The following is a 101,081-nucleotide window of genomic DNA, read 5'->3' as shown; positions in this document are numbered from 1 at the left end:
CCGTCGGCGCCGCGCCGGTCCAGGCCGGCAGCGCGCGCGCCGCCGCGGCGGCCACGTGTTCGCAGGTGCAGCAGTACGGCGTCACCTTCACTCTTGACCGCGCGTACCCGTGCGGCCAGTTCGCCAACGGCGACTATTGGGTCACCCCGGTCGATGGCAGCGCGGGCAAGGTCAAGGTGACCTCGATCAGCCCGGCCTTCGCCGGCGGCCATAACGGCTTCGAGGTCAATCCGTCCCGGATCGACCGCCACGGCTTCGACAAGGACGCCGGCGGTTACGACGCCACGCGCGTGCCGGCGCTGCCGTATTCGGCCGCGCCCAATCAGTCCATCGTCAAGGCGGTTTCGCTCGCCGGCAACGACAAGACCGCGCTGCAGACCGCGGTGGTGCTGACGGTGTTGAGCGCGGTTCCGCCCGGCGGCGGCCGCGATGTGTTCCGTCCGCCGTACTTCGGCCGCACCAAGCCGCTGTATCCGGTCAGCCGCCTGCGCATGGACCGGTTGCCGGCGTTGACCGGCCTGCCGGACATGCCGAGCCTGCGTTCGCTGTCCGATCGCTTCGCCCGGGTGCAGCTGGATCATCAGCTGGGCTGGCAGGCCGATCAGATCCACCCGACGCTCAACATGCCCGACTACGGCGCGGCGATCGCGATGGACACCTCGGTGGCCTCGCTGCGCCTGATGATCGACGGCGATCCGCTGGAACGCCGGCAGCTGGCGATCAATCTGGTCCAGTACGGCATCGACCTCGACGCCGCCATGCAGGGCGGGCTGCACTTCAACGCCGACGGCGGCCACCGCCACGGCCGCAAGCTGGTGCTGGCGATGTCGGCGCTGCTGCTCGACGACGCGGCGCTGAGCAAGCGCGTGCGCGATTTCCAGGGCGGGACATATCAGGAGGACGATCAGCTGTCGGTCGGCGCAGGTTCCGGCGTCGTGCTGTTCGGCAGCCCGTGTTCGGCGGAGGACTACTGGGAAAACCAGATCCACGGCACCAATTCGCGCGATTGCCGCGACCCCTACGGCTATATCGACGGCGGCCAGCAACCGGGCGACTACTACCAGTTCTGCTGCACGGCCAAGGCCTACAAGGCCACCGCGCTGGCGCTGCGGCTGCTGCCGGCCTTGCGCTGCATCTGGACCGACGACCGCATCCTGCACTACGCCGACCGCTGGGTGCAGCACGGCGTGTGGACCCAGCCCGATCCCTATCAGCCGCGCGGCAACGGCGCGGCCGATAACAATCCGGCCGACGGAACCGGACGCTGGCCGGCCGCGCACGGCACCGGCCGCGACGGCGGCTATTACGCCAACGCCTTCGCCGATGCGATGTGGGCCGCCTACCGTCCACAGGCCAGCGACACCTACACCTGTCCCTGATCGCGGCGCCGTTGCGCCGGCGCCGTCCCGGGCTCGCTGCATGAGTGCAGCGACGCCCGCCGGCCCGGCGCAGCGACGGCCGCGCGGCCTCCGCATCGCGGCGGCCGCGTGTGCGGGCTTTGGCGGCTGGCCATCGCCCGTCTTGCAGCGCCGCCGCATCCGGCGGCACTCGCCGGCTGCGCAATGAGCGCGCCGGCCATCGTCGGCCCGTCGCTGTTCACCTCGCTCAAAGCCTTCGCCGGCGCGGACTCGCGTGTTTTCGCCAGCACAGCGCCTGCGCCCCCGAGCCGCCATCGCCCGCGCGCACCGACAGCGAGCGCGCCGTCGCAGACGCGCCGATATGCAACCGGCGTGCAACACTTGTGACATACCGTGCCGCCACGCGGAACAGTCCGCCACGCTGCCATCGGCCCTGCGCGAGCCGAACGCATTGCACCTCAGCGCCAGCCAAGGATTTCCCACGATGTATCTGCATGAAGTACGCCTGCCGCCGCGCAGCCGCGTTGACGACTCCCGCCGGCTGCTGGCGCTTTCGCGCAGGAGCGTGCTGGCCCGGGCCTGCGCCGGCCTGTTGCTGGTCTGCGCCGCGACCGCCGCCTCGGCCCAGCAGGACGCCGCACCGGCTCCGGCCGCCGCCGCCGCTCCGGCCGCGCACGAATCGGCGACTTCGCTCGACGCGGTCACCGTGACCGCCGAGCGCCGCGAGCAGAACCTGCAGGACGTGCCGGTCTCGGTCGGCGTCATGCAGGGCGACGCGATGCGCGCGCTGACCGCCGGCGGCGACGATACGTTGCTGGCCCTGTCCGGCCGCGTTCCCAGCCTGTACGCGGAAACCACCACCGGACGCATCTTCCCGCGCTTCTACATCCGCGGCCTGGGCAATATCGATTTCTACCTCGGCGCCTCGCAGCCGGTGTCGATCATCCAGGACGATGTCGTGCTTGAGCACGTCGTGCTGAAATCCAATCCGGTCTTCGACCTGGATCAGGTCGAAGTGCTGCGCGGCCCGCAGGGCTCGCTGTTCGGCCGCAACACCACCGCCGGCATCATCAAGTTCGACAGCATCAAGCCGAGCCAGGACTACAGCGGCCGCATGCAGGCCAGCTACGGCAGCTACAACACCGTGTCCTTCGACGGCGGCATCGGCGGCCCGATCAACGACATCCTGTCGTTCCGCGTGTCGGCGCTGTACCAGCACCGCGACGACTGGGTCGACAACACCTTCACCGGCCCCAGCGCCGACGGCACGGTCACGCCGAAGAAGGACGCGATGGGCGGCTTCGACGACCGCAATCTGCGCGTGCAACTGCTGCTGACGCCGAGCGAGAATTTCTCGGTACTGGCCTCGGCGCACGCGCGCGACTACGCCGGCACCTCGACGCTGTTCCTGCGCAACGCCATCGTCAAGGGCTCCAACAAAGTCGATGTGCCGCGCGACAAGGTCGCCTTTGACGAAGCTGGCAACAACCCGCAGGCGTACAAGACCTACGGCGGCTCGGTCAAGGCCACGTACAACTTCGGCGAAGCCTCGCTGACCTCGATCAGCGCCTACGAAACCACCTCCGGCTACAGCCGCGGCGACACCGACGGCGGCGCCGCGGCCAACTTCCCGGTGCGTGGCGTGCCGAACGGCTTCGGCCAGTCGATGGGGCAGGTCCGCGACCTTGACCAGTTCACGCAGGAATTCCGCCTGGCCAGCGAAGGCGACGACGCCCTGCAATGGCAGGTCGGCGCGTTCTATTTCGACGGCCGCGACACCACCGATTTCTATCAGCGCGCCTGGTTCCTCAAGGGCGCGGCGCGCAATCCGAACAACTGGGTGCGTCTGCGCAACAGCAATACCTCGTGGGCGGCGTTCGGCCAGCTCAGCTACAAGGTCACCGATGCGCTGACCCTGACCGCCGGCCTGCGCGAGACCAAGGACAGCAAGCGCACGCGCCTGCTCAAGACCGCCGACACCGTCGCCGGCGTGTCTACCTACACCGGTCGCCGCGATGTGCGCATGTCCGACACCCAGCCCAGCTGGGACCTGAGCGCGATGTACGAAATCAACCCGAACCTCAGCGTCTACGCCAAGGTCGCGCGCGGCTTCCGCGGCCCGACCATCCAGGGCCGCTCGGCGGTGTTCAACGCCGACTTCACCACCGCCGATTCGGAAACCATCCTGTCGTGGGAAGCGGGCATCAAGAGCAGCCTGTTCGACAACCGCCTGCGCTTGAACGTCACCGGCTTCACCTACACCGTCGATGACATCCAGCTCAACGGCAACGATTCCAACGGCAACGGCGTGCTGTTCAACGCCGACAAGGCGCGCGCCTACGGCGTCGAGGCCGACCTGGACTGGCGCCCGATCCCGAACCTGTCGCTGACCGCTGGCGTGAGCCTGCTGCGCAGCAAGATCGAGGACAGCCGCGTCTACGCCCAGGTGTGCGCGCTCAACGGCACGGTGGTGTGCACCGTCAACGATCCGACCATCAAGGTTGGCGCGAACACCTTCGCGCAGATCAACGGCAACCCGCTGCCCAACGCGCCCAAGTACAGCGTCAACCTGGGCGCGCGCTACGACATCCCGGTCAGCGACAGCGGCGCCTTGTTCGTCTCCACCGACTGGAACAAGCAGGGCTACACCAGCTTCGTGCTGTACGACTCGACCGAATTCAACGCCAGCGGCAACTTCGAGGGCGGGCTGAAGGTGGGTTACACCGGCGGTTACGGCGCGTACGAAGTCGCCTTGTTCGCGCGCAACATCACCAACGAGAAGAACCTCAAGGGCGTGATCGAGAACTACATGGCCGCGGTCTACAACGAGCCGCGCGTGGTCGGCGTGTCGCTCAACCTCAACTGGCACTGATCCGGGCCGCAGCGGCCTGGCACCGGCAACGCCGATGAAGTCCTCATCGGCGTTGCCGCTTCAATCGCGCGGTTGCAGGAAGCGCAAGATCCGCGCGTTGACCTCATCGGGCTGCGCCATCGCCGCGACGTGATCGGCGTCGGGAACGATCGCCGTTTCCAGCGCGGGCATGCGCCTGCGCGCCAAGCGCGTCATCGCCGCCGGTTCGTACAGCCGCTCCGCGTCGCCGATCAGCAACAAGGCCGGCGCGCGGATCGCGCGCAGTTCGCGCCGGCTCAGCACCGCCGGATTGATGACGCCGACCGCGGAGAACGCCGGCATCATCGTTGTCGCCATCAACGCGGCCCACAGCGTGTCGCGCGGCGGCCGCACGCCCAGGTCGGTCATGCTCGGCGCGCGCTTGCTGCCGCTCAGGCGGCGCCAGAGTTTGACCAGCGGCCGCTTGATCCGCGCCGAGTAAGTGAGCTTCCAGAATTGCGAAGCGAAGCTGCCGACCGGGCTGATCATCGCCACGCGCTCGACCCGCTGCGGCGTCAGGGAGGCCTGATTCAAGGCCAGAAATCCGCCGAACGAACAACCGACGATCGATACGCGCGACAGGCCCAGGCCATCGAGCACCTCGCCTAGCCAGTCGGCGTATTCGCGGCGATCGCGCAGGCGTCGATGCGACCAGCTCTTGCCCGGCTGCCCGATCACATCGATCGCGTAGGTGCGGTAGTGCGCGCTCAGCCCGGCGACGTTGAGGCGCCAGGCGGTGGCGGTGCCGGCGAAGCTGGGCAGCAGCACCAGCGGCGGCGCATCGGCCGGGCCGCTGACGATCACATGCGTCGAGCCCCAACGGCTCGGGATATCGCGCTGCTCGCAGACGATCGGCCACTCGCGCACGGCCGCGTCGTAAGCGGCCAGATAGCGGTCGCGGGCGTCGTCGTTCTTGAACGTGGGCAAGGCGTCCGGCGGACGCGAGGGCGTGCTTTGAGCGGAGGTGTCGAAGTCGTTCATGGGTCGCCCGTGCCTGCTGAGAGGACGATGCAACTATATGAATTTCCTGGAATTATAAAAGTCTTGAAGCAAATTCCGCCGGCCCCATATCTATAACGAGAGGGGACGACTCGATTGCCGGCGACGCAGCCGCCGGGGCCTCAGGTCGGCGACGGCACCGCGCCCAGCGGCGCGCGCTTGCTGCCCAGGCGCTGGATGATCCGCTTGCCCATGCGGATGCCCGGCTCCTCGACGTACAGATACGTCGCCAATGCGCTCAGGCACAGCACCAGGCCGCAGCCGATGTTGACGATCCAGAACTGCACCGTGCCGCTGAGCGCATACGTCTTGACGCCCGGGATCGCGAACACCGCCACCATCGCCAATCCCTGCGACAGATAGATGCTGTAGCTCAGATTGCTCAGCCGCCGCGCCGGCGCCAGCGACAGCACGCCGAACAGGCGATTGCCCGAGCACACGATGAAGAAGAACGCGCCGGTCAGCGGGCACAGCGCCAGCAGTTGCAACATGCCGATGCTGCGCGTGCTCAGCATCGCCGCGAACACCAGCACGATGCACGCCAGTGCGACCGCGGCCCACAGCGGTTTGTGCAATTGCAGCTTGGCGCCGAACCCTGCATGCAGGAGCGAGGCGACGAACACGCCCGAGACCAGCATCAGGATCAGTTCGGCCAATACCGCCAGCAGCAGGATCGGACGCGGCTTGACCCCGGGCTCGAAGCCGCCGCCCCAGGTCGCGGCGAGGATGGTCAGCAGGCACAGCATCACGACGCTGCCGGTGAACATCAGATGGCGACGGCGGCGCACGAAGAACGCCAGCAGCGGCAGCGAGAAATAGAACAGCCACTCGAAGAACAAGGTCCAGGTCACGCCGGCGAGAATCGTGCCGGTGTCGGTGTAGCCGTTGATGGTCGGCGGCGGCGGCACGATGCCCAGCGCCAGCCACGCCAGCGCCGAGGCGATCGCCTGCACAGGCGGCACCCGCCATTGAAATCCGGTGCGATACGCGACCACGCCGATCATCACCAGCACCGCGACCACGTACATGGGCCCCAGGCGGAACACGCGGCCGATATACAGATCCTTCCAGCCCGGACGGCCGTCGGCCTTGAGCAGTTTGTTCCAGAACAAAAAGCCGGTGAGCATGAAGAACACGCTGACCGACACCACCCCGGCGGTGTTGTAGAACTGCGCCGCGGACGGCTTCCACACCCCGGTGATCAGGTAGTCGTAGTGGACGATCACGTGCGTGGCGAACACGCTCATCGCCAGGAAACCGCGCAGGCCGTCCAGGGTGTCGGTGCGCTTGTCCAGTTGCGGCCCGATCAGGTCCGCGCGCCGGAACAACGGCAGCCAGGCGAAAGCGAACGTCGCCAGCATCATGACGAAGTACGGCCAGACCTGATGGATATCGACCATACGGTTCACGAATTGCGAGAGGGGGTTCGGCGAGACTAGCCGGGCCGCGCGCGGGCTTCTGACGGCTGGATCACGCTTCACCGCGCACCCCGTGGCGCCCGCGATTCGCGTCTGCGCGACTGTGATCGCCGACGCGCTCGGGCCCGCCGCGGCGTCGGCACGGCACGTGATTTCGCGCCGGCATGAGCCGTTCTTCGCGCCGATTACGAGCTATGGATCACACCACCCGCGACCGCCCCGGCGACGGCGCGCAGTGGCGATGACGCCTGATGGGCGCGCGGATTGCGTGCGCGCCACCGACCCGGTTGCGGCCTGCGCGAGCCGTAGCCGTTCCTACCCACGCGCAAGGATCGCAGCCGGACGGACCTGCCGCACCGGCGGCTGCGGATATCGGTTTTTACAAGGAGATTCGAATGAACAGGTTGTGCTATCCCATCTTGGCGTCGCTGTTGCTGTTGAGCGGGCAGGCGATGGCGGGGAACGATTTTTGCGATAACGCACTCGCGCTCGGAACCGATCCGGTTCCGCCGGATCCGAACACCGGCGGTTGCGAAGTCAATCTGGCGGTCCCCGGCCCGATCGCGGACGGCTGGGTGATCGATTCGTATCCGCTGCGGCTGCGCGACATGCCGTTCAACCAAAGCCTGTATGCGGCGCTCAGCAGCAGCGGCGCGGCCATCGCGACGCCGGAACACCTGCAGATCAATTTCACCGTGTGTTCGGCGAGCCTGGGCAGCTCGCCGGTATCCGATACCGAAGCGGCCTTGGTGGAGTGGTCGTTCGAGTCCCAGGACAAGTCCGACGCCGGCCGCGTGCTGGCGCTGTCGCTCAGGCGCGAAGGCCGCAGCCTCGTGTTGAACATGGACTGGGTGATCCCGCCCGGCCGCGGCTGGTCGTCGGCGACCGCGCCCGGCATCGAACCGTTACTAGTGGACAACCAGCGCATCAAGCTGGGGGACATGCTCCCGGATTCGGCTCAGTTCGCCCAGTTGCCGCGGCTGTACCTCAAGCGCGACGGCCGCTCGGTGCTGGTGGGACTGCGCGACTCCGACAAGCCCGTGGTGGCGCGGTTCGAATTGCCCGAAGGCCAGTGGCGGCCGATCCGCCTGCGCAACGGCTTACTGCGCAACGTGCAAATGGTCGAGGGGATGAAAATGCATCTGTCGTGGCCGTCGGAGTTCCGCGACGTCGATGTCCGCTCAGGCCCCGGCCAGCCGCCGATCGATCCGCCCGAAACGCCGGTTCCCAATCCGGTCGAATAAAGGCAGCCGACACGATCTTGTTTTTCTCCCTCTCCCGCTTGCGGGAGAGGGCTGGGGTGAGGGAGCGCCAAGGTGCGAGCCTTCCGGCATTTCCCGCGCCCTCACCCCAACTCCTCTCCCGCGAGCCGGAGAGGGACTTAGTCGGCGCTTCCATCGTTCAAGCGGTTGGTTATCGGTTCCGGACACAGGCAAATGAGCCGGAATCCCCGGCTCATCCACGGATAACCGTAGCGAGCGGCGCGTTACCATCGGCCCCGGTATCGGGGAGTCAACAAGGGGAGTGGCATGAAGAAGGTGTGGTATCCGCTGGCGGCGGCGTCGCTGCTGCTGTTGGCCGGGCAGGCGACGGCTGGAAACGATTTTTGCGATGGCGCCGGTCTCATGGAAATAGAACCCGGGCACAAGGGCGGCGGATGCGAAGTCAAACTGATGGTGACCGGCGCGGACATCAATTCCGGCGCGTCGCAGCGTCCGGACGAACCGCCGTTGCGCATGCACGATCTTCCCTTCGACAAGGGCCTGTACCTGCGTCTGGCCGACCTGCGGGAAGATCGGGTGTCCAAGCCCGACGACGTGTACTTCTGGGCGTTCCTCAGCCAAACCGAACTCGGCTCGCAGGCCGACACCCACACCGAAGCGGGATTGGTGGAATGGTCCTTCCGCAGCGAGGACAAGGGCGGGACCACCTCGGAATACATCCTGGTGCTGTCGCTGCTGCGCAAGGACACGCAGCTCAGGCTCAACGGCGAATGGATTCCGCGTTCCGCGCCGGGCTGGTCGTACGCCGGCTACAGCGGGCCGCGGCCGGCCTTGGCTGACAATCAGTTCATCGTACTGGGCGAAGTCGGCGAGCGTCCGCGCGTGGATATGCATCGCAAGGGCAACCTGGTCAGCGTGCGCCTGGCGGGCAGCGACAGCCAGTGGATGCAGTTCACCTTGCCGAGCGGGCAATGGGCGCCGGTGCGCCTGCGCAATGGCCTGGTGAACGGCACGCCGCTGACGGTCGGCATGGGCGCGCATCTGATCTGGCCGATCGAGTTCGCCGATCCCAACAGCGAACCCGAGCCCGGCCCCGGCGAGGCGCCGGTCGATCCGCCCGAATCGCCGCAACCCATCCTCGTTCAATAAGGCGCGCCACATCGCCGCGTCGCCTGCAACCTTGAAGCGCGCCGCGGCGGATTTAACGCGCGGCGATGGATTTTAAGCGCGCCTGACAGCTTTCCAGCCGGCGGCGCTTGGGATGGTCCGCGGCCTGTTCGGCGCGGACCGTGACCAGCGCCTGCGCCAACTCGGTTTTCTGCGCGGCGCTCAGCGGGGGCGCGGACAGGCAGACCGTTTCCGCCCGCGCCAGCGCCAGATTCAAGGTCTGCCCCGGCGTGCTTTCGAACACCTCGCGCGCCGGCGCCAGCGCCGCGCGCGCATCGGCGTCGCGGTGCAGATCGTGCAGGGCCATCGCCCAGCCCATGCGATAGAACGCCAGATTCAGATGCCGCGGCGACAAGTTCGCCGCGCCGATCTCCACTGCCTTGCGCAGATGCGGCTCGGCTCCGGCCGGGTCGTTGAGATACAGATGGCGCATCAGGCCGATATTGAATTCGGCCCCGGCCACGCGCGGGTGCGTCGGTCCGTTGACGGCGCGCTTGATCTGCATCGATCGCTGTAAATAATCGACCGCCGCGGCGTAGTTGCCGCGGCCTTGTTCGATCGTGCCCAGGGCGTTGAAGGCATCGGCGGTGTCGCCGTGGTTCTCGCCGTGCAGTTTCAGGTCGATGCGCAGCGCTTCGCGCGCCAGCCGTTCGGCCTGCGCGTAGTTGCCGGCGTCGCGTTGTTGCAGCGCTTGTTTGTAGATCGCCTTGGCGGCGGCCGGGTTGTCGGCGTGCTCGGCCGAAACCCCCGGCAGCTGCGCCTCCAGTTGCGCGGCGCGCGCCTGTTGGCCGGCGGCGCGCAGCGCGCTGGTCCAGCCGTAGCGGGCTTCGCTGCTGCGCGGGTCGCTGCCGCCGTAGCGCTGCTGGTGCTCGCGATCCACCGATTCCCATAGTTTCAGCGAAGCCTCCAGACGGCCCTGCGACTGGTACAGACCGGCGCGCTGGCGCTGCAGTTGCAGGCGTTCGTCGATGGCGGCGGCGCCCGCCGGCAGGCGCTGTTCGACTTGATCGAGAAACTGCTGTGCCTGCGCATACTCGGCCCGCGCCGCGGCGACGCGCGCGCGCTGCAGGTAGGTCTGGCGCAGCGCCTGCGGGTCGGTTTGCGGCAGCGCCAGACGAAGTTTCAGCGCATCGCTCGAATGGCGCTCGGCGCTGGCGAAATCGTTCAGCGACAGATGGATGTCGGCGATGGCGAACGCCAGCGCGGCGCGGGTTTCCGGATCGTCGATGCGTTGCAGCCGCTTTGAGCCGCGCGCGAGCAGCTCGCGCGCGGTGGGATCCTTGCCGCGCGCCTGTTCCGGATCGTTGGCGCGGAACAGATCGACCATGAACTGGGTGACGTGCTCGGCCTGCACGCGCCGGGCCTCGGCGCGATCGCGCGCCAGCGCCAGCTGCCGCGACTGCAGCACGGTGTAGGTGAGGAAGCCGAAGGTGATCGCGCAAATGGCCGCGGCCAGGCTCAGCGCGACAGTGTGGCGGCGGGCGAACTTGCCCAGGCGGTACAAGGTTTCGCCGTGACGCGCGGCGATCGGCCGCGATTCCAGCACCGCGCGCAGATCGGCGGCCAGCCGCTCCACGCTGGCGTAGCGCTGCGCCGGTTCCTTGCGCAGGCAGCGCGCCAGGATCGTGTCCAGGTCGCCCTGCAATTGCCGGCTCAGCGCCGCCGCGCTGCCGGCGTGGCGTTGCTGAGCGATCCGCAGCGCGCGCTGCGGATCGTGTTTTTCCAGTTGCGCGACCGCGCGGCTGGGCAGCGCCGGCACCGTGTTGGCGATGGCGTGCGCCAGCAGCGCCGGATTGGATTCGGCCGTCGCCAGCGGCAGTTCGCCGGCGAACAACTGGTACATCAGCGCGCCCAGCGCATAGATGTCGGTGGCGACGCCGGTGGCTGCGCCCAGCACTTGCTCGGGCGCGGCGCTGGCCGGCGAGAAGAACGATTGCGCATCGGCGGTGGCGGCCGCGTCGGTGGCGCTGCCGTCGCCGGCGAGGGCCTTGGCGATGCCGAAATCGAGCAGCTTGGGCCGGCCCTCGCCATCGACCAGAACATTGCCGGCCTTGAGGTCGCGATGCAGCACCAGCCGCTGGTGCGCGTACTCCACCGCCGCCAGCACTTGCAGCATCAGCGCGATGCGCGCGCGCAGCGGCAGTTGTCGCGCATCGCAGTAGGCGAGGATCGGTTCGCCGTCGACGTATTCCATCGCGAAGTAAGGACGATCCGGCGCCAGATCGCCGGCATCGACCAGACGGGCGATGTTGGGGTGCTCCAGCGACGCCAGCAGTTGCCGCTCGCGGCGCAGGCGTTGCCGCACCTGCGGCGCCAGCCGGTGAAACGCGGCGACCTTCAGCGCCACGCGCTGCTCGCCCTGATCGATCTCGCGCCGCGCCAGATACACCCGGCCCATGCCGCCGGCGCCGAGTTCGCGTTCGATCACGAACGGGCCGGCGCGGCTGCCCGGGCTCAGGCGCTCGGCGTCGTGCTCGATCCAGTCCTCGGCCGCGGCCGAGGCGAGGTCATGCCAGCGCTCCGACGGGCCCGAATCGTCCGCCGATTCGTCCAGCGATTCGTGCGCCTGCAACAGCCGCTGCACCGCGTCGTACAGCGCCGCCGGATCGGGCTGGGCGGCGCATTGCTCGCGCAGGAACGTTTCGCGCTGCGGCGCCGGCAGTTCCAGCGCGCGCGCGAACAAGTCGGCGGCTTGCGACCACACCGAGGTGGAGGTGTGCATGGCGAAGGTTCCGGCTCAGGCGCCGGGCGGCGCGAGTTGGTCGTGCAGCCAGGCGCGGGCGAACTGCCAGTCGCGCTTGGCGGTGGGCAGCGACACGCCGATGGTCTGCGCGGTTTCTTCGATGGTCAGGCCGCCGAAGTAGCGCAGCTCCACGCCCTTGGCGGCGCGCGCGTTGATGCGTTCCAGGCGTTGCAGCAGGCGGTCGAGGTCGAGCGCGTCGGCCAGATCCGGCGTGGCCGCGGCGACGTCCTGTCCGGCCTGCAAGGTGACCTGCAACACGCCGCCGCCGCGCTTGAGCGCCGAGCGTTCGCGCAGATGATCCACCAGCAGGCGGCGGATGACATGGGCGGCGATGGCGTAGAAGTGCACGCGGTTCTGGAACGGCGCGTCGCGCTGTTCGACCAGTTTGAAGTAGGCGTCGTTGGCCAGCTCAGTGGCCAGCAGGGTGAGCTGGCCGCTGCGGGTCAGGCGTTGTTGCGCCAGGCGCCGCAGCACCGGGTAGATCTGTTCGAGCAACTGCGTCTCGGCGTTGGCATCGCCATTGCGCCAACTCTCCAGGAGCTGGGTGATGTCTTGCGGAGCAGCGGCGGTCATCGGGAAGGCGCCGGAAGGGATGGCATCAGCATAACGCGTCAGTTTCGGGTGAGCTATTTGTCGATGTCCGCGGTTGGGGGAGGCGACAGCCAGGCGGCTGCGATCCGATGGTCCGGTCCGCCGGCGACGGCCGGGGCGGGGCCCGGCCGTCGCCGCGCGGGGCGATTACTGCTCTGGCGCCGACAGCATTTCTTTTTCGTAGCGCTGCAACAGCCGCGCCAGCCGGTTCGCCGTCTCCACGATCTGTACGGCGGTGTAGGGCGCGGGCAGCGCGGCGATCGGGGTCGGGAAGTGGCCGTCGGTGACCAGCAGATTGGTCATCTCGCAGCCGTCGTGTTCCAGGTCGTACAGCTCCCACTGGTCGGCTTCGATGCCGCGCGGGTCCCAGTAACGCACCAGCTTCCACTCGCCCGAACGCACGCAACGCACGTGGTTAGGCTGGCGCACCGGGCCGGGCGCGAGTTGCGGCACCGGGCCGTTGTACGGCAGCCGGCTGTCGCCGTCGCGGACCACATCGACCATGTCCAGGAAGATCTTGAACTCGCGATCGGAATGCACTTGATGCGGATCGATATCGGCGTGCAGGCGCTCGGTGATTTCGTCGTCGGTCGCGAACAGGATGCCTTCGCGCACCTGGCCGTCGGCTTGTTTCGGTTCGGTCTCCTCGCCGCGGATCACCGCGCTCAGGTCCACGCCCGGGAACGGCGGCACCGGGCGGGTCTCGCGCAGGCTCTGGCGAATCTGCTCGCGCTGCGCCGCATCGACTCCGGCCAGGCCGAGCAGGGTCGGCACGATGTCGACATGGCTGGTCAGCGCGTCGATCTGGCGCATGTCGGGTCGATCATTGATCCGCGCCGACTGGATCACCACCGGCACGTGCAGCACTTCCTGATACGCGGTGTGCCACTTCTCGATCATGTAGTTGTGCGCGCCGCCGTATTCGCCGTGATCGGCCATGAACGCCACGATGGTGTTTTCGCGCTGGCCCGATTCGTCCAGCGCGTCGAGCACATGGCGGATGTGGCCGTCCACCAGATGCTGCAGCCAGGCGTAGTACTGGATGAAACGCAGCACCGCTTCGTGCGGATCGCGGGTCAGCTGGAACGGAATGCCCGACAGCAAAGCGGCGTTGACCGCATCCAGCCCGGCCTGGGTCTGCGCCGACAGCCCGGTCTTGGCCGCGAGCGCCAGGCCCATCTTGTACGCGTAGTCGAACTGGCACGCGGGTTTGTTGCTGAGCGGATCGTCCATGCTCGGCGGCACGCGCGCGTTGTCCTGCGGAAATCCCAGCGGATTGAGCGCCAGACTCAGGCTGCCGGCGGTCGGCGGATTGCTGAAGCTGCCCTGCGCCGGCACCGGCAACGGACCCAGCGGCGGCGCATCGGGATCGAGCCCGCGCGGCAGGCCGGGATAAGTCGCGATGTCGTGCGGATTGGCGAACGAGGCCACCGCCAGCCATGGTTTGGCTTCGGTGCTGGGCGGTTGCGCCAGCGGCCGGCTTTGGTCTTGCTGCGCCAGATGGCGGTTGTACGGCAGGCCCAGGCCTTGGCCGCGCAGGAAGCCGCAGACCAGATCGCGGAAGCCGATGTCGCGGTAGGCGCCGAGGTTGTTGATGCTCGATCCGTGCGGCTCGGGCCAGGACAACTCCCAATCGTCGAAGCCGTATTTCTGCAGCGAGTGCGCCGGCGGATTGCTGACATGCCACTTGCCGAAATAATGCGTCTTGTAACCGGCGCCGCGGAACCAGTGGCCGAGCGTCGGGATGCCGTCTTCGGCCAGCCACGGAAACGCGTCGGCGTCGCCGTTCTTGAACAAGCCGTCGGTCTGCGTCACGCCGGTGCGCGCGCCGTATTGCCCGGTCATCAGCGCGGCGCGGCTGGGAATGCAGGCCGAAGAGGCGATGGTGTGCTTGCGCAGCACCACCGAATGCTTGCGCAGCGACCACAGTCCGGGAAAGAAACGGCGGTAGTCGTTATCGGCCTCGGGCTCGCCCTGGAAGCCGACGATGTCCTTGAGCTGCGGCGCGAAGCCGCCCTCGGCGCCGTAGGCATAACGCGGGAAGCGCAGTTGATCGACGAGGATGATCAGAATGTTCGGCTTGGCGGCGGGACTGGCCATGGCGTTCCTAAGTTGGGCCGCGGACGGCGCTGCGGCGGCAGGGGGTCGATTCGACATAAGCAATGACGCGGATCGGCCATGCGGACGGCCATGGGCGATGCAGGCCGGCTTGCGTGAATCGCCGCGCGGTGCGTGCGGCCGTCGCCGGTCGTGTATTTGCGTCAGGTTGACGCCACCGTGCCCGGGTCCAACAATTTGCCGGCAGTCCACTGCGGAGCGGAAATGTCGGCCAGCCGGGAAATCGAGATACTCAACCTCGTCAACGAGATCATGCAGCACGCCACCGCGAGCATGCAGCGCTCCTTGCGCGAGGCCGAGCTCGGCCTGGCGGCGATGGAAGCGCGGACCTTGCGCTTCGTCGCGCGCAATCCCGGCTGCACCCAGAACGACATCGTGCGCGCGAGCGGACGCGACAAAGCGCAGATCGCGCGCATCATCAAGACCCTGCTGGAACGCGGCAACGTCAGCCGCATGCCGAACGAGGCCGGAGAGAAACGCCAGCGGCTTGTCCTCACCGCCGATGGCGCGCACGCGCACGAACGCGCCGAGGCCTTGCGCGAGGTGGTCGCGCAATCGCTGGTGCAGGAACTGGACGCGGGCGAGCGCGAGCAACTGGAACGCCTGCTGCGGCGGATGCCGCGGGACCGGGCCGGTGGCTCGGATTGAAGGGAAAATCTGGGTAAGTTGACAATGTCAACTCTATTGGTTGATATTGTCAACTTAAGCCGGTGCGGGCTCGCGCGGGCGGGCCGAAGCCAGTGGAGCCGCAACGCGCATGACCGAATCAGCGAACCCGAGCGTGTACGCGGCGTCCGACCGCGCAGCCGCATTGCAACAGCTGCGCCAGTCGTTGGCGCAACGCCCGCCGCGGCTGCTGATCGACGGCGTCTGGCGGCCGGCGTTGTCGGCGCAGACCCTGGAGGTGGACGATCCGGCCACCGGCGAGCCGATCGCCCGCATCGCCGCCGGCGACAGCGGCGACATCGATCTGGCCGTGGCCGCGGCGCGGCGCGCCTTTCGCGAAGGCCCGTGGCCGCGCCTGCCGGCGTCGCGGCGCGCGGCGGCGTTGTTCGCGCTGGCCGACGCGATCGAACGGCGCCAACAGGAATTTGCTTTGCTCGAATCGCTCGACGCCGGCCACAGCCTGATGTCGATCGTCAACGGCGATCTGCCGCTGGGCCTGCGCAGCCTGCGCGACTACGCCGGCTGGGCCACCAAGATCGCCGGCGAAGTGCCGATGCGCTCGGCCGATCAACGCGGCATGGATTACTTCCTGCGCGAACCCATCGGCGTGGCCGCCATCGTCACGCCGTGGAACGCGCCGTTTCTGATGGTGCTGCAGAAACTCGCCGCGGCGCTCGCCGCCGGCTGCACCGTGGTGATCAAGCCGGCCGAACTGGCGCCGCTGTCGGCGCTGTACATCGGCGAGCTGTGCGATGAAGCCGGTATTCCGGCCGGCGTGGTCAACATCGTCACCGGCACCGGCGTCGCCGCAGGTCAAGCGCTGGCGGAACATCCCGACGTCAACCTGATCAGCTTCACCGGCTCGACCCAGGTCGGCCAGTCGATCATGGCCGCCGCCGCGCGCAGCAACTTGAAGCGGGTGGTGCTGGAACTGGGCGGAAAATCGCCGGCGATGGTGTTCGCCGATGCCGACCTGGACAAGGCGGCCACAGCGATCGTGGGCGAAATCGCCTTCAAGAGCGGGCAATACTGCGCGGCCGGATCGCGGGTGTACGTGCAAGCATCGGTGCACGCGCCGCTGCTGGAGAAAATGCACGCGGCGATGCAGCGCATCCGCATCGGCGCGGGTTATGCCGACGGCACCGACATGGGGCCGATGATCAGCGACGCGCAGCGCCGGCGCGCGCAGGACCTCATCGACCACAGTCTGGCCGCGGGCGCGCGCGTCTTGCGCGGCGGCCATGCGCGCAGCGGTCCCGGCTATTTCTTCGAGCCGACCCTGATCGCCGATGCGCGCGCCGACATGCGCGTCGCGCAGGAAGAAATCTTCGCGCCGGTGCTGTGCGTGACGCCGTTCGCCGACGACGCCGGGCTGAGCGAAGTCGCCGCGCTCGCCAACGATTCGCGCTACGGCCTGTCGGCAAAACTGTGGGCGCGCGATATCGGCACGGTGCATGGACTGATCGGCCTGCTGGAAACCGGCCAGGTCATCGTCAACGGCGGTGGCGGCGAAGCCACGCTGCCGTTCGGCGGCGTCAAGCAATCCGGCTACGGTCGCGAGAACGGCCATGTCGGCTTGTCGGCGTTCACCGAGATCAAGTCGGTGCGGCTGGGCTACTGAGGCCTTGCGCGCGCAACAGCCATCGGCCGCGCGATGCGGCGAAGGCCGCCCGCATCGATCCTGGGACGTGAGGACAACAAGCTGGGACGCAGTGGATAACGCGAGCGTCCCGGCGTGGACGACGCTGGCTGCGGATCGGCCCTCGCGTCGCCGCGACGCTGGAAGCGCCGACCATCCTCATCGATACCAAGGAGTCGGTCATGAAAGCGAAACTCATGAAAACCACGCTGTTGGCACTGGGCCTGACGCTGATCCAGGCGCCGGCGTTCGCCAATTATTCGTGCTGGGGCAAGCTCGATGAGCTCGGCCTGTCGGGCGGTTCGAATCCTGCCGTGCACGTTCGCCTCAACACCACCGGACTGGTGTGGGTGGTGTGCTATCTCAACGGCGACGTCAACTGCAAGTCGATGTACGCCATGCTGCTGGCCGCGCAGTCGGGGCCGTCCCGGCCCAACATCGGCCTGTTCTATACGCCCAACGGCAAGACCTGCGAGACGATGGGCGATTGGGTCGAGGCCAAGCCGTACTACATCCTGACCACCGACGATTACTGAGCCGGCGCCGGCGTTCGCGCTCAATCGTAGCCCGCGGACCGGTCCTGCCGGAGCGGTTCCGCGCATTCGCAGCATCCGGACCAGGAAGTCGATATGGCCAAGCCAATCTCACATCGCTTATCGCAACGCCGGGCGCTCGCCTCGGCGCTCGCGTTCGCCTGCGCATTGAGCGCACAGGCGAACGCGGCGTCGGGGCCGTCCGACAAACCCGAAGACGATCTTCCGATTCAACAATTCATCGTGCGCTACCTGCCCGACAGCCCGGAATTCAAGGACGAACAGGCGCTTCAACTCAGTCTGGACCGCGTCGCGGAGAAACTCGCCGATGCTCAGGGCCGGCCGTTGAAACTCCTGCATGTGCGCAGGATGGCGCTGGACGCCGACGTCGTCGCCACCGACCGGCCGATCGACGCCGATCTGGCGCAGGTCTTGATGGAGCGCTTCGCTTCCGAGCGCAGCGTGCAGGTGATCGAAGCCGACGTATGGTTGCGCGGCCTGATGAATCCGAACGACGCCGACTATCCGCGGCAATGGGATTTCTACGATCCGGTCGGCGGCGCCAACGTGCCGCGCGCCTGGGACATGTCCACCGGCGCGCGCCAGACCGTGGCGGTCATCGACAGCGGTTTTCTCGGTCATGCCGATCTCGATGGAAATCTCGCCCCGGGCTACGATTTCATCAGCACCACCAACGGCGGCAATGGCGGCTCCAGCGACGGCGACGGCCGCGATCCGAATCCCTACGACAACTCCAACGTCCAGCACGGCATGCACGTTGCCGGCACGATCGCCGCGGTCACCAACAACGGCCAAGGCGTGGCTGGGGTGGCCTTCAACGCGAAGATCGTGCACGCGCGGGTGCTCGGCAACGGCGGCTACGGCAAGCTGTCGGACATCGCCGACGCGGTGGTCTGGGCGTCCGGCGGCGCCGTGCCCGGGGTGCCGCAAATCGCCGATCGTGCTCAGGTCATCAACATGAGCCTGGGCGGCAGCGGTCACTGCAACTGGGCCTATCAACAGGCGATCGATTCCGCCGTCGCCCGAGGCACCACGGTCGTGGTGGCCGCCGGCAACAACAACGCCGACGCGTCGAATTTCCAACCGGCCAGCTGCAACAACGTCATCGCGGTCGCGGCCAACACGATTCAGGGAAATCGCGCGTCGTATTCCAACTACGGAGCGGCGATCGACATCACCGCGCCGGGCGGCGACGGTTCCCTGGGCGTGTACTCGACGGTCGGCAACAACGGTTACGGCTACAAGGCCGGCACTTCGATGGCGGCGCCGCACGTGGCCGGCGTCGCGGCGTTGATCGGCAGCGTCAAGTATCAGACGCCGGCGCAGATCGAAGCGGTGATCAAGGCCACCGCGCGGCCCGGGCCGGCCGGTTGCCCCAACGGTTGCGGCGCGGGGATTCTCGACGCGGGTGCCGCGGTCGCGCGGGTGGGGACAGTCGATATTTCGCCGATTCTGCAAATGCTGTTGCTGGACAATTGATGCGGCCGGCGCCGCGGCGCGACTCATTCGCCGCGGCGTCGTTCGCGATCCATTCCGGAGTGAATCCAGCCGCGGTAGTCGCGATCGGTCGGGGACGATTCGGGTAAGCCGTTGCCATTGCCGGCACCGGCCGACGCGGAACCGGCGTCCGAGACGCTCTGCTCGCGCGGCGCGTGGCCGAAGCGATGGCGATAGCTGCGACTGAACTGCGACGCGCTGGCGAAGCCGTAGCGCCAGGCCAGTTCGCCCAATCGCGGCTTCGCGCATGGCCCGGGCGTGCGCAGCGCGCGATGGATGGCGTCCAGGCGCGCGGCCTGAATGAAATGGCGAACGCCGCCGTCCTCGCCGAACATCCGATATAAGGCCGAACGCGATACCCCGACCTCGCGACTGATCCGTGTCGCGCTCAGGTCGGCCGATCCCAGGTGCGCGCGGATGTAGTCTTCGACACGTTCGCGTTGCCGAAGCGGCGGCTCGTGCGTTTTGCCTGAAGCGGCGCGGCTGTCATTGAGAACGTGCGCGGTCAGCAGATCGACGACGCAGCGCGAAAGCCAGGCCGCGCCTTGCCGCGGCCAGCATTCCCGATGTCGCGCGATCGACTGCAGGTAGCTGATGACGGGCGCATAAGGCTTCGCGTCCAGGCGCAGGCCGTGCATCGATCGCGCTCGCGCCGGCAAGCGATCGCGAGGCACCATCAGCATCGCCGCGTGTCCCTGCGAGGCAGTCCAATGCGAGGGGCGGGTCATGTCGGCGATGACGATCTGCGAGGGCCTGGCCTGCACACAGTGCTGTTCGGTCGCCAATTCGACGGTGCCGGCCAGGCACAGGTGGAAGTAGTAGTAATCGAATTCGTCGCGGCGCAGCAGCGAGGCATCGCGGCGCGCGCGATAAAAAGCGCCCGGGCTGCTGCGCATGAGGCAACGCCCGATCAGCACGCCGTCCAGATTGCTGCCGCTGAAATCGCATCCGAAGCCGATGTCGCGGGCCGACGGCGCCAGGTCGAACAAAGTATTTTGCCTGCGCCAGGCGTCGAAGGCCTGTTCAGGCCCCGCCGGCGCGGTCGAAAATCGGTAAATGGGCGCGCGTACCATCGCATCGATCGTCCTTGAGCCGCGGCGGACCGCCGGATTCCGCAGTCCGCACCGTGATTGCCAATGCATCGCCTGGACGGCTCGCCTTGACCGCGTCCCGGGCCCTGTCGCAGGCCGTGGCGCGCGTATCGAACCGACTCATCCGGAAGTTCGCAGCGCGAGCGATTAACCCGACGCGGGAAATGAGAGCCCGGTCGCATTCGTGCGCATCGGGGTCGAAGGCATTTTTGTTACGCGGCGGATAAGGGCGATACGCACAGGTGCGTGAACAGGCGGCATGAGCGCCCGGCTTAACGCGGCCTGAAATAGTTTGGAAAATCGAGGCCGCTAAAGCGTCGCAATGCGCTCGCATCGATCTTGGTCGGGACGCAAGTCGCGCCTGTTGCGCCGCCAGATGGATAAACTATCGCCACTTCCCCCGGAGTACTTCCAGCATGTGCGGAATCGTTGCAGCGATCGCGGATCGCGATGTGGTATCGGTCCTGATCGACGGACTAAAACGCTTGGAATATCGTGGCTACGATTCCTCCGGCATTGCCGTGTTCGACGGCGCGCAACTGCGCCGCGTGCGCCGCACCGGCCGCGTCAGCGAGATGGAGAACGCCGCGCAGGCGGAAGGCTTCCATGCTCAGATCGGCATCGGCCATACCCGCTGGGCCACCCACGGCGGCGTCACCGAAGCCAATGCCCACCCGCACATCAGCTTCGGCGAACTGGCGGTGGTGCATAACGGCATCATCGAAAATCACGACGAACAGCGCGAGCGTCTGCGCGCGGCCGGTTACACCTTCGAGTCGCAGACCGACACGGAGGTCATCGCCCATCTGGTGCATTTCCACCAGAAGCAGGGATTGGATTTGTTAGCCGCAGTGCAAGCGGCGGTCAGCGAACTGGTCGGTGCCTACGCGATCGCGGTGGTGAGCAAGCACGAGCCCGGCCGTTTGATCGCCGCGCGCATGGGCTGCCCGCTGCTGATTGGCTTGGGCGAAGGCGAGAACTTCGTCGCCAGCGACGTGTCGGCGATTTTACAGGCCACGCGCCGTGTCATTTTCCTGGAAGAAGGCGACACCGCCGAAGTCAGTCGCGCCCAGGTGCGGGTGTTCGACCAGACCGGTGTGGCGATCGAACGCGACGTGCATGTGTCGGATGTATCGCTGGCCTCGTTGGAGCTGGGCCCGTACCGCCACTTCATGCAGAAGGAAATCCACGAACAGCCGCGCGCCATCGCCGACACCATCGAAGCGGTGATGGACAACGGCGGGTTCTCGGCGGAGTTGTTCGGCGCGCAGGCCGAATCGGTGTTCGCCGGTGTCGAAGGCGTGCAGATCCTGGCCTGCGGCACCAGTTACTACGCCGGCCTGACCGCGCGTTACTGGATCGAAGCCATCGCCGGCCTGCCGTGCCAGGTCGAGATCGCGAGCGAATACCGTTACCGCGCCGCGGTGGCGAATCCGAAGCAGCTGATCGTGACGATTTCGCAGTCGGGCGAAACCCTGGACACGATGGAAGCGCTGAAGTACGCCAAGTCGCTGGGCCACGACAAGACCTTGTCGATCTGCAACGTGCCCGAGAGCGCGATCCCGCGCGCGAGCAAGCTGGTGTACTACACCCGCGCCGGCGCCGAGATCGGCGTGGCGTCGACCAAGGCGTTCACCACGCAGCTGGTCGCGTTGTTCACGCTGACTGCGACCTTGGCCAAGCTCGGTGGCAAGTTGAGCGTGGAACAGGAAGCCGAATTCGTCGATGCGCTGCGTCACTTGCCCGGCAGCGTGCAGCACGCGCTGAACCTGGAACCGCAGATCATCGGCTGGGCCGAYCGYTTCGCRCCCAAGCAGCACGCGCTGTTCCTGGGCCGCGGCGTGCATTACCCGATCGCGCTGGAAGGCGCGCTCAAGCTCAAGGAAATCTCCTACATCCACGCCGAGGCGTATCCGGCGGGCGAGCTGAAGCACGGCCCGCTGGCGTTGGTGGACGCGGACATGCCGGTGGTGGTGATCGCGCCGAAGGACAGCCTGCTGGAGAAGGTGAAATCCAATATCCAGGAAGTGCGCGCGCGCGGCGGCGAGATGTTCGTGTTCGCCGACCTGGACAGCCACTTCGGCGAATCCGAAGCGGTGCACGTGATCCGCACGCCGCGCCACGTCGGCGTGCTGTCGCCGGTGGTGCATGCGATTCCGGTGCAGCTGCTGGCGTATCACGCGGCGCTGGCGCGCGGGACCGATGTCGATAAGCCGCGCAATCTGGCCAAGGCGGTCACGGTCGAGTAAGCGCGGTGCGGTCGGTTTCGCGAATCGCCTTCGGCGTTCGCGAGACCTTCGATAAGAAAACGGCGCCTTTCGGGGCGCCGTTTTCGTTACAGCTGCTTTCGTCCGGCAGCACGGCGGCTTAGATCACCATCGCCACCAACAGCCCCGCGTACTCGCGCAGCCCGCGCGCGCTGTAGCGCAAGGCGCGCATCGACGGTTGCCAGGGCGTAGCCGCGCTCAACAGCGGCGGCGCTTCGGCCGGCGCCAGCGGCAACGCCGGCAGTCGTTGATGATTGAACCAGCGCAGCGCGCGCGGCATATGCATCGCCGAGGTCACCAGGATCACCCGCTGCCAGCCGCGTTCGCGCGCGATGCGGGCGGCGTGTTCGGCGTTCTGGCGGGTGTCGCTGCTGCTGTCGTCCTGGATCATCGCCGTCTCGGGCACGCCGAGTTTGGTCAATGCCTCGGCCATGATCCGCGCCTCGCTGATGCCGCGGCTGGTGCCGTTGGGGCCGCCGCTGAGCAGGATCGTCGGCGCGCGCTGGGCATGCCATGCGCGCGCGGCGGCGGCGACGCGGTTGTCGGCCAACTCCGGCGACTGCGCGTCGCCGCTGTCGAAACGGTCGAGGCGGCCGATATCGCCGCCGAGCACGACGATGGCGTCGGCCGCCGGCATGCCTTCGGCGGACTGGCCCAGGTAAGCGCGTTGCAGCGAATCGCGCAGCGCGTCGGCGGCGGCCGGCATCGACCACAGCAGCGACCACACCGCGCCGGCCAGGAACAACGAGACGCCGCTGCGGCGCCAGCGCGCCAGCCAGGCCACCACCGCGAGCCCCGCCGCCAGCAGCGACAGATGCAAGGGTTCGATCAACCAGCCCAGCGCGGCGGCGACGGCGTCCATCGTTACGAGCCTTTCGAAGTCGGCAACATGCCGCGGGTGTCGTCGTCGAGCAGGCGCAGCAGCGCGTCGCTCATCAATCCGGCCTGGCGATCGCGCGAATACGCCGGCGCGGCGGCGACGCTGGCCGCGCGCAGGCGCTGCAGGTATTCGGGATCGCCGGCCAACTGGGCGATCGCATCGGCCATGGCCTGTGCATTTTCCGGCGCGACGCACAGCCCGCAGCCGGTGCTTTCGACGATGCGCGTGGCTTCGCCGCGCGGCAGCGACATCAACGCCGGAATGCCCATGCCCATGCCTTCGAACAGCTTGGACGGAATCACGCTGCCGAACACCGGGTTGTCGCGCAGCGGAATCAGCGAGATGTCGCACAGCCCCCACAGCTTGGGCATCATCTCCTTGGGCTGGCGCGGAATCATGCGCACGTTCGCCAATTGCCGCTCGGCCACCAGTTGTTCGACCCGCGCGCGTTCGGCGCCGCTGCCGGCGAAGAAGAACACGATGCGCGGATCGTGGCGGAGTTTCTCCGCGGCATCGACCACCGTTTCCAGCCCGTGCGCCATGCCGTGGGTGCCCAGGTAGCCGACCACGAAACGGCCGTCCAGATCGTACTGCTGCGCCATCGCCGCATCGCGGGCGCACGGCACGTAGCGCTGCAGGTCCACGCCGTTGAGCACGACATGGATCTTGCCGGCGTCGATGCCGCGATGGATCAGCTCCTCGCGGAACGACTGCGTGACCGGGATGATGGCATCCGCGCTGCGGTACAGGAACATCTCCAGCCGCTCCAGCACGCGGATCGCCAGGCTGCGCTTCATCGCCCCGACCGCGGTGATCGAGGCCGGCCACAGGTCGCGCAGTTCGAACACGAACGGCCGGCGCTTGAGCCGCGCCAGCATCCAGCCGCCGAGTGCGCAGAAGAACTGCGGCGAGGTGGCCACCACTACGTCGTGGCGGCGCTCGAACAGGCCGGCGACGGTGGAGGCGGCCATGAAGCTCAGATAGTCCAGGGTGCGCTTGATGAAGCCTTCGTTGGCGGTGATGTAGGTCTTGACCCGCACCACGCGGATGCCGTCGATGGTTTCCACGCTGCGCCAATCGTTGCGGTAACCGTCGAACAACTTGCCCTCGGGGAAGTTCGGCGCGCAGGTGATCACGGTCACCTCGTGGCCGGCGCGCACCCAGCGCACCGCGTGCTCATAGGTGCGCGTGGCCGGTGCGTTGCCCTCGGGCGGGAAATTGTCCGAAAGAAAAAGAATGCGCATGAGAGCTCAACAATCCCAGAGGAACAAGGCGACCGCGTTGCCGACGGCCGGGTCCAGCGTCGCCTCGATGACCCGGCAGGCGCGGCTGAGGCCGAATTCGGGGTGATAGGTGCTGGCCGCGGTGCGTTCGGTCGCAGGCTCGATGCGCCAGCGCAGGCCGAAGTCCGCGTCCAGGTGCAGGGCGTGATCTTCGATGCGGATGTCCGGATGCACGCGGTAGCGCGCGACAGCGCGATCGAAGGCGCCGTCGATGCGATCCTCGATGCGCAGCGCGCCGGGTTGCAGCACCCAGCGGCGATGGTGCACCGGCCGGCCCTTCAAGCGCCGGTAACCGTCGTGCGACGCGGCCAGCCAGGCGCCTTCGCCGAAGTGGCCGTGCTCGACCGCCGATGCGCGGGCGCGGCGGGCGACGCGGAAACTGCTCCACACCTCGGAGGAATTCTGGCCGTCGATCTCGATGGTGTTGTGCGCGGACGTGCCGCGTTGCCACAGCCGCTCGGCGCCGATGTCGTAGCGCGAGGTGCCGGCGTTGACCAGCACCCGGCGTCCGCGCAGCGACAGTTCGAAGCTCAGGGTGTCGGCATGGGCGTGGCCGGGCAGATAGTCCGGGCCGATGTCGCCGACGTCGGCGATCACCACCGCGTCGCCGCATTGCAGACGCGCGTAACCCGAATCCGGCAACAGCTGCAAGGCTTCGTCGGACGGCGCCGGCGCTTCGATGCCGAGCGCGAGCGCGTAGGCGGACAGCTCGGCGAAGTTGGGCGCGATGCCGAGCGCGGCGTCGTTGAAGAAGGCGATGCCGCCGTCGGGATGGGTCATCACGCTGAGCCAGCGCAGCATCGCGCCGGCCTTGTCGCGCCACAGCGCCACGTCGGTGTGCGGCACCGCTTCGGGGAACAGGCGCGCCAGCTGGACCATGTCGAGCAGGTCTTCGAGCAGGATCGCGTGATACATCGGGCTGCGTTCGAAGTGGCCGCCGTCGGCGAGGATCTGCTCGTCGATCTCGCGGCGCAGCCCGTTCAAACCTTCGCTGCGCCAGCGTTCGGCTTCGGCGCCCTGGAAGAACGCGCCGGCGAACAGCAGCGCCTTGTAGTTGGCCCACAGATGATTGCCGAGCAGATGGCGTTCGAGCCGGCGGCGCAGGAAACGCACCTGGGTCGCCAGACTGTTCAGCGCCGAGCGCTCGCGGGCGGCGTCGCCGAAGGCCTGCCCGGCGCAGCGCCATTTGATCCAGTTGACGATGCGCAGCGACAGGCAGTACGGCTCCCAGCCGTTGCCACCGGCCGGCGGATTGTCGGCGATCCAGCGCGCGATCAGTTCGCGGTGCCAATGGCTGCGCGAAGGCGCGCCGTCGGCGTTGAGGTCGTCGAAGTAGTGCAGGTTGTACAGCCACAGCTTGGGCAGCTGGGTGCTGTTCCAGTCGTTGCCGGCCAGCTCGCGTTCGTCGTTCAAGAAACGGAAGCGGTTCGCGCCCAGCATCGAGGGCTTGCGCGCGCAGGCGGTCCAGCGCGTGTCGGTGGCGGCCGGCGCGGGCGCCGGCGCGTGCTCGATGCGCGGCCGATGCAGCCGGTGCCAGGCGCGGCCGTAGATCTGCACCGGGCGCAGATAACGCACGGTATGCCACATGCGCGGCAATCGCGAGGCGATGCTCATGCGGCGCACCTGCAAGCGGGCGTGAAGGCGTTCATGCGCGTCAGACCGAGGCGTCCAGTTCGATGGTGACCCGCGCCACTTCGAAGATTTCTTCCGGCGAGATCGGCGGAGGCGACTTGCCTTGCACGGCCTGCATGAAGGCGGCGGCGCAGGCGGCCTGGCCCTTGTCCTGGCTCCACAGATTCATTTTGCTGAAACCCGGCCAGCCGTAACCGCGCAGCTTGCGGAAGTTGTCCAGCGCCAGCACGCGGCCGGCTGTGAACACTTCCAGGCGTTCCTTCGGGAAGCTCTTATGGCCGTTGGCGAGGTAATGCACGGTGCCGAAGGAACCGTCGGCGAAGCTCAGGGTGAAGCTGATCCGGTCGCTGCGGATGCCGCTGGCGTCGCCGACCGCGGTGAGCTGATGGCCGACGATCGGCGAACCGGCGAGGAAGCGCAGCAGATCGACGAAGTGGCAGGCCTCGCCGATCAGGCGGCCGCCGCCGAGTTGCGGGTCCTGGGTCCAGTGATCGGCCGGAATCGCGCCGGCGTTGACCGTCATCACGAACGACTTGGGTTCGCGCACGCCGGCCAGCAGCTGGTGCATCTTCTTCACCTGCGGGGCGAAGCGGCGGTTGAAGCCGACCATCAGCACTGGCGGAGTGCCGTAGACCGATTGCTCGCCGTGCGCCTTCTCGATGGTCTGCAGTTCTTCCAAGGTCAGGCACAGCGGCTTTTCGACGAACACGTGCTTGCCGCGGCGCAGGGACTTGAAGGTCAGCTCGGCGTGGCTGCCGTGCTGGGTCGCGATCACCACCGAGCCGACGCTGGCATCGCGCAGCAGCGCGTCGGTGTCGGTGCTGGCGTTGCGGAAGCCGTACTTCTTGCCGAAGTGGACGCTGTTGACGCCGTTGTTGGTCACCACCGTGTGCAGCTTGGCGCCGGATTTGACGAAGGCCGGAATCAGCACGCGGCCGGCGTAGTTGCCGGCGCCGATGAAGGCCACGCCGGCGCCGTCGACATCGCCGGCGACTTCGCGCACCGCCGGCTTGGCCGGCAGCGGCACCTTGCGCCGGATCAGGTCGTCGGGCATTTCTTCGCCGCGGCGATAGTCGAGCATGATGCCCAGCGAGGGTTCGCCGCCGCCGAGCACGCTGTAAGCCTGTTCGGCATCGGCGATGCCGTAGCGATGGCTGACCAATGCGCTGGCATCGACCGCGCGGCTGGCCATCATGTCCAACACCGCTTCGAAGTTGCGTTGCTCGGTCCAGCGCACGAACGCGACCGGATAATCGTTGCCGCGTTCTTCGTAAGAGGCGTCGTAACGGCCCGGGCCGTACGAGCACGAAACCTGGAACGACAGTTCTTTCTCGTAGAAATCCGCGCGCGACAGTTCCAGGCCGGTGACGCCGACCAGGACGATGCGGCCGCGCTTGCGGCACATGTGCGCGGCCTGCGAGACCGGTTCGTTGCTCTTGGTCGAAGCGGTGATCAACACCGCATCGACGCCGCGGCCGCGCGAGAAGGTCTGCGCGGCGGCCAGCGGATCTTCGCCCTTGGACAGGTCCACGGTCTGCGCGCCGTAGCTGCGCGCCAGCGCGAGCTTGGCCGGATCGAAATCGATGCCGAGCACGCGGCAGCCGTGCGCGCGCAGTAACTGCACGGTGATCAGGCCGATCAGGCCCAGGCCGGTGACCACCACGGTTTCGCCGAGGGTGGGCTGGACCAGACGGATGCCTTGCAGCGCGATCGCACTGAGCACGGTGAACGCGGCGGACTCGTCGTCCACTTCGTCCGGAATCTTCGCGCACAGGTTGACCGGCACCGCGACCACTTCGGCGTGCTTGCCGTTGGAAGCGACGCGGTCGCCGAGTTCGAACCCGGTCACGCCCGGGCCGATGCCGATCACCGTGCCGACGTTGCAATAGCCCAGCGCCAGCGGTTGATCGAGCTTGCTGCGCACCGCGTCGAGCGTCGGCGCCAGGCCGTCGGTGCGGATCTTCTCCAGCACCATGCGCACCTTGTCCGGTTGCTGCCGCGCCTTCTGCAGCATGTTGGCCTTGCCGAACTCGACCAGCATGCGCTCGGTGCCGGCCGAAACCAGGGTGACGTGGCTGCGAATCAGCAGATGCCCGCGGCGCAGCGCGGGAGCGGGGACGTCGGCGACTTCAGTGCTGCCGTCGCGCAGGTTTTGCAGGACTTGTTGCATGGCGGTTCCGATGCGTTGAATGCGGGGGAGGGGAGCTCAGGCACGGAGCGCGGAGCGTGTTGCGATGGAATTGACAAGGTTCATGGCGGCAGCTGCGCGCATTCGGCGACCACGCGGGCCATCGCCGTGTCCCAGGCCTCGTAGCGCAGTTGCCGCAGGCCTTCGCGGCGCTGATCCAGCAGCGAGCGGTCGGCGTCGATGCGCAGCAGGTCTTGCGCCAGCCGCGCGCCGTCGCCGTACTCGACCAGGAAACAGGCCTGGGCCTGTTCGAACGGGGCGGAGGTGGACAGGCCGGGATTGGTGAAGAACGGGATTTCCAGCGCGGCGCAGTCGAACCATTTGTTCGGCTCGGCCAGGCGGTTGATCTCCAGCGCCGGATCGTAGAAGGCCAGCACCACGTCGGCGCTGAGCAGCATCGCCAGCGCGTCTTCGTTGCTGACGATGCCGCGGTAGTTCGCGCCCATCTGCTGGGCCAGGCTTTGCGCGTCCTCGCCGAGCAGGCGCCCGGCGCCGACGAACTCGATGCGGCCGGCGGTGGCCTCCATCGCTTCGCGCATCATCCGCGCGCCGCGCTCGGGCGAGATCAGGCCGCTGACGAGCACCCGCAGGCGGCCGTCGCGGTAAGGCCGCGCCGCCGCCATCTGCCGCGCGCGGGTGATCACGTCGCTGTGCGGGGTGTTGCGCACGATCCGCACGTTGTCGCCGTCGTTGCCGTCGGCGCGCGAGGCGCCCGGGACCACGTGCAGCGAGGCCTTGCGGCCGATGAAGCGTTCGATGGCTTCGATCGCGCGCTTGACCGGCGCCGGCCAGGCGTAGCTCTTCGACAGCTTGTCGCGATCCAGGAACACGAACCGGCAGCGCCGCAGCGAGGCGACGATGGCGCACGGCAGCGCCGCGTCCAGGCGTGAGCAGAAATACACGCCGGCGCGCGGCTGGAAGAACACGCGCACGGTCAGCCACGCCATCCACAGCGCGTAGCCCAGCGCGTTGACCGCGCCGCCGCCCCACGAGCCGAAGCTCAGCAGCACCTTGACCTTGGGCAGGTCGGCGTTTTGTTTGTCGCGGCTCCAGATCCAGAATTCGTACGGGATGCGCGCACTGTCGAGCACTTTCGACAACTTGCTCAGGTACGGATTCTTCAGATAGGGATTGCCTTGTCCCAGGATGATCGCGTTCATGCCATGGCTCCGCGCATGCGGATGGGGCGGTTGCCGACCCAGGTGACGGCGTACAGCAACAGCAGGGTGATGAAATAACGGCTCCAGCCGCCGAGCAGTTCCATGTAGAGAAATCCGGAAGAGAACATGAAGATCGAGAAGCTGTAGATCACCACGCCGACCGGCGTGACCACGCGCCGGCGCGCATAGACCTTGCGGATGCCGGCCAGGCAGGCGCCGTTGATCGCGCCGAACGCGATCAGTCCCAACAGACCGAAGTTCATGTAGCCCTCGGTCGGCAGGCCAGTGGTGTAGGAGGTGAGTTTTTCGCCTTCCAGGGTGTAGCTGCCCGGATAGATCATGTTGCGCAGCGCCGGACCGCCGCCGAAGGGCTTGTCCGGCCACAGCGCGCGCGGGATCGGATTGACCGCGGCGGCGAACACGGTCTCGCCGTAGACGAAGTCCCAGCGCGAGTCGTTCTGCGCAAGCCAGGTCAGGTTTTCGGCGTTGCCGAAGGCGCCGTTGAGGCCGTACACCAGCAACTGCACCGGGCCTTCGCTGGTGACGCTGGAACTGTCGGCGCTGTCGAGCGTGGTGCGCACCTTGGCCCAGGCCGACAGGCCCAGGGCGATGATCAGCAGCAGCGGCAGCAGCATCAGTGCGCGGCCGATTTCGCCGCGGTAGATAGACAGCGAAGCCAGCAGCAGGATCGCGATCAGGATGAAGACGAAGTTGCGGTTGCCCATCGCCACGAACGCCACCGCCACCACCAGCACCACGCCGCCGATCGGCAGCAAGCGCCAGCGCGCCAGCGGCGGGCCGTCGGTGCGGCGCGAGGCGAGGTAGTTGGTGACCAGGATCGCGCAGTAGCAGATCGCCGCGAACGCCAGCACCACCGCCGGGCCCATGCCGCGGCGGATCATGATGCGGTCCTTCATGTAGTCGGCCAGGTCGTAGCTGGCCACCGTGCGCGCCAGGTAGATCACCGCGCACATCGCCGGAATCCCGACCAGCACCAGCACGCGGCGGCGCTCGCGCCGGGTCAGGCTGCGCACCTGCGGCAGCACCGGCCGGCTCAGGCCGCCGTTGAAGGCGTAGCCGCCGATGCCGGACAGGCAGAACACCAGCGAGAACATCAGCGCCGCCAGTTTGGCGTCGAAGGAGTAGTAGAACGGGTAGGTCTGGACCTGATGCAGATCCTTCAGCCACGGGATGAAGCCGTAGATGAAGGCGACGGTGAGGATGAAGACCAGGATCGGGTTGACGAACAAACGGTCCAGCCGGCCGCCGATGCGCGTGAACGCCAGCATCACCAGGCCGATGAAGAACACGAAGTAGAGGATCGCCATGCCGTCGTCCTCCTAGCCCGCGCCGTCGATGTCGCGACGGAAGATCTCGCGCGCCGGATTGCCGGCGTACACGGCGAAATCCGGCACGTCCTCGGCCAGCACCGCGCCGGCGCCGACGATGGCGCCGCGGCCGATGCGCTTGACCCGCGGCAGCACGATCGCGCCGGCGCCGACCCAGGCGAAGTCCTCGATCCGCAGCGGCGAGAACTCGATCGGATTGCGATGCCAGTCGGCATGGCCGCGGCGCACGACGTGGTTGTGCGTGAAGATTTTCGCGCTTTCGGAAATGGCGACGTGATCGCCGACCTGCACCCCGCCGGAGTAATCGATGTAGGCATCGGCGCCCAGCTCGACTCCGCGACCGAAGGCGATCGCGGCGTGCTCGCTGCGGTGCGCGGCGACCACCATCACCCGGTCCGACACGCTCATGCGTTCAGCGCGGAAATGCCAGCGGTACACGCGCGTGCGCAGCCCGCGCAGGCCGGGCAGGCCGAACGCGGACAAAGTGCGCGCGAACACGTAGCAGGTCTTGGACAGGGCGGACATGCCGGCGCCTCAGCCTTCGCGCAGCCGGTCGGGATACAGCTTGCCGACGTAGTCGCTGACCGAGCCGACCACCTGACCGGGGCTGCCGACGACGATGCTCAGCGGCGGAATCGTGCCGCGCACGACGCTGCCGGCGCCGATGATGCAACCCGCGCCGATGTCGGCGCCGGGCATGATGATCGAACCGGTGCCGACGAAGCTGTAGCGGCCGATCGATATCGCCTTGACGCGGATTTCCGGCGGATCGAAAAACAGCCCGAGTTCCTTCGCGACGGTGTTGATCGCCGCGTCGTGGGTCAGGATGCGCACGTTGCTGGAAATCGTGCAGCCCTCGCCGAGGGTGATCAGCGAGTAGTCGGTGCCGTCGAACCAGATCTTGGCCGACAGGTAATTGGGCAGGCCGTCGATGCGCGCGCCCTCCGACTTCAAATACCAGGTGTACAGACGCGTGACCAGGCCCGGCTTGATCAGCCAGCCGATGCGGATCGCACCCAGGACCACGGTTTTCTTCAACAGACGGGCGACGCTCATGAATTGCTCCGGGCCAGCGCCTTCCAGCGCAGCTCGTTTCGGTTGAACAGGGCGAAAGTCAGCAGCTGCAGCAGCGAGGCGAGGAAGTACGCGAACGCAAGCCCGGTCGCGCCGCCGTGCATGTGCAGGGCGACCGCGGCGGTGGCGAGCAGGACCACGCAGAACACCGCGTTGCCGTACAGCAGGATCGACGGGCGGCCGTCGGCGGTGGCCTTGCGCATCAGGATCGTGGTCGGCGCGGTCGCCACCACCGAGGCCAGCAGCCACTGCAGCGGCTCCACCGAGCCGGCGTAGGCCGGGGCCAGCGCGCGGATCAGCGGCGGCGCCGCCAGCGCGGCCAGCAGGGCGATGCTGCCGGTGATCGCCAGCAGCAGCGCCATCGAATGGCGCAGCACCGTCGAGGCGCCATGGCGATCGCCCTGGGCCAGGGCCGAGGACAGCATCGGCAGCGCCGCGTTGGCGACCACGCCGATGCCGAACAGCAGGATCGAACGGGCCTGATTGCCGAGAGCGAAATGACCCAGGTCGGTGGCGCCGTCGGCGGTGTGCGAGAGCATCACCATCACCAGCCACATCGCGGGCACGGTCAGCAGTCCCGCCAGCGACGAGGGCAGGCCGAGCCGCCACAGCACCGACCAGTCCGCGCGCGTGGTCGCGCGCAGCGACAACTTCAGGCCGTGTTCGCGGCGGTAGCGGCGCAGGCTGCGTTCCTGGCCGACGGCGATCACCATCTGCGAGGCGATGTAGCCGTACATCGCCCAATGCAGATCGCGCTGAGACGCCGCCAGCACCATGATCGCGAAGGCGATAGGCGCGCTGAGCAGATTGGCCCAGGCCTGTTCCTTGACCCGGCCCACGGCCAGGGCGACGCCGTTCTGGATCGCGGTGAGAAATCCCGCCAACACCAGCAGGCTGGAGCTGGCGTACACCGGTGTGAGCGTGGGGTCGTGTCCGACGTAGCGCGCCACCAGCGGCGACAGCGCCACGATCGCCACCGCGAACACCAGCGAGATCAAAAACGCCGAGCCGTACGACACCGACCACGCCACCGCCATGCGCTCGCGCGAACCCTGCAGGGCTTCGGCGACGATCTTGGTCGCCATCTGCCCCAGGCTGAGCGCGCAGAACGTGGTGAACAACAGCGCCGTGGTCTGGATCAGGGTGAACTGGCCGAACGCCTGCGGCCCCAGCAAACCGGCGACCAGCAGCACACCGGCGAAGATCGCCCCGCGCGAGGCCATGGCGCTCACGGCCGAGAGACTGGCGGTGGTGATCAGTCGTCGGATCATGGCGCCGGCGTTCCGTCCGAGCCCAAGCGGCTCAGACCCAGATGCCCTTGGTATCGACCAGGCGCAGGTGCGTGGGCGCGGCCTGTTCCCGGAACGGCTTGTGATCGACCAGCAACAGGCCGATGTCGGCTTGCGCGCTGGCGGTGGGGAAGTCCACCAGGATCAGGTTCGGCGATTTGAGCTTCTCCGGCAGGGCGTCGATGTGCGGCTCGACCGCGAGCACCTTGCCCGGGTGGCGCGCGGCCAGTTCGATGGCGATGTCGAGCGCGGGGCTTTCGCGCAGGTCGTCGATGTCGGGCTTGAACGACAGGCCGAACACGGCGATGGTCAGGTCCTTGTCCTGCTTGCCGTCGGCCTTGGCTTCGGCGATGGCGGCATCGACCTTGTCCATCACCCAGCGCGGCTTGCTGTTGTTGACTTCGCGCGCGGTGCGGATCAGTCGCGCTTCTTCCGGCGCGCTGTCGACGATGAACCACGGGTCCACCGCGATGCAGTGGCCGCCGACGCCGGGGCCGGGCTGCAGGATGTTGACGCGCGGATGGCGGTTGGCCAGCTGTACCAGATCCCACACGTTGATGCCGAGCTTGTCGCAGATGATCGACAGCTCGTTGGCGAAGGCGATGTTGACGTCGCGGAACGCGTTCTCGGTCAGCTTGCACATCTCGGCGGTGCGCGCGTTGGTGACGATGCACTCGCCGCGCACGAAGCTCTTGTACAGCTCGCAGGCGCGCGCCGAGCAGCGCGGGGTCATGCCGCCGATGACGCGGTCGTTCTCGATCAGCTCGCGCATCACATGGCCCGGCAGCACGCGCTCGGGGCAGTGGGCGACGTTGACGTCGGCGTCTTCGCCGGCGTCCTGCGGGAAACTCAGGTCCGAACGCGCTTCGGCCAGCCACTGCGCCAGCTGCTCGGTCGCGCCGACCGGCGAGGTGGATTCAAGCACCACCAGATCGCCCTTGCGCAGCACCGGCGCCAGCGCCTTGGCGGCGGCTTCGATGTAGCGCAGGTCCGGCTCGTGGTCGTTCTTGAACGGCGTGGGCACCGCGATCAGATAGGCGTCGGCCGATTCGGGCTGGATCGAGGCGCGCAGGTAACCGCCCGAGACCGCCGCGCGCACCGCCACGTCGAGATCGGGCTCGACGATGTGGATCTCGCCGCGGTTGATCGTATCGACGATATTCCGGTTCACGTCGATGCCGATGACCTGCTTGCGCACGGCGGCGAAAGCGGCGGCGGTGGGGAGGCCGATGTAACCCAGGCCGATGACCGAGACGGTGTCGAAACTCATAAAGACTCCAGTGATCCTCCGTGCGGGGAGGGTGTTGCGCTCAAGGGTGTGGGGTGAACGCGCTACGCCCGCACCCAAGGGCGCGGGCGTGGCGGCGACGCGAAAACTCAGGCAGCGAGCAGCGAATCTTCGCGGTTGAAACTGGCCAGGGCCTCGACGATGCGCTGACAGGCCAGACCGTCGCCGTAAGGGTTGTGGGCGAAACTCATCGCCTCATAAGCCTTGCGATCGGTCAGCAGTTCGGTGATGCCGTCGGCGATCAGCTGGCGATCGGTGCCGACCAGCTTCACAGTGCCGGCGGCGACCGCTTCGGGCCGCTCGGTGGTGTCGCGCATCACCAGCACCGGCTTGCCCAGCGAAGGCGCTTCTTCCTGGATGCCGCCCGAATCGGTGAGGATGATGTAGGCCTTGTTCATCAGGTAGACGAAGGGCAGGTAATCCAGCGGCTCGATCAGATGGACGTTGGTGATGCCGGTGAGCAGGCGGTTGACCGGCTCGCGCACCTGCGGGTTGAGGTGCATCGGATAGACGATATCGACGTCCGGATGGCGCAGCGCGGCGTCGCGCAACGCGTGGCAGATGCGCTCGAAACCGCCGCCGAAGCTTTCGCGGCGATGGCCGGTGACCAGCACGATGCGCCGCTGCGGATCGAGGAAGCTGAATTGCGAGGCGACTTCGTTGCGCAGCGCCGGCGTGCGGTCGATGCGCACCAGCACTTCCTTGAGCGCGTCGATCACGGTGTTGCCGGTGACGGCGATGCGCTCGGTCGGAATGCCTTCGTCGAGCAGGTTCTGGCTCGACAGCGTGGTCGGCGCGAAATGCATCGCCGCCAGCGCGCCGGTGAGCTTGCGGTTGGCTTCTTCCGGCCACGGCGAATACAGGTTGCCGGTACGCAGGCCGGCTTCGACGTGCGCCACCGGAATCTGCTGGTAGTACGCGGCCAGCGTGGTCGCCATGGTGGTCGAGGTATCGCCGTGCACCAGCACCACGTCGGGCTTGAGCTCGGACAGCACCTGCTTCATGCCGGTCAGGATCGCGGTGGTGACGTCGGTGAGGTCCTGCTTGGGCTTCATGATGTTGAGATCGAAGTCCGGCTGCAGGTCGAACAGGTTTAGAACCTGGTCCAGCATCTGCCGGTGCTGGCCGGTCACGCACACGCGCGCGTCGAAGCGAGGGTCTTGCGCCAGCATCTTCGCCAGCGGCGCCATCTTGATCGCCTCCGGACGGGTGCCGAACACGCACAGGGTCTTGATCGCGCGCGAGGGCTGCGACATCGCCACGTTGGCCGGCGTGGATAGCGGATGCGAGGCGAATTCGCCGGCGAGGTTGTTGCGCGCATAAGCGGTGGCCGGCGCCGGCGTGGTCTTCAGCGGCACCGAGCCTTCCGGCGCGAACGCCAGTTCCGGCGTGTCCGATCCGCCCGACATGCCGCGCAGGCGCTTGAGCTTGTCGCCGTGTGCCAGCGCCAGCGAGTAGACGGCCATGGCGAAGAAGAACGCGAGCAGGCCGACCACGACCGGCAGATCGCGCAGCGCGTAACCCACCGCGGTGAGCGCGCAGGCGATGCCGACGATGGTCATCAGCGCGGCCTTGGGCGAGCGCTGGTGATCGAGCAGGATGTAGTGCAGATGCTGGCGGTCGGGCTTGAACGGCGACAGACCCTTGCTGACCCGGCGGTACATGACGGTGAGCGTCTCGAACACCGGCAGGGCGATGCACCACAGCGCTTCGGCCGCGTCGATGCGCGTCGCGCCGCGCTGGCTCAGGTAGATCAGGCTCCACGCGGTGAGGTAACCGATCAGCATGCTGCCGGCGTCGCCCATGAAGATCTTGCGCTCGTTCATCCCGCCCAGGTTGACGAACAGGTACGGAACCAGCGCGACGAACAGCAGCAGCATCAAGGGCAGCGCACCCTTGGACAGCACGCCGCCGTTGTCGAACAGGAAGATCGCGCCGATGCCGACCATCGCCATGCTGCCGGCGAGGCCGTCGATGCCGTCGAGCATGTTGAAGGCGTTGATCAGGCCGACCACCGCGATCACCGTGACCGGAACGCCGATCCAGCCCAGGTGGATCGCACCGGTGCCGAACAGATTGCCCAGGTCGTTGAGGTAGACGCCGCTGCCGGAAATCATCACGCCGACCGCGATGGTCTGGATCAGCAGCCGCGCGCGCACGCTGAGGTCTTTCGCGTCGTCGATCGCGCCGGTGACCACGATCAGGCTGGAGGTGGCGATCAGGCAGACCGCGAAGCGATCGGCCAGGCCCAGGTAGAGGGCGCCGGCGAGCAGGCCGAGAAAGAAGCTGATCCCGCCGATGACGGGAATGTGGCCCTTATGCTGTTTGCGCGCGTTCGGCCGGTCGATCAGACCTAGCTGCCCGGCGACCGGGTACATCGCGTACATCGCGATGCTGGTGACCACGAACGTCAGGGCGCACGCGATGACGAACTGTTCTTTCATCATGACCGTTGTATCCAAGGAAAGTCTTCGGTAGACCCATCCGACGACCGCCCCCTTCGGTCAATCCTGTTTTCTTGCTTCGCGATTCTTGCGCGCCGTTGTTGCGATGTATCGGCGGCGCGCGATCACGTTGAATCGATAGATCTGCTTCGGTGTCGATGCACGATTCGTTGTTCGCCCGCGCCGGCCTGGAAGCGTTTGCGTCCGGGCCAGCAGCGGGCGGAATCGTGCCACTGTTCAGTTGCTAAATACTGTGCGCTAGTAGTTCGTTTGTTTGTGCTCGTTACGGAAGCGTGCTGCTCGTTCACATGCGACACATATAAGAATTTCTTACGTCAAAATGATCATTGCGGTACATCGCATCGTAATGGCGACGGGCAGCTCGGTTGCTTCAGGAATCACCATTTCTCACTGCATTTTCCCGCGTTCCGCGGAATTTCGCGTTCGGGAACATGAGCGAAAACAAAACAGCGGGCAGGGCGTGCAATAGTTGCGATTGAAATCGTAATAATTTCCCGCGCCATCACTTCTCCGGCGTCGCCCGGTATTCATAACCGTATGCGTAGTTAGTGTCGTGACGGCGTTCGACAGCGTTGAATACCGCGCCCTTGAGGTCGATGCCGTTTTGTTCGAAACGCTGAATCGCCATCGACAGTTCCTTGGGCGGATTCAGGCCGAAGCGCACCACCATGATGCTGGTGGCGGCGTGGCGGCCGATGATCGCCGCATCGGTCACCGCGAGGATCGGCGGCGTATCGATGATGACCAGGTCGTATTGCTGCGAGGCCATCTTCAGCAGCACGCCCAGGTTCGGGCGCATCAGCAGTTCGGACGGATTGGGCGGCGCTTCGCCGCGCGGAATGAAGTCCAGGCCGGGAATGGCGGTGGCGCGGGTGGCGGTCTTCACGTCGATGCGGCCGATCAGCAAATCCGACAGACCGTTGTGCGGGTCCTGGCCCAGCACCTTGTGCAATGTGCTGCGGCGCAGGTCGCCGTCGATCAGCAGCACGCGCTGTCCGCCCTGCGCGATCACCGCGGCCAGGTTGGTGGACACGAAGGTCTTGCCGGCGCCGGGGCTGGCGCCGCACACCATCAGGATGTTGTTGTTCGCTTCCATGCGGGCGAAGTGCAGCGCGGTACGCAGGCTGCGCATGGCTTCGATCGCCAGATCGTTGGGCGCGTCGAGCGCGAGCAGATGCGGCTTGTCCAGGCGCGTGCCGTTGCTCTGCAGCTTGCGGCCCAGCTTCTGGTGACCGCGCTGGAAGTCGCTCATCGGAATCGAAGCGTAGATCGGCAGGCCGAGCTGCTCGATTTCCTTCACGTCCTCGACGCCGCGGCTGAGCATCTGGCGCAGGAACACCCAGGCCACCGCCAGGAAACCGGCGACGAAGGTGCCGATCATCACGATCAGCAGGCGCTTGGGCTTGACCGGCTGGCTGATGTCCACCACCGACTTATCGACGATGCGGGCGTTGCCGACCGTGCCGGCGCGGGCGATATCCAGCTGCTGCGCCTGATTGAGCAGATTGGTGTAGGTGAGCGTGCTGACCTGCACTTCGCGGGTCAGGCCCAGCAATTCCTGCTGGGTCTGCGGCAGCACGCTGATGCGGTCGTTGATCTGCTGCTTGCGCGATTCCAGTTCGCCCAGCTGCGACATCAGGGCCTTGTAGGCCGGATGCTGCGGTGTGAAGCGGCGGCTGACTTCGGCCTGCTGCATCTTCAACTGCGAGATGCTGGTGTCCAGCGCCACGATCTGGTCGAGCAGCGATTGCGCGTCCAGGGTGATATCGACCGTGTGCGCCTGCTCCTGGTACTTGGCCAGCGCGTGCTCGGCCTTTTCCAGATCGCGCCGCGTCTTGGGCAACTGCCCGTTGACGAACTTCAGGCTGTTGGCGGCTTCGGCGGAATTGCGTTCGACGTTTTGCTTGGTGTACTGGCGGGTGATCGCATCGAGCGTCTGCGCGGCCAGGTCCGGATCGCCGAGCTGGTAGCTCAGCTGCAGGATGCCGGAGTCCTTCGCTTTTTCCGTGGCGATCAGGTTGTTCTGCAGCGCGGTGATGATCGCCAGGCGCGAGAGCTGAGTGATCTCGAAGCGCATGCCCGGATTGGCGGCGATGTCCTTGACCTGCAGGCTGACGCCGCCGCCGGTGGCGGTTTCGCCGACCTTGCCGCTGAGCAACTGGGTGTCGTCTTCGTCGTACAGGCGGTAGGTGCCGGCCTCGCCGACGACCAGGGTCAGCGGCTTGGCGACCAGTTCGTCGGTGACCGTTAGCTGCGCCACGTGCAGGCTTTCGCCGCCCCAGCCGTAGCTGTTGAGGCCCAGCCACGGCGAAGCCACGTCGCCCGGGCGGGTCGGCTGATAGCGGCGCGCCATCAGACCGCCGATCAGCACGAAGCGGACCGGTTCGATCTGCACGTCCAGCTTGAGGTCCTGCACCGCCTTGCCGACCACCGAGCGCGAAGTCAGCAGCGCGATTTCGGTCACCGCCTGCGGCGCCGAATCGGTCAGCGCCTGGGTGACCGCGGTCAGGCCGGGCAGGGTCGGCGCGTTGGACTCCACCTGCACCATCGCATTGGCCTGGTACACCGGCGAGGCGAGCAGCGCATAAGCGACGGCGAGCACGAAACCGATCGAAGTGACGGCGACGATCAACCATTTGTGATCGAGCAACGTACCCAGCAGCGCGGCCAGGTCTATCTCATCGTTGCTTCTGTCCTGGTACGGACCGGGCGTCGTGGGGGCTGCCGACATGGAGGAGAGAACCTGAAAAAAAGGGAACGGGCCGCATCACAGATAGGCCCTCCAGCTGCTCACCCCCGAGCTGATCAGCTGATAGGCCTGTTCGAACGCGTTGCGCGATTGCCGGTATGGATCCGGAATGCTGGTGTTGTCCAGCCATTTGCCTAGTAGATAGGTCTTGCCTCGCGCATGTGGGGAAATGCGGAGCACGGCATCGATCTGCCATGGCTCCATCGTCAGTATCAGATCGGCCGCATCGATCATCGCGCGGTCGATCTGTCTCGCGACATGGGATTGCCCACTCAATCCATGTCCTTCCAGCACAGCCTGTGCTGTAGCGTCGATCGGATGACCCGCCAATGCGCCAAGACCGGCGGATTCTACGGTGACATCCCGACCTTGCAACTCATGGCGCAGCAACATTTCCGCGGTCGGACTGCGGCAGATGTTGCCTACGCATACCATCAAAACTCGTTTGAACACACGCTCGATGCCTCAGATTTTAAGCGACCGCGCATCATGAGACGCACGAAGCGTGGCTCGAACGCAACGGCCGCGAATGTAAGAGCTGCACATTACAGGGTCAACATGAATAGAGAACGCATCCCTCAACCCGTGACGTGCATCACTCGTTGACGCATTGCACATTGCGAACGCGACTGGACTTATTCGTTAAAGATATGTTGCCCGACGCATGCGGTTACCTAACGTGAGCTGTATCCAGAATGCATCGGATGCCGAAAAACGTGATGCGGTTCCATGTGTATGAACAAGAACGCGTCCGCGCTGGCTATACTTTTTGCACGGGGGCAGCACCAGTAACGACGTAATCTACTGAGGATTCATGCGCCAACCGTATCTTGTTCGTCCGGCGTCAGCGGTCGGCACTCATCCTTATTCAGCGGCGCGCAATGGCGAAGTCGTGCCGTGTCCGCATGCGTCCGGCATCGGCCCGCACAGGCGCCCGGCCTCATCCGCGTTCGCGATTTAGAGACGACACCATGAGCAAGTTTTCGCGCGCGCTGGCCGTCGCCGCCATCGTCGGACTCCCGGGCTGCATGTTGGCGCCGGGCCAATACATTTCGCCGAGTCAGTTCGTGCGCAGCGGCGTCGCCGACGACGGCCATATCAAGATGGTCTCGATCACGCCGGAATTTCTGTCTACCGAGCATCGCAGCCAGATCGCGTTGCCGGCCGAGCTGATGGCGTATCAGCCCGACTCCTACCGCATCGGCCGCGGCGACACGCTGTACATCACCATCTGGGATCACCCGGAGCTGACTTCGCCGGCCGGCACGCAGCAGCAGGCGGCCGCGAACGGGCGCATGGTGCGGCCCGACGGCACGCTGTTCTATCCGTATGTCGGCGTGGTGCGCGCGGAAGGCTTGACCATCGAAGAATTGCGCACGCTGCTCACCGACAAGATTTCGCGCTTCGTCGAAAGCCCGCAGGTCGATCTGAGCATCATCGATTACGGCAGCCAGCGCGTGACCTTGCAGGGCGCGTTCGTCAAGACCGACCGCCAGTCGATCACCGCGACGCCGTTGACCCTGGCGCAGGCGATCGGCGCGGCGACGGTGGACCCGATCCGCGCGGACCTGTCCGGATTCGTGCTGACCCGCGGCGACAAGCAGTACCACCTGGATCTGGACGGGCTCAATCGCGGCGAATCGGTGGCGAAGGATATTTACCTGAAGGCCGGCGATCATCTGTACATGCCGTACAACGATCGCAAGGAAGTCTATGTGGTCGGCGAAGTCATGCGCCCGCAGGCGCTGACCTTCAAGACCACTGACATGACCCTGACCCAGGCGCTGGGCCGCGCCGGCGGACTCAATCCGCTGACCGCCAAGGGCGAAGCGGTCTACGTGATCCGCGGCGTGGAAGACATGCGCAAGGAGCCGGCGATGATCTATCACCTCAACGCCAAGTCGCCGGCGTCGTATGCGCTGGCCAGCCAGTTCCCGGTGCGCGCCGGCGATGTGGTGTTCGTCGGGCCGGCCGGCGTGACCCGCTGGAATCGCTTCGTCAATCAGCTGCTGCCGTTCTCCAACATCATCAACAACGCGGCCAATACCGACAATCTGCTCGACAAGTGATGTCGCTGCGTGAGCGTCGCCGCGCCGCGGCGGCGCCGGCTTACGCGGCCGGCGTCGCCGTTTTCACCATCATCCCGGCGATTTCCTTCAGCAGCTTGGCGGCCACGGTCGCGGTCAGCTCGGACACGTCGCGGCGCGGGTTGTACTCGACGATATCGGCCGCGACGATCGGCTGATCGATGCGTTGGATCAGATCGATCACCTGCCGCACCGACAAGCCGCCCGGCTCGCGATGCGACACGCCCGGCGCATAGGCCGGGTCCAGCGCGTCGATGTCCACCGACAGATACACCGGCGTGTCGATCTTGAGCTTGAGGCTGTCGGCATAGCGCCCGGCTTCTATCACTTCCACGCCGAAGCGTTGGAACTGCTCGCGATGGTGATCGTTGATCGTGCGCAGCCCGACCTGGATCAGCCGGTCGGCCAGTTGTTCTTCCATGATCCGCGCGAACGGCGAAGTGTGCGAACGCGGATTGCCCTGGTAGGCGTGGTAGATGTCCGGGTGCGCGTCGATATGCAGGATCGTCAGGCGCCGATGGCGGCGGCGCACCGCGCGCATGATCGGATGGGTGATGGCGTGATCGCCGCCCAGGCTGATCAAGGGATGGCCCGCGTCCAGCGCCTGCGCCACGTGCTGTTCGATCAACTCCCAGGCATCGGCGGCGCCGTCGAAGCGGATATCGCCGTGATCCACGAGCAGCCCCTGCGCGCCGATATCCACACCGGTCTCGCTCCAGCTGCTATAGGCGTCGCTGTGCAATTCGCGCCGGATCAGCGCCGGCGCTTCGGCCGGGCCGCGGGTGAAGGACGAGTTGTCGTCGTTCGGAATACCCAGCAATGAAATGTGGACCATGATTCGTGCTCCCTGATGGCGAGGGATCGCTGTTCTATCACGCAAGTGTCATGCCGCGGGTCATGGCGGCGCGGTGCGGCTTCCCGTGTTTGCGCTGCGTTGCCGGATCGAGAAAGACGAAGCGTCCCACGCGCGAAGTCGGCGCAGCCATCGCACCGATGCCGGGCTGGGTGAGTTTCGCGCAATGCGACGACGCGAACGTCATCGCGTCGGTCGAACAGGCATCGTCGCCGGACGCGCGGTGGCTCCGGACCGGGACGGTCTCACCGGAGCGCACGCAGGCATCGACGTGAAGCCTCGTGCCGGCCGAAGTGCTTGTCGGTGTTGGGCTGGCGTCGCGCGACCGCCGCCGCAGCCTCACGCGAATGGCGCGCGTGGCGTCGCCGAAATGTCCACAGGACAAGCCTTTGCCTCGGTAAAGGGCCTGTTGTTGCTGCACTGCGATGTCTGTTAGCGTTTTTTGGCCAACGGTGTCATTTTGCGTTCAGGGGCCACCCTGCGGCGATTAAAGCCATAAGAATCAGTCTATTAGCCGTCGGATAGCGGCCATGCGCCCTCAGGAGGGGAAGCCATGCAGACGCGCAGTACGCAAAAAAAGACACCGGTGTCCATTTTGGCGCTGGCGATCGGGTGGGCCCTGCAATGCAGCGCCCTGGCGGTGTCCGCGCAGGAGCCGGCGTCGGTGCCGGCGCCGGAGAAGGACGCCACCAGCCTGGAGGCGGTGCAGGTGGTCGGCATCCGTCCGTCGCTGCAGAAAGCGGCCGAGTTGAAGAAAGACGCCTCGCAGGTGCTGGACATCATCACCGCCGAAGACGTGGGCAAGCTGCCGGACGACAACGTCGCCGAGGCGCTGCAGCGCGTGACCGGCGTGCAGATCACGCGCGTGTTCGGCGAAGGCCAGTCGGTGTCGATCCGCGGCCTGCCGCAGGTGCGGGTGGAAGTGGACGGGCGCACGCTGCTGGGCTGGTCGGCCAAGTTGTCGCCGCCGGAAAACGAGCAACTGGGCCGCAACTCCGGCCTGGATACCGTGCCTTCGGGCTTGTTCGGCCGGCTGGAGGTGCGCAAATCGCCCACCGCCATGCAGGTCGAGGGCGGCCTGGGCGGTTCGGTCAATCTGGTCACGCCCGATCCGCTGGACTACAAGGAGCCGGTGTTTCTCGCCCGCGCGAAGCAAACCTATTCCGAAGGCTCGGACAAGATCGAACCGGCGCTGTCGGGCTTGTTCGCGCGCCAGTTTCTCGATCGCCGCCTGGGCTTTCTGCTCGGCGTGGATTACGTCGAACACACCTCGACCATCCAGGCCTTCGAGCGCAACGACTTCTTCAACACCGCCTTCGACCTCAACCGCGACGGCGTGCGCGATGTCAGCGGCGACCGCATCCACTACGAGCAGTTCTCCACCGACCGCACCCGCGGCGGGGTGACGTTCGAGGCCGAGTTCAAGGCGACCGACCAGCTGACCTTGAAGTCGGAATTCATGTACTCGGAAATGAAGACCGACCGCCGGCAGAACTTCATCGCCTGGCGCTACGCCGGCAAGCCGGTGTCCAATGCGGTGTTCCAGGACAACGTGATCGTGGCCGGCGATTCCACCGGCACCTTGCAGCAGGCCGGCCTGCATCGCAAAGAGCCCACCGACAGTTTCATCGGCGCCTTGTCGGCCAACTGGCGCGGCGAGCGCGTGACCTTCGATGCCGATCTGAGCTACAGCGAAGGCAATCTGGATCAGACCATCGAACAGATCACCCTGGACAGCATCAACCGCAATATCCCGGGGCGTTTCGACTATCGCGCCGGCAAGGTGCCGAGCCTGGACCTGGGCACGTTCGATCCGGCCAACCCGGCCAACTACCGCGCGGTGCAAGTGCGCGCCAATCGCTTGAAGGGCAAGCTCGACGAAACCGTGGGCAAGTTCGATGTGCGCTTCATCGCCGACTGGGGCGATCTGCGCAATCTGTATTTCGGCGTGCGCGCGCGCGAACTGGGCGCGACCTCGGTCGCCACACGCACCCAGCTGGCGCCGGACCCGGCCGAGATCCTGCCGTTCCTGACCACTACCGGCAACGGCTTCCTGTCCGACATCGACGGCAGTTTTCCGCGCAATTTCCTTGCCACGGTGGCCGACAGCGGCTGGATCCTGCAACGAGTCGGCGGCTACCCGCTGCAGCCCAATTCGGCGCGCGACTACGATCTCACGGAGAAATCCACCGCCGCCTATGTGATGGCCGAGTTCGAAGGCGAGGCCGGGACCTGGCCGTACCGCGCCAATGCCGGCGTGCGCGTGATCGATACCAGGCTGGACGTGGATACCTTCCTGCAGGTGTCGAGCCAGGCCGCGCTGATTCCGGTCAACGACAAGAACAGTTATCGCAACGTGCTGCCGAGCGCGAACATCGTGTTCTATCCCAGCCAGGACCTGCTGCTGCGCTTCGCCCTGAGCAAGACCATGCAGCAGGCCGGTATCGCCGAGCTGGCGCCGTCGATCTTCGTCAACCAGACCAATCGCTCGGCCACCGGCGGCAACGCCTCGCTGGAGCCGACCGTGGCGATGCAGGCCGACGTGAGCATGGAGTATTACTTCAGCAGCGAAGGCCTGTTGTCGTTCGCGATGTTCTACAAGGACGTCAAGGACCTGATCGCGCAGCAGACCGTGCTGCAGGCGTTCCCTGGCTTCGAGGATCTCGGCCCGATTCCCTACACCCGCCCGGCCAACATCGGCGACGGCAAGGTCAAGGGATTCGAAGCCGGTTTACAGACGTTTTTCGACAAGCTGCCGGCGCCGTTCGACGGCTTGGGCCTGATCGCCAACTACACCTATTCCGACGCCAAGGACAACCTCGGCCAGCCGATGGTCGGCGTGTCCAAGAACAGCTTCAACCTGATCGGCTTGTACGAGAAAGGCCGGTTCTCCGCGCGACTGGCTTACAACAAGCGCGACAAAGCGGCATTCTCCTTCACCGAGGGCCGGCCGAATTTCGTCGCCGGCATCTCGCAACTGGATCTGCAACTGGGATGGAAGCTCAGCGACCGCTTCAGCGTGCAGTTCATCGGTTCCAATCTGATGCCCAAGGATTCGGCGACGGTGGAATACAGCGGTATCGGCCCGATCGCGCTGAACAGCTATGCGCTGTCGGAGCGTCGTTTCTCGATCGGCGTGAGCGCCAAGTTCTGAGCGGAGTTCGACCCATGCGAAACCGACTTCGTTGCCTGCCCTTGTTGCTCGCCTTGGCCGCCGCATCCGCGGCGGCCGGCGATCGCGCGCCGAAGATCCTGTTCGATCCGGCGGTGGCGCGGGCCACGCTGCTGCCGGACTTCTCCTATGCCGGCTACGGCTTCGGCGCGCTGCCGTTGCCGACCCGCATGGGCAAGACGATCGATGTCGGCGACTACGGCGCCAGGCCCGACGATGAGATCGACGACAGCAAGGCAGTGCTCAAGGCGCTGGACGCCGCGCATCAGGTCAAAGGGCCGGTGACGCTGCGCTTCGGCGCGGGCCGTTACGTGCTCAGCGAAGTGCTGATGATCCGCCGCAGCCATATCGCCATCGAAGGCGCGGGGCAGGGCGCCGGCGGCACGCAGCTGTATTTCACCCGGCCGCTGCGGATGGTGGACAAATCCGATCGGCTCGACGGCCTGCGCGAATACCTGCGGGCGAACAACAAACGCCAGATCGATCGCGACGAGAACATTGACGAGCGCTTCTCCGAATACAGCTGGAGCGGCGGCTTCATCTGGACCGAGGCGCCCGGCGCGAGTTCCAGGCTGGAGCCGGACGAAAACTCGGCGGCGCCGGATGCGGTGGCGGCGATTTCGGGCCAGGCCGGCGAACAGGACGTGGCGATCGCGTCCGGCGCCAAACTGGCGCCGGGCGACGTGATCAGCCTGCGCTGGTACTCCAGGCAAGGTAAGGCCAGCGCGTTGCTGCACGAGTTGTATGGCGCCGATATCAGCAAAGTCGGCTCGCGCCATTTCGAAGACCCGAACCGCGCTGTAGTGGTGCAGACCACGCAAGTGTTGTCCGCGCGCGACGGCGGCATCCGCATCGCCGATCCGCTGATGCATCCCATCGGCGCCGACCTGCCGGCCGATATCGCGCCCTGGCACGGCCTGCAGGAAATCGGCGTGCGCGATCTGGCGATCGTGTTTCCCGAGGGCCAGAGTTTCGGCCATCACCTGGAAGAAGGCTGGAACGGCATCTTCCTGCACGATGTGTTCAACGGCTGGGTCGATTCAGTGCGCGTGGCCAACGCCGACAGCGGCATCATCACCTACGACAGCGCCAACCTGACCCTGCGCAACATCCGCACCGACGGCAACCGCATCGCCCATTACGGCGTGCAGCTGGGCAGCGTGCACAACGTGCTGGCAACGCAATTGCAAGTACTCAACCACGTGCGACATTCGCTGAGCTTCAACACCCAGTGCACACGCTCGGTGTTCCAGCGCGCGACGGTCTGGGATCACCCGGTGCTGGACCAGCATGCCGGCGCGAACCATCAGAATCTGTTCGACGATGTGACGCTGTACATCGTGCCGCGCAAGATCGACGGCGTGCTGAGCTATCCGCTGTGGGACGGCAGCGGCGCGCCGTATTGGCAGCCGGGCCACGGCCGTTACAACACCGATTGGAATATCCGCGTGCTGGTGCAGTCCGGCGCCGCGCCCGGCGAGCGCGTGCTGTTGACCGGTCTGGACGAAGGGCCGGATGCGCGCGTGGTCGGGGTGTCGGGCAATCGCGAGTACGACATCGATTACCGGCCCAGGCCGTATGCCGAAATGATCAACGCGCCGGTGCTGGAGGTGCCGTCGTTGTACGACTGGCAGTTGGCGCGGCGCTTGGGACGCGGCAGCGATCAGGGCGTGAAAGATCCGCGCTGATGGCGGATCGTATTCGGGCCGATGATTGCTGCGTCCCGACTCAACGCGCCAGCCACCCCCCATCCACCGGCAACACCACGCCGTTGACGTAATCCGACGCGCGGCTGGAAAGAAACACCGCCGCCCCGCCCAGGTCCGAAGGCTCGCCCCAGCGCCCGGCCGGAATGCGCGCCAGGATGTCGCGGTTGCGCGTTTCGTCCGCGCGCAGTTGCGCGGTGTTGTCCGTGCTCATGTAGCCCGGCGCGATCGCGTTGACGTTCACGCCCTTGCCGGCCCATTCGTTGGCCAGCAAGCGGGTGATGCCGGCCAGGCCGGATTTGCTCGCGGTGTAGGACGGCACCCGGATGCCGCCCTGGAACGACAGCATCGATGCGATGTTGACGATCTTGCCACGTCCCTGCGCGAGCATGCGCCGGCCCGCGGCCTGGGCGAGGAAGAACGCGCTCTTGAGGTTGACGTTCATCACCGCGTCCCAATCGTCCTCGCTGAAGTCGATCGCGTCCGCGCGCCGGATCAGGCCGGCATTGTTGACCAGGATGTCGATCGCGCCCAAGGCCTCGACCGTGTCGCCGACGATGCGCTCGATCGGCTCCAGACTGGACAGATCGGCCTGGATCGCATGCGCGCGCCGGCCCAGGCCGCGCAACTGCTGCACGGTGTCGTGCGAAGACCCGCTGGCGAGGCAGGCGACGTCCGCTCCCGCGCGCGCCAGCGCCAGCGCGATGCCCAGGCCCAGGCCTCGATTGGCGCCGGTGACCAGGGCGACTTTGCCGCTGAGGCTGAAAGGATCGTCGTGACTCACGTGCGTCTCCTCACTTGAGCTGGCAGATATCGATCTGCTGCATGTCGGTGTAGTCGAGGTTCTCGCCGCCCATCGCCCAGATGAAGCAATAGTTCTTCGTGCCCGAGCCCATGTGGATCGACCAGGGCGGCGACACCACGGCCTCGTCGTTGCGGATCACCAGATGGCGCATGTCGGCCGGCTCGCCCATGAAATGCATGACCTGCTGATCGCCCAGGTCGAAGTAGAAATACACCTCCGAGCGGCGGTCGTGCAGATGCGGCGGCATGGTGTTCCACACGCTGCCGGGCTTGAGCACGGTCAGGCCCAGCAGCAGCTGACACGAGCGGCAGGTGGCCGGCACGATGTACTGGTAGATCGTGCGTTCGTTGGAAGTTTCCAGCGCGCCGCGCAGCAGCGGAACGGCTTGGTCGATAGAGATGTGCACGGCCTCGTAGCGCGCATGCGCCGGCGTCGAGGCCAGATAGAACTTGGCCGGCTGCGCGGCGTCGTCGGAGGCGAATACGACCTCAACGCTGCCCATCGGTACGTACAGGCCGTCCTTGGGTTGCAGCGAATAGCTCTGGCCGTCGACCACCACCGTGCCGGCGCCGGCGCCGACATTGACGATGCCCAGTTCGCGCCGCTCCAGGAACGGCTTGCCCGCGGCCGAGGCCGGTTCGGTCTGCGCCGGAAGACTGACCGGCGCGGCGGTCGGCGCGGCGCCGCCGATGACGAAGCGCTCGTTGTGCGAATAGTTCAGGCGCACTTCGCCGTCGGCGAACAGATCCGCGATCAGGTAGCGGTCGCGCAATTGCTGGTTGCTGGCGCCGGCCATCATGTCCGGATGGGTCGCGTGATAGGTCTTTTGGAACATCGAAGAACTCCCGGGGGTGGCGCTCGCACATGGCGTGGGCGAGGGGGCTTTGGGCGATTCTAGTCCCGAAAGGTAACCGGTGTCATTAGGGGCAGCGCCATCGCGGGACGGTCAGGGGCGGGGGATTCGGCGGCTGAGCGGCGCAAGAACGCGACGGCCGCGCAGGGAGCATCGCGCCCCGGCAATCGAGGCACGCGCGGCGGCTCAAACAGCGAATTTCAGCGAGGCGTCAGTACGCCGGCGGCTGGCAGGAATCGCGCACGACCAGATGCGGCCGCACGCTGGCCGAGGCCACCGAGGCGGCGCCGGGCTCGGACTGCAGCAGCATCGATGCGGCGATCCGGCCTATGTCGCGCACCGGCAACCGCACTGAGCTGAGCGCCGGCCACAAGCGCGACGCCAGCGGACTGTCGTCGAAACCGATCACCGACAGCTGCTGCGGAATGTTGATGCCAGCGCGCAGCGCGACCTTGTACACGCCCGCGGCCATTTCGTCGTTGCCGGCGAAGATCGCGCTGGGCCGATTGTTGCCGGAGAGCAGCAGCTCCGCCGCGGCCACGCCCGATTCGAAGGTGTAACCGGCTTCGACGATGCGCGCCGCCGGCAGTTCGATCCCGCGCTTGCTCAGCGCCTCGACGAAACCGGCGGTGCGTTCGTGCGCCGAACGGTAGCTGGACGGGCCGGTGATCAGCGCAATGTCGCGATGGCCCAGCGATTGCAGATAATCGGCCGCTTCCGCGGCGCCGTCGCGGTCGTGGGTGATGACCATGCGCGAGGCTTCGTCCAGCGACACCGAGGCGATACGCGAATAGCGGCAGCCGATATCGGCGAGCATGTCGGCCAGCGCCTGATCTTCCGACACGCGCGGCACCAGCATCACCCCGTGCAGCTTCTGCTGCTGGACGAAGCGGTGCACGCCGTCGATATAGCCCGGACTACGGCTGTCGCAGGGGTGCACTACCAACTCGAAGCCCGAATCGCGGATCGCGTCGAGCGCGCCGTACTGCATGTTGACGATGTACTGCGCGGTCGGGTTGTCGTAGACCATGCCGATCAGGAACGAACGCCGGAACGCCAGCCCGCGCGCGAACGGATCGGGCGTGTAGTTGAACTGGCGCATCACCGCTTCGACCCGTTCGCGGGTTTCCTGGTGCACCAGCGGCGAATGGTTGATGACCCGCGATACCGTCTTCTTGGACACTTCGGCCAGGCGCGCGATGTCGTTGATCGTCTTCGCCTTGTCCGGCGCCTGGCGTTCCGGCGCCGCAGCCTTGGCCGGCACCGGCGCCGGATGTTCAGTTTTCTTGCGCGGCATGGGCAGACAGGCCAGAAGAGCGTTGCGCTGATTCTAGCCCGCCGGCTCGGCCACTTGCGCGATCGCGGCCGCGCAAGCCGCGCCGGACGCCGGATCGCGCACGAACCGGCGCCTGCGCCGGCGTCAGTGCTTGAGCAGCGACGGCAACCACAGCGACAGTTGTGGAACGAACGTCACCACCAGCAGCACGCCCAGGGCCGACAGCCAGAACGGCCAGATCGTGCGCAGCGCCTCGCCGATGCTGATCTTGCCGATCGCGGTGCCGACGAACAGCACCGAGCCCAGCGGCGGCGAGATCAGGCTGATGCCGCCCTTCAGGATCAGGATGATGCCGAAATGCACCGGGTCCACGCCGATGGCCTTGGCCAGCGGCAGGAAGATCGGCGTGCAGATGATGATCATCGGCGCCAGATCCATGAACGTGCCCAGCACCAGCAGGATCAGGATCATCAGCAGCAACAGCAGATTCTTGTCGGTGGTGATGCTGGTCAGCGCGTCCACCGCCGCGGTCGGCACCTGCAGATAAGCCAGCAGCCAGCCGAACGAGGCGGCCGAGGCGATCACGAACAAGATCATGCCGGTGGTGCGCGCTGCGCCGGTCACGGTTTCGAGGAAATCGCGCCAGCGCAGGTTGCGATAAACCAGCGCGGTGACCAGCAGCGCGTACACCACCGCGATCGCCGCGCTTTCCACCGCGGTGAAGATGCCGGCGCGGATGCCGACGAAAATAAGCGCCACCAGCATCAACCCCGGCAACGCGGCGACGAAGCGGCGCGCGACGATGCCCAGGCCCGGGAACGGCTCGACCACGTAGCCGCGGCGGCGAGCGATGATCCAGGTTGTGGTCATCAGCGTGACCGTCATCAGCAGCGCCGGCACGATGCCGGCGGCGAACAGGTCCGAGATCGAAATGCTGCCGCCGGCCGAGGCCGAGTACAGAATCAGATTGTGCGAAGGCGGCACCAGCAGGGCGACCATGGCCGCGGTCATGGTGACGTTGACGGCGAAATCGCGGTCGAAGCCGCGCTTGACCATCTGCGGGATCATCGCCCCGCCGATCGCCGATACGTCGGCGATGGCCGAGCCGGACACGCCGCCGAAGAACAGCGACGACAGCACGCTGACCTGACCCAGGCCGCCGCGCAGATGCCCGACCAGCGACGAAGCCAGGCCGATCAAGCGCTCGGAAATCCCGCCGCGCAGCATGATTTCGCCGGCGAAAATAAACAACGGAATCGCGATGAGCGAAGCCGAGCCGGCGCCCGCGGCGATCTGCTGCACCACCACGATCGGCGGCAACCCGATCCACAGCAAGGTCGCCAGCGCCGCCGAGCTGAGCGAGTACGCCACCGGCACGCCGATCATCAGCAAGAGCGCGAACACGCCGAACAAAATCGCGACTTCCATCATTGACTCCGGGCTGAGGCGGGGTAAACCACTACGGCGAACAGCCGCTTGAGCGCGAACAAGGCCATCAGCGCACCGCCCATCGCCATCGGCGCGTACACCGCGCTTTGCGGCAACGGCGCGCCGGCCATGGGGATGTCGATTCCGTCCAGCAGCAACTCGCCACCCCACCACGCCAGCGCCGCGCCGATCAGCGCGATCACGCTGTTGGACAGCGCCAGCATCGCGCGCCGCAGCAACGGCGGCGCGCAGTGCACCAGTACGAAGAAGCCGAAGTGCGCGCCGTGATGCACGCCGGCGGCGGCGCCGAAGCTCATCGCGGTATTGAGCAGGATCAGCGCGACCGGCTCGGTCCAGCCCGGCGAATCGTTGAGCACGTAACGCGCGAACACCTGCAGCGCCTGCACCGCGACCATGCCGACCAGGGCCAGCCCGGCGATGGCGATGGCGGCGCCGGCGATACGGTCGAGCACGCCGGGTGCTGCGTCGTTGCGTAGATGAGCCTGCGAATCCAGAGCGTCTTGCACGGTCGGCACCTCAGGCCAGGGAGCGGACATCGCGGTACAGCGCTTCCAGCGCCGGCACGCGGTGATAGTCGGACAACAGCGGCGCGACCGCGGCGCGGAAGGCGGGCAGGTCGCAGTCGTTCATGCGCACCCCGGCCGCGTTCAAGGCGGCGCGCGCGGCGGTTTCCGATTCGTCCCAGCGCTGGCGCATCACCGCCACCGATCTGCGCGCGAGGTCGAGCAGCAACTCGCGGTCGTCCGCGCGCAGCGAATCGAAACTGCGCTTGGACATCAGCAGCACATCCGGCGCGTAGGAGTGCTCGCTTTGCGACCAGTAGTGCGCGGCTTCGAACTGGCGGCTGGAGTGGAAGCTGCGCAGATTGTTCTCGGCGCCGTCGATCAGGTGCGTCTGCAGCGCGGAAAACACTTCGCCATAGGCCAGCGGCGTGGGATTGCCGCCGAGCAGACGGATCATGCGCATGAAGATGTCCGAGGACGGCACGCGGAACTTCAATCCGTGCATGTCGGCCGGGGTGTGGATCGGCTTGCGCGTGTTGTAGAAACAGCGCGCGCCGCAGTCGTAGATCGCCAGCCCGACCAGTTCGCGCGAAGCGAAGCCGCGCAGCACCTGAGCGCCGACCGTGCCGTCCAGCGCGCGGCGCAGATGCGCCACCGAATCGAACACGTACGGCAGCGACAGCACCTGGGTCAGCGGAAACGCGTTGTTGAGCGCGCCGCTGTAGACGCGGGTGATGTCGATGGCGCCGAAGCGCGCCATGTCGATGGCTTCCGACTCGCGCCCCAGTTGCCCGGAGTGATACATGCGCAAGCCTAGGCGGCCGCCGGTGGCCTGATGCAACTGCTGGCCGATCCATTCGATCGCCGCGACCGTCGGATAATCCTTGACGTGGACATCGGTGGCGGTGAGCAGGCGGCCGCCGTCGCCGGCCCACAGCGCCGACGGCGCGGCGGCGGCGATGCCGGCGGCGCCCAGGCCGCCGAGGAATTCGCGGCGTGTGCTCATGCGATCGTCCCCGCGATGCCGCGAGCCGGCACCGTTTCGCAATGCAGACTGCCCCAACGCCCGAAGGAAATGCGCGAACGCTGTCCAACAAGGATGTCGTGGATGCCGGTCGCCGCGCCCGTGGTCACGTACATGCCGGCCTTGAGCGGATGACCGCGCCGCGCGCAACGCGTCAGCGCGAACGCCAGCGCCGCGAGCAGGCCGCCGGGAATCGAGGCCGCGCCGCCGCGGCCGACGCTGCGTTCGTCGATGAAGGTCTCGCAGGTCAGTTCGTGATCGGCCAGCGCCTGCCAGGCGGGGATGCGCGGGCCGACGATCAGGCCGGCGTTGTTGCCGAAATCCGACACCACCACCGGCGGGCCCAGCGCGTTGATCATCGGCATCGGACTGCCGGCCAATTCGATCCCGATCGACAACGCGGCCACCAGCGCGGCGGCTTGGGCGTGGCTGAAATCCAGTTGCCCGAGCGGGGCGTCGCGGCCCAGTTCGAACACGAATTCGGCCTCGACCGCGGCGAAGCCGCGCTGGATCACCGCGAAGCGGCCGGCCTGTCCGTCGGCGACGTGCTGCACCGCCTCGGCGAAGATCGGCCCGACCAGACGGTCTTCGCCCAGGCGCTGCTCCCAACTGTCCGGAATGCGCCCGACTTTCCAGCCGGCCACCTCGCTGCCCCATTGCGCGATCGCCCGGTCCTGGGCGCGATAGCCCTCGTCCAGGCTGCGCGGCAGCGGCCCGGGATAGACCGGCAACGCTTCGGCCGTCCGCCGCGCCAGGACCAGACGCGCCGCCACGGCCGCGGGGTCGAAAGAGTCGTCGAGCGGGTGTTTGTCCATGCCGGGGCGGTCCTTCGGAACGCGATTTCTGTTGGAACAGGTTGTATAGGAAACCGGTGTCATTGACAATCAACCGAAGAGGAAGAATTCGATCGGCCAACGGAAGGGGTTCGAGGCGACAATCTTAAGTAATTGATCTTTATGTTATTTTGTCGGCTCGGCCAGGACGCCTTCGCTCCAGCCCGCACCGGCCAACTTGGCCTCAACCCGCTCCCAGCCCCAAGCCCCACCTGATACCGTGTCCCCCAGGACATGACACCGAGAGTCACGCAGCCCCGACCCGCCCGCGCCGCAACCGGCGCGCGGCGCCCACCCAGCCCGAGAAAACCGCATGACAGAACGAATCCTGTGTTTCGGCGAATTGCTGGTCAGGCTGGCCGCGCCCGGCCGCGAGCGCCTGCTGCAATCGCCGCGGCTGGAGGTGTGCATCGGCGGGGCGGAAGCCAACGTCGCGGTGTCGCTGGCCCATTTCGGCCATGAGGCGGCGATGCTCAGCGTGGTCGCCGACAACGCGCTCGGCCACGCGGCGATCGGCGAATTGCGCCGGCACGGTGTCGACACCCGATTGGTCGATGTGGCGCCGGGCCGCATGGGTTTGTATTTCCTCGAAACCGGCGCGGTGCAGCGGCCCAGCGCCGTGCTCTACGATCGCGCCGATTCGGCGTTCGCGCGCGCCGGCGCCGACCGCTACGACTGGCCGAAGGCGTTGGCCGGCGCGAGTTGGCTGCATCTTTCCGGCGTGACGCCGGCCCTGGGCGAGGCCGGCGCGCAAGCCGCGCTGGCCGCGGCGACGGCGGCGCGCGCGGCCGGTGTGCGCGTGTGCTTCGACGGAAACTTCCGCGCCAAGCTGTGGCAGCAATGGGGCGGCGATCCGGGTGCGATCCTGCGCGAGTTGATGGCGCAGACGGATCTGATCTTCGCCGATCACCGCGACATCGCGGTGGCGCTGGGCGGCGAGATCTTTGCTGAGCCGTTCCACGCCAGCCTGAGTCAGGCGGCGACGCGGGCCTTCGACGCTTTCCCGCATCTGCAACGGCTGGTGTGCACCCAGCGCGAACAGCGCGATGTCGATCGTCACGTCCTGTCGGCGTGGTCGTTCCATCGCGACGGCGCGCGCGGCCACGCCGAGCCGCGCGAGTTGGCCGGCATCGTCGATCGCATCGGTGCGGGCGATGCGTTCGCGGCCGGATTCCTGCACGGCCTGTGCAGCGGCATGGACGATGCGCGCAGTCTCGACTTCGCCCTGGCCGCGGCCTGTCTGAAGCATTCGATACCCGGCGACTTCAATCCGGTGTCGGTCGAAGAGGTCGAAGCGTTGCTCGCTGGCGACGGATTTCACGTGCGCCGGTAAGCGTCGCGCGCTGGCCGGCGCGATCGGGCGCGACCGCGCCGCCTCGATCGCGCACCGTCGCGTGGAGGATCAATCGTCCGGATGCTCGACCACGCGGCGTCCGATCCGGGCGACGAATTCATCCAGATCGACCGCGTCGGTATTGGCCAGGATCACCACCGTGACGCCGGCCTCGACGATGCGATAAAGCTGCCCCTGCGCGCCCATGATCCGCCCCGGGCGCTTCACCGCTTGATAGCTGCGTCCGCCGATGCGGATCGGGTATGACCACACTCCGTAGCCGTAGTCGTCCAGGCCCGGCCGGATCATCGCCGCCAGCGAATCGGCGCCGATCAGGCGGCCGTCGAACCATGCCTCGGCGAACGCGGCCAGATCGCGCGGCGTGGAATACATCGCGCCGGCGGCGTACCAGTTCTCGGCATACGCGGGCAGGTCCGGTGTGAGCGGCTTGCCGTCGTCGCGGCTGAAATAAGTGTCGGCCAGGCCCGGAACGATGTCGCGCTGATGCAGCATGCCGGTGTCCTTGAGCCGCAATGGGTCGAGGATGCGCTGCTGGACTACCTGCTCGTAACTGCGCCCATACAGGCCCTCGATAATCAGGCCCAGCGCGATGTAATCGCAGTTGTTGTAGTCGAAGACCGCGCCCGGTTCGTGCGCCGGCTCGCCGCTGCAATAGCGGTCCAGCAACTGCCTTGGCGTATGCGGCAATTGATAGTTGGGCAGGCCGTCGCGAATCGCCTGCGCCGCATCGGTGACTTTGTCGAAATTGACCATGCCCGAGGTGTGGTTGAGCAACTGCCGAACGCGGATGCGGTCGCCGCCGTTGCCGCGGTAGTCGGGCAGGTAGGTGCGGATCGGCGCATCCAGATCCAGGCGGCCCTGCTCGTGCAACTGCAGGATCAAAATCGCGGTGAAAGCCTTGGTGATCGAGGCGATCTTGTACTTGCTCGACGCGCTGTTGGGAATGTCGAAGGTTCGATTGGCCAGGCCGTAGCTGCGGTTCAGCACGATCTTGCCGTGACGGGAAATCAGGATGGAACCGCTGAAATCGTGCTGCCGGGCGTAGTCGTCGAGATACGAGGCGGCGACCGGTTCGGGCTGGGATTCGGGTGCGGCGGCGGTTGCCGGGACAGTCATCGAAAGCAGCAACGCGGCGAGCAGTGGCAGGCATTTCATGATGGGATCGTCCTGTAAGTGGAAGCGATGCGGGCTGCCGCGTATTCGCTCGGGCGCAGTCCGGCGCCGGGCCCTTGAGCGGGCTCGGATCGGGGTGCTTGCGACAGGCGATACGTGAAGCGACGCCGCGGTTGCGGCGAGGGGCGGTGGCGGCCTAGCTCGCCGGCGCCGATTCGCAATGCCGCTTCAACGCGGCCAAGGCGATTTCCCAGTAGTAATTGATGTGTCCGTACACCGCGTAGCTGCCCAGATTGCTCAGCGTCAGCCGCAGATCGGTGCCCGCACCTGAGGCCTGCAGTTCGAAGCGGATGACGACGTGGTTATGCGCAAGATCGGGCAGGACCCGCCGCGACAGCGAGCTCCAGTGGCTGTACTGAAGAACGCGTTCGGGTTCGAAGGCTTCGACGCGGCCGCTGTTTTCGAAGCGCAGCCGTCCGTGCAGGATGCCGCGAATCAGGATCGGCGCGCCGACGATCCAGTCGGTGATCAACTCCAGCGGCTCGTCCGACATCCATGCCACCGCTTCGCTCGGCACGGTCAGCGCGCGCCATACCTTCGACGGCGGTGCGTCGATCCGGATGTGCTTGATCACCTGATCGGGATACTGGCCTTGCGGGTCGAAGTCCATCGCGGTGCAGGCGGCTGAGGCCTTGAGTTGCCGGATCGATATCCTGCCTCAACGCGCGGCGCGCGGCGCCGCCGATTCGTGTCGATTTGTAGTTCGTCCCGCCACCGCGCCGCCGCCTCAGCGGTGGAGTTTCATCAAGCGCCCGCTCAGCGCGGTGCGGCCTTCGACCGAGAATCGGCTTTCGGTGGAGGTGAATCCCTTCGCCAGCATCGCGCCGGTCCAGGCGCCGCAGTTGCCGCGGCCGGGATCGGCGATGAGGATTTCCGCGCCGGCGCCGGCATAGAGCTGGATGACGTTGGACAGCAAGGTCGCGTGCGTGCGTTCGTACAGAACGTCGCTGCCGACGATGAGGTCGAACTTGCCCAGAGTGAGGTCGATGTCGTCGCGCCAATCCAGATGGCAATAGGCGACCTCGCTCACGTGATTGAGGCCGCAGTTGTGATGCAGAAAGCGTTCGGCCAGCGGGTGTTGATCGGTGGCGGTGACGTCGGCGCCGCCGCGTCGCAACACCAGGCTGCTCAGCGCCAGGCCGCAACCGATTTCCAGAATGCGCAAGCCGCGCACGTCGCGCTTGGCGATCTCTTGCGCCAGGTGCACTCCGGCCGGCCACAACTGGCCGAAGATGCTCCACATCGCGGGCGGAACGCCGGCGCGTTCGGCTTCTTCGTCGGGATCGAAAAACTGCTGCCGATCCTTGAGTGCGCGGATGCGATAGTCGAACTCACCGATCCGAAGATCGATGACACGGGTGTGATATCGCAAAGAGCCTCGGGTGACGTGAGCCGTCGTGCAGGCAGCGACGCTGTTGCAGCGTCTTATGAATCGCGAGAAGCCGGGTCGCCTTTCCACCCTACGCCCTTTATGTGGATTAAGCGAGACATTTCGTCGGCGCGGCCCCGTTCAACTTCCGCGGGCTTATAAGCGCATACTGGCCCGACTGTAGTGTGGGAACCAAAATGGATAATCACGTTGAGTGGTTCCAGTTCACGCTGTCCAACGGACAAACGGTAGGGCCCGCGCCGCTACGACTGATCTGGATGGAAGCTTGCGGAACGACGAACGTCACGGTGCAGCGGATGCACCGATACTTGCTGGGAAAACGTACCGCGGTTTATTCGCTACGCGCTTCGCCGAGGCTTGGAAACATACCGGTCATCGAGGCGCGACTTCGCAGCCTGTTGCTCACCGCCCGACTCGACAGCGTGCTCACTTATGTCTCGCACTGAGGTCGTGATGCAGACCATGTTTGATATCGCGGTGGGTCGATGCGAATCGATCGAAAATAAAACGGTGACGATCAAGCTCGACAGCGCGATCGTCAGCCGTCTGGTGCCCGGCCATCCCTGGCGCACCTCCGGCACCAGCCGGCTGAAACTCGACATCGAGTTATGCAGCCTGCGCAGTCCGCCGGTGGTGGGCGCGGAGACGTTCCTGCAACGCGAGGCGCTGCTGCGCAATCCGGCCGCCAGTCTGGATTTGCTCGGCGACGGCAACTACACCTCGGTGCGGTTGAAATCGCTGGGCGCCAATACCGAGCCGGAAATGCTCAGCTCGTCGTCGAAGACGATCCTGGGCGATCGCCCGCGTTCGCGCTGGAGCAAGAACAGCTAAAGCGTGGGTTTCCGCGTCGCGCTTGCCGGCGTAGGCCGACAAGCGCGAGTGCGTGCTATCGGGTTTTCTTGCGCGCCGCGGTTTTGCGCACAGTCGCGGCCGCCGGTTTGAGCGAGTCGCGGAATGCCGGCGCATGTTCCAGAAGGTAATCCCATAAGCGATTGGCCACCGGCCCCTGCGCGCGATCGCGGCGGCGCGCGACGACCAGTTGTTCGCGGCGTCCGGGCAGATAGCGCCCGACGATCGATTGCAGGCGCCCGTCGCGCAACTCGTCCTCGATCATGAATCCCGGCATGTGGCCCCAGCCCATGCCATGCGCAATGATGTCCTTCTTCATCGCCTGATCGGCCACCGTGCACTGGTGCGCGCCTTCGACGGTAAAGTAATCCTGCGGCGGCGAATGCCGCGCGCTGTCGCGCATGATGCATTGGGTGAGTCCGCGCATCTGCTCGGGGCGGATCGCGCGGGTGATCGGAAACGGCAGGAATCCGGGCGCGACTACCGGCACCATCGCCACTTCGCACAGGTCGATCCATTCCAGGCGCGCGTCGCTCTTGTCGATGCGGTGCACGATCAGATCGGCCTCATCGTCGAACAAGCGCTCCCACGGCCCGCTCACCGCCTCGAAATGCAGATGCAGCCGCGTGCCCGGGCATCGGCCGAAGAAGCGGCCGAGCAGGGCCAGCGCCTGGGTGCGCGGACACAGGTCGCCGATCACCACATGCAGCTCGCTTTCCTCGCCCATCGCCAACTGCTCGGCATGCGTGCGCAGTTCCTGCAGTTCGCGCAGGAGCGATTGCGCGCGGCGATGCAGCGACAAGCCGGCCGCGGTCGGTTGCACCCGGTAGCCGCTGCGATCGAGCAGGCTCAGGCCGAGCTGGCGTTCGAGCTTGGCGACCGCGGCGAACACTGCCGGATGCGAGCGATGCAGGGCGGCGGCCGCGGCCTGGAAGCCGCCGGCGCGGACCACGGCGTCGAAGCATTGCAGGTCGTGCAGGGTGAAAGCGCTCATGCGGCGGGCCTGTCGGGTTTGATTACAAAGACTGTGCGATCTTTGTAATATCAAGCCGGGTCGGCCGCAACTAGCCTTGTTTCCACGGCGCAGGCCGTCGCGGCACTCCGCCGGGCAGCGCGATCGACGCGCCGCCGCGGGGTCGCGAACGATTGCAAGGAAACAAGCCCCATGAACACCTTGTCTTACTTCCACACCGGCGACGGCGTGCGCGTGGCTTACCGCTTCGACGGCGACGCCGGCCGGCCGGTGCTGGTGCTGTCGAATTCCATCGGCACCGACCTGAGCATGTGGGATGCGCAGATCCCGGCGCTGACCCGGCACTTTCGCGTATTGCGCTACGACACCCGCGGCCACGGCGGCAGCGACGTGCCGGCGGGCGCGTATTCGCTGGATCGCCTGGGCGGCGACGTGATCGAGATGCTCGACGCCCTGCGGATCGAACGCGCGCATTTTCTCGGTTTGTCGCTCGGCGGCATGATCGGCCAGTGGCTGGGCGTGCACGCGCCCGAGCGCATCGACCGGCTGATCCTGAGCAACACCTCGGCCTATCTCGGCCCGGCCGGGCAGTGGAGCGAGCGCATCGCCTCGGTGCTGCAGGCGCCGGACATGGTCGATACCGCGCAGATGTTCCTGGACAACTGGTTCCCCGCGCACATGCTCCAGCCCGAGGCGCCGGTGGTGGAGAGCTTCCGCGCGATGCTGCTGGCGACGCCGCCGCAAGGCCTGGCCGGCAACTACGCCGCGGTGCGCGACATGGACATGCGCCGCACCAATGCCTTGATCCTCGCGCCGACCCTGGTGATCGCCGGCGAACACGACACGGTGACCGCCGCCAGCCACAGCGAAGCCATCGCCGCCACCATCGCCGGCGCGAAGTTGCTGACATGGCCGGCGGTGCATCTGACCAATATCGAATTCGGCGAGGCCTTCGACCGCGCCGTGGTCGATTTCCTGCTGGCGCGATAAGCGCAGGCCGCGGCGCGGCATGGCGGCAGTCGCCGCCAAGCGTGGCCTGCATCACGAACCCGGCGCCGCGCACGGCCCTGCGCGCGTGCCGCCGCCTTGCATCGGCGCCGCGCTGGGGTATTGTCGGAATCCGTTTTCGCACAGCGCACGGGTGCCGACGCCATGACCGACCGCGAACGCCGTCAACCGGCCGAACTGGTGAGCCCGGTCGGCCTGCGCGCCGGCCTGACCCGGCAGCAGCTCGATGCGCTGGCGACGCTGGAGCAGTTCGGCTGGACCTTGAAGTTCGTGCGCCGGCCGTTGTTCCAGGACCCCATCGCGGTGGTGTTCCGCGCCGATGGCGGAAAGTTCGTGGTGCTGCGTACCGACGGCTCGCTCGACGAGCACCCGGACTTCAAGATCCGCGATTGAGCGCCGCGCCGCGGCATCGAAACGCCCGCCGCGGCGGGATTCCGGTCGCGCGTATGGCGGTGGTAGCCTGCGCTTGTTCGGCGCCCGGGGAGCGCCCCGGCCCGCGCACACAAGGGTGACCCGCATCAAAGTTCTCATTCTCGGCAGCGGGGTCATCGGAACCACCGCTGCGTATTACCTCGCCCGGGCCGGCTTCGAGGTGGAAGTGATCGATCGCCAGCCCGCGCCGGCGATGGAGACCAGTTACGCCAATGCCGGCGAAGTCTCGCCGGGTTATTCCGCGCCGTGGGCGGGGCCGGGTGTGCCGCTGAAGGCGATCAAGTGGCTGTTGATGCGGCACCGGCCGCTGGTGATCCGGCCCGCGCTCGATCCGGCCCTGCTGCGCTGGTGCGCGGCGATGCTGCGCAACTGCACGCATGCGCGTTACCGCATCAACAAGGCGCGCATGGTGCGGCTGGCCGAATACAGCCGCGATTGCCTGCGCGAATTGCGCGAAGACACCGGCATCGCCTACGACGCGCGCCAGCAGGGCACCTTGCAGTTGTTCCGCACGCAGCGCCAGCTCGACGACACCGGCAAGGACATCGAAATCCTGCGCGAATCCGGCGTGGCCTTCGAGTTGCTCGATCGCCACGGCTATTTGCGCTACGAGCCGGCGCTGGAACTGGTCAAGGACAAGTTCGTCGGCGCCTTGCGCCTGCCCGGCGATGAGACCGGCGATTGCTTCAAGTTCACGCAGAACCTGGCCGCGATGGCGCAGTCGCTCGGCGCGAAGTTCCGTTTCGGCGTGGATATCCAGCGACTGGAAAGCGAAGGCGGCGAACTGCGCGGCGTGCACACCGATGCCGGCCCGTGCCGGGCCGATGCCTACGTGCTCGCGCTCGGCAGCTATTCGCCGCTGCTGCTGGCGCCGGTGGGCATCCGCATTCCGGTGTATCCGGTGAAAGGCTATTCGCTGACCTTGCCGATCAGCGAGGAACGCTACGCGCCGCAGTCCACGATCATGGACGAGACTCACAAGGTCGCGGTGACCCGCCTGGGCGATCGCATCCGCGTCGGCGGCACCGCCGAGTTGGCCGGTTACGACCGGCGCTTGCATCAATCTCGCCGGCGCACTTTGAATCACGTGGTCGGCGATCTGTTTCCGCGCGGCGGCGATGCCGCGCAGGCCGAATTCTGGACCGGGCTGCGGCCGATGACGCCCGACGGCACCCCGGTGATCGGCGCCACGCCGCTGCGCCGGCTGTTCCTCGCCACCGGCCACGGCACGCTGGGCTGGACCATGGCCGCCGGCACCGGCCGGGTGATCGCCGATCTGATCGCCGGCCGCGCGCCCGATATCAGCCTGGACGGCCTGGGCGTGGAGCGTTACCGCGACTGAGCCGGAGCCTGCGCGCGGGCCGGCGCAAGGGCCACGGCGGCGGATTCATCTCGCGCAACGGAATCGAGTTCCCAATCCTGTGCGGAACTGCGCCCTAACTGTAAGATCACGCGGCCCGCCGCTGGGCTATGCTCGCGCTGGCTTCATCGAGTTGCTGAGGAAATGGATCGGTCCTGGCGTCTTATCTGGCAGACCCTGCTGACCCTGCTGGGTCTGACGGTGACGGCGCTCGCCTGCGCGCAGCCCTTTACCCTGGCGCAGCTGCAGCCGGCGACCGACCCGGCGCCCGCGCGCCTGCTCGCCGGCGACTACGCGCAGCGCTTCGTGCCGATACGCGGCGACCAGATCCAGGTGATCGATCGACAGGCGCATTGGTGGCGCCTCACCGCCAATCAGGACGTCGCCGCCAACAACGCGCCGCAACTGGTGATGAGCCAGCCGTTCCGCAAGGCGGTCAGCATCTGGCGCCCGGGCGATGTCGAGCCGGTGCGCCGCTCGGTGCACGGCAAGGCCGCATCGTTCCAGCATTCTTCGCGCTTCCTGGTGTTTCCGCTCGACGGCGGCATGCGCAAGGGCGAAGTGCTGTACCTGCGCGTGCTGGGCAGCGGGATGACCACTTCGACGCTGCAGATCGAACCCCTGGACACCGTGCATCGCCAGGACATGAGCCATGTCGCCCTGCGCAGCGTGGTGCTGACCGCGCTGGGCGTGATCTCGGTGCTGGCGTTCGCGTTCTGGATCGGCCTGCGCGAACGCGGCTACGCCTTCTTGTGCCTGACCTTGCTGATGCAGACCTTCAATCTGGCGGTGGAGGGCGGCGAAGTGCGGATGATTTCCTGGTTCAGCGATCTGATGCCCGATCGCCGCACCAACGTCGTGCTCAACACCGCGGCGGTGTTGGCCAGCGTGCGCTTTCTGATGTTCTTCCTGGATCTGCGCGTGACCCAGCCGCGGATCGCGCGCATGCTCAACGTGTGCAGCTGGCTGCTGGGCATCCTGCTGGCGATCTCGATCTTCCGCACCTGGCGCATCAGCGCGAGCTTCGGCAACGTGGTGTTGCTGGTGGTGATCGGCGCGACCGTCTACGCCAGCGCGGTGGCGATCTCGCGACGCCAGCGCGAAGCGTATTTCCTGATGCTGGCGTGGACGCCGCTGATGGCGGTGTTGATCGTGCTGGTCGGCAGTTATCAGCGCTGGTGGCCGATCTACGCCTGGCTGGAATACGCCTATCCCATCGGCCTGGTGCTGGGCGGGCTGGGCCTGCTGATGGGATTGGCGGCGAAGCTGCAGCAACTGCGCCGCGATCACGACAACGCCAAGCACCGCGCCACCTACGACCGCCTGACCAGCGTGATGAACCGCGCCGCGATCGAGGAAGGCCTGCGCCAGGCGATCAGCGACGCGCATCTCAACAAGCGCCCGCTGACCGTGGTGTTTTTCGATATCGACCACTTCAAGCGCATCAACGACGAGCACGGCCACAGCGCCGGCGACGAAGCCTTGCGCACGGTCGCCGAGCGCACCCGCAACCGTCTGCGCGCGACCGATCTGTGCGGCCGCTACGGCGGCGACGAAATCCTGGTCGGCCTGCCCGGCGCGCGCCTGGAGCAAGGGTTGGTGGTCGCCGAGCATCTGCGCCGCACGATCAGCTCCAATCCGCCGACCGTGCACGGCCGCATGCTGCCCTTGAGCCTCAGCGTCGGCGTCGCCGAGCTGCGACCGGGCGAGAGCTTCGATCAACTGCTCGAACGCGCCGACGCGGCGTTGTACGCGAGCAAGGCCGGCGGCCGCGACCGGGTGACGGTGCAGCGCGCGGCGGTGGGCGATGTGGTGATCTGAGCGCGCGGGCGGCTTAAGCCGCTGCGTTCAAGCGAGCAAGTTCAAGCGAACAAGTTCAAGCGAGCGCGGCAAGAATCGCGCCGCGCACGATCGTCAGCCCCGCATGGCTCTGCGCGCGGGTGGCGCCGGCGAAGCCGAACACCAGTCCGCGTTCGCCGGCTCCGTATTTGGACAGCGGATGCACGGCGATGCCTTCGCGCGCGCAGGCCTCGGCGACCGCGCGATCGTCCACCGTCGCCGCCAGCGCCGGCTTGAACCGCGCGGCCACGTGCATGCCGGCGATGGCCGGGCCGAAATCCAATAGATCGGCCAGGGCCTGCGCCTCGTGCAGGAAGGCGAGGCGGCGTTCGTCGTAGATCGCGCGGGTGGTGCGCAGGTGCCGGCCCAGATGGCCCTCGTGGATGAAGGCCGCCAGCGCGCCCTGCATCAGCAAGGCGGTGTGGCCGTCGGCGGCGTGCTTGGCATCGACGAAGGCGGCGACCAGCGGCTCGGGCACGATCGCGTAGGCGATGCGCAGGCCCGGAAACAGGATCTTGTTGAAGCTGCCGATGTAGATCACCCGGCCGTGATCGTCCATGCCTTGCAGCGACGCGATCGGTCGGCCTTCGTAGCGGTAGTCGCCGTCGTAGTCGTCTTCCAGCACGTAGCCGTCGTGTTGCGTTGCCCATGCGAGCAGCGCCTTGCGGCGTTGGATCGACATCTCCACGCCCAGCGGATACTGATGCGCGGGCGTGACGTAGGCCACGCGCGCATCGCCGGCGAGAGCGAGCCCGGCGTCGACGTCGAGGCCGTCGGCGTCCACCGGCACCGCGATCACTTCCAGGCCGGCCGCGCGCAGACAGTGCTGCACCGGTTGATAGCCGGGCGTTTCGTACCAGGCCTTGGCGCCCGGATCGGCCAGCACCTTGCCGGCCAGTTCCACCGCCTGCTGAGTGCTGGTGACCACGATCACCTGCTCGGGCGAGCAACGCACCGCGCGCATCGCCGAGGCGTGCGCGGCGATCGCGCCGCGCAGCGCCGGCAGGCCGTTGCTGGCGCCATATTCCCAGTAATCGCTGCCGGCCTTGCTGGCTTCGCGCTGCAGCAGGCGGTTCCAGACTTCGCGCGGGAACAGGTCGATGGGCGGCAGCGACGGCGTGAACGGAATCGCCGAAGCGGCGAGGTAATGGCCTGGATAACTGCGCAACGCATCAGCGCGTTGCGACAGGCGTCGTGGCTCGGTTTCCGCGCGCGGTTTGGCCGCGCGCTTGGGCGCCAGCGGCGGCGCGTCGCGCTCGGGCAACTGCGCGGCGACGAAACTGCCGGCGCCGCGGCGGCGCACGATGTAGCCGTCGGCGACCAGTTGATCCAGCGCCCAGTCCACCGTATTGCGCGCCACGCCCAGGTCTTTCGCCAGGGTGCGGCCCGACGGCAGACGCGCGTTCGGCGCCAGCGCGCCGCTGGCGATCGCGCTGCGGATGCGCTCGCAGATGCGCGCATACGCCGGCTGGCCGGCCTGCGCGTCCAGCCCGGTCACATCCACGGAGAACACCGATCCGGCATGTTTGGCCATGCCGCCATGCTACTAGGCCTTCACGCGGGTGTGCTCCATCCGCCAGTTGGTTTCCCAGTCCTTGCCGTCGAGCGAAAACGCCTGCTCCCAGCGCGCGTGATCGGCGTCCACCCGGGTCCAGCGGAAGCGGATCTTCACCGGCCGGCCGTCGTCGTGGTCGTCGCCGAAGAACTCGCCGCGATCGCCGTCGAAGCCGCCGGCCACCGGCGGAAACAATTCGCCGGTGGTGTTGTTGATCCAGTACAGATACCAGCGCCGTTCCTTGAGGTTGAACACGCGCACGGTCATGCCCTGCCAGCCCTTGGTCGGGAACACGCCCTCGTCGATGTTGACCATCCCGCCCATGCGGCTTTCGCAGCTCAGCGAGGCCGGGAACTCGTCCCATTCATCGCTGCCGACCCAGCGCCGCTTCAGGCGCCGGTTGCTGAAGGTCCAGCGGCCGACGAAGAAATCGAAATCGTGCACGTCGCCGGTCGGCAGCACGATGTCGGTGCCGGACAGTTTCTTGACCCGGCCCGGGCCGGGCGCGGCGGCGGCCAGGGGCGACAGGCCCAGCGCGGCGGCGCCGGCGACGGCATCGAACAGGAGGCGGCGGCGTGCGGTCGAGACGGGACGGGACATGAGAGCGGCTCGATAGGGACCTGCGGCCACGATGCGCGGGCGGCCGGTGGGACCGGAAGAGCCATTAAATCGAGGGGGATAAGGCCAGCGTTCACCGTGGCGATTCTCCTGGCTGTTTTGCCCCGTTCACATGACAGCCGTACCGGGTTCAACCTCCCGGCCGCCGATGCCGGTCGCGCTGCATCTGCCGGTGATGCGATTCGGCGCAGGCCGGGCCGCAGTAGAGGCGGGCGGGTTCGCCGTCGAACGGCTCCAGGCAGTGCTGGTTGAGGCAGTAGCCGGCCGCCGCCGGCCGCGCGGTCGCCTCGGCCATCAGCTTGCGGGCCTGCAGGGACTGGGCGAGGTTGATTTCCTCGAAGTGCTGGGCTTGGTCGATCAGATCGCTCATGGCGCGGGCCGCATCCTGGGTGGTGGCATCGGTGAAAGGGGCGCCACGCCGCCGCGTCGCGCCTGCGGTGAAGCAGGGCGACAGCGTTCCATCGCTTCGTCGCACAGGACGAAACTGATCGGCAGCACAACGCAAATCGCACCGGCGCTGAATCGCCTGCGCGATGCCGTCGTGCGTCGCAGGATCTGATCTGCGACTTGGTTACGCTGCACGTGTCGATCCTTGCTGGAGCGACTGGAGGCCACGATGAGCTCGGACACCACTTCCACCCAGAACGCGCAGCTGCGCCGCGCGATGCAGGCCTTGCACGCCGCGACCTGGTTCGCGCTGTGCGAAGGCGATCGCTACACCGCGCAGGGCCGCAAGGCCGTCGCCAATTCGTTCTACAACCTGCTGCCGATGCTGGCCGACGTGCGCAAGGCGATCACCGCTGAACCCGAGGCCGAGGCCGCGGAAGAAGCGGCGCAACCGTCGGCGGCGAATCCGCGCGCGGCCGGGGTGTTGCATCTGGTGACGGCGCCGGCGGGCGAGACGCCGGCGCCGGAATAAGCCAGCGCCAACGCCGGTGATGCAGCGCATGCGCGTCGGCGTGTCGCGCGACATGTGTTCGCGTGTCGCGCATGCAAGTGCGGATGGGTTCGTGCGTGCGTGAGTGCTACGCCCGATGCCTTGTCGATTTACTCCGCTGAGCGCGGTCTCGAATTGAATGCGCAGCGCATGCGCGTGGCCCGATGCGGGAGACGCTCCCGCGTCAATGCGCGTCCGGCTTCGTCTTGCTCGCGGGAGTTTCGAAAATCGGGTCCGCTACGCCACTCAGCTCGCGCGAAGCCGGGCCGCCCTCGGCGTCCAGCACCACCACCTCATTACTCCCGCGCCGCAACCACGGCGCCGGCACGAACAGCGTCTGCTGCGGCCCGATCTTCCAATAGCGGCCCAGGTGGTGGCCGTTAACCCAGACGTGGCCCTTGCCCCAGCCGCGGGTGTCGAGGAAGGTGTTGCCGCTGCGGTCGAGAGTGAATTCGCCGCGCCAGAACGCCGGGCCGGAGCGCGGCTGCGATTGCTTCGCGTAGCGCAGGCGGCTCAGGTCCGACAGCGGCAGCGGGTAGTGGGTCCAGTCCAGCAGTTCGGTGTCACCGATCCGGACCGAGCGGGTGATGCCTTTGCGCTCTTCGTCCAGGCGCGTGCCGAAGTTGATCCGGCCCATGTTTTCGACCAACAGATCCAGTCGCATGCCGGGTTTCAAGCCGGCGTCCAGTTCGCGCTCGCCGAAGCGGCGATCCAGCGTGCCCAGCGGCTTGCCGTCGCACAGCACCGTGGCGTAATCGCGCACCTCATCGACGACGAGTTTGCCGCTGGCCTTGGCCGGCACGGTGTTGCGATAGAGCACGAAGCCGTAGTTCTGGTCCAGGGCTTCCATGTTGCGCGGCAGCTGCGCGCGCACCGGTTGGCTGAGCATCGGCAGGGCGTCGAGCAGCGCGACCGACTGGTTGAGTTCGAAACGCGGAATCGCGATCGTCGGCGCCGCCGATTCGACCACGGCCGGCAATGTTTCGCCGGCCTCAAGATGCTGCGCGATCACCTCGCGCAAGGCGCGGTACTTCGGCGTGATCCGTCCGGCTTCATCGACCGGCGCGTCGTAGTCGTAACTGGTGGTGTCGGGCTGGTACGGCATCTCGCGGCTGTAGTTCGCGCCGGGCAACCAGCCGAAGCTGGTGCCGCCATGGAACATGTACAGGTTGAACGAGACTTTGTTCTGCAAGAACCACTCGACGGTCGAAGCCGCGCGCTGCGGCGGCGTGGTGTGGTGCTGCTCGCCCCAGTGGTCGAACCAGCCGGCCCAGTATTCGCCGACCATGCGCGGCCCATGCGGGCGGAACTTGCGCAGTTCTTCCAGCGAGGCCTGCGCGTCGGCGACTTCGCCGTCGAAGTTGATCACCGCCGTCACGTCCGGCAGCGGGCCGCCTTCGAAGTAATGCGGGCCGGGGCCGTCGGAGGTGAACAGCGGCACGTCGAAGCCGGCCTCGATCATCTGCCGCTGGGCGGTGAGCATGTAGTCGCGATCGCGGCCGTAGGAGCCGTACTCGTTTTCGATCTGCATCATCAGGATCGGGCCGCCGCGCGTGCTCAACAGCGGCGCCAGTTCCTGGTGCACGCGGCGCAGGTAGCGCTCGCCGGCGGCGAGGTAGCGCGGGTCCATGCTGCGCACGCGCAGCCCCGGCGTGCGCAGCAGCCAGGCCGGGAAGCCGCCGAAGTCGAGTTCGGTGCAGATGTACGGGCCGGGCCGCACGATCACGTCCAGGCCTTCTTCGCGCGCGGTGCGGATGAAGGCGGCGATGTCGAGATTGCCGCTGAAATCGAAGCGGCCCGGCTCGGGTTCGTGCAGGTTCCAGAACACGTAGGTGGTGACGGTGTTCAGGCCCATCGCCCGCGCCTGGCGCAGGCGTTCGCGCCAGAACTCGCGCGGGATGCGCGGGTAGTGCATCTCGCCGGAGCGGATGAGATGCGGCTTGCCGTCGAGCAGGAACTGGTCGCCCTCGATCGCGAAACGCGGCGCCGCCGTCGCCGGCGCAGCCAACATCGCCAACGATAAAGCGGCGGCAAGCGCGCAGGCGGCGGCGCGGCGACGAAATCCGGTCATGGCTGATCCCAGGCTGCGTTGAAGGCGCGCGCGGTCTGCGCGACTTGTTCCGGCGTATGGCCGGGTTTGTACAAAGTGCCGCCGATGCCGAAGCCGTTCGCGCCGGCCTTGCGCCACGGTGCGAGATTGTCGCTGTGGATGCCGCCGACCGGCAGCACCGCGACCTCCGCCGGCAACACCGCGCGCAAGGCGCCGAGCATGACCGGGCCCAGAGCGTCGGCCGGAAACAGCTTCAAGGCATCGGCGCCGGCGGCGAGTGCTTCCAGGCATTCGCTCGGCGTGGCCACGCCTGGCAGGGCGAGCAGCCCGGCGCGTTTGGCCTCGGCGATCAACGCCGGATCGGTGTGCGGACAGACCATGAGCCGCGCGCCGATGCGGGCGAGCTCGGCCACTTCCTCCGCGCGCCGCACGGTGCCGGCGCCGAGCAGGATCGAATCGCCGAAGCGCTGTTGCAGGCGGGCGATGCTGTCGAACGCGTCGGGCGAATTCAGCGGCACCTCGATGATGCGCCAGCCCGCGCTCCACAGCGCTTCGCCGACCGGCACCGCCTCATCGGGGGTGATGCCGCGCAGAATGGCGACGAAGGGGGAACGCGCGAGCCATGCCTGCAGCACGGCGGGAGTAAGAGGAATCGTCATACGTATCCGGCTGCTTGAGCGATGCGCCACAGACCGCGGCAGAACGCGGTGTCGCCTTCGATGATGTAGTGGTCGATGCCGTAGCGGCGCAGTGCCAGGGCATAGGTCGCGGCGAGCTGGGCGCCGCCGATGATCGCCACTTCGCCGCCGCCGTCGTCGGCCGCGGCGTTGGCGCCGATCACTTCATAACCAACCAGCAGACCGGAAAGAAAAGCAGGCAGCTCCTCCACCGGAGCGGCATCGCGCACATTGCGCGCCCGCACCCCGAACAACTGATGCAGCCAGTCCGGCCGCTCGCGCGCGGTGTCCAGTCCTTGCAGAAAACCGCGCTCGGACCAGGCGCCCGCGGGCAAGCCGCGGCCGATCAGACTGCGTTCCAGCAACAGGGAATAAAGCTCGCCGGTCGGATAGGTGGAAAACCCGACCACGGCGCCGCCGTCCAGGCGCAGCCACTTGCTGTGCGTGCCCGGCGCGACCGCGCGCCGCGTGCCCGGCGGAACGCCCAGCACCTGTGTCTCTTCGCCGCGCATCACATCATTGAAGCCGTCGCTGGGGCCGCTGACGCCGGGCACGATAGTGGCGCGCCGGTCCTTGAAGCGCAGCGGCTGCAGCGACGCGGCGAGGGTCGCCGCGTCCGCCGGCAGCGGCGCGTAGGGCGCTTCCTGCCAGCCGCTGCGCGCGCCGACCATGCCGGCGAGCAAGATCGGCGCATCGCCGTCGTCGAGATCGACGCTGAGCAATTCGTCCAGCGCCGCGGCGAATTCCTCCGGCGCCGCCAGCGTGGCCATGCCGCGCGCGCTCTGGCGTGTGGCGATGATGCCGCCGAGGGTGTCGAAGGCATGCACGCGCAGATGCGTGGAGCCCCAGTCCACGCCGATCAGCGCGATCTTGCCGGCGCTGTGCGGGGTGGTGGCGTCAGTGGCCATGGCGTTCTTCTTCGCGGCGCAGCGCGCGGCCGCGGCGTTCGCCGGTGGCTTGCGCGTCGCGCAGCGCGCAGGCGCCGGCGACCCAGACCGCGCGGATGCCGGCGGCGGCCTGCTTGGGTTCGGCGAAGCTGGCGCGGTCGGCGATGGTGGCCGGGTCGAACAACACCAGATCGGCGGCCAGCCCCACCGCGATGCGGCCGCGCCGCTTCAAGCCGAAGGTATCGGCCGACAGCGAGGTCATGCGCCGGATCGCTTCGGCCAGATGGAACAGGCCTTCGTCGCGGCAGTAGTGGCCCAGCACGCGCGGGAACGCGCCCCACAGTCGCGGATGCGGATGCGCGTCGTGCGGCAGGCCATCGGAGCCGATCATGGTGCGGTCGTGACTGAGCACGCGGCGCACGTCGTCCTCGCGCATCTGGAAATACACCGCGCCGGCCGGATGCAGGCGGCGCGCGGCTTCTTTCTGATCGACGTTCCAGTCGGCGGCGATGTCGCTCAGATCGCGCCCGGCGTGTTCCGGATGCGGCTGCGACCAACTCACCATGATCCGGATGACGCCATCGACGTAATCCGGATCGAGCACGGTGGAACCGGCGGTGTAGGGATACGCGTCGAGCCCGACCCAATGCCGGCGCCGGCGCTCGTCGATGCGCGCCAGCGTTTCGACCGTGCGGCCCCAGTTGGCCGGCCCGGCGCATTTGTGGTGCGACAGGATCACCGGCGTGCGCGCGGCGACGCCGGCATCGATGGCTTCGTCCAGCGCGTCGAGCACGCCGTCGTATTCGTTGCGGATGTGCGAGGCGTAGACGCCGCCATGGGCGCCGCTTTCGGCCGCCAGCGCGATCACCTCGCTGTTGGGCGCGGCCTGGCTGGGCTTGTAGAACAGGCCGCTGGAAAAACCGATCGCGCCGGCGCGCATGGCTTCGCGCAGGTGCGCGCGCATGCGCTCGATCTCGGCCTCGTCGGCGCCGCGTTCCAGATCGGTGACCTCGGCGATGCGTAAGGTCGAATGGCCGACCATCGCCGCGACGTTGACCGCCGGCCGCGCCGCATCGACTGCGTCGAGGTAATCGGCGAAGCGTTCGAAACGGAAATCCTGCCGGCGGCCGATCAACGACAAGGGCGCGGGCGGATCGCGATCGGCGCGCCACGGCGCCAGGCTGATGCCGCAGTTGCCGGCGATCACCGTGGTCACGCCCTGGCTGAGTTTGTTGAACACGCCCGGGTCGTCGAGCACGGCGCGGTCGTCGTGGGTGTGCACGTCGATGAAACCCGGCGCCAGCGCCAGGCCTTGCGCGTCTTCGACCGCGCGGCCGCGCAGCGTGTGCGGCGGGCCGACAGCGGCGATGCGCTCGCTGTCGATCGCCACATCGGCGCGATAGGCTGGGCCGCCGCTGCCGTCGAAGACCTGCGCGTCGGCGATGACCAGATCGTATGGGGTGGTGTCGCCGGCGCTCATGCGCGCCTCGGCGATTGCATGCGTTCCAGCTCGGCTTTAGCGCGCCGGGCTTTTTCCAGCACTTCCGGTTCCTGCCGCAGCGCCACCGCGATCGCCAGCATGTCGATCACCGTCAGCTGCATCAGCCGCGACACGCCCGGCGAATACGGCGTGGCCGCGCTCGACGGCGGCAACAGCAGCGGCACGTCCGCGTCCCAGCCCAAAGGGGTGCCCATGTGGGTCAGCGCGATCACCCGCGCGCCGCGTTCCTTGGCGATGCGCACGCTGTCGTTGATCTCCGGGCTGCGTCCGGACAGCGAGATCGCCAGCAGCACGTCGCGGGTGTCGAGCATGCCCGCGGCCAGCCGCTGCAGGTGGCCGTCGCTGTGCGCGCTGGCGGCGATGTCCAGGCGCAGGAAGCGCAGGAACGCGTCCTGCGCGACCACGCCGGAGCCCGAGCCCACGCCGATGCAGCAGACCCGGCGCGCGCCGGCGATCAAGGCCGCGGCGGCGTCGAGCGCGGCCGGGTCGATGCGTTCGCGCACGTCCTGCAAGGCCACGCTGATGCTGTCGCAAACCTTGTGCACCAAGGTCGCCGCGTCGTCGTCCTTGTCGATGGTGACGGCCTGGTACGGTACGCCCGCGGCCAGGCTGTGCGCCAGTTGCACCTTGAACTGGCGCAGGCTTTCGCAGCCCACCGCGCGGCAGAAGCGGGTCACGCTGGGCTCGGACACGCCGGCGCGCGCGGCCAGTTCGCTGATGCTGGCGTGGATGGAGAAATCCAGGTCGGCCAGCACCACTTCGCCGACCTTGCGCTCGGCCGGGCGCAACTGTTCTAGCGCGCCGCGGATCACCGGAATCAGGTTGTCGGACACGTCGTACCTCAGAAGAAAGTGTTGATCGCGCCGGTGACGCGGTAGTGGTCGTCGGTCAGCAGCATCAGCGGCCACTTGTCGAACGTGGTGCACGGATGCGAGATGCCGGTGGCGACCAGATCGCCGACCTGCAGCGGATGCTCGGGCGGCAGTTCCAGGTAGGCGTGTTGATCGTTCATCTTGACGATGCGGGTGTCGCGCATCGGCCGCGGCGCGGTTTCGCCCGGGCGGTGCCAGCTCAGCGGCCGCGGCAGGTCGATGTCGTAGGACGCATCGCGCTTACCCAGCGTCAGCAGCGCCAGCCCCGGTTCCGGACGCGACTGCACCATCGCCCACACTTCCAGCGCCGGCTGCAGGCCGTGGCGGAACGAGGCGTCGTGGCGCGTGCGCATCTCCTGTTGCAGGCCGTGATAGAAGCCGTGGTCGGAGGTCAGATAGCAACCCGAGCGCAGCACCCGGCGCAGCGGCCGCGAGGTGTCGCCCAGGCCGGCGAAGGCGCGGGCGACGAAATCGAAATAGGCCGAGCCGCCGGCGCTGAGCAGGATTTCCTCGCCGTCGAACAGGCCTTGCGCGTCGCAGCGCCGGGTCAGTTCGACCATCTGCGCCAGCAAGTCCTCCACGCGGCGCAGATCGTCGGCGCGATCGGCGCCGACCCACAGGCCTTCGTAGCCTTCGATGCCGGCCAGCGACAGATGCGAGGCGGCATGGATTTCGCGCGCCAGTTCCAGCGCGGCATCGGCGCCGCGCACCCCGCTGCGGCCGCCTTGCGCGCCCAGTTCGACCAACACCGGCAATCGCCGTTGCGGCGCCACCTGTTGCATGACCTGATTCAATCGCGCCGCGCCGCCGCTGGAATCGACCAGCACCCAGGCCTGGAAATCCGCCTCGTCGCGCAACAGCGCGGCCAGGCTTTCGATGTCGGCCATCGCCACCGGCTGATTGGCCAGCAGCACCCGCTTCACGCCGAAGCGGTGCGCCACGCGCAATTGCGGAATCGTCGCCAGGGTGATCGCCCAGGCGCCGGCGTCGAGCTGGGCCTGGAACAGTTGTGGGCTCATCGTGGTCTTGCCGTGCGGCGCCAGCAACGCATCGGCGCGCTCGACGAACTCGCGCATCCAGGCGATGTTGTGATCCAGGGTGGATTGGCGCAGCACCGCGACCGGATACGACAAGCGTCCGTCGAGCACGTTGAGGCCGAGCGCGGCGATGTCGTCCTGGCGCAGCGGCTGCTGCAGCGCCAGGCCTTTGGTGCCGGGGTGGATCAGCTGTCGCTCAAGCCCGCGCAGCGCGTCGTTCATCAAAACTGCTCCAAGGTCAATTCCGCCGCCATCACCCGGTTGCCGGCCATCAGGCCGCCGTCCACCGGCAGCACCGCGCCGCTGATCATGCGCGCCTGATCCGATGCGAGGAACCACGCCGCGTCGGCGATGTCCTGCGGGGTGGCGAAATCGCCCAGCGGATACCACTTCTTCAAGTCTTCGAACACTTGCGGGTTCTTGTCCGCGCGCGCCTGCCAGGCCTGGGTCTTCACCGTGCCCGGGCAGATCACGTTGGCGCGCAGGCCCAGCCGGCCGTATTCGATGGCAATGGCCTTGGCGTAGCTGATCAACGCCGCCTTGGCCGCGCTGTAGGCCGGATGGCCGAGCGCGGCCAGGCCGTTGACCGAACCGATGAAGACGACGTTGCCGCGGGTGGCCTTGAGGCCGTCCAGCGCGGCCTCGACCGTGCAGTAACCGGCGTGCAGGTTGACGTCGATGTCGCGTTGCCACGCGCCCGGCGCGGTGCCGGCCAGGCTCAGGCTCTCGGCGCTGCCGGCGTTGGCGATGACCGCGCCGATCGGCCCGTGCGCGGCGATGGCCGGCGCCAGCGCCGCGCGCAAGGCCTCCAGGTCCGACAGTTCGCTGACCGCGGTCAGCACCTGCCCGGGTTCGAACTGCGCGGCCAGCGCCTGCAGCGCCTGCGCGTCGCGGTCGTGGGCGAGCACGCGATCGCCGCCGGCGATGAAGCGCGCCAGCAGCCCGCGGCCGATTCCGCCCGCGGCGCCGGTAATCAGGGTCAATCGGCTTTGGCTCATATCAGGTCATTCCTTCATCGGTCCGACTGCAGGGTGCGTGCGAGCGCTTGCAGGCGGTCGTTACGCAGCAGTCCGTAGTTGTAGAACGAAATATCGCCGATGCCGGCGGCTTTGACAGCGGCCAGCGCGGCGCCGAGTTCGGCGCCGTCGCCCAGATCGGGCGGGCCCGGACGCAGGATCGCACGCAGCCGCGTCGCATCGCCGACGCGTTGCGCGGTATCGAACACATCCGCCGCCACGCGCGCGGCGTTGGGCTCGTAGAACGGCACTTCGATGCCGTCGCAGGCGTGCGCCAGCGCGGCCAGATGACTGCCTTCGAGCCAGGTGTTGGCGGTCGGCCGCTGCACGGTCGGGATCACCCAGACCTCGCGATCGCGCGGCACGGTGTCGCGGATCGCCGCCACCAGATCGGCGACGCGTTTCTGCCGCAGCTTCAGATACGCGGCCAACTGCGGCATTTCCAGCACATCCGCCAGCAACCACGCCGCGGCCTGATCCGGCGCCGCGTCGACCGGCGCGGCCAGATAGGCATCGACGCGCGCGCGCACTTGCGCGGCCAGCGCATCGGCGTCGAGATCGGCCTGCGCGGCCAGATGCCGGCAATGCGAGCAGAAGCACAGGCCCAGCAGGGTTTCCAGCCACAGGTTGCCGCGCACCTGGGCGAACTCGTGGTGATAGCCGTGCGCGTACGGCAGCCAGTTCGGCGTTTCCAGCACCAGCCCGCGCACCGGCTGGCGGGCCATGTCGGCGCACAGCGCCTGCGCATAGGCGAACACCGCCGGCGACGACGGGCACAGGCTATAGAGGTAGGCATCGCCCCAAGCGTTGCGCGCGACGTGCAGCGGATGGCGCTCGCCCAGGCGGCTGTTGTGCAGCAGCACGGTCCAGGCGCGCACCTGCAGGCGGCCGTCTTCGGCCAGATCGGCGGCGACGTGGCGCAAGGCCGGATCGCTGTGCGCGCTAGGCGCGATCTCGCCATAGCCGCGCAGGTCGGGTTCGAAATAGGCCACGCCGTCTTCCGGAAACACCACGCGCTGGCCGCGATGGTGCGGGCTGATGAATTTGCCCGCGTGGTAGGCCAGGGCCAGGGTCACCGAGTTCAGGCCCAGCTCGACCGCCTGGGCGGCGAACTCGCGCGCGCCGCGCGAAGCCACGTCCCAGGGGTAGGCGTAGATCGAGCGCACGGGGGCGGAACGGCCTGCGGTCATCCGAAATCCTTGTAATTTTCAAACACGTCGGGGCGGGCCCGGCGCTAAAGCTAACAAATGCCCTTATAAACCGCCATTGTGCACTGCAAAATGCATCGGGCGGCCATGTAAGATAATTTCACGGCGCTGGCGGTCTGTCACCTCCGGCGCTCCGGGGGGCGGAGCCGGGCCAATGGGGCCCGCCTGCGACCCGGCCGATCCGGCCCGGCGGCAAGCGCCGCGGGGATCGGGCGTAATGGCGACCGGCCCTTCACTTACGAGAACCTCAATGAGCGATCACGACACCATCATTCGATACGGCCTGGAACCCAGCGGCGCCGGCGGCCAGCAACTGCCGTTCTCGCCGGCGGTGCGCGCCGGCGACTTCGTGTACATCTCCGGCCAGGTGGCGATGAACGAGCGCGGCGAGATCGAACAAGGCGGCATCGAAGCGCAGACCCGGCGCACGATGGAGAACGTCAAGAAAGTGCTGGGCCTGGCCGGCTGCGGCCTGAGCGACGTGGTCAAGATCACCGTCTGGCTCGACGACACGCGCGACTTCTGGACCTTCAACCGCGTCTATCGCGAGTACTTCGGCGACCAGCCGCCGGCGCGTTCGTGCGTGCGCTCGCAGATGATGGTCGATTGCAAGATCGAGATCGAAGCCACCGCATACAAACCCCTGCCGCGCTGAGCGCCGCCGCGCCCGCCGCGCCGCGCGCGGGCTAGCCCCCAATTCACGCATCCGATCGAGGCACCTGCATGAACCGACGCGATTTTCTCGCCACCTCCGCCACCGCGAGCACGCTGCTGGCCAGCAGCGCGTTCACTCCGGCGTTCGCGCGCAAACGCGGTTCCAAGCTGCGCCTGGGCCTGATCGGCGTGGGCATGCGCGGGCAGGTGCACCTGACCGAACTGCTGCGCCGCGACGACGTGGAAGTGACCGCGCTGTGCGATGTCGAGCCGATCATGCTCGACCGCTCGCTGGCGCTGATCGCCAAGGCCGGAAAATCCAAGCCGGCGGTCTACGGCGCCGACCGCGACAACCAGGCCTATCGCAAGATGCTGGCCAAGGGCGGACTGGACGCGGTGATCATCGCCACGCCGTGGGAATTCCACGCCGAGCAGGCGATCGCGGCGATGCAGGCGCGCATCGCGGTCGGCTGCGAAGTGGTCGCCGGCCTGAGCCTTGAGGATCACTGGCAGGTGCTGCGCGCCCAGCAAAGCACCGGCACGCCGTACATGCTGCTGGAGAACGTGTGCTATCGCCGCGACGTGCTGGCCGCGCTCAACATGGTGCGCCAGGGCCTGTTCGGCGAGATCGTGCACCTGCAGGGCGGTTATCAGCACGATCTGCGCGGAGTGAAATTCAACAGCGGCAATCCCGACCAGCCCTACGGCAGCGGTGTGGAATTCGGCCCGAAGGCGTGGTCGGAAGCGCGCTGGCGCACCGAGCATTCGATCAAGCGCGACGCCGACCTGTATCCCAGCCACGGCATCGGCCCGTGCGCGATGGCGATCGACATCCATCGCGGCAACCGCTTCACCCATCTGAGTGCGTTCGCCAGCAAGCCGCGCGGCCTGCACGACTACATCGTCAAGAAGGCCGGGCCGGATCATCCCAACGCCAAGGTGAAGTTCAAGCTAGGCGATCTGGTCACCACCCAGATCCTGTGCGAGAACGGCGAAACCATCGTGCTGCAGCACGACACCTCGCTGCCGCGCCCGTACTCGCTGGGCTTCCGCGTGCAGGGCACCGACGGGTTGTGGATGGATGTCAACGATTCGATCCACATCGAAGGCAAGAGCCAGCCGCACAAGTGGGACAAGGCCGACGACTGGTTCGCCAAGTACGACCATCCGCTGTGGAAGCGCTTCGCCGCCGCCGCCGCCGATGCCGGTCACGGCGGCATGGATTTCTTCGTCATCAATGCTTTCGTCGAAGCGCTCAAGGCCGACGCGCCGATGCCGATCGACATCTTCGACGCGATCGCCTGGAGCGCGATCACGCCACTGTCGGAGCAGTCCATCGCCGAGCACAAGACCCTGGAATTCCCGGATTTCACCGGCGGCAAGTGGAAAGACCGCAAGCCGATCTTCGCCTTGAACGACCGCTACTGATCCAGCGCCGCCTTTGGGGAGGGCGGCGGTTGTGGGAAGCGCGGTTTCTGTGGAAGCAGCGGCTGTAGTGGGAGAGGCGGTTGTTGTGGAAGGGCCGGCTTTTGTGGGAGGGGCTTCAGCCCCGACGCTTTCCGTTCCGCCGCCGCGAACCAACCCAAGAGCGCCAGCCCAGAAAGCTCAAAACTCAAGCAAGCCGCAGTTTGTTTCGAAATGCCCGCCCAGCGGGCCCGGGGGTAAGGTGGAATTGAGCATGCGTCGTCCGCGACTGTCGATCGCGATCCTGGCTGCCCTGTTGGCGTCGGCGTTGCCGGCGTCGGCCGAGCCGGTCGGCAACCTGCGCGCGGTCCGCGCCGATGCCGGCGCGCCTTCCAGTTGGGAGCTGAGCACTGATACCGGCAGTGTGCTGCGCATCGACGTGCTTGCCGACGACATCGTGCGCGTGCAGGCCGGACGCCGCGGCAAGCTCACGCCCGCCGGCGACAAGGCCGCGCCGATCGTGTTGCCGCAGCCGGCGAGCAAGGTCGCCGCCACCCTGGAAGAAGACGAGGCCGAAGTGCGCGTGCGCACCGCCGCGCTCGTGCTGCATGTGCAACGGCAACCGCTGAAACTGCGCTTGGAGCGGATCGACGGCGAACGCCGCACGCCGCTGTGGCAGGAGCTGCAACCGCTGGACCTGGACGCCGCACAAAGCGTGCAAGTGCTGTCCTCGCAGGCAGATGAGGCGTTCTACGGCGGCGGCCAGCAGAACGGCCGCTATCAGTTCAAGGGCCGCGAGCTGGAGGTGTCCTACTCCGGCGGCTGGGAAGAGGGCGACCGTCCCAGCCCGGCGCCGATGCTGCTGAGCTCGCGCGGCTGGGGCATGTTGCGCAACACCTGGAGCGACGGCAGTTATGATTTGCGCCAGCCCGATCAATCCACGCTGCTGCATCGCGAAGACCGCTTCGACGCGTATTACTTCGTCGGCGAACTGCCGCGCCTGCTCGAGCGCTACACGCAACTGACCGGCCGCCCCGGCCTGTTGCCGCGCTGGGCGCTGTCCTACGGCGACGCGGATTGCTACAACGACGGCGACAACGGCAAGAAGCCCGGCACCGTGCCCGAAGGCTGGCACGACGGCCCCACCGGCACCACGCCGGATGTGGTCGACAGCGTGGCGCGGCAGTACCGCGAACACGATATGCCCGGTGGCTGGATCCTGCCCAACGACGGCTACGGCTGCGGCTACAAACAATTGCCCGAGACGGTGAAAGGGCTGGCGAAATACGGCTTCCGCACCGGCCTGTGGACCGAGAACGGCGTCGACAAGATCGCGTGGGAAGTCGGCACCGCCGGCAGCCGGGTGCAGAAGCTCGACGTGGCCTGGACCGGCAAGGGCTATCAGTTCGCGATGGACGCCAATCAATCCGCGTTCAACGGCATCCTGCACAACTCCGATTCGCGCCCGTTCCTGTGGACGGTGATGGGCTGGGCCGGCATCCAGCGTTATGCCGTGGCCTGGACCGGCGACCAGAGCGCGAGCTGGGATTACATCCGCTGGCACGTGCCGACGTTGATCGGCTCGGGCCTGTCCGGCATGGCCTACGCCACCGGCGATGTCGATGCGATCTTCGGCGGCAGCGCCGAAACCTACACCCGCGATCTGCAGTGGAAAGCCTTCACCCCGGTGCTGATGGGCATGTCGGGCTGGTCGTCGAATGCGCGCAAGCATCCGTGGTGGTTCGACGAGCCCTACCGCAGCATCAATCGCGACTATCTGAAATTGAAGATGCGGCTGACGCCGTACATGTACGGCTTAACTCACGAGGCAGCGCAAACCGGCGCGCCGCCGGTGCGCGGGCTGATGTGGGATTACCTGCAAGACCCGCATGCGCAGGACGAGGCCTACAAGTACCAGTTCCTGCTCGGCCGCGACCTGCTGGTGGCGCCGGTGTATCGCAGCCAGGCCGCGAGCCGCGGCTGGCGGCGCGGCATCCATCTGCCAGCCGGACGCTGGATCGATTACTGGGACGGCCGCAGCGTGCAGGCCGGTGCCGCCGGCCGCGAGCTCGACCGCCAGGTCGATCTGGCCACGCTGCCGCTGTTCGTGCGCGCCGGCGCGATCGTGCCGATGCATCCGTCGATGCTGTTCGACGGCGAAAAGCTGCTGGACGAAATCACCTTCGACCTCTACCCGCAGGGCGATTCGCAGTACACGCTGTACGAAGACGACGGCAACACGCGCCGTTACGAGCAGGGCGAGTCGAGCACCCAACAGGTGCGAATGAGCGCGCCGGGGCAGGGCAGTGGCCCGGTGTCGGTGCAGATCGATGCCGTGCAGGGCCAATACCAGGGCCAGTTGCCGCAGCGGCGCTACGCCTTGCGCGTGCTCAGCCGGCAGGCGCCGCGCGCGGTTTCGCTGGACGGCCGCGCACTACCGAAGCTGGCCGATGCCGCCGCGCTGCAAACCGCGAGCGAGGGCTGGTATTTCGATCCGGCGCAACGCAAGGGCAGCGTGCATGTGCGCACCGCCGCCATCGATATCCGCAAGCCGCTGCAACTGGCGCTGGACATCGCCGTCGCCGCGGCCGCCGCCGACGATGCGTTCCCGGCCGCGCCCGCGCTGGGCCGCGCGCTGCCGGCCGACAGCCTGCTGGTGGTCAACCGTCCGGCCGAAGAGCCCGGTCATGTCTTGGAAAGAGCGTTCGACGACGACGCGAACACGTGGTTCCGCAGCGTGCGCAATCAAGCTGTGCGTACCGGTGCGCACGAATGGACGATCGGCTTCGGCGAGCGCAAGTTGATCGACGGCATCGAGCTGGCGCCGCGCAACGACAAGAACTGGAAGCACGGCCAGATCCGCGATTACGAGGTCTACCTGGGCGACAGCAACGGCGAATGGGGCGAGCCGATCGCGCGCGGCCAGTTGCAGCTCAAACAGGAGATGCAGCGCATCGACTTCCCCGCGCACGCCGGCCGATTGCTGCGCTTCCGCGTGCTCAGCGTGCAGAACCCGGAAGGCGACGGCGCATCGGCCACCGATCCGATGGTCACCGCCGCGCAAGCCGGCGCGGCGCGCGCGGTCGATGCGCTGCAACCGCGCGACGTCGGACCGATTGCGCTGTCGAGCTTCCATATCCTCGAACACCAGGAACCGGAGCGGCCGGCACAGCAACGCTATCTCTCCGAGCTGCCGTTGCCGGCCGCGCTGGCCGCTCAGGTGCGCGCCGATCGCGCCTTCCGCGGTGAACAAGCGCTGCGCATGAACGGCCTGGTGTTCCGTCGCGGCCTCGGCGTCGGCGCGACCAGCCGCATCGATCTGCGCCTGCAAGGCCAGTGGCGATTGCTGCGCGCCGACCTGGGCATCGACGACGCCTGCCGCGCCGCCGGCGGCCTGCAATTCCAGGTCTGGAGCGGAAGCCGCCTGCTTTACGACAGCGGTCTGGTGAAGGCGCCCGGCGTGGTCAAGCCGGAGCTGGACATCCGCGGTCTGTCGTCCCTGAGCCTGCGCACGCTGGGCGCGCAGGGCAGTCAACCCGCCCAGGTCTGCGCGAACTGGGCCAACGCCGTACTGATCGGCCAGGAGGGCGATACCGCCAGCATCCTCGCGCCATGACCCCACTCAACCCGTAACACCGCTCCTCCCCCCGCCCACACCGACTGCGGCCTTCCGGCCGCGGCCCGGGATCGCTGTTGCCTTTCGTCCGCCATCCGCGCTGCAGTCCTGCCAGGAGAGTTCCGATGTTGCCCGCAAGCCGCCGTCCGCGCCGTCACCGCGCAAACCGCATTCCCGTCACCCCGCTGTCGTTGGCCCTGGCGGCCGCGCTGCTGGGCCATGTTTCCATCGCGGCCGCACAGGATGGCGCCGAAAGCACCGACAGCAAGGAAAAAACCACCGAGCTGTCCCGCATCGAAGTCACCGGTTCCAACATCCGCCGCACCGATGTGGAAACCGCTTCGCCGGTGCAGGTCATCAGCAAGCAGGACATCGAGAACATGGGCGCGCGCACCTTGTTGCAGGTGCTCGACAACCTGCCGGCCGCGCGTCCGGCGCAGCAGGATTCGCGCTCGCTGTTCACCGGTTCCGACGGCGCTTCGCAGGCCAATCTGCGCGGCCTCGGTGCGCAGGGCACGCTGGTGCTGTTGAACGGGCGCCGCCTGTCGTACTACGGCGCGCCGGCCGGGTTCCAGACCCAGTTCGTCAACATCGACGCCATTCCCGCCGCGGCGATCGAACGCATGGAAGTGCTGACCGACGGCGCCTCGGCCGTGTACGGCACCGACGCGGTGGCCGGCGTGATCAACGTCATCACCAAGCGCAATTACCAGGGCGCGGAAGTCAGCATCACCACCGACAAGTCCTCGCGCATCGATTCCTACGGCGAGCACCAGGCCAGCATCACCGCCGGCTTCGGCGATCTCGACAAGGACCGCTACAACGTCTACGCCTCGGTCAACCTGTATCGCCGCGACGCGATCCCGCTGAGCGATTTCTACGACAAGCGTCCGAAGCAGTACTACGTCAACAACCCGAACTACCTCAAGAACCTGCGCCTGGGCACCGGCAGCAAGCCGGGCGTGTTCAATCCCGGCAGCTACTTCGCCTTCGATCCGGCCACCGGCGCGCGCCGGCAGGAAGCCGCTCCGGGCTGCGACAACGTGCTCACCGGCGAAGCCGCCGGCCCGCGTTGCATCTGGCAGACCTGGATGAACAACGAGATCGACGCCGGCGCGCAGACCGAGCGCATGACCGGTTACGTCAACGCGCATTTCCTGATCGGCGAGAACACCGAAGCCTTCGCCGAGCTGACCTATACCGACATCGACCTGCGCGCCAACGGCGGCACGCCGCGCGCGTTCGGCAGCACCACCGGCAACCCGACCAGCTGGTTCTCGCGCAACACCGGCACCACCGTCAACCAGTTCCGCTATCCGTTCCTGGGCCCGAATAACGAGTACAACCACGCCAGTCCCGAGCTCAAGGCGATGATGGGCGGCGTGGTCGGCCTGAATTATCTGATGCAGGACGCCGGCGACGACTACTTCGGCCAGCGCAACACCGACCAGAGCTATCGCGCGCTGGGCGGCCTGCGCGGCAGCATCGGCGACTGGAACTGGGAAACCGCGTTCGCCACCGCCGGCACGCACTCGGTCACCTATCAGACCATCAACGTCAACCTGGAAGGTTTCCGCAAGGCCTTCGGCCCGTTCACCATCGATCCCGGCACCGGCCGGGTGATCATCTCCGATCATCCGGCGTACAAGTTCGGCGAGATCAGCGAGGCCAACGGCGCCTTGTTGCGCGCGGCCTATCCGACCTTCGACATCCAGTCCTGGACCCGCCTGCACACCCTGGACGGCAAGATCGAAGGCCCGTTGTTCAACCTGCCGGCCGGCGAAGTGCGCGCCGCGTTCGGCTTCAACATCAGCCGCGAAACCTTCTACACCCCGGGCAACGAAGACGCCGCTAACGGCCTGATCACCCAGCAGGGCGGCTCGTGGTTCGACGGCAAGCGCAACACCTACGCCTTGTTCTCCGAAGCGGTCGCGCCGCTGACCGACAAGCTGGAACTCGACGCCGCGCTGCGCGTGGACAAGTATCCGAACTTCAGCGCTAACGTCGCGCCGAAGATCGGCCTGAAGTACCAAGTGTTGCCGCAGTTGCTGTTGCGCGGTACGTATTCGGAAGGCTTCCGCGCCCCCAGTCTGGCCGAGGCCGGCACCGGCGGCGTGTTCGCCCAGCTCGGCGGCTATCGCGACGAAGTCCGCTGCGACGAGACCAACGCCATCGCCAACCTGCTGCGGCAATCGCGCCGCAGCGGCGACGTGGACCTGGGCAACTCGCTGCTCAATGCCGACTGTAGCCGCACCGTGGCGCGCATGACCCAGCCCAACCAGGGCCTCAAGCCGGAGAAGGCGAAGATCGCCACCCTGGGCTTCGTGTTCGAGCCGCTGGACTGGTTGTCGGTGTCGGCCGACTACTGGTTCATCTATCGCCGCAACGAAATCGCCGCGCCGGATTTCAGCAAGCAAGAAGACATCCAGTCCTCGACCCGCTCGCCGATCACCGATTCCGACCGCGCCGCGCTCGCCGCGCTGGCGGCGATGTGCGCCGATCCGGCCAGCGGCGTGGCCTGCCCGGGCACGCTGCCGGGCTACAGCGTCGGCAACGTGGCCAGCGTCGTCGGCCGGTACAAGAACAAGGGTCGCACCCTGGTCGATGGTTTCGACATCGATGCGCGCAGCCGCTTCTCGCTGGGCGAGTGGGGCAGCCTGAATGTCGGGCTGGCCGCCACCATCGCGCGCCGCAACCAGGCTTATCTGGACGACGAGAACGGCTGGTACTACGGCAACACCGTGGGTTACTACGGCAACCCGCGCCTGCGCGCCACGATCAACGCCGACTGGAACTACCGTCAGGTGACCTCCAGCTTCTTCGTCAACTACGTCGGCAAAACCAAGTGGGCGTACGAGCGCATCGACGCGGAGGACAACAACCCGGAGACCTGCACCGCCGGTTTCCTGGCGCTGCCCAAGGCCCAGTGCGACGGCGTGCCGTCGTGGTGGACGGCCAACCTCAGCGTGACCTGGCGTCCGACCGACAAGCTCAACGTCGGTATCACCGTCAAGAACCTGTTCGACCGGATGCCGTTCTACGATCCCAACAGCTTCCTCGGCGATTCCAGCGATTACGCCAGCATCTTCGGGCGCAGTTACAGCTTCACGGTCGGCTACAAGTTCTGAGGGTTCGATCGCGCCGGCACAGTTGCCGGCGCGATCTCATTGGTTTCTGACGGGATGAGCATGTCCGCTCGTTCCTGCCCGCCAGCGCTTTGCCGATGGCGCAGCGTTTGCCGGCCTGCGCATCGCAGGCCGATGTAGGCGCTTCACGGCTGGTTCGCGTGCGACTTCGGTTGGAATTCGATCACGTCGTTATCCAAGGGCATCTGACCCTCGTGCATCTGCGATCCGGGCGCGAGCGCCGAGTCCGGCGCCAGGGCGCGATCGATCATCCAGGTTCCGTCGAAACCGAAATGGTCGAATACGAACGGCAATCCTTCCGAGCCTTCGAAGTTCGGTGAATTCGATACGTGCAGGTGCAGATGCGGGCCGCCGGAGCTGCCGGACTGGCCCAGCGCGCCGAGCAGTTGGCCCTTGCGCACGCGCTCGCCGGTCTTGACCGCGACGCTGCCCGGGCGCAGATGCGCGTAGTGCACGTACACGGACGGCGCGATCTTCAGAATCACGTAGTTGCCGTATAAGGCATCGGCGCTGAGCGAGACCGGCTCGGTCTGCGGCGCCAGCGGTGCATGTTCGCCTTCGCCATCGCGCGCGGCCTGGACTTCGCCGTCGGCCACGGCCACGACCGGCGCGGCGTAGCCGATCCAATCGCTGTGCCGGCTCTTGCGCAGGTCGGCGACGCCCTTGCGCACGGCATGGCCGCGCGCATCGAGCCCGATCAGATCCATCGCGTAACGCTGCGGAATGGTGACCTGTCCATCTACCGCGACCACGCTGCCCCAATGATGCGATTGCGAATTCGACGGGCCTTCGTACGCGAACCAGCGGCCCTCGCGCAGCGGCGCGCCGAGCACCACCGGCGAGTCGGTGTTAATCGCGACGCGGGCGCCGTCGACGAACTGGCTCGCGCCCTTGTCGTCGCGGAATTCGATCCGATGGCGCAGGCTGCGTGGCGCGTTCTGGCCTTTGCCCAGATCCAGCCAGACGAAGGCGGTCGCGCGCTGCCCGCCGGCAATCGCCAGCGCCTTGGTCGCATCGTCCCCCGCGCCTTCCGGTCCGAGCAGGCGCAGCAACCGTTCGCCTTCGAAACTGGCCAGCGGCGCGGCGGCATCGTCCGCGTACACCTCGATGCGGTGCAGGCGCAGCGTCGCGCCGGAGCGATAGAAGTTGGTGATGTGCAGCTCATAGGCCAGATGCGCGAGGCCGTCGCGGCCGGGCACCGCGGCCGGCGGCCACGGCGTGCGCACTTCGACCGGCGCCTGCGCGCTGTCGGCCGCGGCCGGGAACGCGCAGGCCAAGGCCAGCAGGCTCGACGACAGGACGGTGCGGGCGAGGGCGGCGCAACGCCGGCCGATCCGGCGCGGGTTGCGGCGAAGCTGAGGGTCGATCATCGGTGAATCCGCTGGAGGTCGGGTACGAGCACCGGCCCGTTGTGCCCGCCCGGCGCGTATGCCGGCCGATCCTACTGGAATCGCGGACGACGCGGCGAGGCCCGTCCGTCGGTAACCGGCAAACCTAGGTTGACAGGTTTGCGCGCCGTCAATAACCTTTAATTTATATTTAGAGGGTTAAGCCGATGCGGCCTTGGTCCCTGCGGATGCTGCTGATCGCCTGGCTGCTGCCGGCCTTGGGCGCGTGCGCGCAAGCGCCGGGCCCTAACCCAGGAGCCGCGATGTCCCGTTCCGCTTCGTCGTTGTCCCCGGGCCGCGCCGCCATTGCGGTCATCGATGCGCCCAGCAATCTGGGCCTGCGTCCGCCCAGGCCGGGCGCGGAGCCGGGCGTGCGCCGCATGCCCGACGCGTTGCGCGCGACCGGGCTGGTGCAGCGTTTGCGCGCGCGCGACGCGGGCCGCGTCGAAGCGCCGGCGTACTCGCCCGAACCCGATCGCATCATCGGCTTCCGTAACGGCGCGGCCTTGCGCGATTACAGTCAGTCGCTGGCCGATCGGCTGTCGCCCTTGCTCGACGGCGGCGAGTTCGTGCTGATGATCGGCGGCGATTGCAGCGTGCTGCTCGGCAGCGGACTGGCGCTCAAGCAGCGCGGCCGCTACGGGCTGGCCTTCGTCGATGCGCACGACGACTTTTCCTATGCCCGCGATCGCAAACGCTACCAAGGCTATTTCACCGCCGCCGGGCTCGATCTGGGCTTGGCGACCGGGCACGGCCCGTCGGCGTTGACGGATCTGCGCGGCCAATCGCCGTATTTCCAGGCGCGCGATGTGGTGCATCTGGGGCTGGTGCTGGAAGAGGGCGATAAGAGCGACTACGAGTTCGAATCGTTCGAGCGCTCGGGCATCCACAGCATCGACGCCGACGCGATCCGCCGCGACGGCGCCGCTGTCGCTGGCCGCGCCGCGCGCTCGCGCCTGGAAGCGATGCCGACGCAGGGGTTCTGGATTCACGTCGATGCCGACGTACTGGCCGAGCGGGTGATGCCGGCGGTGGATTCGCCGAATCCCGGCGGCCTGGATTTAGAACAATTGCGCGCCTTGCTCGCGCAGTTGCTGGCCAGCCCGAAGGCGGCGGGCATGGAGTTGACGATCTTCGATCCCGACCTGGACCCGGATGGGCGTTTGGCGAAGAAATTGGCCGGGACGGTGGCGGGTGCGTTCGAAGACAGCGGGCGCTGGCCGTCGTCCGCCGCGGCATCGGCGCGCTGAGGCCGGTATGCAGCGACGCGATTTCCTTGCAGGCGGTACCGCGGCGGTGTTGCTGGTGGCGGGGCGTGCGACGGGTGCCGCCGAACTTGCGCCGGTAGAGTCTGAAGTGGCGATCGCGCATCCGATCAACGCCGGCTCGCGTTTGTTGTTCATCAGCGGGCAGGTGCCGACCGATGCCGAGGGCAACACGCCTGCGCGTTTTTCCGAGCAATGCCGGTTGGCGTGGCGGAATCTCGAAGCGCAGTTGGCCGCTGCCGATATGCAATTGCGGCATTTGGTGAAGGTCACGGTGTTTCTTGCTCGATCCGGGGATCGTCGGCGTGAACGCGAACTGCGGCGCGAACGTCTGGCCGGCGTGGCGCGGCCATCGGTCAGTGTGGTGGTGACCGGGATTTACGATGAGGCTTGGCGGATTGAAATTGAGGCTATTGCGTTGGCTGGGTGAAGCAAATCCCCCCTACCCCCCTTTTTCAAAGGGGGGAACAGCAACGGCAACAGCAACGTCGGTAACGACGACCACAAGTGAACGAAGGCGCTGAAACTTCGCCCCCTTTGAAAAAGGGGGCTGGCGCCTGCGTAGCCCGCTTCAGACGGATGCAACTGCGCCGGGGGATTTGCTCTACCCCAATCATCAGCGCACCCTCAATCGCCAGCGCCAAAATCCCGATGCGAAGCCCGATAGTCGCGCGGCGCCATCCCCACCGTCGCCTTGAACTGCCGCGCGAACGCGCTCTGATCCGAAAACCCGCAAGCCAAGCCGACCTGCGCGATGCTGGCCTCGCCGCGCAACTCGCGCATCGCCGCTTCGATCCGCATCTTGGTTATCGCCTGCTGCGGCGTAAGCTGAAACACCTTCTGGAAATGCCGCTCCAGTTGCGCGACCGACAATTTCGCCACCTGCGCCAGCGCGGTCACCCGCAGCGGCCCGGCATAGTTCTGCTGCATGTGCTCGGTGACGCGGCGCAGCCGTTCATAGGTAGGATCGCGCCCATCGGGCGAGCCCAGGTCGCGCGACAGCCCGACCAATCCGCCGACACCGCCGGCCAGCGGCAACGGCCGCTTGCCGGTCAGGCACCAGCCCGGTTGCCGGTTCGGATACAGATGCACTTCGAGCTGGTTCTCGATGATCTCGCCGGCCAGCACGCGCCGGTCCTGGATCGCGTAACGCCCGCCCAGCCGTGCCGGAAACACTTCGGTCACCGCGCGCCCGATCACGTCCTCGCGGCGCTTTAGCCCCAGGCGCCGCACCAGGGTCAGGTTGGCGTGGGTGTAGCGGCCGGCGCCGTCCTTGACGAAGAACACCACGTCGGGCAGCGCGTCGCACAGCGTCTGCATGAGCTCGGCGTCGATCGCCACCGCGGCGGTGGGCGGGCTGGAAAGGGCAGTGGGCATGGGCGGCTCGCGGCCGGTTCGGAACCGGCGGGACAGGGTCGTACCGATTATGCCGAATTCCGCATCCGATGCCGGCAAGGACCGCTAGACCCGGACGGCCCGGGCCGCGAGCATGTCGGCATGCATAGCCTAGACATCATCGACTCGCACACCGGCGGCGAACCGACCCGCGTGGTGGTCTCCGGATTTCCCGATCTGGGCGCCGGCACCCTGGCCGAACAGCGCGACCGCTTCCGTGCCGAATTCGACCATTGGCGCAGCGCCATCGCCTGCGAGCCGCGCGGCTCGGACACGGTCGTCGGCGCGCTGCTGCTGCCGCCGCGATCGGCCGACGCCTGCGCCGGGGTGATCTTCTTCAACAACGTCGGCTACCTGGGCATGTGCGGCCACGGCACGATCGGTTTGGTGCGGACCTTGCAGCACTTGGGCCGGATCGGTCCCGGCCTGCATCGCATCGACACCCCGGTCGGCACCGTCGGCGCGCATCTGCACGAAGACGGCCGCGTGTCGATCGACAACGTCGAGAGCTGGCGCCACGCCGCGCAGGTGCGCATCCAGGTGCCGGGCTTTGGCGAAGTCAGCGGCGATGTCGCCTGGGGCGGCAACTGGTTCTTCATCGCCAAGACCGATCGCGAAATTTCCCTGGCCCATCAGCGCGAACTGACCGCGCATGCCGAAGCCATCCGCCACGCGCTGGAAGCGGCCGGCATCACCGGCGCCGACGGCGCGCAGATCGATCACATCGAACTGGAAACCGGCGCGACGGCGGCCGACAACCACGGCCGCAACTTCGTGCTGTGTCCGGGGCTGGCCTACGACCGTTCGCCCTGCGGCACCGGCACCAGCGCGAAACTCGCCTGCCTGGCCGCCGACGGCAAACTCGCGCCGGGCGCGCCGTGGCGGCAGGAAAGCGTGCTGGGCAGCGTGTTCGAAGGCTCCTACGTCCACGGCGAGCGCGGCGTGCTGCCCACCATCACCGGCAGCGCGCACATCACCGCGGAGTCACGGCTGTTGATCGACGAACGCGATCCCTTCGCCTGGGGCATCGCGGCGCGCTGAGCGCGCGCGGCGTCGCCATGACCAGCTACGACCTCATCGTCATCGGCGCCGGTATCGTCGGCGCGGCCTGCGCCGAGGGCGCGGTGCGCGAAGGCCTGCGCGTGGCGGTGGTGGAACCCGGCCCGGTCGGCGGCGGCGCGACCGCCGCGGCGATGGGCCATCTGGTGGCGATGGACGACGATCCGGCCGAACTGGCGCTGTCGAATTACTCGCTGCGCTTGTGGCAACGCTTCGCCGATCTGCCGCAGGCCGAATTCAGCCGCTGCGGCACCTTGTGGGTGGCGCGCGAGCCGCGCGAACTCGACGGCGTCGCGGCCAAGGTCGCGCGCCTGGCCGCGGTCGGCGTGCGTGCGCAGCGCATCGAGGCCGAAGAGTTGTATCGCCTGGAACCCGAACTGGTGCCCGGCCTGTGCGGCGGCATGCGGGTGCCGGACGAGGCGGTGGTGTATCCACCGCGAGTCGCCACGCATCTGCTCGACCTGGCGCGCGAAGGCGGCGCTCATTGTTATCTCGGCCGCCGCGTCGTCGCCTTGACCGCGAACGGCGCGCGCCTGGACGACGGCAGCGAACTCAGCGGCCCGGTGCTGCTCGCCACCGGCTGCGCCTTGCCGCAGTTGCTGCCGCAGTTGCCGATGCGCGCGCGTAAAGGCCATCTGGTCATCACCGAACGTTATCCCGGGCGCGTGCGTCATCAACTGCTGGAACTGGGTTATGCCGACAGCGCTCACGGCGACGCCGACAGCAGCGTCGCCTTCAACGTGCAGCCGCGGCCGACCGGGCAGATCCTGATCGGCTCATCGCGCGAGTTCGGCGTGGAAGACCGCGCGGTGTCGATGCCGATGCTGCGGCGCATGCTCGAACGCGCCTTCGCCTTCCTGCCGATGCTGCGCGAGCTGCAAGCCTTGCGAGTGTGGACCGGCTTTCGCCCGACCACCGCCGACGGCCGGCCCTATATCGGCGCGGCGGCCGTGCGCGCCGACACCTGGGTCGCGGCCGGTCACGAAGGCCTGGGCGTGACCACCGCGTTGGCGACGGCGCAGTTGCTGATCGACCAGATCCTGCGGCGCGCGCCGGCGATCGACCCGGCGCCGTTCCTGCCCGAACGGGTGCTGCGATGAAATCCGCGCCGGTGCGCTTGCTGATCGACGGCGTCGCGGTGGAAGTCCCCGCCGGCGCCAACGTCGCCGCGGCGGTGGCGCTGGCGTCGCTGCGCTTCCGGCGTTCGCGCGAAGGCGAGCCGCGCGCGCCGCTGTGCGGCATGGGAGTGTGTTTCGAATGCCGGGTCAGCATCGACGGCGTCGCCCACCAGCGCGCGTGCATGACGCTCGCCCGCGAAGGCATGCAGGTGCACTGCGATGACTGAGGTCTGCGACGTGCTGGTGATCGGCGCCGGCCCGGCCGGACTGGCGGCGGCGCGCGCGGCCGCGACCCACGGCGTGGACGTGGTGCTGGTGGACATGCAGGCGCGCGCCGGCGGCCAGGTCTGGCGGCAGGATGTGCGCAGGCCCGAGGTTTCGCCGGCGCGGAAGAAATTCCAGGCGCTGCAGGCGCGCGCCAACCTGCGTTGGCTCGGTCAGGCGCAAGTGGTCGCCGCATCCCCTGGACAGGTGTTGATCGAAGAAGCCGGGCTGGCGCGCGAGTTGGGCTATCGCGCGCTGGTGCTGGCGACCGGTGCGCGCGAACTGCTGTTGCCGTTTCCCGGCTGGACCTTGCCCGGCGTGACCGGCGCGGGCGGATTGCAGGCGCTGGTCAAGCAAGGCTGGCCGATCGCCGGCCAGCGCGTGTTGGTCGCCGGCAGCGGGCCGTTGTTGTTGGCCGCGGCGGCGACCGCGCGCGTTCACGGCGCGAAAGTGATCGGCATCCACGAGCAGGCGCCGGCCGCCGAATTGGCGCGATTCACGGCGCGGCTGTGGCGCTGGCCGGACAAACTCGCGCAGGCCGCGGCGCTGCGCGCGCGGCTGGCCGGCGTGCCGTATCGCGGCGCCAGCTGGGTTTGCGCCGCGCACGGCGACGATCGCGTGCGCGAAGTCGAACTGGAAACGCCGCGCGGCCGCCGCCGTATCGCCGTCGATCATCTGGCGGTCGGCTACGGCCTGGTGCCCAACACCGAACTGGCCGCGCAGCTGGGCTGCGCGCTCGATACCGACAGCGCGCATGCGCGCGTTCGCGTCGATGACGATCTGGCCACCAGCGTCGCCGGCATCTACGCCGCCGGCGAAGCCTGCGGCATCGGCGGCGTGGACGCGGCGCGGATCGAAGGCGAAATGGCCGGCCACGCGGCGGCGGGCGCGCTCGACGCCGCACGCGCCCTGCGCGCGCGCCGCGAACACGCGCGCGCCTTCGCCGATCTGCTACCGCGCCATTTCGCGCTGCGCGCGCAAGTGCGCCAGGCGGCGACGGCGCAAACCGTGATCTGCCGCTGCGAAGACGTGCGCCTGGGCCAGCTCGACGAATACGCCGACTGGCGCGCGGCCAAACTCGCCACCCGCTGCGGCATGGGCAGTTGCCAGGGCCGCATCTGCGGCGCGGCGCTGACCGAGTTGCGCGGCTTCGCGCCCGGCGCGGCAACGATTGCATCGACCCCGGCAGCGCCCGCGCACGGCGCGCGACCGCCGGTTTTCCCAACCCGGCTGGCCAGTCTGGCCGGGCTTTCTTATCCGGCGCAGGACGCGACGACGCCACGGCGCTGAGCGCGGCCTTCCAACCCGAATCACACAGCTGCAATCCCCATCGCAACGCCCCAACACCGAACCCAAGGATCTGTCCCATGAGCAATGCTTCATTCTGGCGCGGCGTCGTTCCCGCCATCACCACGCCGTTCCACGCCGACGGATCGATCGATCACGATTTCCTGGCCCGCCACGCCAACACCCTGATCGATGCCGGCTGCATCGGCATCGTTCCGCTCGGCTCGCTCGGCGAGGCGGCGACCTTGAGCTTCGAGGACAAGCTGGCGATCCTGCGCACGCTGGTCGCCGCGCTGAAAGGCCGCGCGCCGGTGATTCCGGGCATCGCCGCGTTGTCCACCGCCGAAGCGGTGCGCCTGGCCCAGGAAGCGGAGAAGATCGGCTGCGCCGGCCTGATGGTGCTGCCGCCGTATGTGTATTCCACCGACTGGCGCGAGATGAAGGCGCACGTGAGCGCGGTGATCGCCGCGACTTCGCTGCCGTGCATGCTTTACAACAACCCGGTGGCGTACAAGACCGACTTCGTTCCGGAACAGATCGCCGAACTCGCCGGCGAGCACGCCAATCTGCAGGCGGTCAAGGAATCCTCCGCCGACGTGCGCCGCTTCGCCGCGATCCGCGCGCTGCTCGGCGAGCGTCTGGACCTGCTGGTCGGCATGGACGACGCCATCGTCGAAGGCGTCGCGATGGGCGCCACCGGCTGGATCGCCGGACTGGTCAACGCCTATCCGGTTGAGTCGGTGCGTTTGTTCGAACTCGCCCGCGACGGCGGCGCGCCGGCCGCGGCCGAGCTGTACGCGTGGTTCCTGCCGCTGCTGCGCCTGGACACCGTGCCCAAGTTCGTGCAGCTGATCAAGCTGGTGCAGGCGCAGGTGAACCTGGGCAGCGAGCACGTGCGCGCACCGCGCCTGACCCTGCAGGGCGGCGAGCGCGAAGCGGCGCTGGCGGTGATCGCACGCGCCAACGCGCAGCGTCCGGGCCGCTGACATGGGCGCGCGCGAACCGGTATTGATCGAAGGCCGCTGGCAGGCCTCGCACGACTCGGGCGGCGAATTCCGCGCCTTCGATCCGACCCGCGCGGTCGCGTTCGGCCCGGCGTTTCCGATCAGCGGCGCGCGCGACGTCGAGGCCGCGCTGGCATCGGCCAGCGCGGCCGCCGACCTGCTGGCGGCGTGCGAACCCGAGCGCATCGCGGATTTCCTCGATGCCTACGCGCTGGGCATCGAGCACGACGCGCCGGATCTGGTCGCGCTGGCGCATCTGGAAACCGCGCTGGCGATCGAGCCGCGATTGGCCAAGGTGGAACTGCCGCGCACCACCGGCCAGTTGCGCCAGGCCGCGCGCGCGGTGCGCGAGCGTTCGTGGACGCAGCCGGTGATCGACACCGCCGCCGGCCTGCGTTCGCATCTGGCGCCGTTGCACAAACCGGTGCTGATCTTCGGGCCGAACAATTTCCCGTTCGCCTTCAACGCCGTGGCCGGCAGCGATTTCGCTTCGGCCATCGCCGCGCGCAATCCGGTGATCGCCAAGGTTCATCCCTCGCATCCGGCGACCAGTCAGCGTCTGGCCGAGCTGGCGCATCGCGCGCTGGTCGAGGCCGGCCTGCCGGCGACGGCGTTGCAGGTGCTGTATCACCTCGATCCCGCGCTCGGCCTGAGTCTGGCCGGCGATGCGCGACTGGGCGCGCTGGCGTTCACCGGCAGCCGCAACGCCGGTCTGGCGCTGAAGGCGGCCGCCGATGCCGCGGGCGTGCCGGCGTATCTGGAACTGTCGAGCATCAACCCGGTGTTCATGCTCGACGGCGCCTTGCGCGAGCGCGGCGCGGCGTTGGCGCAGGAGTTCTTCGCCTCGTGCACGATGGGCGCCGGCCAGTTCTGCACCAACCCCGGCGTGGTGGTGGTGCCGCGCAGCGCGCACGGCGATGCCTTCGTCGAAGCGGCGTCGGCCTTGTTCGCGCAGGCGGGAGAGGGCGTGTTGTTCTCGCAAGGCGGGCGCGATCACTATCTCACCGCTTCGGCGCGCTGGCGCGAAGCCGGCGCGACCTTGATCGGCGGCGGCGAAGCGGCCGGCGGCGAAGGCTATCGGGTGCGGCCGGCGCTGTGGTCGGTCGATGCCGAGCCGTTCATCGCCGATGCGCGTTTGCGCGGCGAAGTGTTCGGACCGGCCAGCCTGATCGTGCGCACGCGCGACGACTACCACGACACGATCGCGATCGCGCGCGCGCTGGAAGGCAATCTGACCGCGACGATCTACGCCGCGGCCGACGACGCCTATGTGCAAGGCGCGCTGGCCGCGCAACTGCGGCCGCGGGTCGGCCGGCTGATCGGCAACCGCATGCCGACCGGCGTAGCGGTGAGCGCGGCGATGAACCACGGCGGGCCGTACCCGAGCACCGGCCATCCGGGTTTCACTTCGGTCGGCCTGCCGGCGGCGATCCGCCGCTTCGCCGCGCTGCATTGCTACGATCAGATCGATGAAAGTTTGCTGCCGACGGAATTGCGCGACCGCAATCCCGGCGGGATCGCGCGTTGCATCGACGGGCATTGGACGACGGACGATATCGGAGCGAAACCATGAACTATTCCAACCGACAGATCGGTGGCTTGAGCCTGGAACAGGCGCGCGCGCAGCTGGCGCCGTGGCGCGAGCGCGCCGCGGCGATCGACGCGGCCGAATACCAGCGCCGGATCGAACGCGCGCGCGAATGCATGCGCGCGGCCGGACGCGACGCGCTGCTGATCACCGCCGGCACCTCACTGCGCTATTTCACCGGCGTGCCGTGGGGCGCGAGCGAGCGCCTGGTGGCGATGCTGCTGACCCTGGAGGGCGATCCGGCCCTGATCTGTCCTGCGTTCGAGGCCGGATCGCTGTCGCACGTAGTGAACATTCCCAGCCAAACGCGGCTGTGGGAGGAACACGAAGATCCCTGCGCGCTGGTGATCGACACCTTGCGCGCGCGCGGCGCCAGCCGGCTGGCGCTGGACCCGGGCGCGGCGTTCGCGATCTTCACCGCCCTGCGCGCGGCCGCGCCGGGGCTGGACCTGAGCGATGCCAGTGCGATCGTCGATGGTTGCCGCGCGCGCAAGTCGGCGGCGGAACTGGCGTTGATGAAGCAGGCCACGGCGATGACCTTGCACGTGCATCGTCTCGCCGCCGGGCTGGCCGAGGAGGGCGTCACCACCGGCGTGTTGCGCCGTTTCATCGACGAAGCCCATCGCGCGCTCGGCGCCGACAACGGTTCGACCTTCTGCATCGTCCAGTTCGGCGAAGCCACTGCGTATCCGCACGGCATTCCCGGCGAGCAGTCGCTGCGTGAGGGCGAACTGGTGTTGATCGACACCGGTTGCTCGGTGCAGGGCTATCAGTCCGACATCACCCGCACTTACATCTGCGGCCGTGCCAGCGATGCGCAGACGCGCATCTGGGACCTGGAACTGGCCGCGCAGAAAGCCGCGTTCGACGCGGTGCGTCCTGGTGTCAGCGGCGAAGCGGTCGATAGCGCCGCGCGCGAGGTGCTCGAACGCGGCGGGCTGGGGCCGGACTATCGTCTGCCCGGCTTGCCGCATCGCACCGGTCATGGCTGCGGCATGAGCGTGCACGAAGCGCCGTATCTGGTGCGCGGCAACCGGCTCGGATTGGACAGCGGCAATTGCTGCTCGAACGAGCCGATGATCGTGGTGCCGCAGCAGTTCGGAGTGCGGCTGGAGGATCATTTCTATGTCACCGACGACGGCGCGGCGTGGTTCACGCCGCCGTCGGTGGCGATCGACCGGCCGTTCGCGGATTGAGTGCGATGGGGTTGCGGTACTGATGCAACCTCATAGATAGCGAAAGCGGTGAAGTCTGTTGTGGGAGGGGCTTCAGCCCCGATGCTCTTGTCCCAGATCGCGATGTCGGATCGAAAAGCATCGGGGCTGAAGCTCCCTCCCACACTAGACATCGGGGCTTAAGTCCCCCCCACAACAAACCTCGCGGCATCGGCTGCGATCCGGCGTCGCCTCTAAGCATCAGTTTGTGCATATGCGCGACCGATCAAGGTTTGCGCGGCGCTCTCGTGTCGTTCGGCACGTGCCGGCGCCGTTGCCGCCTTGCCAGCATGACCACTCCGCCGCGCGGCCGGATGCCGCGCGCTCTCAGGAGGTTGGCATGATCGGATTCAGATCGTTACCTCGCCGTTCCGCAGATTTCAACGCAATACCGCTTGCCGCGACGGTCCGCGCAAGAGCGCGGTTGCTCGAGTTCGCCGCGCTGTGCCTGCTGTTGTCGGCCCTGTTCGCCGGCATCGCCTCGGCCGCGCCGCCGAAGTCCTTCACGTTGCCACCGACCACCGGGCCGTATCGCGTCGGTACGGTCGAGCTGCATCTGGTCGATCGCTCGCGCACCGATCCTTTCGTCGGCGGCAAGCGCGAATGGATGGTCACGGTGAGCTACCCGATCGCGCCCAACGCGCATGGCCCACGCGCGCCGTGGATCGAACCGGCGTTGGCGGCGACGATGGACAGCTTCGCCGTGGAGCAGCTCGGATTCGCGCCGGGCGCGGTGGACTGGGCCGGCGCGCGGCGGCCGGCGACGCGCGGCGCGGCGCTCAAGCCGATGCCGGGCGGCTGGCCGGTGGTGCTGTTTTCGCCGGGCCTGCAGTACTTCCGCGAGATCTACAGCAGCAGCGTCGATGATCTGGCCAGCCACGGTTATGTGGTCGCGTCGATGACGCATACACACGAAGCCTTCTTCGCCGCCTTTCCCGGCGGCCGCATCGCGCCGGGCGTGAATCTGGTCGAGACCGTGGAATCGACGCAGCTGTGGCTCGATACCCGCATCGCCGATGCGCGCTTCACCCTCGATGCGTTGAGCCAGATGAACTACGGCCGCAATCCCGATGCCGAGCAGCGGCCGTTGCCGCCGGGCTGGCGCGGCGGCCTGGATTTGTCGCGCGTGGGTTTCTACGGCCATTCCTACGGCGGAACCACCGCGGCGGAGACGATGTTCTTCGATCGCCGTTTCGATGCCGGCATTGATTTCGACGGGCGTCTGGCGACCACCTACGGGCCGCCGCAGGATCTGCCTTACGGTCCGATCAAGGCCGCGCGCTACGGCCTCGACAAGCCGTTCCTGTTGATGGGCGCGGGCCGGCATTCGCATGTGCCGGTGGAAGGCCAGGACCGCTCGTGGATCGAGTTCTGGGGCAACCAGCGCGGCTGGAAGCGCGAGGTGCAGCTGCGGCTCGGCGCGCATTTCAGCTTCAGCGACTACCCGCCGATCCTGTCGCAACTGGGCGATGCGTTGCCGCCGGGTCTGCTGGAAGCGGCCAACGGCACGGTGCCGCCGGCCGAGTCGGTGGCGGGGACGCGCGCGTATGTGCGGGCGTTCTTCGATCTGCACCTCAAGCACCGGCCCACGCGCGCGTTCGAGCGGCCGCATCCGGCCTATCCGAACTTCCAGCCGGTTCCCTGATCCGGCTTGGGCGCCTTTGCTGCGCGGCGGCGCAGCAAAGGCGGTTTGCGGCAAAGAATCGGCCCGCGCGATGCGGGCGGCAGACACTTCAGGCACATGGCCCGGCCCCGGGTTTGCCGCATGATGGCCGGCACCGTCCGCGACCCATCCGAGCCTTGCGATGATTTCGAACCGTTCCTTGTCCGTGCGCGCGCCCCTGGCCGCGCTGACCGCCGCGCTGTCGATTGGCCTGAGCCTGGCGCCGGCGTTCGCCGCCGAACCGGCCGCCGCCGCCGCCGCCAGCGCCGCGACCAACGCGACCGGCGAGCGCTTCAAGGCGCTGTACACCCGCGAATGGAAATGGCGCCAGGCGCAGTTCGCCGGCGGCGACGACGAAGACGTGCAGGGCCAGCCGGCCGCGCATCTGCCGCGGGTCGATCCGGCCAGCCAGGCCGCGCGCGAGCGTTACTGGGCGCAGGTGATGACCGAGCTTGCGGCGATCGACAAATCGCAGCTCAGCGGCGAAGACCCGGTCAACTACGAAGTCTTCCGCCAGCAGATCCAGAGCCTGCTGGCCAATCAGCGCGTGCGTCAGTGGGAGATGCCGTTCAACAGCGACAGCGCGTTCTGGACCAACCTGGGCTTCACCGCGCGCCGGCCGATCCGCGATGTCGTCGGCTATCAGCGCTACCTCGGCCAGCTGCGCGATATTCCGCGTTACTTCGACGAGCAGATCGGCAACATGCGCGCCGGCCTCAAGCGCGGTTTCAGCGTGCCGCGGGTGACGCTGACCGGGCGCGACGTGTCGATCAAGGAAGTCGCCGACGCCAAGCTCGAAGACAATCTGCTGTACACGCCGTTCAAGCAGATGCCGGCGAATATTCCTGCCGCCGAGCAGGCGCGTTTGCGCGCCGAGGCGGCCAAGGCCATCGATGAGTCGGTGCTGCCGGCGTATCGCAAGCTGCTGGCGTTCATGCAGAACGAATACATGAAGCAGGCGCGCACCACATTGGCGGCCGAATCCATGCCCGGCGGCGAAGCGCTGTACCAGGCGAAGATCCGCGAGTTCACCACGCTGGATCTGACTCCGGCGCAGATTCATCAGATCGGCGTGGAGGAGGTGGCCAAGATCCGCGCACAGATGGACGAGACCATCGTCAAGACCGGATTCAAGGGCAGCTTCCCCGAATTCCTGCATTACCTGCGCACCGATCCGAAGTTCTATCCCAAGACCGCCGACGAACTGATGATGCGCGCGTCGTGGCTGGCCAAGCGCGTGGACGGCGAGATCGGCAACTACATCGGCCTGCTGCCGCGCCAGCGTTTCGCGATCCGGCCGGTGCCGCCGGATCTGGCGCCGTTCTACACCGCCGGCCGCGGCGGGCGCGATGTATATCTGCTCAATACCTACGACCTGCCTTCGCGTCCGTTGTTCAATCTGCCGGCGCTGACTCTGCACGAATCTTCGCCCGGGCATTCCTTGCAGGGTTCGCTCGCGGCCGAGCAGGAGGGGCTGCCGGATTTCCGTCGCTACACCTATATCTCGGCGTATGGCGAGGGTTGGGCCTTGTACTCGGAGAAGCTCGGCATCGAGATGGGGATGTACGACACGCCCTACGATTACTTCGGTTATCTGACTTATCAGATGTGGCGCGCGAGCCGGTTGGTGGTGGATACCGGTATCCATCACCTGGGCTGGACGCGCGAGCAGGCGCAGGCGTTCTTGCACGACAACACGGCGTTGAGCGATCACGAGATCGAAACCGAAGTCGATCGCTACATCGGCTGGCCGGGGCAGGCGTTGTCGTATTACCTGGGCGAGATGAGCATTGTGCGTTCGCGCGCGAAGGCTGAGCAGGCGTTGGGAGAGGACTTCGACATCCGCGCTTTCCACGACGCGATCCTGGCGCTGGGCTCGGTGCCGCTGCCGGTGCTGGAACAGCGGGTGGATCGGTTTATCGAGGAGAGCCGGGGTAAGGCGGCGGAGAAGAAGGCTAAGGCTAAGTCTTAGTGGGTTGCTTGGGGTAAGGCAAAAGCAAATCCCCCCTGGCCCCCCTTTTTCAAAGGGGGGAACCCGTTAGGTGGGTGTGTAAGGGGTGGGAGTGGCGTCTGATCGCGTCAGATCGAGCCTTGCCGCCGTCGCTGTCGCCGCTGTTGCCGTTGCCGTTGCTGTTCCCCCC

General features: G+C 67.4%; 81 protein-coding genes. 35 read left to right on the top strand and 46 right to left on the bottom strand.

Going from position 1 to position 101,081, the window contains the following annotated elements; translation table 11 throughout:
• A partial coding sequence (locus tag AB4Y92_RS20165; protein ID WP_441821289.1) for a hypothetical protein occupies nt 1-1,379 on the top strand: 1,379 nt, incomplete at its 5' end.
• A gap of 463 nt (nt 1,380-1,842) precedes the next feature.
• A complete protein-coding gene (locus AB4Y92_RS20160; RefSeq protein ID WP_441821288.1) occupies nt 1,843-4,230 on the top strand; it encodes a TonB-dependent receptor in 2,388 nt (795 codons plus the stop codon).
• A gap of 60 nt (nt 4,231-4,290) precedes the next feature.
• On the opposite strand, the gene AB4Y92_RS20155 is transcribed toward AB4Y92_RS20160, so the two are convergent.
• Nucleotides 4,291-5,229 (bottom strand): alpha/beta fold hydrolase, encoded by a 939-nt coding sequence (locus tag AB4Y92_RS20155; protein WP_441821287.1) that lies wholly within the window; start codon nt 5,227-5,229, stop codon nt 4,291-4,293.
• Between the two features lie 140 nt (nt 5,230-5,369).
• Nucleotides 5,370-6,647: an acyltransferase family protein gene (locus tag AB4Y92_RS20150; protein ID WP_441821291.1), complete on the bottom strand. Its 1,278-nt coding sequence runs from the start codon at nt 6,645-6,647 to the stop codon at nt 5,370-5,372.
• 413 nt (nt 6,648-7,060) lie between these two features.
• Between AB4Y92_RS20150 and AB4Y92_RS20145 the strand changes: the two genes are divergently transcribed.
• Nucleotides 7,061-7,909 (top strand): hypothetical protein, encoded by an 849-nt coding sequence (locus tag AB4Y92_RS20145; RefSeq protein WP_441821286.1) that lies wholly within the window; start codon nt 7,061-7,063, stop codon nt 7,907-7,909.
• A 285-nt stretch (nt 7,910-8,194) separates the two neighbouring features.
• Nucleotides 8,195-9,037: a hypothetical protein gene (locus AB4Y92_RS20140; protein ID WP_441821285.1), complete on the top strand. Its 843-nt coding sequence runs from the start codon at nt 8,195-8,197 to the stop codon at nt 9,035-9,037.
• A 52-nt stretch (nt 9,038-9,089) separates the two neighbouring features.
• Here AB4Y92_RS20140 and AB4Y92_RS20135 read toward each other — a convergent pair whose 3' ends face one another.
• The 3 genes from AB4Y92_RS20135 to AB4Y92_RS20125 form a co-directional block, all read right to left on the bottom strand.
• The gene (locus tag AB4Y92_RS20135; RefSeq protein ID WP_441821284.1) at nt 9,090-11,777 is read right to left on the bottom strand and encodes a protein kinase domain-containing protein; all 2,688 of its coding nucleotides are present in this window, start codon (nt 11,775-11,777) and stop codon (nt 9,090-9,092) included.
• A gap of 15 nt (nt 11,778-11,792) precedes the next feature.
• Nucleotides 11,793-12,371: an ECF-type sigma factor gene (locus AB4Y92_RS20130; RefSeq protein WP_441821283.1), complete on the bottom strand. Its 579-nt coding sequence runs from the start codon at nt 12,369-12,371 to the stop codon at nt 11,793-11,795.
• A 165-nt stretch (nt 12,372-12,536) separates the two neighbouring features.
• Nucleotides 12,537-14,489 (bottom strand): sulfatase-like hydrolase/transferase, encoded by a 1,953-nt coding sequence (locus tag AB4Y92_RS20125; RefSeq protein WP_441821282.1) that lies wholly within the window; start codon nt 14,487-14,489, stop codon nt 12,537-12,539.
• A gap of 132 nt (nt 14,490-14,621) precedes the next feature.
• Between AB4Y92_RS20125 and AB4Y92_RS20120 the strand changes: the two genes are divergently transcribed.
• The 4 genes from AB4Y92_RS20120 (at nt 14,622) to AB4Y92_RS20105 (ending at nt 18,845) form a co-directional block, all read left to right on the top strand.
• Complete coding sequence (locus AB4Y92_RS20120; RefSeq protein WP_441821281.1) at nt 14,622-15,155, top strand: MarR family winged helix-turn-helix transcriptional regulator; 534 nt, start codon at nt 14,622-14,624, stop codon at nt 15,153-15,155.
• Nucleotides 15,156-15,264: 109 nt separating this feature from the next.
• Nucleotides 15,265-16,794 carry an aldehyde dehydrogenase family protein gene (locus AB4Y92_RS20115; RefSeq protein WP_441821280.1) on the top strand — a complete coding sequence of 510 codons (1,530 nt, stop codon included), beginning with the start codon at nt 15,265-15,267 and terminating at the stop codon, nt 16,792-16,794.
• Nucleotides 16,795-16,994: 200 nt separating this feature from the next.
• A complete protein-coding gene (locus AB4Y92_RS20110; RefSeq protein WP_441821279.1) occupies nt 16,995-17,348 on the top strand; it encodes a hypothetical protein in 354 nt (117 codons plus the stop codon).
• A gap of 93 nt (nt 17,349-17,441) precedes the next feature.
• Entirely contained in the window at nt 17,442-18,845 is a 1,404-nt protein-coding gene (locus tag AB4Y92_RS20105) for a S8 family serine peptidase (protein ID WP_441821278.1), read from the top strand.
• Nucleotides 18,846-18,868: 23 nt separating this feature from the next.
• On the opposite strand, the gene AB4Y92_RS20100 is transcribed toward AB4Y92_RS20105, so the two are convergent.
• Nucleotides 18,869-19,936 carry a helix-turn-helix domain-containing protein gene (locus AB4Y92_RS20100; protein ID WP_441821277.1) on the bottom strand — a complete coding sequence of 356 codons (1,068 nt, stop codon included), beginning with the start codon at nt 19,934-19,936 and terminating at the stop codon, nt 18,869-18,871.
• 434 nt (nt 19,937-20,370) lie between these two features.
• On the opposite strand from AB4Y92_RS20100, the gene glmS reads away from it, so the two are divergent.
• Entirely contained in the window at nt 20,371-22,203 is a 1,833-nt protein-coding gene (gene glmS / locus AB4Y92_RS20095) for a glutamine--fructose-6-phosphate transaminase (isomerizing) (protein ID WP_441821276.1), read from the top strand.
• A gap of 118 nt (nt 22,204-22,321) precedes the next feature.
• Here glmS and AB4Y92_RS20090 read toward each other — a convergent pair whose 3' ends face one another.
• From AB4Y92_RS20090 to AB4Y92_RS20030, 13 genes are all read right to left on the bottom strand, one after another.
• Nucleotides 22,322-23,083 (bottom strand): YdcF family protein, encoded by a 762-nt coding sequence (locus AB4Y92_RS20090; RefSeq protein WP_441821275.1) that lies wholly within the window; start codon nt 23,081-23,083, stop codon nt 22,322-22,324.
• Between the two features lie 2 nt (nt 23,084-23,085).
• Nucleotides 23,086-24,345 carry a glycosyltransferase family 4 protein gene (locus AB4Y92_RS20085; protein ID WP_441821274.1) on the bottom strand — a complete coding sequence of 420 codons (1,260 nt, stop codon included), beginning with the start codon at nt 24,343-24,345 and terminating at the stop codon, nt 23,086-23,088.
• A 6-nt stretch (nt 24,346-24,351) separates the two neighbouring features.
• On the bottom strand, nt 24,352-25,998 hold the full coding sequence (locus tag AB4Y92_RS20080; protein WP_441821273.1) for a heparinase II/III family protein: 1,647 nt from the start codon (nt 25,996-25,998) through the stop codon (nt 24,352-24,354).
• A gap of 40 nt (nt 25,999-26,038) precedes the next feature.
• Entirely contained in the window at nt 26,039-28,186 is a 2,148-nt protein-coding gene (locus tag AB4Y92_RS20075) for a bi-domain-containing oxidoreductase (RefSeq protein WP_441821272.1), read from the bottom strand.
• An 80-nt stretch (nt 28,187-28,266) separates the two neighbouring features.
• Nucleotides 28,267-29,364, bottom strand: a complete 1,098-nt coding sequence (locus tag AB4Y92_RS20070; protein ID WP_441821271.1) for a hypothetical protein — start codon at nt 29,362-29,364, stop codon at nt 28,267-28,269.
• Entirely contained in the window at nt 29,361-30,692 is a 1,332-nt protein-coding gene (locus AB4Y92_RS20065) for an oligosaccharide repeat unit polymerase (RefSeq protein WP_441821270.1), read from the bottom strand. Before AB4Y92_RS20065 ends, AB4Y92_RS20070 begins: the two co-directional genes overlap by 4 nt.
• 12 nt (nt 30,693-30,704) lie before the next feature.
• Nucleotides 30,705-31,238, bottom strand: coding sequence for an acyltransferase (locus AB4Y92_RS20060; protein WP_235113546.1), 534 nt, complete (start codon nt 31,236-31,238; stop codon nt 30,705-30,707).
• Nucleotides 31,239-31,247: 9 nt separating this feature from the next.
• A complete protein-coding gene (locus AB4Y92_RS20055) occupies nt 31,248-31,769 on the bottom strand; it encodes an acyltransferase (protein WP_441821269.1) in 522 nt (173 codons plus the stop codon).
• Nucleotides 31,766-33,058: an oligosaccharide flippase family protein gene (locus AB4Y92_RS20050; protein WP_441821268.1), complete on the bottom strand. Its 1,293-nt coding sequence runs from the start codon at nt 33,056-33,058 to the stop codon at nt 31,766-31,768. The genes AB4Y92_RS20055 and AB4Y92_RS20050 overlap by 4 nt, the downstream gene beginning before the upstream one ends.
• A gap of 31 nt (nt 33,059-33,089) precedes the next feature.
• On the bottom strand, nt 33,090-34,346 hold the full coding sequence (gene wecC, locus AB4Y92_RS20045) for a UDP-N-acetyl-D-mannosamine dehydrogenase (protein ID WP_441821267.1): 1,257 nt from the start codon (nt 34,344-34,346) through the stop codon (nt 33,090-33,092).
• A 107-nt stretch (nt 34,347-34,453) separates the two neighbouring features.
• Nucleotides 34,454-36,811: a non-hydrolyzing UDP-N-acetylglucosamine 2-epimerase gene (gene wecB / locus AB4Y92_RS20040; protein ID WP_441821266.1), complete on the bottom strand. Its 2,358-nt coding sequence runs from the start codon at nt 36,809-36,811 to the stop codon at nt 34,454-34,456.
• 520 nt (nt 36,812-37,331) lie between these two features.
• Nucleotides 37,332-39,560 (bottom strand): polysaccharide biosynthesis tyrosine autokinase, encoded by a 2,229-nt coding sequence (locus tag AB4Y92_RS20035; protein WP_441821265.1) that lies wholly within the window; start codon nt 39,558-39,560, stop codon nt 37,332-37,334.
• Between the two features lie 36 nt (nt 39,561-39,596).
• The gene (locus AB4Y92_RS20030) at nt 39,597-40,013 is read right to left on the bottom strand and encodes a low molecular weight protein-tyrosine-phosphatase (RefSeq protein WP_215061127.1); all 417 of its coding nucleotides are present in this window, start codon (nt 40,011-40,013) and stop codon (nt 39,597-39,599) included.
• Nucleotides 40,014-40,549: 536 nt separating this feature from the next.
• Here AB4Y92_RS20030 and AB4Y92_RS20025 point away from each other — a divergent pair.
• Complete coding sequence (locus tag AB4Y92_RS20025) at nt 40,550-41,647, top strand: polysaccharide biosynthesis/export family protein (protein ID WP_057944527.1); 1,098 nt, start codon at nt 40,550-40,552, stop codon at nt 41,645-41,647.
• A 40-nt stretch (nt 41,648-41,687) separates the two neighbouring features.
• Here AB4Y92_RS20025 and speB read toward each other — a convergent pair whose 3' ends face one another.
• On the bottom strand, nt 41,688-42,500 hold the full coding sequence (gene speB, locus AB4Y92_RS20020; RefSeq protein ID WP_441821264.1) for an agmatinase: 813 nt from the start codon (nt 42,498-42,500) through the stop codon (nt 41,688-41,690).
• Nucleotides 42,501-42,537: 37 nt separating this feature from the next.
• Nucleotides 42,538-42,939, bottom strand: a complete 402-nt coding sequence (locus AB4Y92_RS20015; protein WP_441821263.1) for a hypothetical protein — start codon at nt 42,937-42,939, stop codon at nt 42,538-42,540.
• A 132-nt stretch (nt 42,940-43,071) separates the two neighbouring features.
• Between AB4Y92_RS20015 and AB4Y92_RS20010 the strand changes: the two genes are divergently transcribed.
• Both AB4Y92_RS20010 and AB4Y92_RS20005 read left to right on the top strand, forming a co-directional pair.
• The gene (locus tag AB4Y92_RS20010; RefSeq protein ID WP_441821262.1) at nt 43,072-45,672 is read left to right on the top strand and encodes a TonB-dependent receptor; all 2,601 of its coding nucleotides are present in this window, start codon (nt 43,072-43,074) and stop codon (nt 45,670-45,672) included.
• Between the two features lie 14 nt (nt 45,673-45,686).
• Entirely contained in the window at nt 45,687-47,378 is a 1,692-nt protein-coding gene (locus AB4Y92_RS20005; RefSeq protein WP_441821261.1) for a hypothetical protein, read from the top strand.
• A 40-nt stretch (nt 47,379-47,418) separates the two neighbouring features.
• Here AB4Y92_RS20005 and kduD read toward each other — a convergent pair whose 3' ends face one another.
• The 7 genes from kduD to AB4Y92_RS19970 all read right to left on the bottom strand — a co-directional run bounded on the left by kduD (nt 47,419) and on the right by AB4Y92_RS19970 (nt 54,121).
• Nucleotides 47,419-48,180 (bottom strand): 2-dehydro-3-deoxy-D-gluconate 5-dehydrogenase KduD, encoded by a 762-nt coding sequence (kduD, locus tag AB4Y92_RS20000; protein ID WP_441821260.1) that lies wholly within the window; start codon nt 48,178-48,180, stop codon nt 47,419-47,421.
• Between the two features lie 10 nt (nt 48,181-48,190).
• Entirely contained in the window at nt 48,191-49,036 is an 846-nt protein-coding gene (gene kduI, locus AB4Y92_RS19995) for a 5-dehydro-4-deoxy-D-glucuronate isomerase (protein ID WP_441821259.1), read from the bottom strand.
• 229 nt (nt 49,037-49,265) lie between these two features.
• Nucleotides 49,266-50,351, bottom strand: a complete 1,086-nt coding sequence (locus tag AB4Y92_RS19990) for a LacI family DNA-binding transcriptional regulator (RefSeq protein WP_441821258.1) — start codon at nt 50,349-50,351, stop codon at nt 49,266-49,268.
• A 123-nt stretch (nt 50,352-50,474) separates the two neighbouring features.
• The gene (locus AB4Y92_RS19985) at nt 50,475-51,758 is read right to left on the bottom strand and encodes a TRAP transporter large permease (protein ID WP_441821257.1); all 1,284 of its coding nucleotides are present in this window, start codon (nt 51,756-51,758) and stop codon (nt 50,475-50,477) included.
• Nucleotides 51,758-52,315, bottom strand: coding sequence for a TRAP transporter small permease (locus AB4Y92_RS19980; protein ID WP_441821256.1), 558 nt, complete (start codon nt 52,313-52,315; stop codon nt 51,758-51,760). Before AB4Y92_RS19980 ends, AB4Y92_RS19985 begins: the two co-directional genes overlap by 1 nt.
• Entirely contained in the window at nt 52,296-53,288 is a 993-nt protein-coding gene (locus AB4Y92_RS19975) for a TRAP transporter substrate-binding protein (RefSeq protein ID WP_441821255.1), read from the bottom strand. The genes AB4Y92_RS19980 and AB4Y92_RS19975 overlap by 20 nt, the downstream gene beginning before the upstream one ends.
• Nucleotides 53,285-54,121, bottom strand: a complete 837-nt coding sequence (locus tag AB4Y92_RS19970; protein ID WP_441821254.1) for a 2-keto-4-pentenoate hydratase — start codon at nt 54,119-54,121, stop codon at nt 53,285-53,287. Before AB4Y92_RS19970 ends, AB4Y92_RS19975 begins: the two co-directional genes overlap by 4 nt.
• 331 nt (nt 54,122-54,452) lie before the next feature.
• Here AB4Y92_RS19970 and AB4Y92_RS19965 point away from each other — a divergent pair, with 331 nt between their 5' ends.
• Nucleotides 54,453-55,472 (top strand): sugar kinase, encoded by a 1,020-nt coding sequence (locus tag AB4Y92_RS19965; RefSeq protein ID WP_441821253.1) that lies wholly within the window; start codon nt 54,453-54,455, stop codon nt 55,470-55,472.
• 69 nt (nt 55,473-55,541) lie between these two features.
• Here AB4Y92_RS19965 and AB4Y92_RS19960 read toward each other — a convergent pair whose 3' ends face one another.
• The 3 genes from AB4Y92_RS19960 to AB4Y92_RS19950 form a co-directional block, all read right to left on the bottom strand.
• Nucleotides 55,542-56,648, bottom strand: a complete 1,107-nt coding sequence (locus AB4Y92_RS19960) for a serine hydrolase domain-containing protein (RefSeq protein WP_441821252.1) — start codon at nt 56,646-56,648, stop codon at nt 55,542-55,544.
• Nucleotides 56,649-56,802: 154 nt separating this feature from the next.
• The gene (locus tag AB4Y92_RS19955; protein WP_441821251.1) at nt 56,803-57,276 is read right to left on the bottom strand and encodes an SRPBCC family protein; all 474 of its coding nucleotides are present in this window, start codon (nt 57,274-57,276) and stop codon (nt 56,803-56,805) included.
• A gap of 117 nt (nt 57,277-57,393) precedes the next feature.
• Complete coding sequence (locus tag AB4Y92_RS19950; RefSeq protein WP_441821250.1) at nt 57,394-58,038, bottom strand: class I SAM-dependent methyltransferase; 645 nt, start codon at nt 58,036-58,038, stop codon at nt 57,394-57,396.
• 194 nt (nt 58,039-58,232) lie between these two features.
• Here AB4Y92_RS19950 and AB4Y92_RS19945 point away from each other — a divergent pair, with 194 nt between their 5' ends.
• Nucleotides 58,233-58,502: a hypothetical protein gene (locus tag AB4Y92_RS19945; RefSeq protein ID WP_148649049.1), complete on the top strand. Its 270-nt coding sequence runs from the start codon at nt 58,233-58,235 to the stop codon at nt 58,500-58,502.
• 7 nt (nt 58,503-58,509) lie between these two features.
• Nucleotides 58,510-58,887 carry a hypothetical protein gene (locus AB4Y92_RS19940; RefSeq protein WP_148649048.1) on the top strand — a complete coding sequence of 126 codons (378 nt, stop codon included), beginning with the start codon at nt 58,510-58,512 and terminating at the stop codon, nt 58,885-58,887.
• A 55-nt stretch (nt 58,888-58,942) separates the two neighbouring features.
• Here the strand turns inward: AB4Y92_RS19940 and AB4Y92_RS19935 are convergent, their stop codons facing one another.
• On the bottom strand, nt 58,943-59,899 hold the full coding sequence (locus AB4Y92_RS19935; protein ID WP_441821249.1) for a LysR family transcriptional regulator: 957 nt from the start codon (nt 59,897-59,899) through the stop codon (nt 58,943-58,945).
• A 171-nt stretch (nt 59,900-60,070) separates the two neighbouring features.
• On the opposite strand from AB4Y92_RS19935, the gene pcaD reads away from it, so the two are divergent.
• The 4 genes from pcaD to AB4Y92_RS19915 all read left to right on the top strand — a co-directional run bounded on the left by pcaD (nt 60,071) and on the right by AB4Y92_RS19915 (nt 64,499).
• A complete protein-coding gene (gene pcaD / locus AB4Y92_RS19930; RefSeq protein ID WP_441821248.1) occupies nt 60,071-60,868 on the top strand; it encodes a 3-oxoadipate enol-lactonase in 798 nt (265 codons plus the stop codon).
• 162 nt (nt 60,869-61,030) lie between these two features.
• Complete coding sequence (locus AB4Y92_RS19925; RefSeq protein ID WP_441821247.1) at nt 61,031-61,279, top strand: hypothetical protein; 249 nt, start codon at nt 61,031-61,033, stop codon at nt 61,277-61,279.
• Between the two features lie 124 nt (nt 61,280-61,403).
• The gene (locus AB4Y92_RS19920; RefSeq protein WP_441821290.1) at nt 61,404-62,660 is read left to right on the top strand and encodes a D-amino acid dehydrogenase; all 1,257 of its coding nucleotides are present in this window, start codon (nt 61,404-61,406) and stop codon (nt 62,658-62,660) included.
• A gap of 162 nt (nt 62,661-62,822) precedes the next feature.
• Nucleotides 62,823-64,499, top strand: a complete 1,677-nt coding sequence (locus AB4Y92_RS19915; RefSeq protein WP_441821246.1) for a sensor domain-containing diguanylate cyclase — start codon at nt 62,823-62,825, stop codon at nt 64,497-64,499.
• Nucleotides 64,500-64,554: 55 nt separating this feature from the next.
• On the opposite strand, the gene pdxR is transcribed toward AB4Y92_RS19915, so the two are convergent.
• The 3 genes from pdxR to AB4Y92_RS19900 all read right to left on the bottom strand — a co-directional run bounded on the left by pdxR (nt 64,555) and on the right by AB4Y92_RS19900 (nt 67,060).
• A complete protein-coding gene (pdxR, locus tag AB4Y92_RS19910; RefSeq protein WP_441821245.1) occupies nt 64,555-66,051 on the bottom strand; it encodes a MocR-like pyridoxine biosynthesis transcription factor PdxR in 1,497 nt (498 codons plus the stop codon).
• A 12-nt stretch (nt 66,052-66,063) separates the two neighbouring features.
• The gene (locus tag AB4Y92_RS19905) at nt 66,064-66,672 is read right to left on the bottom strand and encodes a hypothetical protein (RefSeq protein WP_441821244.1); all 609 of its coding nucleotides are present in this window, start codon (nt 66,670-66,672) and stop codon (nt 66,064-66,066) included.
• Between the two features lie 148 nt (nt 66,673-66,820).
• Nucleotides 66,821-67,060, bottom strand: a complete 240-nt coding sequence (locus AB4Y92_RS19900) for a hypothetical protein (RefSeq protein WP_441821243.1) — start codon at nt 67,058-67,060, stop codon at nt 66,821-66,823.
• A 246-nt stretch (nt 67,061-67,306) separates the two neighbouring features.
• On the opposite strand from AB4Y92_RS19900, the gene AB4Y92_RS19895 reads away from it, so the two are divergent.
• Entirely contained in the window at nt 67,307-67,609 is a 303-nt protein-coding gene (locus AB4Y92_RS19895; RefSeq protein WP_441821242.1) for a hypothetical protein, read from the top strand.
• Between the two features lie 202 nt (nt 67,610-67,811).
• On the opposite strand, the gene AB4Y92_RS19890 is transcribed toward AB4Y92_RS19895, so the two are convergent.
• Genes AB4Y92_RS19890 through AB4Y92_RS19855 form a run of 8 tightly spaced genes read right to left on the bottom strand, consistent with a single transcriptional unit; the run spans nt 67,812 to nt 76,857 of the window.
• Nucleotides 67,812-69,698: a glycoside hydrolase family 35 protein gene (locus AB4Y92_RS19890; RefSeq protein ID WP_441821241.1), complete on the bottom strand. Its 1,887-nt coding sequence runs from the start codon at nt 69,696-69,698 to the stop codon at nt 67,812-67,814.
• Entirely contained in the window at nt 69,695-70,336 is a 642-nt protein-coding gene (locus tag AB4Y92_RS19885) for a 2-dehydro-3-deoxy-6-phosphogalactonate aldolase (RefSeq protein WP_441821240.1), read from the bottom strand. The genes AB4Y92_RS19890 and AB4Y92_RS19885 overlap by 4 nt, the downstream gene beginning before the upstream one ends.
• Nucleotides 70,333-71,262, bottom strand: coding sequence for a 2-dehydro-3-deoxygalactonokinase (locus AB4Y92_RS19880; protein ID WP_441821239.1), 930 nt, complete (start codon nt 71,260-71,262; stop codon nt 70,333-70,335). Before AB4Y92_RS19880 ends, AB4Y92_RS19885 begins: the two co-directional genes overlap by 4 nt.
• Nucleotides 71,252-72,721 (bottom strand): N-acyl-D-amino-acid deacylase family protein, encoded by a 1,470-nt coding sequence (locus AB4Y92_RS19875; protein WP_441821238.1) that lies wholly within the window; start codon nt 72,719-72,721, stop codon nt 71,252-71,254. The genes AB4Y92_RS19880 and AB4Y92_RS19875 overlap by 11 nt, the downstream gene beginning before the upstream one ends.
• Complete coding sequence (locus AB4Y92_RS19870; RefSeq protein ID WP_441821237.1) at nt 72,718-73,575, bottom strand: MurR/RpiR family transcriptional regulator; 858 nt, start codon at nt 73,573-73,575, stop codon at nt 72,718-72,720. The genes AB4Y92_RS19875 and AB4Y92_RS19870 overlap by 4 nt, the downstream gene beginning before the upstream one ends.
• Before the next feature lie 8 nt (nt 73,576-73,583).
• Entirely contained in the window at nt 73,584-74,873 is a 1,290-nt protein-coding gene (locus tag AB4Y92_RS19865) for an amino acid deaminase (RefSeq protein ID WP_441821236.1), read from the bottom strand.
• The gene (locus tag AB4Y92_RS19860) at nt 74,873-75,649 is read right to left on the bottom strand and encodes an SDR family oxidoreductase (protein ID WP_441821235.1); all 777 of its coding nucleotides are present in this window, start codon (nt 75,647-75,649) and stop codon (nt 74,873-74,875) included. The genes AB4Y92_RS19865 and AB4Y92_RS19860 overlap by 1 nt, the downstream gene beginning before the upstream one ends.
• Before the next feature lie 14 nt (nt 75,650-75,663).
• Nucleotides 75,664-76,857 carry a hypothetical protein gene (locus AB4Y92_RS19855; protein WP_441821234.1) on the bottom strand — a complete coding sequence of 398 codons (1,194 nt, stop codon included), beginning with the start codon at nt 76,855-76,857 and terminating at the stop codon, nt 75,664-75,666.
• Nucleotides 76,858-77,125: 268 nt separating this feature from the next.
• Here AB4Y92_RS19855 and AB4Y92_RS19850 point away from each other — a divergent pair, with 268 nt between their 5' ends.
• The 4 genes from AB4Y92_RS19850 to AB4Y92_RS19835 all read left to right on the top strand — a co-directional run bounded on the left by AB4Y92_RS19850 (nt 77,126) and on the right by AB4Y92_RS19835 (nt 85,677).
• Nucleotides 77,126-77,530 (top strand): RidA family protein, encoded by a 405-nt coding sequence (locus tag AB4Y92_RS19850; protein ID WP_441821233.1) that lies wholly within the window; start codon nt 77,126-77,128, stop codon nt 77,528-77,530.
• A gap of 68 nt (nt 77,531-77,598) precedes the next feature.
• Entirely contained in the window at nt 77,599-78,957 is a 1,359-nt protein-coding gene (locus tag AB4Y92_RS19845; RefSeq protein ID WP_441821232.1) for a Gfo/Idh/MocA family protein, read from the top strand.
• A gap of 250 nt (nt 78,958-79,207) precedes the next feature.
• Nucleotides 79,208-82,549 (top strand): TIM-barrel domain-containing protein, encoded by a 3,342-nt coding sequence (locus AB4Y92_RS19840; protein WP_441821231.1) that lies wholly within the window; start codon nt 79,208-79,210, stop codon nt 82,547-82,549.
• 125 nt (nt 82,550-82,674) lie between these two features.
• The gene (locus tag AB4Y92_RS19835) at nt 82,675-85,677 is read left to right on the top strand and encodes a TonB-dependent receptor domain-containing protein (RefSeq protein ID WP_441821230.1); all 3,003 of its coding nucleotides are present in this window, start codon (nt 82,675-82,677) and stop codon (nt 85,675-85,677) included.
• A gap of 143 nt (nt 85,678-85,820) precedes the next feature.
• On the opposite strand, the gene AB4Y92_RS19830 is transcribed toward AB4Y92_RS19835, so the two are convergent.
• Nucleotides 85,821-87,065 carry a M23 family metallopeptidase gene (locus AB4Y92_RS19830; protein ID WP_441821229.1) on the bottom strand — a complete coding sequence of 415 codons (1,245 nt, stop codon included), beginning with the start codon at nt 87,063-87,065 and terminating at the stop codon, nt 85,821-85,823.
• Between the two features lie 281 nt (nt 87,066-87,346).
• On the opposite strand from AB4Y92_RS19830, the gene AB4Y92_RS19825 reads away from it, so the two are divergent.
• Nucleotides 87,347-88,333: an arginase family protein gene (locus tag AB4Y92_RS19825; protein ID WP_441821228.1), complete on the top strand. Its 987-nt coding sequence runs from the start codon at nt 87,347-87,349 to the stop codon at nt 88,331-88,333.
• Nucleotides 88,334-88,340: 7 nt separating this feature from the next.
• Nucleotides 88,341-88,778 carry a RidA family protein gene (locus AB4Y92_RS19820; protein WP_441821227.1) on the top strand — a complete coding sequence of 146 codons (438 nt, stop codon included), beginning with the start codon at nt 88,341-88,343 and terminating at the stop codon, nt 88,776-88,778.
• 197 nt (nt 88,779-88,975) lie between these two features.
• Here the strand turns inward: AB4Y92_RS19820 and AB4Y92_RS19815 are convergent, their stop codons facing one another.
• Nucleotides 88,976-89,725 carry a helix-turn-helix domain-containing protein gene (locus AB4Y92_RS19815; RefSeq protein WP_441821226.1) on the bottom strand — a complete coding sequence of 250 codons (750 nt, stop codon included), beginning with the start codon at nt 89,723-89,725 and terminating at the stop codon, nt 88,976-88,978.
• Nucleotides 89,726-89,845: 120 nt separating this feature from the next.
• Between AB4Y92_RS19815 and AB4Y92_RS19810 the strand changes: the two genes are divergently transcribed.
• From AB4Y92_RS19810 to AB4Y92_RS19780, 7 genes are all read left to right on the top strand, one after another.
• Nucleotides 89,846-90,784: a 4-hydroxyproline epimerase gene (locus tag AB4Y92_RS19810; protein ID WP_441821225.1), complete on the top strand. Its 939-nt coding sequence runs from the start codon at nt 89,846-89,848 to the stop codon at nt 90,782-90,784.
• A gap of 17 nt (nt 90,785-90,801) precedes the next feature.
• Nucleotides 90,802-91,902 carry an NAD(P)/FAD-dependent oxidoreductase gene (locus AB4Y92_RS19805; protein ID WP_441821224.1) on the top strand — a complete coding sequence of 367 codons (1,101 nt, stop codon included), beginning with the start codon at nt 90,802-90,804 and terminating at the stop codon, nt 91,900-91,902.
• Nucleotides 91,899-92,147 (top strand): 2Fe-2S iron-sulfur cluster-binding protein, encoded by a 249-nt coding sequence (locus tag AB4Y92_RS19800; protein ID WP_441821223.1) that lies wholly within the window; start codon nt 91,899-91,901, stop codon nt 92,145-92,147. Before AB4Y92_RS19805 ends, AB4Y92_RS19800 begins: the two co-directional genes overlap by 4 nt.
• The gene (locus tag AB4Y92_RS19795) at nt 92,140-93,474 is read left to right on the top strand and encodes an FAD-dependent oxidoreductase (protein WP_441821222.1); all 1,335 of its coding nucleotides are present in this window, start codon (nt 92,140-92,142) and stop codon (nt 93,472-93,474) included. Before AB4Y92_RS19800 ends, AB4Y92_RS19795 begins: the two co-directional genes overlap by 8 nt.
• Before the next feature lie 77 nt (nt 93,475-93,551).
• The gene (locus tag AB4Y92_RS19790) at nt 93,552-94,457 is read left to right on the top strand and encodes a dihydrodipicolinate synthase family protein (RefSeq protein ID WP_441821221.1); all 906 of its coding nucleotides are present in this window, start codon (nt 93,552-93,554) and stop codon (nt 94,455-94,457) included.
• A 1-nt stretch (nt 94,458) separates the two neighbouring features.
• The gene (locus AB4Y92_RS19785) at nt 94,459-96,048 is read left to right on the top strand and encodes an aldehyde dehydrogenase family protein (RefSeq protein ID WP_441821220.1); all 1,590 of its coding nucleotides are present in this window, start codon (nt 94,459-94,461) and stop codon (nt 96,046-96,048) included.
• Nucleotides 96,045-97,259, top strand: coding sequence for a M24 family metallopeptidase (locus AB4Y92_RS19780; protein ID WP_441821219.1), 1,215 nt, complete (start codon nt 96,045-96,047; stop codon nt 97,257-97,259). The genes AB4Y92_RS19785 and AB4Y92_RS19780 overlap by 4 nt, the downstream gene beginning before the upstream one ends.
• On the opposite strand, the gene AB4Y92_RS19775 is transcribed toward AB4Y92_RS19780, so the two are convergent.
• A complete protein-coding gene (locus AB4Y92_RS19775) occupies nt 97,187-97,411 on the bottom strand; it encodes a DUF6053 domain-containing protein (RefSeq protein ID WP_441821218.1) in 225 nt (74 codons plus the stop codon). The genes AB4Y92_RS19780 and AB4Y92_RS19775 overlap by 73 nt on opposite strands.
• Nucleotides 97,412-97,701: 290 nt before the next feature.
• Here AB4Y92_RS19775 and AB4Y92_RS19770 point away from each other — a divergent pair, with 290 nt between their 5' ends.
• Both AB4Y92_RS19770 and AB4Y92_RS19765 read left to right on the top strand, forming a co-directional pair.
• Complete coding sequence (locus AB4Y92_RS19770; protein ID WP_441821217.1) at nt 97,702-98,922, top strand: alpha/beta hydrolase family protein; 1,221 nt, start codon at nt 97,702-97,704, stop codon at nt 98,920-98,922.
• 160 nt (nt 98,923-99,082) lie between these two features.
• Nucleotides 99,083-100,912 carry a DUF885 domain-containing protein gene (locus AB4Y92_RS19765; protein WP_441821216.1) on the top strand — a complete coding sequence of 610 codons (1,830 nt, stop codon included), beginning with the start codon at nt 99,083-99,085 and terminating at the stop codon, nt 100,910-100,912.
• Nucleotides 100,913-101,081: the final 169 nt, after the last annotated feature.

The organism is Lysobacter sp. TAB13 (assembly GCF_052113885.1).
Lineage (GTDB): Bacteria > Pseudomonadota > Gammaproteobacteria > Xanthomonadales > Xanthomonadaceae > Lysobacter > Lysobacter gummosus.
Note: the sequence above shows the minus strand (reverse complement) of the source record. Positions and strands in the feature narration are given on the sequence as shown.

Bases quoted from the DNA above. Each gene is read 5' to 3' on its own strand.
- AB4Y92_RS20160 (WP_441821288.1), top strand. From the start codon at position 1,843: ATGTATCTGCATGAAGTACGCCTGCCGCCGCGCAGCCGCGTTGACGAC.
- AB4Y92_RS20155 (WP_441821287.1), bottom strand. From the start codon at position 5,229: ATGAACGACTTCGACACCTCCGCTCAAAGCACGCCCTCGCGTCCGCCG.
- AB4Y92_RS20150 (WP_441821291.1), bottom strand. From the start codon at position 6,647: ATGGTCGATATCCATCAGGTCTGGCCGTACTTCGTCATGATGCTGGCG.
- AB4Y92_RS20145 (WP_441821286.1), top strand. From the start codon at position 7,061: ATGAACAGGTTGTGCTATCCCATCTTGGCGTCGCTGTTGCTGTTGAGC.
- AB4Y92_RS20140 (WP_441821285.1), top strand. From the start codon at position 8,195: ATGAAGAAGGTGTGGTATCCGCTGGCGGCGGCGTCGCTGCTGCTGTTG.
- AB4Y92_RS20135 (WP_441821284.1), bottom strand. From the start codon at position 11,777: ATGCACACCTCCACCTCGGTGTGGTCGCAAGCCGCCGACTTGTTCGCG.
- AB4Y92_RS20130 (WP_441821283.1), bottom strand. From the start codon at position 12,371: ATGACCGCCGCTGCTCCGCAAGACATCACCCAGCTCCTGGAGAGTTGG.
- AB4Y92_RS20125 (WP_441821282.1), bottom strand. From the start codon at position 14,489: ATGGCCAGTCCCGCCGCCAAGCCGAACATTCTGATCATCCTCGTCGAT.
- AB4Y92_RS20115 (WP_441821280.1), top strand. From the start codon at position 15,265: ATGACCGAATCAGCGAACCCGAGCGTGTACGCGGCGTCCGACCGCGCA.
- AB4Y92_RS20110 (WP_441821279.1), top strand. From the start codon at position 16,995: ATGAAAGCGAAACTCATGAAAACCACGCTGTTGGCACTGGGCCTGACG.
- AB4Y92_RS20105 (WP_441821278.1), top strand. From the start codon at position 17,442: ATGGCCAAGCCAATCTCACATCGCTTATCGCAACGCCGGGCGCTCGCC.
- AB4Y92_RS20100 (WP_441821277.1), bottom strand. From the start codon at position 19,936: ATGGTACGCGCGCCCATTTACCGATTTTCGACCGCGCCGGCGGGGCCT.
- AB4Y92_RS20090 (WP_441821275.1), bottom strand. From the start codon at position 23,083: ATGGACGCCGTCGCCGCCGCGCTGGGCTGGTTGATCGAACCCTTGCAT.
- AB4Y92_RS20085 (WP_441821274.1), bottom strand. From the start codon at position 24,345: ATGCGCATTCTTTTTCTTTCGGACAATTTCCCGCCCGAGGGCAACGCA.
- AB4Y92_RS20080 (WP_441821273.1), bottom strand. From the start codon at position 25,998: ATGAGCATCGCCTCGCGATTGCCGCGCATGTGGCATACCGTGCGTTAT.
- AB4Y92_RS20075 (WP_441821272.1), bottom strand. From the start codon at position 28,186: ATGCAACAAGTCCTGCAAAACCTGCGCGACGGCAGCACTGAAGTCGCC.
- AB4Y92_RS20070 (WP_441821271.1), bottom strand. From the start codon at position 29,364: ATGAACGCGATCATCCTGGGACAAGGCAATCCCTATCTGAAGAATCCG.
- AB4Y92_RS20065 (WP_441821270.1), bottom strand. From the start codon at position 30,692: ATGGCGATCCTCTACTTCGTGTTCTTCATCGGCCTGGTGATGCTGGCG.
- AB4Y92_RS20060 (WP_235113546.1), bottom strand. From the start codon at position 31,238: ATGTCCGCCCTGTCCAAGACCTGCTACGTGTTCGCGCGCACTTTGTCC.
- AB4Y92_RS20055 (WP_441821269.1), bottom strand. From the start codon at position 31,769: ATGAGCGTCGCCCGTCTGTTGAAGAAAACCGTGGTCCTGGGTGCGATC.
- AB4Y92_RS20050 (WP_441821268.1), bottom strand. From the start codon at position 33,058: ATGATCCGACGACTGATCACCACCGCCAGTCTCTCGGCCGTGAGCGCC.
- wecC (WP_441821267.1), bottom strand. From the start codon at position 34,346: ATGAGTTTCGACACCGTCTCGGTCATCGGCCTGGGTTACATCGGCCTC.
- wecB (WP_441821266.1), bottom strand. From the start codon at position 36,811: ATGATGAAAGAACAGTTCGTCATCGCGTGCGCCCTGACGTTCGTGGTC.
- AB4Y92_RS20035 (WP_441821265.1), bottom strand. From the start codon at position 39,560: ATGTCGGCAGCCCCCACGACGCCCGGTCCGTACCAGGACAGAAGCAAC.
- AB4Y92_RS20030 (WP_215061127.1), bottom strand. From the start codon at position 40,013: ATGGTATGCGTAGGCAACATCTGCCGCAGTCCGACCGCGGAAATGTTG.
- AB4Y92_RS20025 (WP_057944527.1), top strand. From the start codon at position 40,550: ATGAGCAAGTTTTCGCGCGCGCTGGCCGTCGCCGCCATCGTCGGACTC.
- speB (WP_441821264.1), bottom strand. From the start codon at position 42,500: ATGGTCCACATTTCATTGCTGGGTATTCCGAACGACGACAACTCGTCC.
- AB4Y92_RS20010 (WP_441821262.1), top strand. From the start codon at position 43,072: ATGCAGACGCGCAGTACGCAAAAAAAGACACCGGTGTCCATTTTGGCG.
- AB4Y92_RS20005 (WP_441821261.1), top strand. From the start codon at position 45,687: ATGCGAAACCGACTTCGTTGCCTGCCCTTGTTGCTCGCCTTGGCCGCC.
- kduI (WP_441821259.1), bottom strand. From the start codon at position 49,036: ATGTTCCAAAAGACCTATCACGCGACCCATCCGGACATGATGGCCGGC.
- AB4Y92_RS19990 (WP_441821258.1), bottom strand. From the start codon at position 50,351: ATGCCGCGCAAGAAAACTGAACATCCGGCGCCGGTGCCGGCCAAGGCT.
- AB4Y92_RS19985 (WP_441821257.1), bottom strand. From the start codon at position 51,758: ATGGAAGTCGCGATTTTGTTCGGCGTGTTCGCGCTCTTGCTGATGATC.
- AB4Y92_RS19980 (WP_441821256.1), bottom strand. From the start codon at position 52,315: ATGTCCGCTCCCTGGCCTGAGGTGCCGACCGTGCAAGACGCTCTGGAT.
- AB4Y92_RS19975 (WP_441821255.1), bottom strand. From the start codon at position 53,288: ATGAGCACACGCCGCGAATTCCTCGGCGGCCTGGGCGCCGCCGGCATC.
- AB4Y92_RS19970 (WP_441821254.1), bottom strand. From the start codon at position 54,121: ATGGACAAACACCCGCTCGACGACTCTTTCGACCCCGCGGCCGTGGCG.
- AB4Y92_RS19965 (WP_441821253.1), top strand. From the start codon at position 54,453: ATGACAGAACGAATCCTGTGTTTCGGCGAATTGCTGGTCAGGCTGGCC.
- AB4Y92_RS19960 (WP_441821252.1), bottom strand. From the start codon at position 56,648: ATGAAATGCCTGCCACTGCTCGCCGCGTTGCTGCTTTCGATGACTGTC.
- AB4Y92_RS19955 (WP_441821251.1), bottom strand. From the start codon at position 57,276: ATGGACTTCGACCCGCAAGGCCAGTATCCCGATCAGGTGATCAAGCAC.
- AB4Y92_RS19945 (WP_148649049.1), top strand. From the start codon at position 58,233: ATGGATAATCACGTTGAGTGGTTCCAGTTCACGCTGTCCAACGGACAA.
- AB4Y92_RS19940 (WP_148649048.1), top strand. From the start codon at position 58,510: ATGCAGACCATGTTTGATATCGCGGTGGGTCGATGCGAATCGATCGAA.
- AB4Y92_RS19935 (WP_441821249.1), bottom strand. From the start codon at position 59,899: ATGAGCGCTTTCACCCTGCACGACCTGCAATGCTTCGACGCCGTGGTC.
- pcaD (WP_441821248.1), top strand. From the start codon at position 60,071: ATGAACACCTTGTCTTACTTCCACACCGGCGACGGCGTGCGCGTGGCT.
- AB4Y92_RS19925 (WP_441821247.1), top strand. From the start codon at position 61,031: ATGACCGACCGCGAACGCCGTCAACCGGCCGAACTGGTGAGCCCGGTC.
- AB4Y92_RS19915 (WP_441821246.1), top strand. From the start codon at position 62,823: ATGGATCGGTCCTGGCGTCTTATCTGGCAGACCCTGCTGACCCTGCTG.
- pdxR (WP_441821245.1), bottom strand. From the start codon at position 66,051: ATGGCCAAACATGCCGGATCGGTGTTCTCCGTGGATGTGACCGGGCTG.
- AB4Y92_RS19905 (WP_441821244.1), bottom strand. From the start codon at position 66,672: ATGTCCCGTCCCGTCTCGACCGCACGCCGCCGCCTCCTGTTCGATGCC.
- AB4Y92_RS19900 (WP_441821243.1), bottom strand. From the start codon at position 67,060: ATGAGCGATCTGATCGACCAAGCCCAGCACTTCGAGGAAATCAACCTC.
- AB4Y92_RS19895 (WP_441821242.1), top strand. From the start codon at position 67,307: ATGAGCTCGGACACCACTTCCACCCAGAACGCGCAGCTGCGCCGCGCG.
- AB4Y92_RS19890 (WP_441821241.1), bottom strand. From the start codon at position 69,698: ATGACCGGATTTCGTCGCCGCGCCGCCGCCTGCGCGCTTGCCGCCGCT.
- AB4Y92_RS19885 (WP_441821240.1), bottom strand. From the start codon at position 70,336: ATGACGATTCCTCTTACTCCCGCCGTGCTGCAGGCATGGCTCGCGCGT.
- AB4Y92_RS19880 (WP_441821239.1), bottom strand. From the start codon at position 71,262: ATGGCCACTGACGCCACCACCCCGCACAGCGCCGGCAAGATCGCGCTG.
- AB4Y92_RS19875 (WP_441821238.1), bottom strand. From the start codon at position 72,721: ATGAGCGCCGGCGACACCACCCCATACGATCTGGTCATCGCCGACGCG.
- AB4Y92_RS19865 (WP_441821236.1), bottom strand. From the start codon at position 74,873: ATGAACGACGCGCTGCGCGGGCTTGAGCGACAGCTGATCCACCCCGGC.
- AB4Y92_RS19860 (WP_441821235.1), bottom strand. From the start codon at position 75,649: ATGAGCCAAAGCCGATTGACCCTGATTACCGGCGCCGCGGGCGGAATC.
- AB4Y92_RS19855 (WP_441821234.1), bottom strand. From the start codon at position 76,857: ATGACCGCAGGCCGTTCCGCCCCCGTGCGCTCGATCTACGCCTACCCC.
- AB4Y92_RS19850 (WP_441821233.1), top strand. From the start codon at position 77,126: ATGAGCGATCACGACACCATCATTCGATACGGCCTGGAACCCAGCGGC.
- AB4Y92_RS19845 (WP_441821232.1), top strand. From the start codon at position 77,599: ATGAACCGACGCGATTTTCTCGCCACCTCCGCCACCGCGAGCACGCTG.
- AB4Y92_RS19840 (WP_441821231.1), top strand. From the start codon at position 79,208: ATGCGTCGTCCGCGACTGTCGATCGCGATCCTGGCTGCCCTGTTGGCG.
- AB4Y92_RS19835 (WP_441821230.1), top strand. From the start codon at position 82,675: ATGTTGCCCGCAAGCCGCCGTCCGCGCCGTCACCGCGCAAACCGCATT.
- AB4Y92_RS19830 (WP_441821229.1), bottom strand. From the start codon at position 87,065: ATGATCGACCCTCAGCTTCGCCGCAACCCGCGCCGGATCGGCCGGCGT.
- AB4Y92_RS19825 (WP_441821228.1), top strand. From the start codon at position 87,347: ATGTCCCGTTCCGCTTCGTCGTTGTCCCCGGGCCGCGCCGCCATTGCG.
- AB4Y92_RS19820 (WP_441821227.1), top strand. From the start codon at position 88,341: ATGCAGCGACGCGATTTCCTTGCAGGCGGTACCGCGGCGGTGTTGCTG.
- AB4Y92_RS19815 (WP_441821226.1), bottom strand. From the start codon at position 89,725: ATGCCCACTGCCCTTTCCAGCCCGCCCACCGCCGCGGTGGCGATCGAC.
- AB4Y92_RS19810 (WP_441821225.1), top strand. From the start codon at position 89,846: ATGCATAGCCTAGACATCATCGACTCGCACACCGGCGGCGAACCGACC.
- AB4Y92_RS19805 (WP_441821224.1), top strand. From the start codon at position 90,802: ATGACCAGCTACGACCTCATCGTCATCGGCGCCGGTATCGTCGGCGCG.
- AB4Y92_RS19800 (WP_441821223.1), top strand. From the start codon at position 91,899: ATGAAATCCGCGCCGGTGCGCTTGCTGATCGACGGCGTCGCGGTGGAA.
- AB4Y92_RS19795 (WP_441821222.1), top strand. From the start codon at position 92,140: ATGACTGAGGTCTGCGACGTGCTGGTGATCGGCGCCGGCCCGGCCGGA.
- AB4Y92_RS19790 (WP_441821221.1), top strand. From the start codon at position 93,552: ATGAGCAATGCTTCATTCTGGCGCGGCGTCGTTCCCGCCATCACCACG.
- AB4Y92_RS19785 (WP_441821220.1), top strand. From the start codon at position 94,459: ATGGGCGCGCGCGAACCGGTATTGATCGAAGGCCGCTGGCAGGCCTCG.
- AB4Y92_RS19780 (WP_441821219.1), top strand. From the start codon at position 96,045: ATGAACTATTCCAACCGACAGATCGGTGGCTTGAGCCTGGAACAGGCG.
- AB4Y92_RS19775 (WP_441821218.1), bottom strand. From the start codon at position 97,411: ATGTCTAGTGTGGGAGGGAGCTTCAGCCCCGATGCTTTTCGATCCGAC.
- AB4Y92_RS19765 (WP_441821216.1), top strand. From the start codon at position 99,083: ATGATTTCGAACCGTTCCTTGTCCGTGCGCGCGCCCCTGGCCGCGCTG.